Source organism: Xanthomonas translucens pv. cerealis (assembly GCF_006838285.1).
Taxonomy (GTDB): Bacteria; Pseudomonadota; Gammaproteobacteria; order Xanthomonadales; family Xanthomonadaceae; genus Xanthomonas_A; species Xanthomonas_A cerealis.
This window is the reverse complement of the sequence record NZ_CP038228.1, coordinates 4,341,480-4,456,822: the sequence shown is the minus strand read 5'-3', so window position 1 is coordinate 4,456,822 and position 115,343 is coordinate 4,341,480. Positions and strand designations below refer to the sequence as shown.

Annotated in this window: 90 protein-coding genes, 1 tRNA gene and 6 pseudogenes (1 of these 97 only partly in view); 36 read left to right on the top strand and 61 right to left on the bottom strand. The window is 67.9% G+C overall.

All coding sequences use genetic code 11. The features are described 5' to 3' along the window. From E4A48_RS19670 to E4A48_RS21370, 10 genes are all read right to left on the bottom strand, one after another. Positions 1 to 623, bottom strand: partial view of an alpha/beta hydrolase gene (locus E4A48_RS19670; protein WP_142743019.1) — the 5' portion only. It extends 190 nt beyond the left edge of the window; 623 of the gene's 813 nt are visible here — the first part of the coding sequence; its start codon is at positions 621 to 623; its stop codon lies beyond the left edge, outside the window. Continuing rightward, positions 620 to 832, bottom strand: a complete 213-nt coding sequence (locus tag E4A48_RS19665; RefSeq protein WP_260608007.1) for a hypothetical protein — start codon at positions 830 to 832, stop codon at positions 620 to 622. The genes E4A48_RS19670 and E4A48_RS19665 overlap by 4 nt, the downstream gene beginning before the upstream one ends. Positions 833 to 1,270: 438 nt before the next feature. Next, complete coding sequence (locus tag E4A48_RS19660; RefSeq protein WP_142743018.1) at positions 1,271 to 1,711, bottom strand: SymE family type I addiction module toxin; 441 nt, start codon at positions 1,709 to 1,711, stop codon at positions 1,271 to 1,273. 241 nt (positions 1,712 to 1,952) lie between these two features. Continuing rightward, the gene (locus E4A48_RS19655) at positions 1,953 to 2,804 is read right to left on the bottom strand and encodes a hypothetical protein (protein ID WP_221887388.1); all 852 of its coding nucleotides are present in this window, start codon (positions 2,802 to 2,804) and stop codon (positions 1,953 to 1,955) included. Positions 2,805 to 3,030: 226 nt separating this feature from the next. Next, on the bottom strand, positions 3,031 to 3,468 hold the full coding sequence (locus tag E4A48_RS19650) for a type II toxin-antitoxin system VapC family toxin (RefSeq protein ID WP_142743016.1): 438 nt from the start codon (positions 3,466 to 3,468) through the stop codon (positions 3,031 to 3,033). Further along, complete coding sequence (locus E4A48_RS19645) at positions 3,468 to 3,722, bottom strand: type II toxin-antitoxin system prevent-host-death family antitoxin (RefSeq protein WP_142743015.1); 255 nt, start codon at positions 3,720 to 3,722, stop codon at positions 3,468 to 3,470. Before E4A48_RS19645 ends, E4A48_RS19650 begins: the two co-directional genes overlap by 1 nt. A gap of 373 nt (positions 3,723 to 4,095) precedes the next feature. Next, positions 4,096 to 4,893, bottom strand: coding sequence for a KilA-N domain-containing protein (locus E4A48_RS19640; protein WP_185910685.1), 798 nt, complete (start codon positions 4,891 to 4,893; stop codon positions 4,096 to 4,098). A gap of 469 nt (positions 4,894 to 5,362) precedes the next feature. Then, positions 5,363 to 6,328: an IS1595 family transposase gene (locus E4A48_RS19635; protein ID WP_142743014.1), complete on the bottom strand. Its 966-nt coding sequence runs from the start codon at positions 6,326 to 6,328 to the stop codon at positions 5,363 to 5,365. Between the two features lie 190 nt (positions 6,329 to 6,518). Beyond that, on the bottom strand, positions 6,519 to 7,481 hold the full coding sequence (locus E4A48_RS19630) for an IS1595 family transposase (RefSeq protein WP_058197255.1): 963 nt from the start codon (positions 7,479 to 7,481) through the stop codon (positions 6,519 to 6,521). Between the two features lie 144 nt (positions 7,482 to 7,625). Continuing rightward, positions 7,626 to 7,943: a PIN domain-containing protein gene (locus E4A48_RS21370; protein ID WP_260608006.1), complete on the bottom strand. Its 318-nt coding sequence runs from the start codon at positions 7,941 to 7,943 to the stop codon at positions 7,626 to 7,628. Positions 7,944 to 8,091: 148 nt separating this feature from the next. Between E4A48_RS21370 and E4A48_RS19620 the strand changes: the two genes are divergently transcribed. From E4A48_RS19620 to E4A48_RS19610, 3 genes are read left to right on the top strand one after another with little or no spacing between them, the layout of a single operon-like run. After that, positions 8,092 to 8,280 (top strand): plasmid-related protein, encoded by a 189-nt coding sequence (locus E4A48_RS19620; protein ID WP_053045952.1) that lies wholly within the window; start codon positions 8,092 to 8,094, stop codon positions 8,278 to 8,280. 2 nt (positions 8,281 to 8,282) lie between these two features. Continuing rightward, positions 8,283 to 9,863 (top strand): Eco57I restriction-modification methylase domain-containing protein, encoded by a 1,581-nt coding sequence (locus E4A48_RS19615; RefSeq protein ID WP_260608005.1) that lies wholly within the window; start codon positions 8,283 to 8,285, stop codon positions 9,861 to 9,863. Further along, positions 9,860 to 10,777, top strand: a complete 918-nt coding sequence (locus tag E4A48_RS19610; RefSeq protein ID WP_142743012.1) for a XamI family restriction endonuclease — start codon at positions 9,860 to 9,862, stop codon at positions 10,775 to 10,777. The genes E4A48_RS19615 and E4A48_RS19610 overlap by 4 nt, the downstream gene beginning before the upstream one ends. Positions 10,778 to 11,037: 260 nt before the next feature. Here the strand turns inward: E4A48_RS19610 and E4A48_RS20690 are convergent, their stop codons facing one another. From E4A48_RS20690 to E4A48_RS21680, 6 genes are all read right to left on the bottom strand, one after another. Then, positions 11,038 to 11,214 carry a hypothetical protein gene (locus tag E4A48_RS20690; protein WP_185910684.1) on the bottom strand — a complete coding sequence of 59 codons (177 nt, stop codon included), beginning with the start codon at positions 11,212 to 11,214 and terminating at the stop codon, positions 11,038 to 11,040. Between the two features lie 86 nt (positions 11,215 to 11,300). Then, positions 11,301 to 11,376 (bottom strand) — tRNA-Ile (locus tag E4A48_RS19605). Between the two features lie 380 nt (positions 11,377 to 11,756). Next, positions 11,757 to 13,943, bottom strand: a complete 2,187-nt coding sequence (gene glgB, locus E4A48_RS19600; protein WP_142743011.1) for a 1,4-alpha-glucan branching protein GlgB — start codon at positions 13,941 to 13,943, stop codon at positions 11,757 to 11,759. Continuing rightward, on the bottom strand, positions 13,940 to 17,299 hold the full coding sequence (treS, locus tag E4A48_RS19595) for a maltose alpha-D-glucosyltransferase (RefSeq protein WP_039009009.1): 3,360 nt from the start codon (positions 17,297 to 17,299) through the stop codon (positions 13,940 to 13,942). The genes glgB and treS overlap by 4 nt, the downstream gene beginning before the upstream one ends. After that, on the bottom strand, positions 17,296 to 20,430 hold the full coding sequence (locus E4A48_RS19590) for a maltotransferase domain-containing protein (protein ID WP_142743010.1): 3,135 nt from the start codon (positions 20,428 to 20,430) through the stop codon (positions 17,296 to 17,298). The genes treS and E4A48_RS19590 overlap by 4 nt, the downstream gene beginning before the upstream one ends. Before the next feature lie 458 nt (positions 20,431 to 20,888). Continuing rightward, entirely contained in the window at positions 20,889 to 21,032 is a 144-nt protein-coding gene (locus tag E4A48_RS21680) for a glycoside hydrolase domain-containing protein (RefSeq protein ID WP_409976355.1), read from the bottom strand. 59 nt (positions 21,033 to 21,091) lie between these two features. Between E4A48_RS21680 and E4A48_RS19580 the strand changes: the two genes are divergently transcribed. The 3 genes from E4A48_RS19580 (at position 21,092) to E4A48_RS19570 (ending at position 24,816) form a co-directional block, all read left to right on the top strand. Further along, entirely contained in the window at positions 21,092 to 22,141 is a 1,050-nt protein-coding gene (locus E4A48_RS19580; protein ID WP_039006165.1) for a LacI family DNA-binding transcriptional regulator, read from the top strand. Further along, a complete protein-coding gene (locus E4A48_RS19575) occupies positions 22,138 to 23,442 on the top strand; it encodes a sugar MFS transporter (protein WP_142743009.1) in 1,305 nt (434 codons plus the stop codon). The genes E4A48_RS19580 and E4A48_RS19575 overlap by 4 nt, the downstream gene beginning before the upstream one ends. An 87-nt stretch (positions 23,443 to 23,529) precedes the next feature. Further along, a complete protein-coding gene (locus E4A48_RS19570) occupies positions 23,530 to 24,816 on the top strand; it encodes an AGE family epimerase/isomerase (protein ID WP_142743008.1) in 1,287 nt (428 codons plus the stop codon). 213 nt (positions 24,817 to 25,029) lie between these two features. Here the strand turns inward: E4A48_RS19570 and avrBs3 are convergent, their stop codons facing one another. After that, positions 25,030 to 27,927, bottom strand: coding sequence for a type III secretion system effector avirulence protein AvrBs3 (gene avrBs3, locus E4A48_RS19565; protein ID WP_142743007.1), 2,898 nt, complete (start codon positions 27,925 to 27,927; stop codon positions 25,030 to 25,032). 158 nt (positions 27,928 to 28,085) lie between these two features. Here avrBs3 and E4A48_RS19560 point away from each other — a divergent pair. After that, a pseudogene (locus E4A48_RS19560) lies at positions 28,086 to 28,319 on the top strand (hypothetical protein); the annotation flags it as partial. 197 nt (positions 28,320 to 28,516) lie between these two features. Here the strand turns inward: E4A48_RS19560 and rpoD are convergent. Next, complete coding sequence (rpoD, locus tag E4A48_RS19555) at positions 28,517 to 30,376, bottom strand: RNA polymerase sigma factor RpoD (RefSeq protein WP_058195921.1); 1,860 nt, start codon at positions 30,374 to 30,376, stop codon at positions 28,517 to 28,519. Between the two features lie 112 nt (positions 30,377 to 30,488). After that, positions 30,489 to 30,929: a D-aminoacyl-tRNA deacylase gene (gene dtd, locus E4A48_RS19550; RefSeq protein ID WP_039006170.1), complete on the bottom strand. Its 441-nt coding sequence runs from the start codon at positions 30,927 to 30,929 to the stop codon at positions 30,489 to 30,491. Between the two features lie 201 nt (positions 30,930 to 31,130). Between dtd and E4A48_RS19545 the strand changes: the two genes are divergently transcribed. Next, positions 31,131 to 32,045, top strand: a complete 915-nt coding sequence (locus E4A48_RS19545) for a lauroyl acyltransferase (protein WP_058195920.1) — start codon at positions 31,131 to 31,133, stop codon at positions 32,043 to 32,045. A gap of 15 nt (positions 32,046 to 32,060) precedes the next feature. On the opposite strand, the gene E4A48_RS19540 is transcribed toward E4A48_RS19545, so the two are convergent. Continuing rightward, positions 32,061 to 32,582, bottom strand: a complete 522-nt coding sequence (locus E4A48_RS19540; protein ID WP_039006172.1) for a GNAT family N-acetyltransferase — start codon at positions 32,580 to 32,582, stop codon at positions 32,061 to 32,063. 300 nt (positions 32,583 to 32,882) lie between these two features. Between E4A48_RS19540 and ribA the strand changes: the two genes are divergently transcribed. The 3 genes from ribA to E4A48_RS19525 all read left to right on the top strand — a co-directional run bounded on the left by ribA (position 32,883) and on the right by E4A48_RS19525 (position 36,244). After that, on the top strand, positions 32,883 to 34,007 hold the full coding sequence (gene ribA / locus E4A48_RS19535; protein ID WP_039006173.1) for a GTP cyclohydrolase II RibA: 1,125 nt from the start codon (positions 32,883 to 32,885) through the stop codon (positions 34,005 to 34,007). A gap of 183 nt (positions 34,008 to 34,190) precedes the next feature. Further along, positions 34,191 to 34,736 carry a PH domain-containing protein gene (locus E4A48_RS19530; protein WP_081044591.1) on the top strand — a complete coding sequence of 182 codons (546 nt, stop codon included), beginning with the start codon at positions 34,191 to 34,193 and terminating at the stop codon, positions 34,734 to 34,736. Further along, on the top strand, positions 34,733 to 36,244 hold the full coding sequence (locus tag E4A48_RS19525) for a PH domain-containing protein (protein ID WP_142743006.1): 1,512 nt from the start codon (positions 34,733 to 34,735) through the stop codon (positions 36,242 to 36,244). Before E4A48_RS19530 ends, E4A48_RS19525 begins: the two co-directional genes overlap by 4 nt. A gap of 31 nt (positions 36,245 to 36,275) precedes the next feature. On the opposite strand, the gene E4A48_RS19520 is transcribed toward E4A48_RS19525, so the two are convergent. The 8 genes from E4A48_RS19520 to def form a co-directional block, all read right to left on the bottom strand. After that, on the bottom strand, positions 36,276 to 37,310 hold the full coding sequence (locus E4A48_RS19520; RefSeq protein ID WP_039006175.1) for a CDP-glycerol glycerophosphotransferase family protein: 1,035 nt from the start codon (positions 37,308 to 37,310) through the stop codon (positions 36,276 to 36,278). Next, positions 37,310 to 38,143, bottom strand: a complete 834-nt coding sequence (locus E4A48_RS19515) for a glycosyltransferase family 2 protein (RefSeq protein ID WP_039006176.1) — start codon at positions 38,141 to 38,143, stop codon at positions 37,310 to 37,312. The genes E4A48_RS19520 and E4A48_RS19515 overlap by 1 nt, the downstream gene beginning before the upstream one ends. Positions 38,144 to 38,227: 84 nt before the next feature. Beyond that, the gene (locus tag E4A48_RS19510) at positions 38,228 to 39,526 is read right to left on the bottom strand and encodes an O-antigen ligase family protein (RefSeq protein ID WP_142743005.1); all 1,299 of its coding nucleotides are present in this window, start codon (positions 39,524 to 39,526) and stop codon (positions 38,228 to 38,230) included. A 53-nt stretch (positions 39,527 to 39,579) separates the two neighbouring features. Further along, a complete protein-coding gene (locus tag E4A48_RS19505; RefSeq protein ID WP_039006178.1) occupies positions 39,580 to 40,617 on the bottom strand; it encodes a glycosyltransferase in 1,038 nt (345 codons plus the stop codon). A gap of 58 nt (positions 40,618 to 40,675) precedes the next feature. Continuing rightward, entirely contained in the window at positions 40,676 to 42,391 is a 1,716-nt protein-coding gene (locus tag E4A48_RS19500; RefSeq protein WP_142743004.1) for an ArnT family glycosyltransferase, read from the bottom strand. A gap of 25 nt (positions 42,392 to 42,416) precedes the next feature. Continuing rightward, positions 42,417 to 43,748 (bottom strand): 16S rRNA (cytosine(967)-C(5))-methyltransferase RsmB, encoded by a 1,332-nt coding sequence (gene rsmB / locus E4A48_RS19495; protein ID WP_039006180.1) that lies wholly within the window; start codon positions 43,746 to 43,748, stop codon positions 42,417 to 42,419. 17 nt (positions 43,749 to 43,765) lie between these two features. Continuing rightward, positions 43,766 to 44,689, bottom strand: coding sequence for a methionyl-tRNA formyltransferase (gene fmt, locus E4A48_RS19490; protein ID WP_142743003.1), 924 nt, complete (start codon positions 44,687 to 44,689; stop codon positions 43,766 to 43,768). A gap of 110 nt (positions 44,690 to 44,799) precedes the next feature. Further along, positions 44,800 to 45,312 (bottom strand): peptide deformylase, encoded by a 513-nt coding sequence (gene def, locus E4A48_RS19485; RefSeq protein WP_039006182.1) that lies wholly within the window; start codon positions 45,310 to 45,312, stop codon positions 44,800 to 44,802. A gap of 138 nt (positions 45,313 to 45,450) precedes the next feature. Between def and E4A48_RS19480 the strand changes: the two genes are divergently transcribed. The 9 genes and pseudogenes from E4A48_RS19480 to E4A48_RS19440 all read left to right on the top strand — a co-directional run bounded on the left by E4A48_RS19480 (position 45,451) and on the right by E4A48_RS19440 (position 55,175). Next, positions 45,451 to 46,587 carry a LysM peptidoglycan-binding domain-containing protein gene (locus E4A48_RS19480; RefSeq protein WP_039006183.1) on the top strand — a complete coding sequence of 379 codons (1,137 nt, stop codon included), beginning with the start codon at positions 45,451 to 45,453 and terminating at the stop codon, positions 46,585 to 46,587. Positions 46,588 to 46,699: 112 nt separating this feature from the next. Continuing rightward, the gene (gene dprA / locus E4A48_RS19475) at positions 46,700 to 47,860 is read left to right on the top strand and encodes a DNA-processing protein DprA (protein ID WP_142743002.1); all 1,161 of its coding nucleotides are present in this window, start codon (positions 46,700 to 46,702) and stop codon (positions 47,858 to 47,860) included. 43 nt (positions 47,861 to 47,903) lie between these two features. Beyond that, positions 47,904 to 48,377 (top strand): DUF494 family protein, encoded by a 474-nt coding sequence (locus E4A48_RS19470; protein ID WP_039006184.1) that lies wholly within the window; start codon positions 47,904 to 47,906, stop codon positions 48,375 to 48,377. A 23-nt stretch (positions 48,378 to 48,400) separates the two neighbouring features. Then, positions 48,401 to 49,091: pseudogene (locus E4A48_RS19465) on the top strand (pilin). 39 nt (positions 49,092 to 49,130) lie between these two features. Further along, a complete protein-coding gene (locus E4A48_RS19460) occupies positions 49,131 to 50,075 on the top strand; it encodes an RDD family protein (RefSeq protein ID WP_142743001.1) in 945 nt (314 codons plus the stop codon). A 264-nt stretch (positions 50,076 to 50,339) separates the two neighbouring features. Further along, complete coding sequence (locus E4A48_RS19455) at positions 50,340 to 52,826, top strand: DNA topoisomerase I (protein ID WP_039006187.1); 2,487 nt, start codon at positions 50,340 to 50,342, stop codon at positions 52,824 to 52,826. 340 nt (positions 52,827 to 53,166) lie between these two features. After that, a complete protein-coding gene (locus E4A48_RS19450; protein WP_039006188.1) occupies positions 53,167 to 53,727 on the top strand; it encodes a Sua5/YciO/YrdC/YwlC family protein in 561 nt (186 codons plus the stop codon). A 64-nt stretch (positions 53,728 to 53,791) separates the two neighbouring features. Continuing rightward, positions 53,792 to 54,499: a DUF4124 domain-containing protein gene (locus E4A48_RS19445; protein WP_142743000.1), complete on the top strand. Its 708-nt coding sequence runs from the start codon at positions 53,792 to 53,794 to the stop codon at positions 54,497 to 54,499. 1 nt (position 54,500) lies between these two features. Beyond that, a complete protein-coding gene (locus E4A48_RS19440) occupies positions 54,501 to 55,175 on the top strand; it encodes a hypothetical protein (RefSeq protein WP_058197026.1) in 675 nt (224 codons plus the stop codon). Positions 55,176 to 55,422: 247 nt separating this feature from the next. Here E4A48_RS19440 and E4A48_RS19435 read toward each other — a convergent pair whose 3' ends face one another. Then, complete coding sequence (locus E4A48_RS19435) at positions 55,423 to 56,196, bottom strand: SDR family oxidoreductase (RefSeq protein ID WP_142742999.1); 774 nt, start codon at positions 56,194 to 56,196, stop codon at positions 55,423 to 55,425. Positions 56,197 to 56,259: 63 nt separating this feature from the next. Between E4A48_RS19435 and E4A48_RS19430 the strand changes: the two genes are divergently transcribed. Beyond that, a complete protein-coding gene (locus tag E4A48_RS19430; protein ID WP_142742998.1) occupies positions 56,260 to 56,487 on the top strand; it encodes a hypothetical protein in 228 nt (75 codons plus the stop codon). Between the two features lie 75 nt (positions 56,488 to 56,562). On the opposite strand, the gene sppA is transcribed toward E4A48_RS19430, so the two are convergent. From sppA to E4A48_RS19410, 3 genes are all read right to left on the bottom strand, one after another. Further along, positions 56,563 to 58,461 carry a signal peptide peptidase SppA gene (sppA, locus tag E4A48_RS19425; protein ID WP_039006193.1) on the bottom strand — a complete coding sequence of 633 codons (1,899 nt, stop codon included), beginning with the start codon at positions 58,459 to 58,461 and terminating at the stop codon, positions 56,563 to 56,565. Positions 58,462 to 58,542: 81 nt separating this feature from the next. After that, entirely contained in the window at positions 58,543 to 59,910 is a 1,368-nt protein-coding gene (locus E4A48_RS19420; protein ID WP_142742997.1) for an MATE family efflux transporter, read from the bottom strand. A 182-nt stretch (positions 59,911 to 60,092) separates the two neighbouring features. Next, positions 60,093 to 61,460: a hypothetical protein gene (locus E4A48_RS19410; protein ID WP_312845563.1), complete on the bottom strand. Its 1,368-nt coding sequence runs from the start codon at positions 61,458 to 61,460 to the stop codon at positions 60,093 to 60,095. A gap of 546 nt (positions 61,461 to 62,006) precedes the next feature. Here E4A48_RS19410 and E4A48_RS19405 point away from each other — a divergent pair. After that, entirely contained in the window at positions 62,007 to 64,196 is a 2,190-nt protein-coding gene (locus E4A48_RS19405) for a primosomal protein N' (RefSeq protein WP_142742996.1), read from the top strand. 13 nt (positions 64,197 to 64,209) lie between these two features. Here the strand turns inward: E4A48_RS19405 and E4A48_RS19400 are convergent, their stop codons facing one another. Then, positions 64,210 to 64,782 carry a VanW family protein gene (locus E4A48_RS19400; RefSeq protein WP_230812836.1) on the bottom strand — a complete coding sequence of 191 codons (573 nt, stop codon included), beginning with the start codon at positions 64,780 to 64,782 and terminating at the stop codon, positions 64,210 to 64,212. Positions 64,783 to 65,194: 412 nt separating this feature from the next. On the opposite strand from E4A48_RS19400, the gene E4A48_RS19395 reads away from it, so the two are divergent. Together E4A48_RS19395 and E4A48_RS19390 are read left to right on the top strand one after the other, a co-directional pair. Beyond that, a complete protein-coding gene (locus tag E4A48_RS19395; protein WP_058196897.1) occupies positions 65,195 to 66,487 on the top strand; it encodes an NAD(P)/FAD-dependent oxidoreductase in 1,293 nt (430 codons plus the stop codon). Between the two features lie 55 nt (positions 66,488 to 66,542). Further along, the gene (locus tag E4A48_RS19390; protein ID WP_058196896.1) at positions 66,543 to 67,163 is read left to right on the top strand and encodes a trimeric intracellular cation channel family protein; all 621 of its coding nucleotides are present in this window, start codon (positions 66,543 to 66,545) and stop codon (positions 67,161 to 67,163) included. A gap of 114 nt (positions 67,164 to 67,277) precedes the next feature. Here E4A48_RS19390 and rpoH read toward each other — a convergent pair whose 3' ends face one another. From rpoH to rhlB, 6 genes are all read right to left on the bottom strand, one after another. Then, positions 67,278 to 68,156: an RNA polymerase sigma factor RpoH gene (rpoH, locus tag E4A48_RS19385; protein WP_039006198.1), complete on the bottom strand. Its 879-nt coding sequence runs from the start codon at positions 68,154 to 68,156 to the stop codon at positions 67,278 to 67,280. Positions 68,157 to 68,375: 219 nt separating this feature from the next. Continuing rightward, a complete protein-coding gene (ung, locus tag E4A48_RS19380; protein WP_039006199.1) occupies positions 68,376 to 69,104 on the bottom strand; it encodes a uracil-DNA glycosylase in 729 nt (242 codons plus the stop codon). A 22-nt stretch (positions 69,105 to 69,126) separates the two neighbouring features. Further along, complete coding sequence (locus E4A48_RS19375) at positions 69,127 to 69,969, bottom strand: response regulator (protein WP_039006200.1); 843 nt, start codon at positions 69,967 to 69,969, stop codon at positions 69,127 to 69,129. A gap of 7 nt (positions 69,970 to 69,976) precedes the next feature. Continuing rightward, positions 69,977 to 70,924 (bottom strand): permease-like cell division protein FtsX, encoded by a 948-nt coding sequence (gene ftsX, locus E4A48_RS19370; RefSeq protein ID WP_058196895.1) that lies wholly within the window; start codon positions 70,922 to 70,924, stop codon positions 69,977 to 69,979. Further along, a complete protein-coding gene (gene ftsE, locus E4A48_RS19365; protein WP_039006202.1) occupies positions 70,921 to 71,607 on the bottom strand; it encodes a cell division ATP-binding protein FtsE in 687 nt (228 codons plus the stop codon). Before ftsE ends, ftsX begins: the two co-directional genes overlap by 4 nt. A gap of 70 nt (positions 71,608 to 71,677) precedes the next feature. Beyond that, entirely contained in the window at positions 71,678 to 73,471 is a 1,794-nt protein-coding gene (gene rhlB / locus E4A48_RS19360; protein WP_039006203.1) for an ATP-dependent RNA helicase RhlB, read from the bottom strand. 202 nt (positions 73,472 to 73,673) lie between these two features. Between rhlB and trxA the strand changes: the two genes are divergently transcribed. Beyond that, positions 73,674 to 74,015 carry a thioredoxin TrxA gene (gene trxA, locus E4A48_RS19355; protein ID WP_003465432.1) on the top strand — a complete coding sequence of 114 codons (342 nt, stop codon included), beginning with the start codon at positions 73,674 to 73,676 and terminating at the stop codon, positions 74,013 to 74,015. 236 nt (positions 74,016 to 74,251) lie between these two features. After that, positions 74,252 to 76,075, top strand: a complete 1,824-nt coding sequence (rho, locus tag E4A48_RS19350) for a transcription termination factor Rho (protein WP_142742995.1) — start codon at positions 74,252 to 74,254, stop codon at positions 76,073 to 76,075. Between the two features lie 93 nt (positions 76,076 to 76,168). On the opposite strand, the gene E4A48_RS19345 is transcribed toward rho, so the two are convergent. From E4A48_RS19345 to E4A48_RS19315, 7 genes are all read right to left on the bottom strand, one after another. Further along, positions 76,169 to 77,065 (bottom strand): energy transducer TonB, encoded by an 897-nt coding sequence (locus tag E4A48_RS19345; protein ID WP_039006205.1) that lies wholly within the window; start codon positions 77,063 to 77,065, stop codon positions 76,169 to 76,171. 59 nt (positions 77,066 to 77,124) lie between these two features. Next, positions 77,125 to 78,867, bottom strand: coding sequence for a bifunctional isocitrate dehydrogenase kinase/phosphatase (gene aceK / locus E4A48_RS19340; protein WP_142742994.1), 1,743 nt, complete (start codon positions 78,865 to 78,867; stop codon positions 77,125 to 77,127). Positions 78,868 to 79,101: 234 nt separating this feature from the next. Then, positions 79,102 to 81,333 (bottom strand): NADP-dependent isocitrate dehydrogenase, encoded by a 2,232-nt coding sequence (locus E4A48_RS19335; protein WP_142742993.1) that lies wholly within the window; start codon positions 81,331 to 81,333, stop codon positions 79,102 to 79,104. Positions 81,334 to 81,937: 604 nt separating this feature from the next. After that, a complete protein-coding gene (locus E4A48_RS19330) occupies positions 81,938 to 82,447 on the bottom strand; it encodes a hypothetical protein (RefSeq protein ID WP_039006214.1) in 510 nt (169 codons plus the stop codon). Between the two features lie 52 nt (positions 82,448 to 82,499). Then, a complete protein-coding gene (locus E4A48_RS19325; RefSeq protein WP_039006215.1) occupies positions 82,500 to 82,793 on the bottom strand; it encodes a LysM peptidoglycan-binding domain-containing protein in 294 nt (97 codons plus the stop codon). A 105-nt stretch (positions 82,794 to 82,898) separates the two neighbouring features. Continuing rightward, positions 82,899 to 83,717 (bottom strand): NADPH-dependent 7-cyano-7-deazaguanine reductase QueF, encoded by an 819-nt coding sequence (gene queF / locus E4A48_RS19320; protein WP_039006216.1) that lies wholly within the window; start codon positions 83,715 to 83,717, stop codon positions 82,899 to 82,901. 188 nt (positions 83,718 to 83,905) lie between these two features. Then, positions 83,906 to 85,216, bottom strand: coding sequence for a M20 family metallopeptidase (locus E4A48_RS19315; protein WP_142742992.1), 1,311 nt, complete (start codon positions 85,214 to 85,216; stop codon positions 83,906 to 83,908). Between the two features lie 285 nt (positions 85,217 to 85,501). Between E4A48_RS19315 and E4A48_RS19310 the strand changes: the two genes are divergently transcribed. From E4A48_RS19310 to E4A48_RS19295, 4 genes are all read left to right on the top strand, one after another. Then, the gene (locus E4A48_RS19310) at positions 85,502 to 86,737 is read left to right on the top strand and encodes an efflux RND transporter periplasmic adaptor subunit (RefSeq protein WP_039006218.1); all 1,236 of its coding nucleotides are present in this window, start codon (positions 85,502 to 85,504) and stop codon (positions 86,735 to 86,737) included. Between the two features lie 150 nt (positions 86,738 to 86,887). After that, positions 86,888 to 90,109, top strand: a complete 3,222-nt coding sequence (locus E4A48_RS19305; RefSeq protein WP_142742991.1) for an efflux RND transporter permease subunit — start codon at positions 86,888 to 86,890, stop codon at positions 90,107 to 90,109. Between the two features lie 169 nt (positions 90,110 to 90,278). After that, entirely contained in the window at positions 90,279 to 93,401 is a 3,123-nt protein-coding gene (locus E4A48_RS19300; RefSeq protein ID WP_142742990.1) for an efflux RND transporter permease subunit, read from the top strand. A gap of 717 nt (positions 93,402 to 94,118) precedes the next feature. After that, positions 94,119 to 96,143 (top strand): type IV pilus assembly protein FimV, encoded by a 2,025-nt coding sequence (locus E4A48_RS19295; RefSeq protein ID WP_260608004.1) that lies wholly within the window; start codon positions 94,119 to 94,121, stop codon positions 96,141 to 96,143. 210 nt (positions 96,144 to 96,353) lie between these two features. Here the strand turns inward: E4A48_RS19295 and hglS are convergent, their stop codons facing one another. The 12 genes and pseudogenes from hglS to E4A48_RS19240 form a co-directional block, all read right to left on the bottom strand. Beyond that, entirely contained in the window at positions 96,354 to 97,718 is a 1,365-nt protein-coding gene (gene hglS, locus E4A48_RS19290; protein ID WP_185910786.1) for a 2-oxoadipate dioxygenase/decarboxylase HglS, read from the bottom strand. Positions 97,719 to 98,160: 442 nt separating this feature from the next. Next, on the bottom strand, positions 98,161 to 98,703 hold the full coding sequence (locus E4A48_RS19285; RefSeq protein WP_142742988.1) for a hypothetical protein: 543 nt from the start codon (positions 98,701 to 98,703) through the stop codon (positions 98,161 to 98,163). 209 nt (positions 98,704 to 98,912) lie between these two features. Further along, positions 98,913 to 99,680 (bottom strand): HAD family hydrolase, encoded by a 768-nt coding sequence (locus tag E4A48_RS19280; RefSeq protein WP_039006223.1) that lies wholly within the window; start codon positions 99,678 to 99,680, stop codon positions 98,913 to 98,915. Between the two features lie 21 nt (positions 99,681 to 99,701). Further along, positions 99,702 to 100,076, bottom strand: a complete 375-nt coding sequence (locus E4A48_RS19275) for an EF-hand domain-containing protein (RefSeq protein ID WP_230812621.1) — start codon at positions 100,074 to 100,076, stop codon at positions 99,702 to 99,704. 271 nt (positions 100,077 to 100,347) lie between these two features. After that, positions 100,348 to 100,704, bottom strand: a complete 357-nt coding sequence (locus tag E4A48_RS19270) for an EF-hand domain-containing protein (protein ID WP_039006225.1) — start codon at positions 100,702 to 100,704, stop codon at positions 100,348 to 100,350. A 228-nt stretch (positions 100,705 to 100,932) separates the two neighbouring features. Further along, complete coding sequence (locus tag E4A48_RS19265) at positions 100,933 to 101,322, bottom strand: hypothetical protein (protein WP_039006226.1); 390 nt, start codon at positions 101,320 to 101,322, stop codon at positions 100,933 to 100,935. A 208-nt stretch (positions 101,323 to 101,530) separates the two neighbouring features. Next, positions 101,531 to 101,728 carry a CPXCG motif-containing cysteine-rich protein gene (locus tag E4A48_RS19260; RefSeq protein WP_039006227.1) on the bottom strand — a complete coding sequence of 66 codons (198 nt, stop codon included), beginning with the start codon at positions 101,726 to 101,728 and terminating at the stop codon, positions 101,531 to 101,533. 29 nt (positions 101,729 to 101,757) lie between these two features. Then, a pseudogene (locus E4A48_RS21675) lies at positions 101,758 to 102,051 on the bottom strand (M15 family metallopeptidase); the annotation flags it as partial. Positions 102,052 to 102,102: 51 nt separating this feature from the next. Further along, positions 102,103 to 102,315: pseudogene (locus tag E4A48_RS21670) on the bottom strand (M15 family metallopeptidase); the annotation flags it as partial. A gap of 167 nt (positions 102,316 to 102,482) precedes the next feature. Next, entirely contained in the window at positions 102,483 to 103,238 is a 756-nt protein-coding gene (locus tag E4A48_RS19250; protein WP_039006228.1) for an N-acetylmuramoyl-L-alanine amidase, read from the bottom strand. 95 nt (positions 103,239 to 103,333) lie between these two features. Next, positions 103,334 to 103,549 carry a hypothetical protein gene (locus tag E4A48_RS19245; RefSeq protein ID WP_142742987.1) on the bottom strand — a complete coding sequence of 72 codons (216 nt, stop codon included), beginning with the start codon at positions 103,547 to 103,549 and terminating at the stop codon, positions 103,334 to 103,336. An 8-nt stretch (positions 103,550 to 103,557) separates the two neighbouring features. Next, on the bottom strand, positions 103,558 to 106,350 hold the full coding sequence (locus E4A48_RS19240) for a TonB-dependent receptor plug domain-containing protein (protein ID WP_142742986.1): 2,793 nt from the start codon (positions 106,348 to 106,350) through the stop codon (positions 103,558 to 103,560). A 389-nt stretch (positions 106,351 to 106,739) separates the two neighbouring features. On the opposite strand from E4A48_RS19240, the gene E4A48_RS19235 reads away from it, so the two are divergent. From E4A48_RS19235 to E4A48_RS19220, 4 genes and pseudogenes are all read left to right on the top strand, one after another. Then, complete coding sequence (locus E4A48_RS19235) at positions 106,740 to 108,134, top strand: C40 family peptidase (RefSeq protein ID WP_058196425.1); 1,395 nt, start codon at positions 106,740 to 106,742, stop codon at positions 108,132 to 108,134. After that, positions 108,131 to 109,233: pseudogene (locus E4A48_RS19230) on the top strand (dipeptide epimerase). Before E4A48_RS19235 ends, E4A48_RS19230 begins: the two are co-directional and overlap by 4 nt. Positions 109,234 to 109,667: 434 nt before the next feature. Continuing rightward, positions 109,668 to 110,027: pseudogene (locus E4A48_RS21665) on the top strand (hypothetical protein); the annotation flags it as partial. Then, positions 110,024 to 111,316, top strand: coding sequence for an APC family permease (locus E4A48_RS19220; protein ID WP_142742985.1), 1,293 nt, complete (start codon positions 110,024 to 110,026; stop codon positions 111,314 to 111,316). The pseudogene E4A48_RS21665 and the gene E4A48_RS19220, both read left to right, overlap by 4 nt. 75 nt (positions 111,317 to 111,391) lie before the next feature. Here E4A48_RS19220 and E4A48_RS19215 read toward each other — a convergent pair whose 3' ends face one another. Beyond that, positions 111,392 to 113,518, bottom strand: a complete 2,127-nt coding sequence (locus tag E4A48_RS19215) for a TonB-dependent siderophore receptor (RefSeq protein ID WP_142742984.1) — start codon at positions 113,516 to 113,518, stop codon at positions 111,392 to 111,394. A gap of 309 nt (positions 113,519 to 113,827) precedes the next feature. Between E4A48_RS19215 and E4A48_RS19210 the strand changes: the two genes are divergently transcribed. Next, a complete protein-coding gene (locus tag E4A48_RS19210) occupies positions 113,828 to 114,325 on the top strand; it encodes a hypothetical protein (protein ID WP_142742983.1) in 498 nt (165 codons plus the stop codon). Between the two features lie 39 nt (positions 114,326 to 114,364). Here the strand turns inward: E4A48_RS19210 and E4A48_RS19205 are convergent, their stop codons facing one another. Together E4A48_RS19205 and E4A48_RS21365 are read right to left on the bottom strand one after the other, a co-directional pair. Next, positions 114,365 to 114,664 (bottom strand): hypothetical protein, encoded by a 300-nt coding sequence (locus E4A48_RS19205; RefSeq protein WP_235426727.1) that lies wholly within the window; start codon positions 114,662 to 114,664, stop codon positions 114,365 to 114,367. Further along, on the bottom strand, positions 114,661 to 114,825 hold the full coding sequence (locus tag E4A48_RS21365; RefSeq protein ID WP_230812851.1) for a hypothetical protein: 165 nt from the start codon (positions 114,823 to 114,825) through the stop codon (positions 114,661 to 114,663). Before E4A48_RS21365 ends, E4A48_RS19205 begins: the two co-directional genes overlap by 4 nt. A gap of 195 nt (positions 114,826 to 115,020) precedes the next feature. Between E4A48_RS21365 and E4A48_RS19200 the strand changes: the two genes are divergently transcribed. Beyond that, entirely contained in the window at positions 115,021 to 115,326 is a 306-nt protein-coding gene (locus E4A48_RS19200; protein WP_039006232.1) for a hypothetical protein, read from the top strand. Positions 115,327 to 115,343 lie beyond the last annotated feature (17 nt).

Here is a 115,343-nt window from a genome sequence, read left to right as displayed (position 1 = left end):
ACGCAGGCCGTCTGGTCTTCACCGCCTTCCGTATCCCGGTAATAGCCCAGGTACACAGGGCACCGCACCCGGGGCCACGGAGGCACAATAGTGTTCTTTCCGAATGTCTCGCGCAGTGCCCGGAAGCCGTCCGGATGGACGGTGTCGGACCAGTACGCGAGGACGGCCTGCGACCTTGGCCGGGGGTCTTTCCAGGGATCGTGCCCAGCACACAACTGATCCAGCAGCGCGGGATCGGCGGCCTGCACGCCAGGCGACCACGCCACGACCGCGGCCACGTCATCGGGCCTGGTGGCGGCGAGCCACAGGCCGAGGGTAGCGCCGAGGGAGGACCCGACGATGGCCACGGCCTCCCCCATCGCGCGAGCGCGGTCCAGGGCCTGCATCGCCGACGCTTCTAGGCGCTCCGCGGTCAGCCCACGCATCGCATCGGCGGCCACCTCGCCGTGTCCTGGCCAGCGATGGACGTAGAGGTTGGCGCCCACTGCGTCGGCCATCTGCTCGGGCAGCTCGCCGGCCTCCCCGGGGCTTGCCGTGAAGCCATGGAGATACAGCAGCGCAACGGGTGTACGAACACCGGCGCCCAGGCGCCATCGCTCTCTCGCTTCGTTGCCAGGTTTCACACGTTGCTCCCAAGTCGTCGCTTGGCAGCATGGTGCCTGATGGCGCCATGCGCGTTCTTCAACGCGTGGATCTGGTCGAAGATGCTCTCGTCGCTTGTTTCAGGCACCTGGATCGTGCACGTGCCGATGCAAGGCTCGATCTCCCGAAGCACTGCCGCCACATAGTCGGGAACGCTGTCCGAATTGAGGCTGAGCATCAGGTCGAGCATCGAGCCTGGCTGCACTCGAGGCGGGGCATGGGATGTCGTCGTCGTTGCGGGCCAACAATGCGAGTTGCCGCACCGCCCTGGCGCCGGCGCGGCAACTCGGGTTTTTGCAAGAGCGTGTTGACGACGGATGGCATCGGGCCATTCCTCAGATCAGCTAAAGCAGCCAGCGCGTTCTTGATGTGCAGGCCGCTGCGCCGGTGCGGCCGGCGCCACCCGTCTACAGATCGAGACGGAAACCGACGCTTCACCGACAGACATCGCCATGACGTTGCCCTGCTTTCTTGCGAGAACGGCGACACGATCACCATATCTGGCAACCGTGCGCCGGCGTGGCGGCAGGCGACGTCGACAGCGCACCACGGCGGAACCGCCGAGGCCGGCGGGGCGGGGCGGTGCACGACGGCCGCTCCGCCAAGTGCTCTCCCTGCTGCGGGGCGGCTATGGCGCCGATCTGGATCCATGGCGCGTCTTCGCGGCAAGCGGCGCCACCGGCACGGCCGTGATCAGCAAGGCGCCATTGGCCATCGTGATGCGCACCTTACCGCCCACCGCGAAGCCGAGGCCTTCCAGCCACAGGCCATGCAAGCGCAAGCTAGGCACCTGCCGCCCGACCCGCATGCTATTGAAGTCCACATCATAGTAGCGATAGCCGATGGTGCATTGCGTCGGCCGGCGCGGGATCGAGCGCCTGGGCGCGGCAACCTTGTCGGCATCGGGACACAACGGCGGCGCCGACGCGCCAGGCAGCGGCTCGGCGGCAATCGCATCCAAGGGATCTGGGGATTCGAGCTTGAGCCAGCAGGGTGGCGCCTTGGCGGCGCGGCGAGGGGATTTGGTCTTTAAACGAGCGGCAGCACTACCGGACATGATGTCCTCCATTTGAGTGGGAGTCGCCAAGTGATTTCGGGAGACCAAACCCGGCTGCGGAATTTGCCGCAGCGACTAGATAGTTGCTCGGCCAAAAGAGGCTGTCAACGTTTAAAGCAGGACGCCTGTAGACATTTGCAGGACATCTTGCGGGAGCGGAGTAAGTCAACCTGACCCCGATACCGGATCCGCCTAGTTCCGCTTCATCCCAGGAATTCGCGCAAGACCTCAGTTTCGTACCCCACGAAAGAATTCATGAATTGAATAGGCGAAGCCACACCGACTTTCTTCTCATGATGTCGCTGCGCTGCGCTAAAAGGAACCAAAAGAAATCTTCAAAGTGCGGAATCAGAGGAAGCTTCTCGCCTCGCTCGACTTCCTTCTTATGCGCAACCCTCCCCATTTCCTCCAGAAGATTATGGACCGGACGAAGCATTTCGACGATTCTCCATATAGCAATATGAGAGGACTTTTTACCTATACGCCTACGATTCAACTGATCAAACACGGTCATCGGATGGCCATTCGAATCTAATAACCAGGTGTATACATTGGCAATCCCCTGGCGATCCATTGAGTACATAAGCGACAGCGCCTGCCTCTCTCGCACGCCCCAGGGAGTGAATTTGTCGTAGAGGGCCCCACATACACCCCACCACTCATAGAGCGGAGATTTCGACGTACTACCAACATCTGACTTAGAAATCTCGTCTAGATTGAAATACCTAGTTGAGACAGCAAAACGCGAGAGGAAGCCCATAATTTCTTCATCCACTTCCAACTTCTTTTCCTGTTTCGCCAATGGACGATACGTCGCCCTGAGTGCATCGCAAATTCCAAGCAAGCTCTCGATGTCGTGCCCGTATGCCCTGAGTTGTCTCTTGGTGGGCGCCTTAAGATCGTTCCTGATCATGTGATCCACCACCACGGCCAGCTTTAGAATTCTTTCTATGCCAATAGAGAGGTGAAAGAAGGCAGAGTAGAAGTATCCGTCCTTGTCCGCATCAAACTCCGCCTTCAGGAGAAGGTCAAACCCGGAAAGGATCGAATTCTTCGCCAAATGAGCCTCTTGAAGCAGCAGTGAAAATTGTTTTGAGAATCTCATAGATCGCACGAAAGAAGCACTCCTTACTCGTTATTTAGTCACAACATCTTTGTTAGCCTGAACTTGCATCGCACAAGGCTTCCCAATTGCAAGAACGGGGTAAGATTCACTTCCAACGCCTCATATTGAAGAGCGCATAATTAACCGATTCATATTGACTTCTAACCCTGGCTTTTTCCCATAGCAGACAACTTCCAATTGCCTTTACGCATATGCCCGTAGGCGATCATGGCAACGGCTCCCACGCATTGACGATGGGAACTCCCGTGGGCTCGAAATCAGCGACATTGCGCGTAACCACTGCCATGCCATGCGCCAGCGCCGTCGCCGTCGCCGTCGCCGCGATAAGCGCATCGCGCTCGCCACGCTTGTCGGGTACATGCAGCCGAGCGCAGCGTTGCGCCACAGCGATATCGATCGGCAATGTACGCCCGGAGAACTCGGGCAATACGTGCTGTTCTAACCAAGAGCGCAGCATGGCGCCCTGGGTGGCGTCCTTGCGCTCAATCGACAGGACGCCAAGCTCCAGCTCCATGACGGTGATGGCCGAGATGAAGAGATCGGCGGCATCGACGCTTTCTGCCCATGCCGCCACATTCGCATCCGCTTTACCGAGCCGTACCTTGCGCAGCTCGGACAGCACGTGGGTGTCGAGCACGTACATCACGAGAGATCAGCCGGCCGGGCTCCAATCGTCACGCGCGGCGGCTCGAACTCGATGTCTGCAACGCCGGGCATCGCCAGTGCGTCGGCAATGTTGCGCCGCTGCCTGGTCAACCGTTGGTAGTCCTCGAAGCTCAACAGCACGTGCGCAGGCTTGCCGCGGTCCGTGATGAACACCGGGCCGCTTTTGGTGGCCTTCTTTGCCCGCGTCACGTCCAGGTTCAGTTCCCGACTGGATAGGGTTGTGATGATCATAGAGCACTCCCTGCCTCAGCCCGATGTAGTTACGTTACTACAATGAAGATTGTCGGCAAACGACTGACCAGGCGGCCCACGACGGATGCCATCAGCCAGGCAAATCTTCCTGTCGAGAACGGATCGCCTTAGTTGTCCCGCTTGCGCCACGCATAGCCGAGGACAAAATCCGGTATTCCTAAGTAAAGTGAACGCTGGGGTAGGCGCCGCGTGCATGACTACTCGACCCCGCATGGAGTCTTCAGCATTGGTATCAATCTGACTGATTGGTCGGCAATGCGCCGCGGCCAGGCGAATGCGATGGCCTCATTCCTCAGAGCCGAGATTGATGGAGAACAAGGAGGGCAGTCGCCCCTCCCTGTTGCCACGAAGACTATGCTGCAGGCGGAAGCTTAATCGCGCCCGGACCCGTCAACAGCATCCGCTCAAGAAAGGCAAGGGCCGTTGGGTCGCGCTGACGAAAATATGTCAACGCTTTAGCTGGCAACCAGACCTCGTTGAAGTGGATGCGGAACTCATGTAGATAGCCAATAGGGTAAAGCTTTGCATCTACTACTCGACCATCTGCATAGCGGTGTTTGTAGGTCGGCAAAGCGTTCGTGTCTACGCCCCGGTCTCGCATCCACTTTGCAAACATTCGGCCCTCCGAGATGTCGGGGACCATATGGTCTGGTAGGGTGTAGCCAATGGTTTCCAGTGGTGCGATCAGCCCTAGAACGAGTTCATTCAGGACGGAGAAGTGGGTGTAGGGAACCTGCTCACGGTTTGCCAGATAGCGCTGGATATGGTGAGGCATAGATGGGCGCGGAGCTCCCACCGGTGATTTGCCGGCCAGCCACTCATGTACCCACTTTGCCACTGCCACTGCGAACTTCGGTGAAAGCCACTGCGCCAGATGGGTTGCAACGTTTGGGTGGACCCATGTGCCTTGCGGGCCGTTTCCGCCCCTAATCACTTGAATTAGCTCCGATATGGGAATTCCCATATCGGTCGATAGCTCTGCAAGGAAGGCGTCGGTGCTTACGTTGCGGCGATAGTCGGCGAACAATTTCCCGGCTGCTTGACACATCGATGTTGCATTGATGTAGCCGTCCACTTGGCGCTGCTCTACAAGGCTGTTTTCCACTTGACGCTGGATCAGTGCGAGGTTCAGCTGGTGTATGTGTTTCATGGTAGTAGCTCCGAATTGCCGGAACTACGTTGCGTCGCTACTCGTACAATGGATCTCGGTGTTCCGAAATTATTTCTTGTTTTCGTTTAGTCGGGATGTACACTGTTTGAGGTTGCTTCGGGACTACGACGAACCGAATGCTTCACAACGTAAGACCGGCTGTTGATGGCCACCCGCCCTGCCTAGCGCTAACTAGGTGGGGCTTTTTTGTTGCCCCGGGCCAGATGGTCCGCCCGGACACAAGTTGTGAACGAGTCGGCATTCCCAAGATAGTGTGGTCGGCACAGTGCGTCAACGCTAAATGTAGTCATAAAGCGCATAGCCTTGTGCGCTAAGGCTTTGCGGTATCGTTATGACCCGCGGAAGCCTTCGTTTAATTTAAATCCATGTCTGTGCGCAATGGGCGATGCCTTTGCATTCTTCTGGTGGGCCCACCAGGATTCGAACCTGGAACCAAAGGATTACCTGACTAGCACGCTACTTCAGCCGAAAAGACCGGGACAGCGCGCAAACGAGATTCGGGCCATGGCTTGATCCGGGCTGCGGCCACCAGCAGTCGCGGCACCAGGGCCGCCAGATCAAAGCGCCGGTTGAACCGCCATTGCGTCTCGGCCAGATAGCGATGCGCATACTTGGTGAACTTGAAGGCGTGATACGCCCCGTCCAGTGACCGCTTCAGATTGGACAGCACCACGTTGACCCAGCGGGCGTTGGCTTCCTCGCAACGGCTCCGGCCACTTCCCTCGATCACTGTATGGGCATGCTCAGCCTCCAGGACCCGGAAAGCGCCCAGTCCGTCGCTATACACGTCAGCCCCCGGCCGCAACCGCCGCTCGATCCAATCGGCCAGCGCCGCCTTGGTGAAGCCCGGCACAGGATCGATCACCGCCTGCCGTGGACGACCGTCCTGCGTGGTCTCCACGGCAATGACAAAAGGGCGCTTGTTCTCCGAACCTCTGCCCGCCTTGACGCCGTTGCGTTCCCCGCCCAGATAGGCATCATCCAGTTGCACCACGCCGCCGAGTTTGCGCCCTGCTTCTCGTTCGTCCATGGCCTGCATCAGCTTGTGCTTCATCCGCCAGGCGGCCGGATAGCTCACCCCAAGGTGCCGCATCAACTCCAAAGCCGACAGGTTGGTCTTGCTCTGGCCCAGCAGATACATCGCCAGCAGCCAGGTCCTCAAGGGCAGCCGGCTGTGCTCGAACACCGTCCCCGACCGCAGGCTGCTTTGATGGCGGCACTGCGAACACTGCCAGTAAGCCTGTTCATACCGGTAAAACTTGCTGCAACGTTTGGCTGCACAGCGCGGGCAGGTGAACCCGTCCGGCCAGCGGGCGGCTTCCAGCGCTTGCTCGCATTGCACTTCACTGCCGTAACGCGCCAAAAATCCTGGCAGCGACAGCCCTGCCTGGAACTGGACACGGTTCATTGCCATGATCGCTTGCCTGCTTGATGTGACCGAACGCCACTGTGCAGACACGCCCGCTCATCTCTTGCGACTGGGCTGAAGTAGCGTGCTAATCAGTAAGGATTATGAGTTTGTCGTCTACACGCTATGCTCAGGAAAACTGAGCATAAGACAACGTAAGCAGCAGAACAAAGAAGTACCTGATTAGCCCCGACTCTCAGCCATGAAAATTGCTCGCTGCACGTAAAACCGGCTCTGGGCATGGTGTGGATTGCATCATGGCCGTGGCAAGTCGTGGCAGCATCTCGCGCAAGCGGAATCGACGATTAAAACGATAGGCCGCTTCTCCCAGGTAACGCCTTGCGTATTTGCCTTGCGCGATGGCGTGATACACGCCACTGATGGCGCGTTTGAGATTGCCCAGCACCACGTTGAGCCAACGTGCACCGGCCGTTTCGGTCGCGGCACGACCACCGCCAGTGTCCAGCGTGGTGTGCGCGTGGCCGGCGTCTTCTAGCCGGCGCAAGCAGGCCAGCCCATCGGTGTAGACCTCGCATTCGGGCGCCAAGCGACGGGCAATCCAGTCCTGCAGCGAGGTGTTATCGAAGCTGCGCACCGGCTCGATCACCACAAAGCGCGGCGCGGTGAAGGTGGCATCGGTCTGCACCGCAATCAGGAACGCTTGTTTGTTCTCTGATCCGCGTCCGGCCTTGCCACCGTTACGCTCGCCGCCGAGATAGGCATCGTCGATCTGCACGAAACCCGCCAGTTTCCGCATGGATTCGCGCTCGGCCATAACCTGCATGATCTTGTGTTTCATCCGCCAGGCCGTCTTGTAGTTGACGCCCAGATGCCGCATCAACTCCAGCGCGGCCATGTTGGTTTTGGTCGAGGTCAGCAGGTGCAACGCCAGCATCCAGGTGCGCAGCGGCAGTTTGGTGCCTTCGAACATCGTGCCAGCGATCAGGCTGGTCTGATGCCGGCACGCGCTGCATTGGTAGTAGATCGCAGCACCCCGCTTGAAACGCGACCGCGCCCGTCCAGCACAGGATGGGCAGCGAAATCCCTGCGGCCAGCGCCACTTGTAGAGCGCGCGATAGCACTTGGCCTGGGTGCCGTAGGACGCGAAGAACTCAGACATCGACAATCCAGCTTGGAACTGCACGGCATTGATGCTCATCAGGCCACCTCGTTGGCTTCAGGTGACAGCAGCATCCACCCAGCGCGGCGCAGATCCTGCGACAGGCAGCTGAAGGTCAGGGCTAATCAGGAAGAAGTAAGCTACGACAATAGTTTAGCGCAGCTTGGCGAAGGCAAGGAAAACTCAGCTCTGTACCGCTGACGTACCGCTATCGGAACTATCTTGAACCCGTAGGCGTTCATGGCGATTGCTTCCACGGGTGACGATGTTCACTCCCGTCGGCTTGAAATCAGCCGCGTTACGCATGACCACGGCCATGCCGTGCACCAATGCCGTCACCGCGATGAGTTCGTCGCGCTCGCCGCGCCTGTCTGGAGCATGCAGGCGGGCGCAGCACTGCGCCGCAGCGGCATCGATAGGCCACCTTCGTACCGAGAACTCGAGTGGCGCGAGCGAGGTGATGGTCAGCGATGATGATCTGTACTGCGTTGGTTCGCTCAATTGGTTGAGCGCCTGGCAAGACATGCAACAGGCGCAAGCTAACTTGCTGTAATTAAATCACTTTTATTTATTCCTGCCGATCCTCGGTAACGGTTGCGCCTGGTGAAAATGGATACACACTGTGTATCCATTGTGCTAACCTCAATGAATGTCGCTCAAAGACTCCGGGATGCGAATCAGGGTGGAAAAAGAGCTGCGCGATGCATTCGTGCAGGCTTGCCGTGCCCAAGATCGGCCCGCTGCCGATGTCCTTCGGGACTTCATGCGGGCCTTCACGGAGAAGCAGCTACACGGCCGGGCAGAGCTGTTCACCGGCACCAATAGAAAGCAGAAATGAGCATGCAGACAGAACAAGAGCTAGTCGCGCTGTGCCTGGCCCTGATCAAGGACCAAGACAGCCTGTCTGCGGCCGAAAAGAAGCTCACAAAGACCACTCCGGTGTCGGCTCTCAAGCCCCGGGAGATCGATACGATCCGCAAGGCGATCGCGCGCGGGGCTGACCCACTCGGCGAAGCGTTCTCTTCGATCCGCTCGGCCACCGAGCGCCGCGCGGCAGGAGCCGTCTACACGCCTGCACCGATCGTGCGCTCAATGATGACATGGTTGGCCGCCCAAGGCTCGCCAGCACGGATCGTTGATCCGGGCGCGGGTTCGGGTCGCTTTATCCTGGCAGCAGGCGAAGCATTCCCGGATGCGCAGCTTGTCGCCGTCGAGATGGACCCACTCGCGGCGCTTATGCTGCGTGCGAATCTGAGCGCACGTGGCTGGACAGATCGAGCGACGGTGATGGTCAAGGACTATCGGGAGGTCAAGCTACCGCGCTGCGCTGGCATAACAGCGTTCATCGGCAATCCGCCATATGTACGGCATCATGACATCGGCGAAGATTGGAAGGCCTGGTACGCCTCGAACTTCGCTGGTTACGGCATCAAGGCAAGTGCCCTCGCTGGCCTGCATTTGCATTTCTTCCTGCAAACCAGGCTGCTGGCCAAGGCTGGCGATGTTGGCGCATTCATTACCTCGGCGGAGTGGATGGATGTCAACTATGGTTCTGCGCTGCGTAGGCTTCTGCTCGACGAGCTAGGTGGCATCGCCCTGCACGTCCTTGAGCCGACTGTCGAAGCCTTCCCCGGCACAGCAACGACAGCAGCGATCGCATGCTTCCGCGTGGGTGAAACGGCCCGCCCCGTGCGTGTCCGCTTCATTGACGAGTTGACCAACCTCAACGGATTGACGAAGGGGACCGACATCCCCCGTGAGCAACTGCAAGCTGCTTCGCGTTGGTCAATCATCGTTCGTCCCTCAGCACCAGCCATGGCCGGTGACATCGAGCTTGGTGAGCTGTTCCGCGTGCATCGTGGCCAAGTGACAGGCGCAAATGGCATCTGGATTGCTGGCGAGCACGCGCAGGGCTTGCCCGATCGGGTGAAGATGCCCGCCGTCACCAAGGCTAAGGATTTGATCCAGGCAGGCGCACACCTGAACTCGGCCGAGGTTTTGCGCCGTGTGATTGACCTACCGACCGATCTGGACGACTTCACGAAGGAAGAGCGGCGGCGTATCAGTTCCTTCCTGTCGTGGGCGAAGCTCCACGGGGCAGATCAAAGCTATATCGCGCAGCATCGACGCGCCTGGTGGTCTGTTGGCCTCAAGGCCCCGGCGCCGATACTTTGCACCTATATGGCCCGCAGGCCCCCTCAGTTCACGCTTAATGCATGCGACGCGCGGCACATCAACATCGCCCATGGCCTATACCCTCGCGAGCCGCTGGCCGCTGGCATAATGGCCAGCCTGGTGACGTGGCTCAACAAAAACATCAACACGGGAAGCGGCAGAACATATGCCGGTGGCTTGACCAAGTTCGAGCCCAAGGAGATTGAGCGTCTGCGCATCCCAAGTCTGGAAAACCTGCACGCATGACGAGTGCGCCTCCACGGTGGACAACCGCCGAGCTTGCCGAAGACGCGGCCACTTCTGCCGCACAGTTCCGCACTGAGCGGCTGGCGGTCACTGACTCTTGGGGCACGCACTACAACCAAGCACGCGGCAAGTTCGAGCTGCTTTTCAAGAAGTTGAGCGACCTCAATCCGAAAGCGATCACAGATGACAACCTCGCCGAGGCTTATGGTCTAGGTCTTGGTGAGGCGCTTCGCTACTTGGCTGGCCCACCTATCTCAGACGACGATTTGCAGGTCATTGCTGATGTCGAGTCGATCGCGCCTGGCGTCTTGAAGAAAAATGCCGAAGCACTGCGCAAGGTGTTCGGCGTGATCGAGCGGGTGATCGATCCGCACCGCTTCCCGTGGATGGAAACTGGTGGGATGCCTACAGAACAGCAACGCGAGGCGGCGCTACTTGCCTCTTCGGTGCTCCTGGCCGCGCAGCGCATCGCTACCGAGCGACGCAACGAGGGCAAGGACAACCAAGAGACGATGGTGAAGGACTACCTTCGCACCCTTGGCTTCACCGAAGCCCCGGCGGCGGCAATAAATACTATCGTCAAGGGACCACAGGCCATGCAGTTCTGTGCAGAGTGTCAGCTCGGGGAGCGTAAGGCCGATGTTGTCGTGCGGCTGCACGACACGCGCCTAATGGCGATCGAGTGCAAGGTATCCAACAGCTCAACCAACAGCGTGAAACGTTTGAACAACGACGCGGCAGTCAAGGCCGAGTACTGGATTAAGCAGTTCGGCACCGCGCAAGTGGTGCCGTCCGCTGCGCTCGCTGGTGTCTTCAAGGTACTGAACCTCGAACAGGCGCAGACGCGAGGCCTTTCCCTGTTCTGGTCGCACGATCTCGAAAAGCTCGGTTTGTTTATCGAATCCACAAAATGATGGCAGGGAAGGAAGGCGCACGGCGCCCGTAGGGCACAAGGCTGGGGTGGCCTGGAACGCAGTGGCTTGCCGCCAGTCCCGCAGGACTAAGCGCGAAGCCGGGGCGCCGACACGAATGTAGTGATTGAATGTGATCCCAGCAGATTTTGAGGGTCGGCAGGGACTCGTGCAAAAATAATAGCCAAAGTGAACTAACTCGCTGTCAATAAAGGTTCTTACACGAATCTCTGCCGACTCTCTATATCGGCTGAACCCCATCATCAGGCGTACGCCGCTTCAAGTACCTGGTCGAGGTTGGTGATGCATTCAAGCATCTGCCGGACTATAGCCGCGTCGAACTCCTCTACCCGATCCTCTTCGTGGGTTCCCTTATTCAGATTGTTCCACTCGATCTTGTGTTTCTGGCCATGGCTCAGGATTTCGGCAAGGTGTGGCACCGCGTCTCTACTTCCCGGACTGTACCGAAAATGTACCTTTGGCCTCTCTCTTAAGATGAGACGCGTCAGCAAATCATTGATTTTACTGGTGGGCCCACCAGGATTCGAACCTGGAACCAAAGGATTATGAGTCCTCTGCTCTAACCGTTGAGCTATAGGCCCGGACGCGTCCGGAGCGGGCGGGCGATGCGTTGGCCGCCGGCTTGGCGCCTCTGGCGTGCATGCAGAGGAAGGCGCCGAGGCGGCGTGAGTTTAGCGTCCGCGGTGGGGCTGTGTCTTCCCGGGATTGTCGACACGCGTCTTGTCTACGTGGGGCTAGTGGCACAGGCCGCACCGGAAAGAACCCTCAGCAGTCTCCTGCGGGGAGGCTTCAGCCCCGACAGCGGGTCAGGAGAGCGCGTCGTGGCTGAAGCCCCTCCCACAACAGCCCGTCCTCCGGAGCAGGCGATTGTCCCTATCGCCCGCCCTCTGACCGTCGGCGCTCATCAGCAGATCGCATCGACGGCCGATGCGACGCCGTTAGTCGCCCAAGCACCCTCCCCTCACTCCTCCAACCCCAACACCAGCACGCCCAGCGGCGGGATGGTCAGCGCCAGCGAGGTCGGATGCCCATGGGCACCGACGGCTTCGGTGCGCACACTGCCGCCGTTGCCGGTGTTGCTGCCGCCGTAGATCTCGGCATCGGAGTTCAGCAGTTCGCGCCAGCGGCCGCCGCGGGGTACGCCGATGCGGTAGCCGTGGTGCACCAGCGGGGTGAGGTTGGCCACCACCAGCATCGGGGCGTCGCTGCCCTGGGCGGTGCGCAGGTAGGCGTACAGGCTGTTGCCGGCGTCGTCGCCGATGATCCAGGCGAAGCCGTCGGGGTCGTCGTCGCGGGCGTGCAGCGCGGGGTGGTCGGCGTAGAGGCGGTTGAGGTCGCGGACCAGGCGCTGGATGCCGCGGTGGCGTGGGTCGTCGAGTAGGTGCCAGGGCAGTGCGGCGTCGTGGTTCCACTCGGTGGGCTGGGCGATTTCGCAGCCCATGAACAGCAATTTGCGCCCGGGGTGGGTGTACATGAAGCCCAGGTACGCGCGCAGGTTGGCGAAGCGCTGCCAGTCGTCGCCGGGCATGCGCCCGAGCAGGGAGCGCTTGCCGTGCACCACTTCGTCGTGGGAGATGGGCAGCATGAAGCGCTCGGAATACGCGTAGACCATGCTGAAGGTCAGTTCGCCGTGGTGGTAGCGGCGGTAGATGGGGTCCAGTTCGATGTAGTGCAGGCTGTCGTGCATCCAGCCCATGTTCCATTTGTAATTGAAGCCCAATCCGCCGTGCGCCAGGTCGGCGGTGACGCCGGGCCAGGCGGTGGATTCTTCGGCGATGGTGATGGCGCCGGGCGCGTGTTCGGCCACGACCTGGTTGAGCCGGCGCAGGAAGGCGATGGTCTCGTAGTTCTCGCGGCCGCCGTGGATGTTGGGCACCCACTCGCCGGCATCGCGGCTGTAGTCGCGATAGAGCATGGAGGCGACGGCGTCCACGCGCAGGCCGTCGACATGGTAGCGCTGCAGGAATTCCAGGGCGCTGGCGATCAGGAAGCCGGAGACTTCGCGCCGGCCGTGGTTGTAGATCAGGGTGTTCCAGTCGCGGTGGAAGCCTTCGCGCGGGTCGGCGTGTTCGTACAGCGAGGTGCCGTCGAAATGGGCCAGGCCATGCGCGTCGGTGGGGAAATGCGCCGGCACCCAGTCGACGATGACGCCGATGTCTTCGCGGTGGCAGCGATCGACGAAGCGGGCGAAGCCGTCGGGCGAGCCGAAGCGCGCGGTGGGCGCGAACAGGCCCAGCGGCTGGTAGCCCCAGGAGCCGCCGAACGGGTGTTCGGTGACCGGCATCAGTTCGATATGGGTGAAGCCCATGTCGGCGACATAGGGAATCAGGCGGTCGGCCAGGGCGTCCCAGTCGAGCATGCTGCCGTCGTCGGCGTGCATCCACGAGCCGGCGTGGATCTCGTACACGCTCAGCGGTGCGCTGGGGCTGTGGCGGCGCGCGCGCGCAGCCATCCAGGCGTCGTCGCGCCACTGGTACGGGGTGGGATCGGCCACGATGGAGGCGGTGCCGGGCGCCAGTTCGGCGCGGCGCGCGACCGGGTCGGCCTTGGCCGGCAGGTCTTCGCCGCGCGGGCCGCGCAGGGCGTACTTGTAGTGCGCGCCGGCTTCCACGCCCGGTACGAACAGTTCCCAGACGCCGGCCTGGTGGCGCAGGCGCATCGGGTGGCGGCGCGCGTCCCAGGTGTTGAAATCGCCGATCACCGCCACGCGGGTGGCGTTGGGCGCCCACACCGCGAAGCGGGTGCCGCGCACGCCATCGACTTCGACCACGTTGGCGCCGAGCGCGTCGGCCAGTTGCAGGTGGTGGCCTTCGGATATCAGGTGCAGGTCGAAATCGCTGAGTTGCGGGCCGAACGCGTAGGCGTCCTCGGTGTCCTGCTCGCCGCCGGGCCAGCGGATGCGCAGCCGGTAGCGGCTGTCGTCGGGCAACGTGGCGGCGAAGAAGCCGGGGCTGGCGCCTTCCTGCAGCGGCACTTCGCGGCCGTCGTCGAGCACCGCGGTGACCGCTTCGGCGCCGGGCAGGTGGCTGCGCAGCACGCGCGCGTCGCCGATGCGGTGCGCACCGAGCACGGCGAACGGATCGCCGTGGCGGGCGTTGGCGAACGCACGCAGCGTTGCCTCGTCCCAGGTGTGGCCGACATCAGTCATTGCATCGCCTCCTCGGGCGCGGGAAAGCGTTCGAGTATGCGCAGCAGTCCCTGTATCGGCACCATGATCCAGGCCGGGCGGTTGGCGGCCTCGTAACGAATTTCATAGCTGGCCTTCTCGATCAGGAACAACAGGGTGGTGGTGTCGAAGGCGGCGGGCGCCACCCACGGGTGCGGGCTGGCGTCGAGCACTTCGCGGTAGGCGGCCAGGAAGGTGGCGCTGGCGCGGCGGCGGAACGCGGACAGGAAGGCGTCCAGCACGGTGTCCAGGCCGACCCCGGCGCGCGCCGCGGTGCCCTCTTCGCCGCGTGCGGAGACTTCGCTGGCGTAGTCGAGCGAGCGCAGGAAGCCGGCCACGTCGTGCAACGGGCTGGCCTTGGCGCGGCGCGCGTCCAGCGACTTGGCCGGCTCGCCTTCGAAGTCGATCAGCACCACGTCGTCGAACGCGACCAGGATCTGGCCGAGGTGGAAATCGCCGTGCACGCGGGTCAGCAACGCGCCGGCGAGCAAGGCCGGCGCCTGCCGCAGCCAGGCGTCCAGGCGCGGGCGTTGCGCGAGCAAGGCATCCACGGTCGCGCGGTCGGCGGCATCCTCGCTGCTCTCGCGATGCGCGGACACGGTGTCCCACATCGCCTGCACCTCGTGCTCGACGCGGGCGACCACCTGCTGCGCGGCGGCGGTATCCACCGGCTGCGGCGCGAATGCGGCGGCGTCGGTGGGCTGGGCCAGCACGTCGTGCAGTTCGGCCAGGCGCCGCCCGACCACGGCGGCGAAGGCGTCGTAGCCGGCCACGCTCTCCTCGCGCGCGGCATCGTCCTGCGCGGCGGCGTATTCCTCGGCGCCGCGCGCCAGGTGATCCAGGGTCCAGCGCCAGGCATCGCCCTGGTTGCGCACGAAGCCCTGCAGCAGGGCCAGCGTGGTTTCCACGCCCTGCGCATCGACCCGGGTGACGTGGCCGAACAAGGGCGCGGCATTGGCGTAACCGATCGCGGTCAGCCGCTCGCCGAGTTCGATCTCGGGATTGGCGCCGGCACAGACGCGGCGCAGCAGCTTGAACACCGCCTTGTCGCCGACGATCAGCGAGCTGTTGCTCTGTTCTGCCGACAACCAGCGGATCTCGGCATCGTCGGCGATTTCGACGGTGGCCAGTGCCGGCGTGGCACAGAAGCGAATCTGTTCGGGCGCGGCATCGACCCCGGTGTGGGTCTCGCCATCGACCGACAGCACCGTGCCGGCGCGCAATGCGGCAAGCGTGGTGCGGGTCAGCGATTTCAGCGCAAAGCCGTCGGTCAGATAACCGACTTCGCGGCCATGCCGCACCCGCGCCAACGCCAGCTGTTCGGCGAGCACGCTGGGTTGTTCGCGGTCCCAGACGATGCCCAGCGGCAGCATGTAGCGCTCGTAGTTGCCGTGGTCCAGTTCCGCTTCGATCTCCAGCATGGTCAATGCATCGGTGCCGGGCAGCGTGGTGCGGCGGGCGATGCGCACGCTGCGCAGCGTGCGGTCCTTGGCCGCGAACCAGCGCCGCGTGGACAGCCACGCCGGCAGGATGTCACGCTCCAGCGTGCCCCGGTGCGGCAGCAGCGCGTCGGCATCGGCCGCGCCGCGCAGCACCAGGGTCTGGTAGTCGGGCAGCGGCATCGGCGTGGGCACGTGCCAGTCCGGCAGCGTGGCGTTGCCGACCAGCTGGAACGCGTAGAAGCCGAACGCCGGCACGGTGAGCAGGTAGGTCAGGCGCCCGATCGGCGGGAAGCTGCCGCCGCCGATGATGTCCACCGGCACCCGGCCTTCGAATTCGGACAGGTCCAGTTCCACCGCCTGCAGCGTGTGCGACAGGTTGGCCACGCACAGCACGGTCTCGTCCTCGTGGCAGCGCAGGTAGGCGAGCAGGCGGCGGTTGCCGGGATACAGGAAGCGCAACGTACCGCGGCCGAAGGCGCGGTAGCGCTTGCGCACCGACAGGATGCGCCGGGTCCAGGTCAGCAGCGAATGCTGGTCGCGCTGCTGCGCTTCGACGTTGACCGCCTGGAAGCCGTACAGCGGATCCATGATCGGCGGCAACACCAGCGCGGCCGGATCGGCGCGCGAGAAGCCGCCATTGCGGTCGATCGACCATTGCATCGGCGTGCGCACGCCGTCGCGGTCGCCGAGGTGGATGTTGTCGCCCATGCCGATCTCGTCGCCGTAGTACAGCACCGGCGTGCCGGGCATGCTCAGCAGCAGCGAGGTCATCAGTTCGATGCGGCGGCGGTCGCGTTCGAGCAGCGGCGCCAGGCGCCGGCGGATGCCTAAATTGATGCGCGCGCGGCGGTCGGCGGCGTAGGTCTGCCACAGGTAGTCGCGCTCCGAGTCGGTGACCATTTCCAGGGTCAGTTCGTCGTGGTTGCGCAGGAAGATCGCCCACTGGCAGCTCTCCGGGATTTCCGGGGTCTGGCGCATGATGTCGGTGATCGGGAAGCGGTCCTCGCGCGCGATCGCCATGTACATGCGCGGCATCAACGGGAAGTGGAACGCCATGTGGCATTCGTCGGCGTTTTCGCCGAAATACTGCTGGGTGTCTTCCGGCCACATGTTGGCCTCGGCCAGCAGCATGCGGTCGGGATATTCGGCGTCCAGCGTGGCGCGGATGCGGCGCAGGATGGCGTGGGTCTCGGGCAGGTTCTCGTTGGAGGTGCCGTCGCGCTCGATCAGGTACGGCACCGCGTCCAGGCGCAGGCCGTCCACGCCCAGGTCGAGCCAGAAGCGCATCACTTCCAGCACCGCTTCCAGCACCGCCGGGTTGTCGAAGTTCAGGTCGGGCTGGTGCGAGTAGAACCGGTGCCAGAAGTATTGCCCGGCGACCGGGTCCCAGGTCCAGTTGGAGTTCTCGGTGTCGCAGAAGATGATGCGGGTGCCGGCGTAATCCTGGTCGCTGTCGGACCACACGTAGAAGTCGCGCTCCGGCGAGCCGGCCGGCGCATTGCGTGCGCGCTGGAACCAGGAATGCTGGTCCGAGGTGTGGTTGATCACCAGTTCGGTGACCACGCGGATGCCGCGCGCATGCGCCTGTGCCACCAGCCGTTCGAAGTCGGCGATGCTGCCGTAATCCGGGTGCACCGCCATGTATTCGGCGATGTCGTAGCCGTCGTCGCGGCGCGGGCTGGGATAGAACGGCAGCAGCCAGATGGTGTCCACGCCGAGGTCGGCGATGTAGTCGAGTTTGGAGATCAGGCCGGGGAAATCGCCGATGCCGTCGTCGTTGGAGTCGAAGAACGACTTGACGTGCACCTGGTAGATGATCGCGTCCTTGTACCAGAGCGCGTCGCGCACCAGCGGGCTTGCCTCGCTGTCGGCGGACAATGCAACTGCAGCATTCATGAAGTGGCTCCGGCGCGCAGACGCCATAGGGAAAACGGCCGCGACGGATCGAGGCGAATGGTGTGCTGCTTGCCGTGCCAGGCGAAGGCGTGGCCGTCCCACAGGTCCTGCACGGCGACGCTGGCGTGGTCGGGCAGGCCCAGTTCCCACAGCGGCACTTCGATCTGCACCTCCTGCGCGGCGTACGGGTCCAGGCTGATCGCCACCAGCACCAGGCTGCGGCTGCGCGCCAGGTGCGCGTCGTCGAGGAACTTGCCGAAATACAGCACCTGGTCGTTGTGCGCGAGATAGAAGCGCGTGCCCAGATGCGACTGCAGTTCCGGGTGCTGGCGGCGCAGCAGGTTGAGGCGGGTGATCTCGTCGACGATGTCGCCGGGCGCGCGCTCGGGCCACACGCGCAGCTGGTACTTCTCCGAATCCAGGTAGTCCTCCTTGCCCGGCGCCAGCGGCGTGGCCTCGCACAGTTCGAAGCCCTGGTACATGCCCCACAGGCCCGACAGCGTGGTCGCCAGCGCGGCGCGGATCAGGTGGCCGCCGCGGCCGCTCTGTTGCAGGAACACCGGATTGATGTCCGGGGTGTTGACGAAGAAATGCGGGCGGAAGCACTCGCGCGGCGTGCCGGCGTTGAGTTCTTCGATGTAGTCCTGCAGTTCGGCCTTGTGCTGGCGCCAGGTGAAGTAGGTATAGGACTGCGAGAAGCCGACCTTGGCCAGCCGGTACATCGGCTTGGGCCGGGTGAAGGCTTCGGACAGGAACACCACCTGCGGATGGCGGCCGCGTACCTCGGCGATCAGCCACTCCCAGAACGGGAACGGCTTGGTGTGCGGGTTGTCGACGCGGAACAGGTGCACACCTTCGTTGATCCAGAACAGCACCGCGTCGCGCAGCGCGTTCCACAGCTCCGGCACCGCGCCGCCGGCGTAGAAATCGACGTTGACGATGTCCTGGTATTTCTTCGGCGGATTCTCCGCGTACGGGATCGAGCCGTCGGCGCGCCAGGTGAACCAGTCCGGATGCTCGCGCAGCCACGGATGGTCCGGCGCGCACTGGATCGCGAAATCCAGCGCCAGTTCCAGGCCCTGCGCGGCGGCGGCGGTACGCAGCCGGCGGAAGCCGTCCAGCCCGCCGAGTTCGGCATGCACCTCGGTGTGCCCGCCGTCGGCCGAGCCGATCGCGTACGGGCTGCCGGGTTCGCCCGGCTGCGCGGTGACCGCGTTGTTGCGGCCCTTGCGGTTCTTTTCGCCGATCGGATGGATCGGCGGCATGTACAGCACGTCGAAGCCCATCGCACGGATATGCGGCAAACGCGCGATGACGTCGTCGAAGGTGCCGTGGCGCGCGAGGTCGCCGCTCTGCGAACGCGGGAACAGCTCGTACCAGCTGGAGAAATGCGCGCCGCGGCGCTCGGCCTCGACGCGAAAGGTCATCGGGTATTCGGTGCGGAACGGCTTGTCGTCGGCGCGCGCCATGGCCTCGGCGGTGCCGGGTTCGAGCAGGATTTCCGCGCGCGCCGAGGGGTCGTCGCTGCGGGTGATGCGGGCGAGGATCGCCTTCAGTCGCGCGTTCAAGGCGCCGCGGCTGCGCGCGCGCGCGGCCTCGACCTGGGCCAGCGCTTCCTGCACGTCCACTGCCAGCAGGGTGCCGGCGGCGCGCTTCTTTTCCAGGTCGGCATGGGTGGTGGCGAAGATGTCGCGCCACGCTTCGATGCGGAATTCGTAACGGCCCAGCCGTTCCAGCGGGAACTCGCCGCGCCAGCGGTCGTTGCCCAGCGCGCGCATCGGCGCAGTGGACCAGGTGCGTGCGTCGGCGGCACGCCACAGCAACGCCACCGCGACGCGGTCGTGGCCGTCACAGAACGCATCGGCTTCCACGCAGATGCGATCGCCGACGGTGCGCTTGACCGGGAAGCGGCCGTCGTCCACCGAAGGCGTCACCGCTTCGATGCAGATCCGCGCCGCAGCGGCGGCGACATCGGCCGGCGTTCGGGCGCGGGCGGCGGCCAGCACCGGACGCGCCGGCACGCTGCGGTAGACCCGCACTTCGCCCGCTTCCAGGGTGCCGCCCTGGTCGCCCTGGATCGGCTCGCCCTGGTCGCTGAGCAAGGCCTCGCTGTCGCCGAGCAGGCGCAGCAGCGCCGCGCCGGGTACCGGCAACAGATGGTCGCGATCGCTGTTGAGCAGCACCAGCCAGTGCGCGGCGCCGAGCGGTTCGACCGCGACTGCGGTCAGCGCGCCATCGCGCAGCAAGGGACGCAGGCGCAGATCGTGTGTGGTCTCGACCGGGATGGTCGGCGCTTCGTCGGCATCGGTGTCGGTCGGTGCAGGCAAGGCCGTGGGTTCGGCGATCGCCCAGGCATCGCCGAACGCGGCGGCCAGCCGCACGCGCTGCGTGCGCTGCAGCGGCGGTGGCGCATCCGAAGGCGCATCGGGATCGATCGTGGCGATGACGCGATGCGCCAGGCTGCGCAGCGCCACGTCCTCGTCGAAGAACCAGCTGCCGCGTCCATCCCACCAGGCCAGCGACGAGAACGCCGCATCGAAGCCGGCGCCGCGCAGGCTGCGCAGGGCAGCCAGGCCCAGGCCAGGGGTCCAGGCCAGGAACGCCGCCGCCGGCACCTGGGTCTGCACCTCGGCGATCAAGCTGCGCCACAGCGTGGCCGGCACGCGCTGCGGCTGCAGCACGCGGAAGCCGGCCAGGCCGCGGCGCAGCCAATCGCGCAGGCGCACGCTCCACCATTGCGCCAGACCCGCGCCTTCCTCGGCGTAAGCGAAACGGCCCTCGGCGATGTCCGGCGCGGCACGCTGCGCGCGCGGATCCGGCAGCGCCGAGGTGCGCGCGCGGAACCAGTGCGGATGTTCCTCCAGCAGGCGGCTGCCGCCGCCGATCTCGTCGATGCGCAGATCGACCAGCAGCTTCAGGCCGTGCTGCTGCGCCAGCGCCAGCCACTGCTGCAGTTGCGCGTCGCCAGCGGCATCGTCGGCGGCCGGGTCCGCCAGCCGCCCTTGCGGATCCTGCGCGAACGGATTGGGCAACACGACATGGTCGCAGCCATTGGCCTGTGCGGCCGCCATGGCCGCCTCCAGCGCGGCCGGATCGAGGTTGCTCAAGGGGGACAGCAGGCAGACATGCATTCGGAGATCCCGTTCGTCGTCAATGAGGAGTGCACGATCCAGACCGCTGCGTTCGCCGGCGGCTGCACGGATCGGCCGTCGCACAGGACGGAAACGGAATGCGCCTGCACGGTGTGCGATATCCGCAATCGGAGGTGGCACCGTGACGCCAATGCCGCTCGACGCGATACGACAGCGCCACAAGACCACAGCGGATGCCAATGAAATGTGTTCATGGCATTAAATACGCACATACATTTTCGGGTCGCGAACGCCGGCCGATCGGCCGTCATAACGCCGTTGCAGCATGACGCCATGGGCGTTCGCGGGGATACCATGTGTCCCACCGATGCGGTGCCAACGTTTTAACGTCACCCTGCGTTCACGCGCCGGTCACGTCCCAGCGAACGGCCGTTGAGGCCGACGCTGCCGATGTAGGGAGGCGCGTCGTCCAGGCCGTTGGCGACGCTGCTGAAGCGCTAGCCGTTGGGCAGGGCCAGGGTCGCGTGCGGCAGGAACGGGCGGCCGAGGATGGACGGGTTGCTGGCCGGCGCCACCGGGTAGAAATCCAGCGCGGTGCACCTGGACCAGGCCGACGTCCGCCCCAGATTGCTGCACTGCAAAATGCTTAGCGGATCACAACGGCGCAGGATGGGCGGCCTTTTGAACCGATCTAATTGCCGTGCCGTCGTCCCCCGCCGACAAACGCGTCACCGTGTCCGACATCGCCGCCGCCTGCGGCCTGTCGCGGGCGACCGTATCGCTGGTACTGCGCAACAGCCCGCTGGTGCACGCACACACGCGTGCGCGGGTGGCGGCGGAGATCGCGCGGCAGGGCTACGTCTACCACCGCGGCGCGGCCAGCCTGCGCGGACGCGCCTCCAACGCGGTGGCGCTGGTGGTCAACGACCTGGCCAATCCGTTCTTCGCCGAATTCGCCGGCGGCGTAGACGCGGCACTGGCCGAGGCCGGCTACGTGATGCTGATGGGCAGCACCGGCGAATCGCCGGAGCGCCAGCACAGCGTGCTGGCCTCGCTGATCGAGCATCAGCCGGCGGCGCTGATCCTGTCGCCGACCGAGAACACCGACGCGGCGCGGCTGCGCCAGTTGCTCGGCACGCGTCTGCCGGTGCTGCTGTTCAATCGCGCCCTGGACGGCGACTGGCCGCTGCTGGCGCTGGACAACCGCCGCGGCGCGCGCCTGGCCACCGAGCACCTGCTGGCGCTGGGCCACCGTGCAATCGCATTCTTCGGCGGCCACCGCCAGTCCAGTTCCTGCGCCGAGCGCCGCGCCGGCTACCGCGACGCGCTGGCCGCTGCCGGCATCGCTGCCGATCCGGCCTGGCTGATCGAATGCGCGCCGACCCGGCTGGACGCCGCGCGCCAAGCCGGCGCGCTGTGCGCGCGCGATCCGCTGCCGACCGCCCTGGTCTGCTACAACGACGTGGTTGCGTTGGGCATGGCCAGCGGCCTGGCCGAACGCGGCCGCCGTGCCGGCCACAACTACGCGCTGATCGGCTTCGACGACATCGCCGAAGCCGCAGTCGCCAGCCCGCCACTGTCCACCGTCGCCGTCGCCCCGCGCGAACGCGGCACGCAGGCCGCGCAACTGGTGCTGGACGCATTGCGCCAGCAACAGAGGCTGCCTGCGCTTACCATCGCCCCGGCCCGGCTGTGCCTGCGTGCCAGCAGCCGGGTCGCCCTATCGTCCGTTCCCGGAGTCGCTGCATGAACCGTCGCCCGCTGTCCAACACCGCCGCCATCGCGGTGGTCAGCATGATCTTCTTCACCTGGGGCGGCCTGACCAGCCTCAACGATGTGCTGATCCCGCATCTGAAAGCCGTGTTCCAGATGAACTACACGCAGTCGATGCTGATCCAGTTCACTTTCTTCAGCACTTACTTCCTGATGTCGCTGCCGGCCGGCGCGGTGGTGGCGCGGGTCGGCTACAAGGCCAGCATCGTCATCGGCCTGGTGATCGCGGCGATCGGCGCGATGATGTTCTACCCGGCGGCGCGGCTGCCGTCGTATCCGCTGTTCCTGACCGCGCTGTTCGTGCTGGCCAGCGGCATCACCCTGCTGCAGGTGGCGGCCAATCCGTACATCAGCCTGATCGGCGAACCGAGCAAGGCGCCGAGCCGGCTCAACTTCGCGCAGGCGCTGAATTCGCTGGGCACCACATTGTTCCCACTGCTGATCGGCCCGCTGATCCTGGCCACCGCGGTGCTGTCGGCCGACAAGATCGCGGCGATGAGCGCGCTCGAACAGACGGCCTATCGCGGCGCGCAGGCGCAATCGGTGCAGGTGCCGTACCTGCTGCTGGCCGGCGGCCTGTTGCTGCTGGCGGTGTTCGTGCTGGTGATGCGCATCCCGTCGCTGCGCGAGGACGACGCCGGCAACACCGAGTCGCAGCACAGCTTCGGCGATGCGCTGCGCCAGTCGCACCTGCTGTGGGGCGTGGTGGCGATCTTCATGTACGTCGGCGCGGAAGTGTCGATCGGCAGCTTCCTGATCAACTACATTTCCGGCCCGACCACCGGCGGCCTGACCGAAGCCACCGCCAGCCGCTACCTGGCGTTCTACTGGGGTGGCGCGATGGTCGGCCGCTTCGCCGGCGCCGCGCTGCTGCAGGTGATCCCGGCGCGCAGGCTGCTGGCGGCTTTCGCCGGTGTCGCCTCGCTGCTGCTGATCGTGACCATGATCAGCAGCGGCCACGTGGCAATGTGGAGCGTGATCGCGATCGGCCTGTTCAACTCGATCATGTTCCCGACCATCTTCACCGTGGCCATCGAACGCCTCGGCCCGCTGACCAGCAAGGCCTCGAGCCTGCTGATCATGGGCATCGTCGGCGGCGCGCTGGTGCCGCTGGCGCAGGGCGCGCTGGCCGACGTGGTCGGCATCCAGCACGCCTTCGTGATCCCGCTGCTGTGCTACGCCTACATCATCTGGTACGGCCTGCGCGGCTCGCGGCTGTCGGCCAATCTGCCGGCCGAGGTACCGGGTGCCAGGCCGGTAGCGCGCGCGATGCATTGATGCATGAGATGGCACGGCGGCACGTTGCCGCCGTGCCTGCGCTCGGCTGTTCTCCTCCCTCCCCCACACACGACTCCTAGCGACCGCATGAACCTGCCTGCCACGCCCCTGCCCGACTTCGCCGATGCCGCCGTGCTGCGCGCGCATATCGCCGACACCATGGCCTTCTACCATCCGCGCGCGATCGATCCGGCCGGCGGCTTCTTCCACTATTTCCGCGACGACGGCAGCGTGTACGACGCCGGCCACCGTCACCTGGTCAGCAGCACCCGCTTCGTCTTCAACTACGCGATGGCTGCGAACGAGTTCGCCGATTCGCCGCTGGCCGCCGAGTACCTGGACGCCGCGCGCCACGGCCTGCGCTACCTGCGCGAGACGCATCGCGACGCCGCCAGCGGCGGCTACGTGTGGACACTGCGCGACGGCGTGGCCGAGGACCGCACCCAGCACGCCTACGGCGCCGCCTTCGTGCTGCTGGCCTACTCCACCGCAAAGAAGGCCGGCCTCGATACCGACGCGTGGATGGACGAGACCTGGCAGCTGCTGGAAACCCGCTACTGGGACGCCGCCGCCGGCCTGTACCGCGACGAAGCCACGCCCGAGTGGCAGTTCTCCAGCTACCGCGGGCAGAACGCCAACATGCACTTGTGCGAGGCGCTGATCGCCGCCTACGAGGCCAGCGCCGAGCCGCGCTACCTGCAGCGCGCGCTGCTGCTCGCCGACCACATCACCCGCCGCCAAGCCGCGCTGGCCGGCGGCCTGGTGTGGGAGCACTACGACGCGAACTGGCAGGTGGACTGGGACTACAACCGCGACAATCCCAAGCACCTGTTCCGGCCGTGGGGTTTCCAGCCCGGCCATCAGGTGGAATGGTCGAAGCTGCTGGTGCTGCTGCACGGACATCTGCACGCCGCCGAAGGCAGCGCACCGGACTGGTTGCTGCCGACCGCCCGGCACCTGTTCGACACCGCGCTGGCGCACGGCTGGGACGCGCAGCACGGCGGCATCGTCTACGGCTTCGCCTCCGGCACCGAAGCCGAGCCGGTGGTCGGCGTGCCCGACGTGGCGCAGCATCCGACCTATTTCTGCGACGACGACAAGTATTTCTGGGTGCAGGCCGAAGCGATCGCCGCCGCCGCGCGGCTGCTGGCCGCCAGCGGCGATGCCGGCTACCGCGCCGCCTACGACAGGCTGTGGACGTACTCGTGGGAACACCTGGTGGATCATCGCTACGGTGCCTGGTTCCGCATCCTCAGCCGCGACAACCGCCGCTACAGCGACGAGAAGAGCCCGGCCGGCAAGACCGACTACCACACCATGGGCGCCTGCCACGATGTGCTGGCGGTGATGCGTAGCAGCCGGGCATTCGCATAACGGCGACCCAACTTGTGGGAGCGGCTTCAGTCGCTCCCATAGTGGGGTTCAGCCGACAGACGTGTAAAAAAGACTCACAAGATTGGATTTCACCGATTACATCAGTGAGTTAGCGGATATTTCTGGTTAACAAAACTACACCGCCAACGCCAGTTCAATCCCATACGGTTCCGGGATCGGCTCCACGTTAATCAGGCAGTCTCCGACTGAGCCTCAATGAGGCAATAGCTCCATCAACCATGCGATCTCCTCTTGGTCGAATGCCGGGAAATCTTCCGCTGCGCCTGCGAAGGGGTCCGCATCTTGCTCCCAGAGCGCCGCGCTGGACGCTGCCAGTTCGCCGTCCGTCGGCGTACCAGGATCCGGGAGGCCGCCCCCGATCCTGGTACGCTGGCGTTTTACACCCCAGCTACTGAGGGGGAGCAGACGCGCTGCATCGCGCTGTTCGGGAACGAACACCTCGGCAGCCTGCTGTGCAGAGGAGCGGTTGACAACACTATCCGATCGGGACCGTTTGCGGGAGCTGCTTGCCAGAGTCTGGCCTGTCTGGCGCATTGGGCTGGACGCCTCCAGTTCACGTTCAAGGGAATCGGCGAATGCATGCAAGGACTCCTGGCCCGGAGTTTGAGCCGAAGCAGAGGACGGTTTCCCCCTTTTCATCCCTGATGCTTGCAGGATGCGGTGCCAACGCTGGGAGGCTGGGGGAAGCGTTCCACTGTGTGCTTCGAGTTCTGTGACGCCCACACGGCGAAATAGCTGTAACAACCGGCGCCCACTCATCCCGAATTGCATCATCGCTTCATCAAATGCTTGCGCTGGGTGGGAGTGGCACTGAAAAAAACTCAGCACGCGAACCACTTGCGCGGCATCGGCAACCAGATGGGCCTTGCCGTCGGGAACACGGTTATGGGTTCTTGCGATCAATGCCGGCGCGTGCGGCAATCCCTTTTTCACTGCATCCAGCGCAGGACGTCCGCCGATGCAAGCCAAGGCGACAAGGCGGTCGTTGTTCAACGCGGCCAACGCCGGATCAGGGCTGGATAACTGGGCAAAAATACTTTCCAGCGCCTGCTTGCCGCCCTTATTGCTGGCGATGGCCACCACCTGCTCCGGGGTCAGGCCATAGTCCTGGCACAGCACCGGCAACAGCCGCTGCACCGTCTCCAGCGCCTGCTTGCCGCCATCGTGGCTGGCGATAGCCACCACCTGGTCCGGGGTCAGGCTATAGGGTGGCTTGCACAGCACGGGCAACAGCTGCTGCACCGTCTCCAGCGCCTGCTTGCCGCCATTATTGCTGGCGATGGTCACCACCTGCTCCGGGGTCAGGCCGTAGGGGGGCTTGCACAACACCGGCAACAGCCGCCGCACCGTCTCCAGCGCCTGCTTGCCGCCATCATGGCTGGCGATGGCCACCACCTGGTCCGGGGTCAGGCAATAGGGTGGCTTGCATAGCACCGGCAACAGCCGCTGCACCGTCTTCAGCGCCTGCTTGCCGCCCTTATTGCAGGCGATGGCCACCACCTGCTCCGGGGTCAGGCCATAGGGAGGCTTGCACAACACCGGCAACAGCCGATGCACCGTCTCCAGCGCCTGCTTGCCGCCATCGTGGCTGGCGACGGCCACCACCTGGTTCGGGGTCAGGCCATACGGGGGCTTGCACAGCACGGGCAACAGCCGATGCACCGTCTCCAGCGCCTGTCTGCCGCCGATCCCGCTGGCGATGGCCACCACCTGGTTCGGGGTCAGGCCATATGGGGGCTTGCACAGCACCGGCAACAGCCGCTGCACCGTCTCCAGCGCCTGCTTGCCGCCCTTATTGCTGGCGATGGCCACCACCTGCTCCGGGGTCAGGCCATAGGGGGGCTTGCACAACACCAGCAACAGCCGCTGCACCGTCTCCAGCGCCTGTTTGCCGCCATCGTGGCTGGCGATGGCCACCACCTCCTCCGGGGTCAGGCCATAGGGGGGCTTGCACAGCACCGGCAACAGCCGCTGCACCGTCTCCAGCGCCTGCTTGCCGCCATTATTGCTGGCGATGGCCACCACCTGCTCCGGGGTCAGGCCATAGGGTGGCTTGCACAACACCAGCAACAGCCGCTGCACCGTCTCCAGCGCCTGTTTGCCGCCGATCTTGCTGGCGATGGCCACCACCTGGTCCGGGGTCAGGCTATAGGGTGGCTTGCACAGCACGGGCAACAGCCGCCGCACCGTCTCCAGCGCCTGCTTGCCGCCACTATTGCTGACGATGGCCACCACCTGATGCGGGAGCAGGTGCAGGGGGGCGCCAGTCAGCGCATTGCGCGATGCATGCACGGCCTCCACCGCGGTCACGCCACCACGTTTTGCAATCCTGAGGAGTTGGCCTGTGACCAACTGTAACGGTGGAGCTCTCAACTCTTCCGCCACCATGAGCAACGCCTCCAGGGCCCGTGCGCCCGACCACTGTTTGCCGACGCCAACGATGTCTTCGTGTGTGGCCTCTGGCAACGCCGCAATCATCTCCGAATACCTGGCCGCTATGGTCCCTAGCGCTGCCTGGTGTTTGCTGAGCTCAACGATGTGCGCGTGTGTAAACCCATGGCCGACCAGTGCCTCGTGGTACTGCGCCACTGTCGAACGCACTTCCGGTTTGATCTTCTCCTGTTGCTGCTGGCTGTAGCCGAACGTGCTTAGATCCACATGTGCGGCAGGCGAAGCATCGGAGGTTTGCGCAGCACGCCGTGGCCGTGCGGCAGTGACAGCTACGCGCGAGGGGGGCTGCGGGTCATCGGCTGCACGCAGAGCCGATTGCACCTCATCCAACTCGCCTGTGGCAGCCGCTGCATGATGAGCGCCGAAGGCAGGCATAGAATCAAAAAGCGATGCATCAAAAAGCGACGAATCAACCTGACGTAACAGGTCGCCGAAGCTACCCGCTGAGAACGCAGGCACGCTTGCAGGGGGCGGCGGCAGCTGGGTCCGGGACATCGTCCGCCGAGCGGGCAAGCCATCCAGGGGGCTGCCAGCAGGCGGAGACCCGCCCCGATCTGCAGTCGGCTGGACCCCATCCGGTTGGGCTCCGGCCTGAAGCTCGCGGGCAGGAATTGGCGTGCGAGAACGAATGGGATCCATCAGGCATTCCTCTTTCGGAGAACGTCGTGGCCTCGATACTAAGGTCTCTGGTCCCGACGCGGCTTCTCCAAATTCGCATAGCAGGGCACAACTTCCGATAATCCTGGTAACCCTCGACTACGGGGTTTGAGGCGCAGTGGAACGGGAAACAGGCAGACGCCGGCCAGTTCTACAACGTGGTGGAACAGACCCGGATCATGAAGTCTCTGATGCGGCAGGGGTGGAAGATGACGTGGGAGGACGTGGCCTTCCTCAGCCCGTACGTGACCAGCCGTGTGAAGCGGTTCGGGGACCGCCTGATTGACGTGGAGCCGATCCCGGAACCGTATGAGATTGAACTGGCGGTGGCGGCGTGTAGTTTTGTTGCCAAGAAATATTCGCCAACTCACTGATGGAATGGGTGAAATCCGATCTTGTGAGTCATTTTTACACGCATGTCGGCTGAACCCCCACAGTGACTTGGCTGGCTGCGAATGGGCAGCGCTAGCCTGCGGCATCCACCGCCACTGTCCGCAACACGACCGACGCCACACCCACAAAAAAGCCCCGCACATGGCGGGGCTTTTCCGTTGTCGCGAACCGCGCTCGATCAGTCGATATCGAGGAAGCTGCGCAGCTGCTCGGAGCGGCTGGGATGACGCAGCTTGCGCAGCGCCTTGGCCTCTATCTGGCGGATGCGCTCGCGGGTGACATCGAACTGCTTGCCGACTTCCTCGAGGGTGTGGTCGGTGTTCATGTCGATGCCGAAACGCATGCGCAGCACCTTGGCCTCGCGCGGGGTCAGCCCGGCGAGCACGTCGCGCACGGTCTCGGACAGGTTGATGTTGGTGGTGTTCTCGATCGGGGACTCCACGTTGGTGTCCTCGATGAAGTCGCCCAGATGCGAATCCTCGTCGTCGCCGATCGGGGTTTCCATCGAGATCGGCTCCTTGGCGATCTTCATCACCTTGCGGATCTTGTCCTCCGGCATGTCCATTTCCTTGGCCAGCTCCTCCGGCGTGGCCTCGCGGCCGTACTGCTGGAGCATCTGCCGGGAAATGCGGTTCAACTTGTTGATCGTCTCGATCATGTGCACCGGGATGCGGATGGTGCGCGCCTGATCGGCGATCGAACGGGTGATGGCCTGGCGGATCCACCAGGTCGCATACGTGGAGAACTTGTAGCCGCGGCGGTATTCGAACTTGTCCACCGCCTTCATCAGGCCGATGTTGCCTTCCTGGATCAGGTCAAGGAACTGCAGGCCGCGGTTGGTGTACTTCTTGGCGATCGAGATCACCAGGCGCAGGTTGGCCTCGACCATTTCCTTCTTGGCCTTGCGCGCCTTGGCTTCGCCATAGGCCATCGCGCGGCTGATTTCCTTCAGCTCGGTCAGGCTCAGGTAGGTCGCCTGCTCCACCGCCACGGTGGCTTCCTGCTGGGAGACGATCTGGTCCTTGACGTCGCGCAGCGCCGATGACCACTTCTGCTTGCGCTTCAGTGCGTCGTCGACCCAGGCCACGTTGGTCTGGTTGCCTTCCCAGGAACGGATGAAATCCTTGCGCGGCATCCGCGCCACGTGGGTAGCCAGGTGCAGTACGCGGCGCTCGTGGTCCTTGACCTGGGCCATGGTGTCGCGCAGCTTGCGCACCAGCACGTCGGTCAGCGGCAGCGGCAGCTTCAAGGTGACGAACACCTCGGCGATGTCGGTGCGCAGCTTGGTGACCACCTTGTGCTCGGCGCCGTTCTTGGCGTGCGCCTTCTTGAACTTGGCGTATTCGGTGGCCAGCAGCTCCATGCGCCGTGCGACCTCGGCCGGATCCGGACCGGTCGGGCCGGCCTCCTCCTCGGCGGCTTCGACTTCCTCGTCGTCATCGTCGTCGCTGGCATCGGCGGCGCTGTCGTCGTCGCTGGCGACCACGGCCGGCGCCGGCTCTTCCTCGATCAGGTCGTTGAAGCCGACCACGATCTCGGCCAGGCGCTTCTTGCCTTCCTTGTGCTGCTCGTAGTCCTCGAGCAGGGTTTCCACCGCCAGCGGGAACGCGCCAAGGGCGGCCTGGACCTGGCTGAGGCCTTCTTCGATGCGCTTGGCGATGGCGATTTCGCCTTCGCGGGTCAGCAGCTCGACCGTGCCCATCTCGCGCATGTACATGCGCACCGGGTCGGTGGTGCGGCCACCTTCGGTATCGAGCGCGGTCAGCGCCGCGGCGGCTTCTTCGGCCGCGGTGTCGTCGACTTCGCGGTTGCCGGTGTTGCCGTCGTTGAGCAGCAGGGTCTCGGCGTCGGGAGCGACTTCATGGACGTCGATGCCCATGCCGTTGATCATGCTGATGATGTCTTCGATCTGTTCCGGATCGACCAGGTCGTCGGGCAGATGGTCATTGACTTCGGCGTAAGTCAGATAGCCCTGTTCCAGGCCCTTGCTGATCAGTAGCTTGATGTCGGATTGCTGGGCAGGACGTTCGTTGGCCATGAGTGCTCGCGCCACCGGCAGGTAGATGAATGAGTGAACCTAGCATTATAACAGCCCGGACCGCCGCTTGCCGGACAAGGAGCGTGAATTGCTCCGCCAGGAGCGCCCCGGCTTAAGGCCGGAGCAGGAAAGTGACTGGGCCGTCGTTGACCAGGCTGACGATCATATGGGCACCGAAGCGCCCGCTTTCCACCCCCGGCGGGTGCCGCTCCCGGCAGATGTCCAGCAATCGGTTGAAGCCGCGTTCAGCCTCGGCCGGCGGCGCCGCGGTGGTGAAGCTGGGGCGCATGCCCGAGCCGGTGTCCGCGGCCAAGGTGAACTGGCTGACCAGCAGCAGGCCGCCGCCGGTGTCGCGCAGCGAGCGGTTCATGCGCCCGCTGGCGTCGGCGAACACGCGGTAGCCGAGCAGGCGCTCGGCCATGCGCTGGAACTTGGCTTCGTCGTCGCCCGGCTCAAGCGCAACCAGCGCCAACAAGCCAGGGCCGATGCGACCGACCACCGCATCGTCGACGCGGACCTCGGCCTGGCTGACACGCTGGATCAGGGAGAGCATGGGCGGGACTTGGGACTCGGGACTCGGGACTCGGAAGCATCCGGGTTCAGTGCGGTGCTGTCATCCCGCCCGCATCATCGCCGACCGGTAGCCAAGAACGAAAGCCGCGCCAGTCCGCGAGCGGGCCGATCCGTGACGCCGCTCGGTCCATGCGCAGCACGCTCGACCTGGCACGGCCGGCGCAGCGGATAAACTGGCGCGATGAAACCCGCAACGCTCGCAACCGTTCTGTATCGCTGCGCCGCCATCGTGGCGCGCCTGCCCTGGCCGTGGCTGCGGCGCCTGGCCGACGCCCTGGCCTGGCTGTGGCTGCGCAAGGACGCGCGCGAAAGCCGGGTCACCCGCCGCAACCTGGAGCTGGCCTACCCGGAACTGCTGCCCAGCGAGCGCGTGGCCCTGCACCGCGACGTGCTGCGCTCCACCGCGCGGCAGGCGTTCGAGACCCTGGTACTGTGGACCCGGCCGCCGACGCAGAACCTGGCGCGGCTGCGCCAGCGCCACGGCCAGGCACTGTACGACGCCGCGCTGGCGTCGGGCCGCGGGGTGATCGTGGCCGCGCCGCACTTCGGCAACTGGGAACTGCTCAACCAGTGGCTGGCCTCGCGCGGCGACATCGCCATCGTCTACCGCGCGCCGGCGTCCGACGTCGGCGATGCGTTCCTGCAGTTGGTGCGCAGCGGCGACAACGTGCGCCAGGTGCGCGCCGAAGGCCCGGCGGTGCGGCAACTGTTCAAGACGCTCAAGGACGGCGGCGCGGTCGGCATTCTTCCCGACCAGCAACCCAAGGCCGGCGACGGCGTGTTCGCGCCGTTCTTCGGCGTGCCGGCGCTGACCATGACCCTGGTCAACCGGCTGGCCGAGCGCACCGGCGCGATCGTGCTGTTCGCCTGGTGCGAGCGGCTCGGCAACGACCTGGAATTCGCGCTGCAGGTGCAGCCGGCGCCGGAGGCGATCGCCGACCCGGACCCGCTACGCGCCGCGACCGCGCTGAACGAAGGCGTGGAGCGGGTGGCGCGCCGCGACCCGGCGCAGTACCAGTGGACCTACAAGCGCTACACGCTGCGTCCGGATCCGGCCGAAGCCAATCCCTACGCCACGTCCAGACACCCGCACTGAGCTGGCGCGCTGCGGCTAATCGTCGTGCGGCTGCGCCGGGCCAGCGAGGATGCGCTGATAGAAGGCCAGGTCCAGCCAGCGCCCGAACTTGAACCCGGCCTCGCGCACGGTGCCGGCATGCACGAAACCCAGTTGCCGGTGCAGCGCGATGCTGCCGGCGTTGCTGGCATCGATGCCGCCCACCAGCACGTGCACGCCGCGTTCCTGCGCCGCATCGACCAGCGCCAGCAGCAGGCGCCGCCCCAGGCCCTTGCCGCGGTGGTCGCGGTGCACGTAGAGCGAATGCTCGACGCTGTACTTGAACGCCGGCCAGGCGCGGAACGTGCCGTAGCTGGCGAAACCGAGCAGGCTACCGTGCACGTCCTCGATCCCGATCACCGGAAAGCCGCCGGCGCGCTTGGCCGCGAACCAGCCGACCATGCTCTCCGGCGAGCGCGGGCGGTAGTCGTAGAGCGCGGTGGAATGCACGATGGCCTCGTTGAAGATCTCCAGGATCGCAGCGGCGTGGCGGTGTTCGGTGCATTCGACAAGGCGCATGCGCAACTCCTGGAAACGGGTCGGGGTAGTAAAAATGAATCGGCCGCGGTTGAACATGCCTATCACTCCCCCACCGCCAGATCGCGGCGGCGATCGGGTGAGTGACCACATCTGGCATAGCGGTTGCATGCATCCATGCTGGTGCGGCACACAGTGCGTTCCATCACGCGAATGCTGGCGAGGAGGCCAAAGCACGCGACAATAGTCACCCGTGCACGCCGCCCGCATGCGGCGCGACCGGGGTGCGCCGCCGCCGACCAGCCTTGAAGCGGCGCAGAAGATCCCCATTTGGAGTCCTGCATGACCAGCCCCGCCCACCTCACCTCCACGCCCCCGTTCGGCGATCCCGCTGCGATCCGCGCCGAACGCGCGGCCTCGGAGTTGCGTGCCGGCCGCCCGGTGGTCATCGAAGGCCGCGATGGCCAGTCGCGTGCGGTGCTGGCGCTGGACAGCAGCACCGCGCAGTCCTACCTGAGCTTCACGCAGGCGGCGGCGCAGCGGCATTACCTGTTCCTCACCCCGACCCGCGCGCAGGTGCTGGGCCTGGTCGCGCCGCAGGGCGCACGCATCGCCCTGGCCGAACAGTCCTACGATGCCCTGGCCGCGCTGGCCTACCTGCGCAGCGGCACGCTGCCCACGCACTGGATGCCGGGCGATGCGCTGGATGCCGGCGCCGTGGAGATCGCGCGCCTGGGCTTGCTGCTGCCGGCGATCGTCGCGGTGGACCTGGACGCCGCCAGTACCTTCCAGGGCTGCCAGTCGCTGCAGCTGGACGATCTGAAACACGGCTGCGCGACCACCACATCCGGCAGCTACGAACTGGTGACCCGCACCCAGGTCCCCCTGCGCGATCTGGGCAGCAGCGAGTTCGTGGTGTTCCGCGGCGGCGTGGCGCAGCGCGATCAGGTCGCGATCGTGATCGGCCAGCCGGACCTGTCCGTGCCGGTGCCGGTACGGGTGCATTCGTCCTGCCTCACCGGCGACCTGTTCGGCTCGTTGAAGTGCGATTGCGGCGACCAACTGCGGCATAGCCTGGCCAAGCTCAAGGAGCTCGGCGGCGGCGTGCTGCTGTACCTGGACCAGGAAGGCCGCGGCACCGGCATCGCCACCAAGTTGCGCGCCTACGGCTACCAGCACGATGGGCTGGACACCATCGACGCCGATGCGCAGTTGGGCTTCGGCGCCGACGAACGCCGCTACGGCAGCGCGGTGGCGATGCTGCGCGGACTCGGCATCCAGCGCGTGCGCCTGCTGACCAACAACCCCTCCAAGGCCGAGCGCCTGCGCGTGGCCGGCATCGACGTGGTCGAGCGCATTCCGATCACCGGCACGATCACCGCCGAGAACGAGGGCTACCTGCGCACCAAGGCCGCCCGTGCCGGCCATGCGCTGGACGTGGACGCGCTGATTCACGCCGCGCGCTGATTCGCGAGCGGCACGGCACCGGCAACGACGACAGCAGCGCCTGCCGAGCGGGGCGGCACACTGCAGGCCGCTCTGGCACATCCCGCGCTCTGCCGCGAAGCGCGCAAGGCGCCGCCCGCGTTACGATCGGGGACCCACGCGGCGGGCGTGGACAGTGTCCGCCCATCGCTTCGAGAGCCCACCGTGACCGCACCGCCGTCCCTGGATCCCTCCGCCCCCGCGCTTGGCACCGACCAGACCAGTGTCGCGTCATCGGCCGCGCACGACTGGCAACCGCTGCCGCTGCGCGGCGCCTGGCTGGTCGCGCTCGGCGGCGGCGGCACGCTCGGCATCTGCATGCTGATCGGCGCGGCGATCTTCGGTTTCAGCCTGCACAGCCGCCAGACGCTGTTCCTCGGTGCTGGCGCCGCGGCGCTGGGCGCGCTGCTCGGTGCCTGCATCGCCTTCGTGCGCCATCGCCGGATCCGCTGGCGGCTGGACGCGCAGGGCCTGGATCTGCGCCGCGGGCGGATGTGGCAGAGCGAAGTGCACGTGCCGATGTCGCGCGTGCAGCACCTGGATCTGCGCCGTGGCCCGCTGCAGCGCGCCGCGCGCCTGGCGACCCTGGTGGTGCATACCGCCGGCACCCGGCACAACGCGGTGGCCTTGCCCGGCCTGGACCAGGCCGACGCCGAGCGCCTGCGCGAACGCCTGGCGCGCCAGCTCGACCACGACGACGACGCACTATGAGCACCGCCCCGGACGCCGAAGACACTGCGATCCGGCGCCTGCACCCATGGTCCTGGCTATTCGTGCTGCTGCAACACCTGCGGCATTTCCTGCTGCCGCTGCTGGCGTTGCTGGTATTCGGCGGGCGCGACGGCCGCAACGACCATCTCGACCAGCTGATGCTGCTGTTGGCGGGCAGCGCGCTGATCGCGGTGTCGCTGCTGCGCTACTTCACCTACCAGTACCGCATCGGCCGCGATAGCCTGAGCATCCGCAGCGGCTGGCTGGAACGCAGCCTGCGCGAGATCCCGTTCGCGCGCATCCACAACGTGGTCGTGCACCAGTCGCTGCTGCATCGGCTGTTCGGCGTGGCCGAAGTGCGGCTGGAATCGGCCGGCGGGACCAAGCCGGAAGCGCAGATGCGGGTGCTGCGGCTGGACCAGGCGCTGGCGTTGGAGCGGCAGATCCGCCATCGCGCACGCGACGACAGCGCGGCCGCGTCCACGGCGGCCGCCGCGGCCAGCGACGTGCTGCTAGCGCTGCCAACGGCGGAAGTACTGCGCCAGGGGCTGATCTCCAATCGCGGCATGGTGGTGGTGGCGACCGCATTCGGCGCCACCTATCACCTGTTCCCCGAGCGCATGGTCTCCAACGCGATCGAACGCTACGGGCAGCAGCTGTTCGGTTACGCCAGCACCCTGCACCTGGGTTGGATGGCCGGCGCGGTCACAGTGACGCTGATGCTGGTCACGCTGCTGCTGATCATGCGCGCGCTGTCGGTGGCGCTGGCGCTGCTGCAGTACCACGGCTTCCGGCTCAGCGAGAGCGAGCGCAGGCTGACCGTGGAGCGCGGCCTGCTGACGCGGCTGCGCAGCAGCGTGGCGCGGCGCCGGATCCAGGCCTGGACCCTGCACGAAAGCGTGCTGCAACGCCTGCTGCGGCGGCGCAGCCTGCACATCGATACCGCGGTGATGGATGGGCACGGCGAGGAGGGCCGCGCGCTGAAGGAACTGGCGCCGCTGGCGACCCCGGCCGCCTGCGATGCGCTGCTGCATCGGCTGCTGCCGCAGATCGCCTGGCCGCCGACGCAATGGTGGGGGATCGCCACGCGCTGCTGGTGGCGGCTATGCCTGCCGGCGCTATGCCTGGTGCCGCTGCTGTGCGCCGGCCTGTGGCGGCCGTTCGGCGCCTGGGCCGCGCTGTCTCTGCTGTGGCTGCCGTGGTCGGCATTCAATGCCTGGCGCCAGGCGCAACGCATGGGCTATGCCCTGGACGATCGTTACATGGCGGTGCGCGGCGGCTGGTGGACGCGCTGGTGGCGACTGGCGGAGATCGACAAGCTGCAGACGCTGCAGCTGACCCGCTCGCCGCTGGACCGCTGCTGCGGCACCGCCACGCTGTGGCTGGATACCGCCGGCGCCCGCCATGGCGAGCCGCCGTTGCGGGTGCGCCTATTGCCTCACACCCAAGCGCAGGCGTTGTATCTGCAACTGAGCCGCGCGCTGGCGCGGCGCCGGCTGCGCTGGTAGCGGCAGGCACGGCGCCCTGCCGCGCGCGGGGTCAACGCGCGCCGCGGCCCCAGTAGCCGATGCGCCGGCGGATCTTCAGCTTGCGCCAGAAATTCCACGGCTTGCGCTTGGGATTCCGCGCACCCTCGGCGACGAAGGCGTCGATCGCGCGCAGCACGCGCTCGCTGGACTGCCCATCGCGGTAGGGATGCAGACCGTCGGCGAAGTCGCGGATCGACGCCATCAATTCCGGCGGCCGCGCCAGCGCGCGACGGATCGCCGGCTCGAACTGCGCCGGATCGTCGATGTCGAGGAGCTGCGGGCCAGGGCGCCGGTTCTTGAACGTCACTACCGGCTTATAGGTGAGCAGGAACTCGTTGAGCGCCGAGGAGGTGTCCGAGCACATCAGGTCCACCTGCGGGAACAGTTCCAGGATGTTGTCGTTGTCGGCGAAGCGCAGGTACGCGTTCTCCAGCGCGCGGTAGCGCGCGACCATTTGCGGATCCATCTTCGGATGGAAGGTCACGATCCAGCGCCACTCGCCGCTGCGCGACAAGCGCTTGACCTCGTCGTAAAGGATGCCGGCCGCGCTCCACGACGGCGAAAACGTGGAGTGGTACAGGATCACCGGGGGCTGCCGCACCGGCGCCAGTGCGGCGCCGATCTCGCGCATGAACGGATCGATCTTGGGGAAGCCGGTTTCCTTCACCGCGAAGTGGCCGAGCCTGCGCGCCAGCGCGCCGAACGCGGCGGTGTCGCGCGGGCCGGTGGTGCAGTACAGGTCGAAGAAACCGCGCACGTAGATATGCCGCGGCTTGCCGGCGTCGAAGCCATGGAAGGTCTCGACCTTCACCCCAGGGAAGAAATGCGGCACCGCGTTGCTGGAGGTGATCACCGCGTACGGATTCCACGCCAGCACTTCCTCCACGGTAGCCAGGTGGCGCTCGTCGACAGTGAGGTCCGAGGCGCCCGGGCCGTCGAAGAACCACGCCGCCTGGTCGCCGCGCGCGCGGATCGCGGCCTGCAACGGACGCAGGATCGCCAACGCATAGCGCTCGGACCCGTACAGTAGATAGTGCTTGCTCATCAGTGCTCCAGATCGTGCCGTTGCAGCTGCGCCCGCGCCTGCTCCACCGAGGCCGGGTTGTACTGCATTTCGTAATAGCGCATGCGCTTGTACAGCGCGTAGCTGGCCGCGGTCTGCGCCACCACGAAGCCGCGCCAGCCGTCGAGCAGCGCCAGACGCAGCAGGTAATCCTTGAGAAAGGCGCCAGCGAACACGAACGGACTCTGCCACATTCTCAGCGGCTTGCGCTTGTCGCGCCAGCCGAGCGCCTTGAGTTCGGCGTAGCGCAGCACCTTGAGCTGTTTGTGCACCAGGGTCGGGTTGTGCAGGTGGTTGAACGGCGGCGCGAACTCGGCGCTGGCGCCGTCGAAGCGCAGCGATTCGTGCACCCGCGCATCGCTCCAGCGCGCGCGGCCGCGGTGGTACAGCCGCGCCAGGCGCTCGCCGACCATCGGCCGGTACCAGCGCATCGGCGCACCCATGTACCAGGTGCTGCGACGCAGCCACACCGCGTCCAGTCGATCTTCGGCCAGGAGTTGCGGCAGCCGCGCCAGGCATTCGGCGCGCAGCGCGTCGGACAGGAATTCGTCGGCGTCCAGCACCAGGATCCAGTCGTGCGCGGCCTGGGTGGAGGCGAAATTGCGCTGCGCGCCGAAGCCCAGCCAGGCCTGCTCGAGCACTCGCGCGCCGTGCGCGCGGGCGATCGCCACAGTGGCGTCGCTGCTGCCGCAGTCCACCACCAGCTTGTCGGCGGCGAACGGCACGCTGTCCAGGCAGCGGGCGATGTTGGCGGCTTCGTTATAGGTCATCACCACCAGGCTGAGCGGCAAGGTGGTTGCGGCGGCGTCGGCCATGGCGCTCGGTATCCGGGGCAGCGGTGCAACCTGCGGTCGCGGCGCGGACGGCGCCGCGCCGGTCGGCGGTGCGGGATCGGCAGTCTACCGGCTTCCGGCAACGCCTTCAGCGGCGCCGGCGCGTACCCGCGGCGTCTGCGCATCGCAGGCCGCCAGCCCGATCAGCACGCCGACCAGGGACACGTAGAAACCGGTGGTGACCTGGTGCGCGAACATCGACTGGGTCATGCCGCACAGGATGTAGGCGGCCACCACCATGATCCCGGTCGCGGCCGGGCCATGGAATTCGGGGCGCGGGCGGCGCCGGTACAGGCGCAGCAGCAGCCACATCGGCACGCCGTAGACCAGCACGATCAGCAGCGTGCCGGGCAGGCCCTGGGTCGCGCTCCATTCGGCAAGATCGTTGTGCGCGTGGCCCAGGTGGCAACGCTCCACCCAGGTCTTGCTGCGGCAATCCGGCAGGCGCAGCATCGCGTTGTCGAAGCGGCCCACGCCGACCCCGACCAGCGGATGCTCGACGAAGGTCGCCGCCGCCACCTGCAGGCGCTCGATGCGCGCGCCGGCGGAGGAGTCGCTGTCGCCGCGCTCGTAGCGCTGCACGTCGTGATGCAGTTCGGCCAGGCGGGTCTGCCGGGTCAGCGCCGGCACGCTCAGCACCAGGGTCGCGGCCAGCGCGGTGAGCACGACCAGGATCACCAGCCGCATGCCGCCGCTGCGCCAGCGCAGGCATAGCGCGGTGACCACCAGCAGCAACAGCATGCCCAGCCACACGCCGCGGCTGCCGCTGAACAGGATGGTGGCGCAGCCGGCGACGAGCGCCACGATGGTCCATGACCAGCGCCCGTGCGGCCGGCAGAACACCGCCACCACCATCAGCACCAGCACCACGTCGGCGAGCACGATCGCGTTGGTCCAGCCCTCGGCGCGCGGCTGGCCCTGCAGCACCTGCACGATCGCCAGCACCAGGGTGGCGAAGATGCCCAGCAGCGCGCCCCACCACAACAGTTGCCGCGGCGGACGCAGTGCGTAGACCCACAAGGCGGTCCACGGCAGCACCAGGAACCGGGTGCGGTTGTCGATGTCCTTCAGCGGCTGACCGAAGTACAGCATCGAGAACAGCGACAGTCCGATCACCAGCAGCGCCAGCACGCCGAGCCAGCGCAGCGACGGCTGCAGCCCGGCCACCACGCGGCGCATCCGGTCCAGCGCCAGCAGGCTGCTCGCCAACAGCAGCAGCCCGAACGGCAGCAATCCGCCGGGGATGCTGACCACCAGCGCCGGCAGGCACAGCATGCCCAGCGCGGCGCCCCACTCGGCCAGCGTGTGGCGACGGGACGGGAACGCGGCCAGCGGCGGCGCGGCGCGGGGCGGGGCTTCGGTCATCGGGGAGAGAGCGGACGCAAAGACGATGGGGGGCGATGATCCAAGTACGACCCCTAACCCGACCTGACCTGGACGCGGCCGCTGCCCGCCGGCGCCAACGTGGCCGGCGGCGGCGCATCGCCGAGCAGATCGGCCACCGCCGCCAGCAGGCGCTCGCCGAACTCGCGCTGGCGCGACTCGAAGAACGCACGCGCCGCGGTGCCCAGCGCATCGCACTGCATCGGCGCCAGCGCCAGCGCCTGCGCCATCGCCCGCTCGATCCCGGCCGCGTCGATCCGGTAGCGCACGCCGAAGTTGTCCTCGCGCTCGCCGACCGGATCGATCAGCACACCGCGCTCGGCGCTCACCAGTTCGTTCATCGGCGCGCCGTCGGTGGTGATCACCACCGCGCCGACGCTCAGCGCCTCCATGATGTAGTGGCCGAATCCCTCGACCTCGGACGGACACAAGTGGAAACGGTGCGCGTTCTGCAGCCGGCGCAGCTCGCGCTGGTCCAGATAGCCGGTCAGGTAGTCGATGTTCTCGGCCTCGATCGGGCGCGACTTCTTCGCGCTCTGCACCACCGTCAGCCGCGGCCATTCCGGGTGCCGCGCCCAGGTCTGCAACAGCACCGCGGTACCCTTGGCCGAGCTGCGTCCGGCCACGTGCAGGCAGGCGCGCTCGCGCGGCACCTCCGGGCGGTAGCAATCGTCGCTGCAGAAACCGATGAAGGTGGTGGCCGGACCCTGCGCGGAAAAAAGCTGCTCGGCCTGCCGGGTCTTGCACAAGACCCGCTGGAAACGCGGCAACCAGCGCAGCCACTTGCGGCGGAACCATTCCGGATTGGGCACCAGCACGTTGCGCCGGCCGGCACCCAGGCAGCGCGGATACACCCGTTCCAGGAAGATCTGCAGATCGGCACGGCCGCGCAGCAGGCTGCGCAGCGCCAGGCGCAGTTCGCGCAGGTGGTTGGCGAAGCGCACCGTGCCAAAGCCAAGTACCTCCACCCGATAGCGGCCGCTGCGGCGCAGCACCTCGGCGACCACTTGCAGGTCGCGACTCAGGCCGCCGCCGTTGTCGCGGCTGATCACCCGGATCAGGCGCATCGGCATGCTCGCCCTGCTACGCGCACGGCACCGGCGTTGCGAACGAAGCGGGCGCGACCGCGGCTCACTCGAAGCGGTCCTTGTCCTGCTCACGCAGGCGATCGCGGTCCACCGGGGTGACCGTGCATTGACCGTGCACGGCGGCGGCCGGCACCAGCCACCAGTTGCGGCGGTTGGACACGCCCGCCAGGGTGCTGGCGCGGCGATCGATGCAGCCGAGCATCGCCGCCTCCTGCACCAGCAGCCAGCGCCGCTGCGGCGCCTGCGCCTGCCAGGCCACGCCACGGCGCAACTGCTCGTCCCACGGCACCACGAAACCGAAAGTGGTCGCGGCGCGGTCGGCCATCAGCAGGTTCTGTTCCTTCCAGGCCACCAGGCCCAGTTCCGCGTCCGGCCCGATGCGGCGGCCGGCCGCCTCCATCACCCCGCGTGCGGAGCTGGACGTGTTGATCAGCGGATACACCAGCAGCCCGACCAGCACCCACAGCATGCTCAGCGTGGACACCATCGCCAGTTCCGGACGCCGCCGCGCGAACAGCGCCAGGCTGGCCACGCCCCACAGGCCGAGCGCCAGCAGGATCCAGGCCAGCGCCTGCACGGTCGGCAGATCGACCCCGCGCTGCTCCATCATCTGCGCGCGGAAGCCGTGCCCGGCCAGGATCGCCGCGCCGACCGCGCCCAACGCCAGCGTCACCACCACAGTGAACGCCAGCAACAACCGCTTCACCCCGGCCTTGCGCAGCAACCCCGCGATCAGCGGCGCCATCGCCAGGCACAGCATCGGCAACGCCGGCAGGATGTAGACGTCGCGCTTGCCGGTCGGAATCGAGAAGAACAGCACGATCAACGCCCACCACGCCAACGGCAGCAGATAACGCGGATCGCGCCGGCGCAGGCGCCGCGCCCAGGCCGGGATCGCCCACGGCAGGGCCAGCAGCAGCGGCAGCCACATGCTCGGCATCACCCCGAAGAAATACAGCGGCCCGTGTGGGTGATCCCAGGACCTGGCGTAGCGCCCGGCGGTCTGCCGGAACAGGATGTCGTCGAGGTAGGCGCGGTATTCGGGCTGATGCGCCGATAGCGCCGTGCTCACCATCGGCACCAGCCAGATCGACACCGCGCCCAGGAACGCCAGCGGCCCCAGCCAGAAGCGCGGATCGCGCACACCGATCCTGACCCCGCGCCACTGCGCCAGCGACGCCGCCGCGGCCGGCAGCAGCAGCAGCAGCGCCAGCGCGCCCACGCCCTTGGTGATCGTGCCCAGGCCGGCGGCGAACCAGCCCAGTGCCCACATCCGCCAGTCGGGTCCGCGCAGCACGTGGCGCAACAGGCCGTAATTGGCCAGGGTGATGTAGAACACCACCAGCGGATCGATCTGCGCCTTTTTCGCCTGGTAGGTGAAGTGGAACGCGAACAGCAGCGCATACGCCGCATACATGCCGACCCGACGCGTCCACAGCCGCCGGCCCAGGTCGTAGATGCAGGCCAGTGTGCCCAGCCCGGCCAGCAGCGAGGGCAGCAGGAACGCCACCCGCCAGTTGCCGAACACGGTGTAGAACGAGGCCTGCAGCCACATCAGCATTGGTGGCTTGTCCGAGTACAGCTCGGTGCCGCGGTGCGGGAACAGCCAGTTGCCGCTGTCCACCATCTGCTTGGCGACCAGCGCGAAGCGCGGCTCGTCGGCCGGATGCGGATCGCGCAGGCCCAGGCCAGCGCCGAGCACCAGCAGCGCGAGCAGGGCCAGCAAGCAGAATTCTCGGGACGCGCGGGTCTTCAGCATGGGCCAGGATGATACCGGGGCCACTTCACGCCGTCTTGCGCAACCGCGCATAGAAAAAGCCGTCGCGGTCCTGCTCGCCGGGCAGGCGCTGACGGCCGCCACCGTCCGCGTGGCCGCAGGCGGCGCCCGGGTCGTCGGCCACCGCATCGGCGGTGCGCGCCAGGAATGCCTGCAGCTGGCGCGCGTTCTCGTCCTTGAGCAGCGAACAGGTGGCGTAGACCAGCACCCCGCCCGGCCGCAGCACCTGCCAGCCGGCGTCCAGCAACCGTGCCTGCAGCGCCTGCAGCGCGACCACGTCCTCGCGCCGCCGATGCAGCAGCACGTCTGGCTGGCGGCGCACGATGCCGGTGGCCGAGCACGGCGCGTCGAGCAGCACCGCATCGAACGCCTCGCCGTCCCACCACGCGTCCGGCTGCGCCGCATCGGCGACCTGCAGTTGCGCCTGCGCGCCGGCGCCGGTGCGCTCGAAGGTCTCGCGCACCCGCGCCAGGCGCCGCGCGTCCACGTCCAGCGCGGTCAGGCGCAGCGTCGGGTCGCGCTCGAGCAGATGCGCGGACTTGCCGCCGGGCGCAGCGCAGGCATCCAGCACGCGCGCCCCCGGCGCCGGCGCCAGCACGTCGGCGACCTGCTGCGCCGAACCGTCCTGCACCGACACACAGCCGTCGGCGAAGCCGGGCAAGGCGCTCATCGGCACCGACTCGGCCAGGCGGATCGCATCGGCCAGGTCCGGCACCGTCTGCGCGCCAATGCCGGCGTCAGCCAGCTGTTGCAGATAGGCGTCGCGCGTGCCGCGCTGGCGGTTCACCCGCAGCCACAGCGGCGCCGCCTGCTGGCTGGCGGCGAAGATCGCCTCGGCCTGTTGCGGCCAGTCGGCGTGCAGCGCAGTGCGCAGCCACAGCGGCCAGCCGGCATCGGCGGCCACTTCCGGCAGCCCGTCGCGCAGCGCGCGGCGCAGCAAGGCGTTGACCATGCCGGCCTGGCGCGGCCGGTCCAGCGCGCGCACCGCTTCCACCGTCGCCGACAGCGCCGCGTGCGGCGCCAGGCCGAGCACGTCGAGCTGGGCGAACCCGGCCATCAGCAGCGTGCGCAGTTCGGCATCGCGCTGCGGCAGCTGCTTCTGCAACCACAGCCGCAACGCGGCCTCGTAGGCCGGGCGCCGACGCAGCACCGCGAAGCAGATCGCCTCGACCAGGGCGCGGTCGCGCGGATCGGGCAGCGTCGGCAACGCGGTGGCCAGTTCGGCCTTCAGCGAGCGGCCGCGGTCGATCACCGCGCTCAGCACGCGGGCGGCAACGACACGGGGCGCGACGCCGCGAGGCGGCGCGGCGGCAGGCGGCGCGGCAGGCGTCTGGGTCATCGGCCGGTCGCGCCGGTTCAGCCCAGCACCGGCAGGTCGCGCCGGGCGTTGAGGTAGTCGGCGGCGGTGATCGCCTTGCCGCCTTCGCGCTGCAGCACGCGCAGGCGCAGCGCGCCCTGCCCGCAGGCGATGTCGATGCCCTGCTTGGACGCGGCCAGCACCATCCCCGGCGGCTGCACATGCGCCAGCTCCAGCGCCACCGCGCCGTGGATGCGCACGCGCTCGCCGGCCAGCACCGCCTCGGTGATCGGCCATGGACTGAACGCGCGCACCCGCAGCGCGAGCTGCGCCGCCGGCTGCTGCCAGTCCAGCCGCGCCTGCGCCTTGTCCAGCTTGTGCGCGTAGGTCACGCCAACCTCCGGCTGCGGTTGCGGCACAGGACGGATGCCGGCGCGCAGCAGGCCCAGCCCGTCGGCCAGCACCTGCGCGCCGAGCGCGGCCAGCCGGTCGTGCAGCTGTCCGCCGGTGTCGCTGTCGCCGATCGGGGTGCGCTGCGACATCAGCACCGGGCCGGTGTCCAGGCCGGCTTCCATCTGCATCAGGCATACCCCGGTTTCGCTGTCGCCGGCCTCGATCGCGCGCTGGATCGGCGCGGCGCCGCGCCAGCGCGGCAGCAGCGAGGCGTGCACGTTCCAGCAGCCATGGGTCGGGATCGCCAGCACCGCCTTGGGCAGGATCAGGCCGTAGGCCACCACCACCATCAGGTCCGGCTGCAGCGCGCGCAGGGTCTGCAGCGCCTCCGGCGAACGCAGCGTGTCCGGCTGCAGCACCGCAATGCCGCGCGCGATCGCCTCCAGCTTCACGGGCGACGGGGTCAGCCCGCGGCCACGCCCGGCCGGCCGGTCCGGCTGGGTATAGACCGCGACCACTTCATGGCGCTGCGCGGCCGCGCGCAACGACGGCACGGCGAAGTCCGGCGTACCGGCGAAAACGATTTTCATGGAGGCTGGGAACCGGGAAAAGGGGATGGAGAATGCGCAAGGCGCGGACCCGGAAATGGTACGGGCACCGCACATACGATTCCCGTTTCCCCATTCCCGATTCGCGGCCTTCAGGCCACGTGCTTGCGCGCCTTGGCCAGCTTCTTGCGCACCATCTCGCGCTTGAGCGGCGACAGGTAATCGACGAACAGCTTGCCGTCCAGGTGGTCCATCTCGTGCTGCACGCACACCGCCAACAGGCCGTCCGCGGACAGTTCCTGCGGCCGGCCGTGGCGGTCCAGGTAGCGCACGACGATGGCCTCGGCGCGGGTCACGTCGGCATAGATGCCGGGCACCGACAGACAGCCCTCCTGGTGCACCTGCTCGCCGTCGCGCTGCACGATCTGCGGGTTGATGAACACCTGCGGGGCGTTCTTCTCTTCGCTGACGTCGATGACCATGAAGCGCTGGTGCACGTCCACCTGGCTCGCGGCCAGGCCGATGCCGGGGGCCTCGTACATGGTCTCGAACATGTCGTCGAGCAGGCGCTGGAACGCCGGCGCGGTCACGTCGGCGGGATCGACCTGCAGCGCCTTGGTGCGCAGGCGCGGATCGGGGAATTCGAGGATGGGAAGCAGGGCCATAGCGGTACCCAGATGGGGGCGCCGGAAAATTCGGCAAGACATGACGATTCTACCCCGTTCTGGCGCGGACGCTTGCGCCGCGCCCAGGGTTCTGGACTATAGTGCGCGGACCTGTTGGGGAATCAGGCTCCGCACTCAATGTTCAATCGACTCCGTACGGTCGTCGCCGTGGCGATGCTCACCGTGGCGACCTATGCCGCTTCCGCGAGCATGGCTGCCGAACACCCTGACACCTATGTGGTGCGCAAGGGCGACACGCTGTGGGACATCGCCGGGCGCTTCCTCGGCAAGCCGTGGCTGTGGCCGGAAATCTGGCAGGCCAACCCGCAAGTGCAGAACCCGCATCTGATCTATCCCGGCGACGTGCTCAGCCTGGCCTACCTGGACCGGGTGGCGCGCGCCACGGTCAAGCCCGGCCCGCGCCAGGAAGCACCGATCGACGCGATCCCGCTGTCCGAGGTCGAGCCGTTCCTGAAAAACCTGCGCGTGGCCGACAGCATCGACGGCCTGCCCTACGTGGTCGGCGTCGAGGACAACCAGCTTCGCGCCACCGCCGGGCAACTGGTCTACGCGACCGGGCTGAGCGCGCCGCAGACCGGGCAACGCTACGCGGTGGTACGCCCGACCGTCCGCTACGCGCTGCCCAGGCTCAGCGACGACCTGAACGCCGAGGGCCGCAGCACCCCGGGCACCGGCAATCTGTGGCGGACCTTCCTGCCGCCGGACACCAAGCGCCGCGAGACGCTGGGCTACGAACTGGCCCAGGTCAACGTCGGCACCGTCACCCGCGTCTCCGCCGACGACAGCCAGGCCACCACCCTGCTGCTGCAGGACAGCGCCCGCGAAGTGCGCGCCGGCGATCGCCTGATCGCGGTCCAAGCGCAGCCCTACGACCTGCAGTTCGTTCCGCATCCGCCCTCCGCGCAGGCACTCGAGGCCGGGCTGCGGGTGCTGGCGGTGGCCGACGCGTTCAGCGTCGCCGGCCCGCGCGACGTGATCGCGATCTCCGGCGGCAGCCGCGAAGGCATCGACAACGGCACCGTGGTCTCGCTGTGGCGCCATGGCACCCGGGTCAACGACCGCGTGCAGCGCCCCAACACCTCGCGCGCCGACGACGGCTTCAGCGGCAGCCGCGGCACGGTCGCCCTGCCCGACGAATACGCCGCGCACGCGATGGTGTTCCGCACCTTCGACAAGGTCAGCTACGCGCTGGTGATGGACGGCATCAAGCCGACCCGGATCGGCTACGACGTGAAGCACCCGGACGCACGCTGACCCGCGCACGCGGGCAAGTCCTACCTCCGCAACAGACGGCGCCCGAGGGCGCCGTCTGCGTTTGCGGCCTAGCCTGAGTCTGTTAATCCGAATGGAACAGGCTCCCAGACCGATGTCCGCCCTGCCCGGCCCGCCCCGTCCCGCCGCTGCCTGCGCCGATCCGGCGCTGCTAGCCCTATGCCTGGCCGGCGGCGCCAGCACCCCACGCCGGCGCCTGCTCGACCACTGCGGCAGCCCCGCCGCGGCCCTGGCCGCCGGTGCCGGCGCCTGGCGCGCGGCGGGTCTGGATCCGGCGCAAATCGCAGCGCTGCAGCGGCCCGACCGCGCCGCCGTGGACGCCGCACTGGCCTGGCTGGCGCTGCCGCGCCGGCACCTGCTCGGCTGCCACGATCCGGACTATCCGGCGCTGCTGCTGCGCAGCCCCAACCCGCCGCTGGCGCTGTACCTGGAAGGCGACCCGGAGGCGCTGTGGCATCCGGCGGTGGCGGTGGTCGGCAGCCGCGCGCCCAGTGCCGGTGGCCGCGACAACGCGCAGCGCTTCGCCCAGGCGCTGGCCACGGCCGGGTTCGCGGTGACCAGCGGTATGGCCGCCGGGGTCGATGCCGCCGCACACGCCGCGGCGCTGTCGCGCCAGGACGGGCTCACCGTGGCAGTGGTCGGCACCGGCCCCGATCTGGCCTACCCGCGCCAGCACGCCGCCCTGCGCGAGCGCATCGCCGCACGTGGCGCGGTGGTCAGCGAGCATCCGCCCGGCACCCCGGCGCGACCGGGCCACTTCCCGGCGCGCAACCGGATCATCGCCGGACTGACCCTGGCCACCCTGGTAATCGAGGCCGCCGCCCGCTCCGGCGCGCTGATCACCGCACGCCTGGCGGCCGAAGCCGGGCGCGAGGTGTTCGCGCTGCCCGGCTCGATCCACAACCCGCTGGCGCGTGGCTGCCACCGCCTGATCCGCGACGGTGCCGGACTGGTCGAGAGCGCCGACGAAGTGCTGGCCGGGGTCGCGCCGCTGGCCGCGGAACTGGCCGACGCCTTGCGCGGACGCCTGCACTCACCCACTGAGGGGATGGCCGACGACCCCGGCGCCACGCCATGCTTCCCCGATCCCGACTACCAGCGCTTGTGGCAGGCGCTGGGCCACGACCCCACCTGTATGGATTCCGTGATCTCACGCACCGGATTGACGGCCGCGGCGGCGTCCGCCATGCTGCTGACCATGGAACTGGATGGCTACGTGGCGGTCGAACGAGGTCGTTACACCCGCAAACCCTAGTTTCTTCACCTCCACAGCGTCTAGCGGCGCAGGCCGAGGGGCAATGAAAGAGAGCATTCTGGATGTCCTGCTGTACCTGTTCGAACATTATTTCAGCGAGGATGCGGACCCGGTCCGCGATCGCGACTCCCTCCAGAATGGCTTGATTCAGGCTGGCTTCAGCCCCACCGAAATCAGCAAAGCGTTCGATTGGCTCGATGCCCTGGCCGAGCAGCGGCCGGCCGTGCCGCAGCCGCGCATCGACGGCCCGATCCGCATCTACCACGGCCCGGAGCTGGACAAGCTCGACGTGGAATGCCGCGGCTTCCTGCTGTTCCTGGAACAGCACGGCATCCTCGACAGCGACCAGCGCGAGCTGGTGCTGGACCGGGCAATGGCGCTGGACCAGGACGAACTGGACCTGGACGACCTGAAATGGGTGGTGCTGATGGTGCTGTTCAACCAGCCCGGCGCCGAGGCGGCCTACGCATGGATGGAAACGCAGATGTTCGTCGACGAGCCGGAGCCGGTGCACTGAGGCACTGACGGGCCCATGCACGGATGCACGAGGAACCAACCTTGAGCGCCTGGCACTACGCCGACGCCGCGCGCCACCGGCATGGCCCGCTGAGCACCGCCACCTTGCTGGAACGCCTGCGCGATGGGCTTCTCGAGCGCGACACCCTGGCCTGGCGCGAAGGCCTGCCGGAGTGGCGGCCGCTGCACGCGCTGGCCGACGAACTGGGCCTGCCGACCACGGCCACGCCGCCCCCGCTGCCGCCGCCGGCGAGGGCGACGACCGCTGCCGCCGCGCCCGCCGGCGGCGTCGGCGCGCTCGTCGCGGTCGTGGTCGGCGCGGTGCTGTTGACCATCATCGGCATCCTCGCCGCCATCGCCTTACCCGCCTATCAGGACTACACGCTGCGCGCCAAAGGCCACGCAGGCGATCGGCAGCGTGGCGCTGCTGCAGGCGCAGATCGCCAGCTTCGCCGCGCAGCAGGGGCGCTGCCCAGTGAACGGCGACAGCGGCTTCGGCACCGCACCGGGCTATGCAGGCGAATTCGTCGTGCAGGTGCGCATCGGCCGTTTCGACAACGGCCATTGCGGGCTGGAAGCCACCTTGCACGCGCCCGGCCAGGCCAAGCTGGATGGCAAGGCGCTGTGGCTGGACTACGATGAGCGGACGTCGGCCTGGAAGTGCAGTGCCGAGCTGGAAGACCGCTACCTGCCCGCGCACTGCCGCGGCGGCTGAGCGGAAACGGATTTTCGACCGCAACCCTGGGGAACAGGAATGAGTGAGTGGTACTACGCCGACGCCGCGCAGCAGCGCCATGGACCGATGCCGGCCGAGCAACTACAGCAGCGTTTCCAGCACGGCGAAGTGGACCTGACCACGCTGGTCTGGCGCGACGGCCTCAGCCAATGGCACCCGCTGGCCGATGTCGTCGACGAACTCGGCCTGACCCAGGCGCCTGCGGCAAGTGCGGCGGATGCCGCGGCTGCGGCGCCGCCCGCGGCGGACGCGCAGGCCGTGCCGAGCGCCTGGACCACGCCGGACGCCGCAGCCGCGACGCATTCGCCCTATGCCGCGCCCACCGCTATGCCCGGCGAGGAAGCGCGTTTCGGCGGCGGCGGCGAGGTGGTGCAGGCCGGCTTCTGGAAGCGCACCGCCGCCTACCTGATCGACGGCATGCTGGTCGGCATCGTCTCGCAGGTGATCCAGTTCGTGATCATGCTCGGCTTTTTCGGCTTCAGCGGCCTGGGCAACGGCAGCACCCCGGATTTCAGCAGCGCCGGCGGTATCCTCATGCTGGTGCTGGTGTACCTGGTGCCGCTGGGGATGTCGGCGCTGTACTTCGGCCTGTTCCATGCCTCGACCAAGCAGGCCACGCTGGGCAAGATGGCGATCGGCATCAAGGTGGTGCGTAGCGACGGTAGCCGGATCAGCGTCGGCCGCGGCATCGGCCGCTACTTCGGCTTCCTGCTGAGCAGCCTCACCATCTTCATCGGCTTCCTGATGGCCGCCTTCACCGAGCGCAAGCAGGCCCTGCACGACATGCTCTGCGACACCCTGGTGGTTGACAAATGGGCCTATACCGACCACCCGCAGTGGCAGCAGCACACGCTGGGCACGGTCACCGTGGTGATCCTGTCGCTGTTCGGCGTGCTGATGGTCGGGATCCTGCTGCTGGTGCTCCTGGCGATCGGCGTGGCTGCAAGCGGTAGCTGGCACTGAAGCCGGGACTCGGGACCGGGGACCCGGAGGACGGAAGTCGGTAAAGCCTCGTTAGCTTGAGCATTTTCCGGCGTTGCGGAGCGGCGGCGCTTGACAGCCGGTGCCGGACATGTCCACTAATACGGATAGCCGCAGCTGAACGCCCGGGGTACCTGCCCCGGGCGTCGGCCGCTCTGAACCACCGCAACACTTCACTAACCGGAGCAATTGCGCCACCCTACCGCCCCCAGGGCGCCCGCCCCGCCCATCGAAGCCCAGTCCACCATGTCCAAGCACCTGCTCATCGTCGAATCGCCCGCCAAGGCCAAGACGATCAACAAATACCTCGGCAAGGACTTCCACGTCCTGGCCTCGTATGGGCACGTGCGCGACCTGATCCCGAAAGAAGGCGCGGTGGACCCGGACGACGGCTTCGCGATGCGCTACGCGCTGATCGAGAAGAACGAGAAGCACGTCGAGGCCATCGCCAAGGCCGCCAAGGTCGCCGACGACATCTATCTGGCGACCGACCCGGATCGCGAGGGCGAGGCGATCAGCTGGCACATCGCCGAGATCCTGAAGGAGCGCGGGCTGCTCAAGGACAAGCCGCTGCACCGGGTGGTGTTCACCGAAATCACCCCGCGCGCGATCAAGGAGGCGATGGCCAACCCACGGCAGATCGCCGTGGACCTGGTCGATGCGCAGCAGGCGCGGCGCGCGCTGGACTACCTGGTCGGCTTCAACCTGTCGCCGGTGCTGTGGCGCAAGGTGCAGCGCGGCCTGTCCGCCGGCCGCGTGCAGTCGCCGGCGCTGCGCATGATCGTGGAGCGCGAGGAAGAGATCGAAGCCTTCGTCGCCCGCGAATACTGGAGCATCGGCGCCGACTGCCTGCACCCCTCGCAGCCGTTCGCGGCCAAGCTGGTCAAGCTCGACGGGCAGAAATTCGAACAGTTCACCATCACCGACGGCGACACCGCCGAAGCGGCGCGGATGCGCCTGCAGAAGGCCGCGCAGGGCGCGCTGCACGTCACCGACGTGGCCAGCAAGGAGCGCAAGCGCCGCCCGGCGCCGCCGTTCACCACCTCCACGCTGCAGCAGGAGGCCTCGCGCAAGCTTGGCTTCACCACCAGCCGCACCATGCGCGTGGCGCAGAAGCTGTACGAAGGCGTGACCGTGGGCGACGAAGGCACGGTCGGCCTGATCAGCTACATGCGTACCGACTCGGTGAACCTGTCGCAGGACGCGCTGGCCGAAATCCGCGACGTGATCGCGCGCGACTTCGGCACCGGCGCGTTGCCCGACAAGCCGAACATGTACCAGACCAAGTCCAAGAACGCGCAGGAAGCGCACGAAGCGATCCGTCCGACCGCGGCGCTGCGCACCCCGGCGCAGATGGCCAAGTACCTGGACGACGACGGTCGCCGCCTGTATGAACTGATCTGGAAGCGCGCGGTGGCTTGCCAAATGGTGCCGGCGACGATGAACACCGTCACCGTGGAACTGGCGGCCGGCAACGCGCACAGCTTCCGCGCCAGCGGCACCACGGTGATCGACCCGGGCTTCCTGGCCGTGTACGAGGAAGGCAAGGACCAGAAGGCCGCCGAGGACGAAGACGAAGGCCGCAAGCTGCCGGCGATGAAGCCCGGCGACCGCATCCCGCTCGACCGCATCCATACCGACCAGCATTTCACCGAGCCGCCGCCGCGCTTTTCGGAAGCCTCGCTGGTCAAGACGCTCGAGGAATACGGCATCGGCCGCCCCTCGACCTATGCCTCGATCATCCAGACCCTGCTGTTCCGCAAGTACGTGGAACTGGACGCGCGCCGCTTCCGTCCGTCGGACGTGGGCCGCGCGGTCAGCAAGTTCCTGTCCGGCCACTTCACCCGCTACGTCGACTACGACTTCACCGCCAAGCTGGAAGACGAGCTGGACGCGGTGTCGCGCGGCGAGGAGGAATGGCGGCCGCTGATGGAGAAGTTCTGGGGCCCGTTCAAGGAACTGGTCGAGGAGAAGAAGGAATCGGTGGACCGCTCCGAGGCCACCGGCGCGCGCGAACTCGGCACCGACCCCAAGACCGGCAAGCCGGTCAGCGTGCGGCTGGGCCGGTTCGGGCCGTATGCGGCGATCGGCAGCACCGCCGAGGACGCCGAGGACAAGCCCAAGTTCGCCTCGCTGCGTCCGGGCCAGAGCATGCACACCATCACCCTGGAAGACGCGCTGGAGCTGTTCCTGATGCCGCGCGCGCTGGGCGAGGACAAGGGCGAGGACGTCAGCGTCGGCATCGGCCGCTTCGGCCCGTTCGCCAAGCGCGGCAGCGTCTATGCCTCGCTGAAGAAGGAAGACGACCCGTACACCATCGACCTGGCGCGTGCGGTGTTCCTGATCGAAGAGAAGGAAGAGATCGCGCGCAACCGCATCATCAAGGAATACCCCGGCAGCGACATCCAGGTGCTCAACGGCCGCTTCGGCCCGTACATCAGCGACGGCAAGCTCAACGGCAAGATCCCCAAGGACCGCGAGCCGGCCACGCTGACCCTGGAAGAAGTGCAGAAGCTGCTGGAAGAGACCGGCAAGCCGGCACGGCGCGGCTTCGGCGCCAAGAAGGCCGCAGCGAAGAAGGAAGCGACGCCGAAGAAGAGCGCAGCCAAGAAGGCCGCGGCCGACGCGCCGGCCAAGCCCGCGGCGAAGAAGGCGGTCAAGAAGGTAGCGAAGAAGACCGCGAAGAAAGCGGCCAAGAAAGTGGTCAAGAAGGCCGCGACCAAGTCGGCTTGATCCACCGCCGCTGCTGCGGATGCGACATCCACAGCGGCGGCGGCGGATGGCCTGGATCGCCATCCATCGCGGCACGCGATGCGATCGCGCTTGCCGCGATCGAGTTACACCGCGCCATTCGGCAGCGCCGCCGCGCAGACTGGAAGAACCGCAGCCGCCGCAAGCTGCGCACCCGCCACATCGCCTCGCAGCGCCCGCGTCGCCCGCCCGCCCGCCCGCCAGAAATCGAACCGAAATCGGCAGGACAGCGCGCATCGCGCTTGCCAATGCCCAATCCCAAATCCCGACTCCCCGCCCCCAGCCATTGCCTCACAGCAATCGCCTGCCGCATCATCCACGCATGCCCGATCTGTCGCTCAGCCAAGCCGTCGCCATCCTGCAGCAAGGCGGTGTCATCGCCTATCCCACCGAGGCGGTCTGGGGCCTGGGCTGCGATCCGTACGACCAGGCGGCGGTGACGCGCCTGCTGCAGATCAAGCAGCGACCGGTGGAGAAAGGCTTGATCGTGGTCGCCGCCGAACTGGAGCCGCTGCGCCCGCTGCTCGAGCTGTCGGCGCTGCCGCCAGCGCGCCTGGCCGCGGTGCTGGCCAGCTGGCCCGGCGCGCATACCTGGGTGCTGCCGGCCGCGGCGCAGGCGCCATCCTGGATTACCGGCGCACACCGCGGCATCGCGGTGCGGATCAGCGCGCATCCGCTGGTGGCCGCGCTGTGCCGCGCCTGGGGCGGCGCGCTGGTCTCGACCAGCGCCAACCGCGGCGGCGAGCCGCCGGCGCGGCAGCGCGGCGAACTGGATCCGCACCTGCTGGCTGCGCTCGACGGCATGGTCGATGGGCAGACCGGCGGCCTGGCCCAGCCCACCCCGATCCGCGATGCGGTCAGCGGCGAGATCCTGCGCGCCTGAGCGCGTTGCCGATCCCCGACCGGCCCGGCTTTCCCTGGCCGGCGAAGGCGCGCAAGATGCGCGCATGCCCGCTCTCGTCCGCTCTGCCCTGCTCCTGACCGCGCTGCTGCCGCTGGCAGGCAGCGCCTGGGCGCAGACCAGGCAAACCAGCGCGCATGGGTCGGTGCGCATCTACCGCTGCGTCGGCAGCGCCGGCGCGGTCAGCCTGCAGAACGCGCCCTGCGAGAACGCGCACCAGCAGCAGGTGCTGGACATGCAGCGCCCGCGCGATCCGCCGCCACGCCCGACCACCACGCTCAGCACCGATCCGGCGCGCGCCGCGGCCTCGCCGGCGCCGCTGCCGCAGCGCGAGATCCGCATCGTCAGCGTGCAGTCGCCGCAGCCGATGTACGAATGCGTGACCAGCGAGGGCCAGCGCTATACCAGCGACGACAACGAAGGCAATCCGCGCTGGGTGCCGCTGTGGGCCATCGGCTACGCAGGCGGCGACGGCGACGGCCATCGCCGCGGCAATGGCGGCGGCGATGGCCGCCGCCCGCGCCCGCCGCAGCCGGTGTATTCCGGCGCCGGCGTGGTGGTGCCGGCCGGCAGCACGCTGATCCGCGATACCTGCAACGCCCTGCCGGCGCAGGAAGTGTGCGCGCGCCTGGCCGACCGCCGCTGGGAACTGATACGCCGCTACAACAGCGCGCTGCAGAGCGAGCGCCACGCGCTGGAAACCGAGCAGCGCGGCATCGACGCGCGCCTGGACCGCGACTGCGGAGGCAGCTGAGATGCGCAGTGCGCTCTGCCTCGCGGCGCTGCTGGCCGGGGCCGGCGCCGCGCATGCGGAACAGGTGGTGTTCTATCGCTGCACCGATGCGCACGACAACCTGACCGTGCAGAACCAGCCGTGCCCCACGGGCATGCGCCAGCAGAAAAAGAGCATGCAGGGCGTCGGCCGGGTGCCCGCACAGGGACCGGCTGCCGCGCCAGTTGCACCCGCCGCGCAGGTCCCCGTACGCGCAGCGGTGCCCGTCACCGCGCCGCCCGATCCGCCGACAGCGCCGACAGCGCCGGCGGACGCTGCGCCGCGCCTGCCGCCTCCGCCGCTGTACGCCTGCACCACCTATGCGCTGCAACACTACGTCGGCGAAGTCGCCGAGCCGGCGCCGCGCTGCGTTCCCTTGCGCACCATTGGCCTGGACGGCAGCCCCGACAGGACCGGCGGCAGCGCCTGCGAAGTGCGGCGCGACCGCTGCAAGGCGCTGCCCGAAGCCGGCGCCTGCGACGCCTGGAAAACCCATGTGGCCGAAGCCGAAACGCACTGGCGCTTCGCCACGCCCGAAGACGCCGAGCCGCTGCGGCAGGAATTCCTGCGTCGCCAGCAATTGCTCGAGGCCAGCAACTGCGGCGCGGCGGATCAGGGCGTGCCGCCACGGATTTTCGATCCGACACTCCCCCTGTAGGAGCAACTGTCTTCAGCCGTGACGAGCGGAGTGGTGAATTTCCTGAACCGGCATGCAGTCGGGACTGAAGTCCCTCCCACAAGAGGCCCCACCGCTCCGCGACGCCGGTGGAATCCTTGTGGGAGCGACTTCAGTCGCGACGAGCGCAGCGGCGGGCCGTCCGACTTCGGAAGTTGTCGCGGCTGAAGCCGCTCCTAGAAGAGCTTGGCCGGCGCTTGCACTCTGCCGACATCCAGGAAAAAGCGGCCTAGAACCCGTAACGCAAAAACCCACCGTCCACCGCGATGCATTCGCCGGTGATGTAGCTGGCCGCCGGCAGGCACAGGAAGCCGACCGCGGCCGCCACTTCCTCCGGCTCGCCGATCCGCCGCATCGGCGTGCGCTCGATCACCTGCTCGTAGTAGTCCGGATCCGACAGCGGCCCGGACGTGCGGCGGGTGCGGATGTACCACGGCGCCACCGCATTGACCCGGATCCCGTCCTCGGCCCACTCGGCGGCCAGGTTGCGGGTCAGCTGGTGCAGCGCGGCCTTGGTCATGCCGTAGGGCGCGCCGCTGCGCACGTGGGTCAGCCCGGACACGCTGCCGACATTGACGATCGCCGCGGCCGCGTGCTGCGCCAGCAACGGATGCGCATAGCGCGATAGCTCGAACGCCGAGAACAGGTTGGTCTCGAAGATGCCGCGCCACTCGTCTTCGGTGTAGTCCACCGCAGCCTTGCTCAGATTGCCGCCGGCGTTGTTGATCAGCAGGTGCAGGCCGTCGGCGTGGTCCTCGACCCAGTCCAGGATCTCGCGCCGGTCCTCGTCATCAGCCACGTCCGCGGCCAACGCCAGGATGCGCCGCTCCGGATAGGCATCGGCCAGTTCGTCGCGCGCCGCTTCCAGCGTATCGATGTCGCGCGCCACCAGCATCAGCTCGGCGCCGAGGCCGAGCAGTTCGCGCGCGATCGCCAGGCCGATGCCGACGCTGGCGCCGGTGATCAATGCGGTCTGTCCGTCCAGCCGCCAACGTTGCTGCATCGTCTTGCCTGTCTGCGCCGGGGTGGGCGTAGGATAACGCCCACGCTCAACCAGGTCGCCCCTATGCACCGTTCATCGCGCTTGCTGACGTTGGCACTCTCGCTGCTGGCCGCGCTCGCCGCGTGCAAGCCGTCACCGCCGAAACCGCCAGACAAACCGCCCGAACCACAGGCCGGCGCGCTGCGCGCGGCGATCGCGCAGCCGCTGGACCGCGCCAGGCAGGCGCAGCTCGGCACCGAGCAGGCCGCGGCCGCGCACAACGCCGTGATCGACGCCGCAACCGGAAAATGAAAACGCCGGCATCGGCCGGCGTCGTTCATTGCTTGCAGCGCGCCTGCCAGGTGGCGAGCGCGCCTCACGCCGGCATCAGAAGCCGCAGAAGCAGTAGGCAAGCGCCTTGACAGGCGTGCCGTCGCGCTTGTCGGTGGCGTCCTGCACGAAGCGCAGCTGGGTATCCAGCTCCGGCATGCTGCGCGCCAGCACGGCGTGCGCCAGCGCCGAGTCGCCCAGCATCCACGCGCCCATGCGGCTGCCGGCGAACCCGTTGACGAACTGCGCGAACGGCGTGGCCGGCTTCTCGATGTAGCGCACGCGGTACTTGTCGCGATCGCCCAGCTTGGCCCGCGCGGCGGCATCGGCCACCGCGTCCTTGAAGCCGCCGAACGCGTCCACCAGGCCGCGTTCCTTGGCCTGCGCACCGCTCCACACGCGGCCGCGCGCGACCTGGTCGATCGCCTCGACCGGCTTGTTGCGCGCCTGCGCGACCTTGCCGGTGAAGTCGGCGTAGCCCTTGTTGATCACAGACTGGATCACCTGCCCGACCACCGGATCCATCGGCCGGGTGACGTCGAACGCACCGGCGAATCGAGTGGTGCCGACGCCGTCGGTATGCACGCCGATCTTGTCCAGGCTGCGGGTCAGGTTGGGGATCATGCCGAAGATGCCGATCGAGCCGGTGATCGTCGACGGGTCGGCGTAGATGCGATCGGCGTTCATGCTGATCCAGTAGCCGCCGGACGCGGCCAGGTCTCCCATCGACACCACCACCGGCTTGCCGGCCGCCTTCAGCGCCACCACCTCGCGGCGAATCTGCTCGGAGGCGAACACTTCGCCGCCCGGCGAATCCACGCGCAGCACCACCGCCTTGACCGCCTCATCGTCGCGCGCATCGCGCAGCAATGCCGCGGTCGACTCGCCGCCGATGCGCCCGGCCGGCTGCTCGCCGCCGCTGATCTCGCCCGCGGCGACCACCACCGCCACCTGCGGGCGCGAATCCACAGGTGAGCGGCGCAGGTCCAGCTGCTGCAGATAGGCATCCAGGTTGACGTTGCGGAAGCCCGTATCGGCATCGTCGTCGGCCACGCCGCGCTTGGTCAGCAGCTCCTCGACCTCCTCGCGGGTCTTCAGGCCGTCCACCAGCTTCTGCTGCAGCGCGAACTTGGCCATGTCGCCGCCGGCCGCGGCGATGCCTTCGGGCATCGTGTCGATGCCGGCGGAAATCTGCTCGGGCGCCAGCTTGCGCGCCTTGGCGATGTCGGCCACGTAGCGCTGCCACACATCGTTCATCCAGAACAGATCGGCTTCCTTGGACGCCGGCGAAGCCGCGTCGAGCACGTACGGCTCCGCGGCGGACTTGAACTCGCCGACCTTGAACAGGTGCACGTCCACGCCGAGCTTGTCCTGCAGGCCTTCGCGGAAGTACTGGCGGTAACGGCCCAGGCCTTCCAGCACCACCGAGCCCATCGGGTCCAGGTAGACCTCGTTGGCCTGCGCGGCCAGCAGGTACTGCGCCTGGCTCAGGCTGTCGCTGTAGGCCACGACCTGCTTGCCGGAAGCGCGCAGGTCCTGCAGCGCCGCGGACACTTCGCGCATCGAGGCGAAGCCGCTCGGCTGCAGCTTGTCCAGGCGCAGCGCCACGCGCTCGATCTTCGGATCGGTCTTGGCCGCTTCCAGCGCGCGGATCAGGTCGCGCAGCTGGATCTCCTCGGCGCCCTTGTCGCCCATCGCTTTGGTCAATGCGCGGCTGACCGGATCGGCGCTGAACTGCTCGACCAGGGTGCCTTCCGGCGCGATCAGCAGCGTGGTGCGGTCGCGCAGCGCCTTGGCGCCATCGCCGCGCGCCATCGCGAACACGATCGCCAGCAGGAGCAGCAACAGGAAGCCGAAGAACACCAGATTCAGGATCAGCCTGCGAGTGAAGTTCATCACATCCCACAGGCCGACGAAGAAGCTGGCGATGGGGCTGCGACGTACGGGTTGGTTCATGGAAAAACTCCGGAAAGAAGGTCTTGCGCGCGTGCAGCATACCGACTGTGCCGGCGCCGCACATGCGCCTGAAGTCAGGGGTCAGGGAGCCGCGGCGGCGAGCAGGCGCCCGCTGCTGAGCCGGAAGCGCGCGGCCATCATCACCGCGGCCGCGGTCAGGCCCAGGATCAGCCCGATCCACATGCCCTGCGGTCCCCAGCCCAGCCACAGGCCGAGCCCAGCGCCCAGCGGCATGCCCAGGCCCCAGTAGGAACACAGCGCCAGCAGCATCGGCACACGGGTGTCGTTGAGACCGCGCAGCGCGCCAGCCGACAGCACCTGCACGCCGTCGGGGAACTGAAACGCAGCCGCGTATAGCAGCAGCGTGGACGCCAACCCGGCCACCGCGATGTCGCGGGTGTAGACGCCGACGATGGCGTCGTGGCCGAACAGCAGCACCAGCGCCGACAACGCCTGGGTGCCGAGCACGATGCTATAGCCGGCCCAGGCCGCGCCGCGCACGCCGAGCGCATCGCCGCCACCGGCGGCGCGCCCGACCCGCACCGTGGTCGCCTCGGCCACGCCCATCGGGACCATGAAGCACAGCTGCGCCACGTTGATCGCGATCTGGTGCGCGGCCGCCGGCACTTCGCCCAGCCGCGCGATCAGCAGCGCGGTGACGATGAACAGCCCGCCCTCCATCAGGATGGTGATGCCGATCGGCAGCCCGGTCTTCAGCAACCCGCCGATCGCGCGCAGGTCCGGCGCCTCGAAGCTCGCGAACAGGCGCAACGGCGCAAAGCGCCTGGAACGCGCCAGGTAGAAGGCGAAACACAGCGCCTGCAGCCACATCATGATCGCCGAGGCGATGCCGAGCCCGCCGGCACCGCGCTCGCGCAGCCCGAACAGGCCGAAGGTCAACACGTAGCCCAGCGGCGCAAGCACCAGCAGCCCGCCGAAGCCGAGCAGCATGGTCGGCAGCGTCCAGTGCATGCCCTCGCTGAGATAGCGCATGCAGAAATACAGCACCATCGCCGGCACGCCCCAGCGGATCGCGTGCAGGAAATCGCGCGCGCCGGGCACGATCTCCGCGGCGATGCCCAGTTGCGGCAACGCCATCGGCATCACGCTCAGGAACGCGAACATCAGCACGCCCAGGCCCAGCGACAACCACAGCGCCTGGCGGAACATCGGCCCGATCTGCGCGTGACGCTTGCCGCCGTCGAGCTGCGACACCGACGCGGTCAACGCGATCAGGGTGCCGATCGGAATCATCATCGGCAGCCACAACAACGCGGTGCCGACCGTCACCGAGGCCAGCGTGCGGGTGCCATGGTGGCCGGCGATCACGTTGTCGACGAAGCTGATCAGGCCGGCGGAGATATGCCCCAGGACCAGCGGCAGGGCGAGCTGCGCGGTGCTGCGCAGTTCGCGGCCCCGGACCGAGGCCGGGGTGGAGGACGAAGACATTGCAAGACTCTGGCGATCCCGCCGACTGCGGCCGCGCAGGAAAGCGCCGGCGCCGGGTGGCGGAGGGGCGCTATTTTACCCTGCGCGGCTGTTCGGCGCAGGCTTTTGGACTCGGGACTCGGGACTCGGGACTCGGGACTCGGGACTCGGGACTCGGGACTCGGAGAGCGGAAACGCTGCGCTCAGCGCGTGGCGCGTTGCCGCAGCCAGGCCGCGCGCGTGTCCGCGCCCTGCGCCAGCAACTCGCGGCGCAGCGTCGCACGCTCCTGCGGCGGGGTGCGCTGCGCCAACAGCGCCAGGTGCTCGCGTTGTTCGGCCGGCAGCGTGCGCAGCAGTCCCAGCAGCGCCGCACGTTGCGCGTCGGGCACGTAGCCGAACAGCGGCTGCAACGTCCAGTATTCGCTGCCCAGTTCCGGCCCCAGCAACCAACCGTGGCGTTCCAGCGCATCCAGTGCGGCGAATTGCGCGCGCAGCGTGTGCTGCTGCTCCACCGGCAAGCCGGCGAAGGCGCTGGCCACCTGGCGCAGGCGCGCCTGCACCGTGGCGCCCAGCGCCTCCCAGGCGGCCTGGCGCTCGCGCAACTGCGCCGGGGTCAGCGCCGGCGGCGGGTCGGCCACGGCGGCCTGTGCCGGCGCGGTGGCAACGCCACTGGCCGGCTGCGCAGCGGCGGCTTCGGCGGCCTCCTCCGCGCTCGGCGCACTGCGCTCGATCCGGGCCGGCGGCGCGCCCGCCGCATACCACGCGAAGAAATCCAGGTCGTAGACCGCCGGCCCCGGCAGCGCTGCCGGCGCAGCGGCCGGCAGCGGCGGCGCGCTGCGCGTCTCCGACTCGGCCGGCAGTTCCTCCACCTGCACAGGCCCGGTAGCGCCCAGCGCCAGGCCCGAACCGGCGCCTGCCGCCGCGGGACGCGACGGCAGGCGCCCCCACCACCAAGTGCCAAGCATGGCCAGGACCACGACCACGCTCACCGCCGCCGCCAGGCGCGCCCGGGTCAGGCCGCGCCCGCCGCTACGCCGGCGCGGACGCACCGGCGCCGGCGCCGGCGCCGCCGGTGCGGGTGCGGGCGCCGGCGTGGGCGGCGCAGCGGCGATGGCCGCATCGCGCAACTGCGCCAGCGCCTGCAGCCGCTCCGGCGGCAGTTCGCGCAGATGCTGCTGCGCAGCGTCGGCCAGCGCGCGCCAGCCGGCGGCATCCGGCTGCCCGCCGACATCGCGTGGGCAGGCCCGCGCCAGCGCCTGCTGGTAATCCTGGGTGGATTGATTCAGCACCTGCGCCGCGGTCGGCTCGTCCAGTCCGGCCACGATCCGCAGCAGCAGCGCCAGGCGGTCGGCGGCGGTCAGCTTGCCCAGGTGCGCCAGCGGCAGCGGCCAGCCGCTGCGGGCGGCGGTCACGATCTGGCGCAGCGACGGGACGGCCGCGAGCAGTTTCCAGAAGTGCAGCGGCCAGTCGGCCATCGGCAGGGTCGCGGCATGGCTGCGGAACGCGCGCATCGCCGCGGCCAGCGCCGGCGCGCCGCGCTCGACGCTGCCGCTCTGCAACTCGGCCAGCACCGCGGCACGGCGTTCGATGCCGCGCAGGAAGGCGGCCAGGGCGGGGGGGCGACCACGCCGTCGGAGGGGGGCGCGGCGGTCATCGGAACTCCATCATCGGCGCGATGATAGCGAGGCGGCCGCCGCGCCGCGCGCTTGACAACGGCGCGCCGATCGGCCGCTTCAGGCGCCAGCCGGGCAGATCGCGGCAGCGGGTTGTGCACAAGCCGCGGCAGGGACGTCCAACGCCTCCTGTCAAGCCCCCGCAAAATCATGTTGCAGCCATGTTTCACGGCTAAGTGACTGTTATTAAATGCATTTATTGGAGTGGCGCTTTTTTGTCCAACTTGTGGCAGAGGCTTGTGAATCCGTCTTCACGGCGTGGAGCATCCCTTTCATGCACAGCTTTATCCACAGCGGGTGTGGATAAAATCGATTCTCCAAGCGGGGCAGCTATTTACGACTTGTTTATCACTTTACGAACAGCTATCGCCCGCAACTGGCGCCCCTCGCCGCCCCCGCCGGGGGAGCACTGGCCCCCGTCCCCCGGCCGCTAAACTAGGACTTATGCCGTTCCCTGTCGCCACCCTCCGCGTCGCCCTGCCGTTGCCGCTGCCGCAACTGTTCGACTACCTGCCGCCGCCCGATGTCGCCGCCGGCGTCGGCGACATCGGGCGCCGCCTGCGGGTGCCGTTCGGCAATCGCGAGCTGAGCGGGGTGGTCGCCGCGCTCGGCCAGGTCGCCGACAGCGAGGGCCTGCGCGCGGCGCTGGCCTGGCTGGACCCGGTGCCGCTGCTGCATGGCGAGCTGGCCGACTCGCTGCACTGGCTGGCCCGCTACAGCCATGCGCCGCTGGGCGAAGTGCTGGCGACCGCGCTGCCGGTGACGCTGCGCCGCGGCGAGGCGCTGCCCGACACCCACGCCTGGGCCTGGCGCCTGACCGAGGCCGGCGCCAGCCACCGCGCCCGCTCCGGCACCCGCCCGCACCGCTTCGCCGCCCTGCTGGCGGACGGCCCCATGGACGAAGACCGGCTCGACCAGGCCATGGACGACTGGCGCAGCGCCGCACGAAGCCTGGCCAAGCGCGACTTCGCCGAACGCATTGCGGTGCCGGCCAGCAGCGCGGCGCCGCAGCCGCAGCCCGGCCCCAGCCCGAACGACGAACAGCAGGCCGCAATCGACGCCGTCGTCGCCGCAGCCGGCTTCGCCCCGTTCCTGCTCGACGGTGTCACCGGCAGTGGCAAGACCGAGGTCTACCTGCAGGCCATCGCCGCCTGCCTGGCGCGCGGCCGCCAGGCGCTGGTGCTGGTGCCGGAGATCGGCCTGACCCCGCAGACCCTGGCGCGATTCCGCGCGCGCCTGGGCGTGCCGGTGCACGCGCTGCATTCAGGACTCACCGACACCGAACGCGCGCGGGTCTGGGCCGCGGCCTGGCGCGGCGAGGCGCGGGTGGTGGTCGGCACCCGTTCGGCGGTGTTCGTGCCGCTGCCGCAGGCCGGGCTGATCGTGATCGACGAGGAACACGACGGCAGCTACAAGCAGCAGGACGGCATCCGCTACCACGCCCGTGATTTCGCCCTAGTGCGCGGCAAGGCGCTGGACGTACCGGTGCTGCTGGGCAGCGCCACGCCGTCGCTGGAAAGCCTGCACAACGCCGCCAGCGGCCGCTACGCGCACCTGCGCCTGACCCGCCGCGCTGGCGCGGCGCGGCCGCCGACGGTGCGCGTGCTCGACGTGCGCAAGCGCCCGCTGCAGGACGGCCTGTCGCCGGAGGTGCTGGTCGGGATCGGCAGCGCGCTGGCCGACGGCGGCCAGGTGCTGGTATTCAAGAACCGCCGCGGCTATGCGCCGGTGCTGCTGTGCCACGACTGCGGCTGGACCGCGCCGTGCCAGCGCTGCAGCACCCCGCTGCACGCCACGCCGATGACCGTGCATGCCGGCGGCCGGCGCCTGCAATGCCACCACTGCGGCGCGCGCCAGCCGGCGCCGCTGGCCTGCCCGGATTGCGGCAGCCTGGCGCTGCAGCCGCAGGGCATCGGCACCGAGCGCCTGGAAGAACGCCTGCTGCAGGCCTTCCCCGACGTCCCCGTGCTGCGCATCGATCGCGGCACCACCCAGCGCCGCGACGCGCTGGAGACGCAGCTGGCCACGCTCGGCACGCAGCCCGGCATCCTGGTCGGAACGCAGATCCTGGCCAAGGGCCACGACCTGCCGCAGCTGACCCGGGTGGTGGTGGTGGGCATCGACGAAGGGCTGTTCTCGGCAGATTTCCGCGCCAGCGAGAAACTGGCGCAGCAGCTGATCCAGGTCGCCGGCCGCGCCGGCCGCGCCGCGCGCCCGGGCGAGGTGTGGCTGCAGACCCACCATCCCGGCCATGCGCTGCTGGAGACCCTGGTGCACGGCGGCTACCACGCCTTCGCCGAGGCCGAACTGGCGCAGCGCGAAGCGGCCGGCTTCCCGCCGTTCGCGTACCTGGCACTGCTGCGCGCCGAGGCCAAGCAGGTCGAACACGCCAACGCCTTCCTCAGCGCGGTGCGCGCGCTGCTGCCGGAGCAGGCCGAGGTGCAGCGCTTCGGGCCGATGCCGGCGCCGATGCCGCGCCGCGCCGGTTTCCAGCGTACCCAGCTGCTGCTGTCGGCGCCGACGCGACGCGCGCTGCATGCGGTGCTGGACGCGGCCGTGCCGGCGATCTATGCGCTGCCGCAGGCGCGTCGGGTGCGCTGGTCGCTGGATGTGGATCCGCAGGATCTGTACTGAGCCGGGCGCGTTCTCAGCACGGCGCGGGCAGCGCTTCCAGGAGCTGAGAGCGCAACGCGACCGCATCGCCAGCGTTGCAGCCTTGCCGCCTGCAGCACGGCAAGGCTGGTCCGGCGCAGCGCCAGCACCCGATCGCCCGGCTGCATGCGGCGCTGGCGGTCGTCGGCGAATTCCGGCCAGTCCTCTTCCACCAGCCAGGTGCGGCGGATCCCGTGTGTGCGCGCCGGCGCAGATCGACGTAGTGCCAGAACACCACCGCGTCGCGGTCGCGCTCGGCCAGCGAACCGGCGATCACATGCGTATGCCGATGCCGCTCGTCGATATGCAGGCCCTGGCGCAGCGCCGCATCGTAAATCGCATTGGACAGCTGGCACAGGCCGCCGCCGATCGACGGCACCAGGCAGCCTTCGCACAGTTCGCGCCCGGCGGCGAACCCACGCCGGCGCGTGGCCCGGCCCAATTGCCGCCAGAAACTGAAGGCGGCGCCAACCGGCACTTCGACCCAGTGCAGCGCCCGCGCGCCACCCGCAGGTTGTGGATCTTGCCGGCGACCAGCAGCGGCGACGTTTCCTCCGACTCGGGCCATAACGCGGTGACCGATTCGGACACCGCCGCAGCGGCGATCGCCAGTCCCGCATCGCGGCGATGCCGGCGCGGTCCGCCGCGCAGATCGCGCAGCGCGCGGCGCAGTCGCAGCACGCGGGTCTTCAGCGCGAACAGCAGGCCCCCCATGCGCGACGGCGTCGCCGCGGCGGGCCAAACAAGAAGCCACTCCGTCGCTGTCGCTCGTATTCCCATGCGCACACCGCATCCCTGCCTGCGCCTGCCATCGCGCTACTATAGGCGCATGCCGTTCCAGCCCCCAGTTCCTGCACGGCGCCGCGAGCGCTGCCTGCATCGCGGCGTTGCGCTGCACCGCGCGGATGCAGCGTCCGCGGCCGTCGCCAGCATTCCGACAGCCGCTTGCGCCTCGTCTTTGCCTGCCCCTGGAGTCCTGCATGGCTAACCCGCCCGTGCCGCGCCTGATCGTGGTCGGCGGTGGTTTCGCCGGACTGTGGGCCACGCGTGCGCTGGCCAAGGCGCCGCTGCGCATCACCCTGATCGACCGCCGCAACCACCACCTGTTTCAGCCGCTGCTGTACCAGGTCGCCACCGCCGGCTTGTCGTCGCCGGACATCGCCGCGCCGCTGCGCCAGATCCTGCGCAAGCAGGACAACGTAGCAGTGCGCCTGGGCGAAGTGGTGCGCCTGGACAAGCAGGCGCGGCAGGTGCACCTGGCCGGCGGCGAGACGCTGGACTACGACTACCTGCTGGTCGCCACCGGCGCCACTCATGCCTACTTCGGCCATGACGAGTGGGCCAAGCACGCGCCCGGCCTGAAGACCCTGGACGACGCACTGCACCTGCGCCGCCACCTGTTGCTGGCATTCGAACGCGCCGAAGCCGAGAGCGACCCCGCCGCGCGCGCGGCCTGGCTCAGCTTCGCCATCGTCGGCGGCGGCCCGACCGGGGTGGAACTGGCCGGCACCCTGGCCGAAATCGCGCGGCATACGCTCAAGCACGAATTCCGCCGCATCGATCCTGCCGAGGCCAGGGTGCGGCTGATCGAAGCCGGCCCGCGCGTGCTCGCCTCGTTCCCGGAACGGCTGTCGGCAAAGGCGCAGAAACAACTGGAAAAGCTCGGCGTGGACGTGCTGACCGGCGTGCCGGTGGCCGACATCGACGCCAACGGCTACCGCCTGGGTAGCACCTTCGTGCCCGCGCGCACCGTGGTCTGGGCCGCCGGCGTGGCCGCCTCGCCGCTGGCGCGGACCCTGGACGTGCCGCTGGACCGCAGCGGCCGGGTGCAGGTGCAGCCGGATCTGAGCATCCCCGGGCATCCGGAAGTCTTCGTCGCCGGCGACCTGGCCGCCCTGCAGCAGGGCGACGGCAAGCCGGTGCCCGGGGTGGCACCGGCCGCCAAACAGATGGGCCGGCACGTCGCCGGGAACCTGGCCAAGCGGCTGCGCGGCGAAGCCGGCGACGCGCCGTTCCGCTATGCCGACTACGGCAACCTGGCCACCATCGGGCGCATGGCCGCGATCGTGCACCTGGGCCGGCTGCAGCTGTCCGGCCTGCTGGCCTGGTGGTTCTGGCTGGCCGCGCACGTGTTCTTCCTGATCGGCTTCCGCAACCGCCTGGTAGTGCTGCTCAACTGGGCCTGGGCGTATTGGAGCTACCAGCGCGCGGCGCGCATCATCCTCGGCGACGACGCGCGCGCGGCCGCACCGGAGCCGCCAGCGGCCGCGTGACACCCTGCGGCTGGGCTGCGATCCTGGCCGCCCTTTGCCGCTGCGTAGTGCCGTCTTGGCGACCTTCCTGTTCCTGCTCGACCTGCTCGGCACCTTCGTGTTCGCGATCAGCGGCGCCACCGTCGGCGTGCGCCACCGCCTGGACCTGTTCGGCGTGCTGGTGCTGTCGTGCGCGGCCGCGGTCTCCGGCGGCATCGCCCGCGACGTGCTGATCGGTGCCACCCCGCCGGCCGCGCTCGGCGATGCGCGCTACCTCGGCGTTGCCTGCCTGGCCGGGCTGCTGACCTTCTACAGCCACAACACGGTCGAGCGCCTGCGCAACCCGGTGCAACTCTTCGACGCGCTCGGTCTAGCGCTGTTCGCGGTGTACGGCACCAGCAAGGCGCTGGCGTTCGGCCTGGGTCCGCTCAGCGCGACCCTGCTCGGCATGCTCAGCGGCATCGGCGGCGGCATCGTCCGCGATCTGCTGGTGGTACGCACGCCGGTGGTGCTGCAGGCCGAGCTGTACGCGGTGGCGGCCTTGCTCGGCGGCGGCGTGGTCGCCGCGGCGCATGCGTTGCACCTGCCGCAGCCATGGGGCCTGGCGATCGGCGCCACGCTGTGCTTCGGCCTGCGCTTCATGGCGATCCGCTACGGCTGGCATCTGCCGGTGGCGCGGCCGCCGCCGGAGCCGTGACCGTCAACGCGCGGGTCCGCACCGCGGCTCCGCATGCATTGGCGCAACGAAAAAGGCCCGGAAAACCGGGCCTTCTTGCTTGGCGGATCGATCGTCCGCAACTGGGCGCAACCCTCACGCCACGAACAACGCCTTCATCTTCTTCAGCGCGTTGGCTTCGATCTGGCGGATGCGCTCGGCGGACACGCCGTACTCGTCGGCCAGCTCCTGCAGCGTGATCTTGCTGTCGGCATCCAGCCAGCGGCGCTTGATGATGTCGCGCGAACGCGCATCCAGCTCGGCCAGGCCTTCGCGCAGCAGCTGCAGCTGGTTGTCTTCGCTGTCGGCACGCTCGTAGACCTGGGAAGGATCTTCCTCGGCGGCCGTCAGGTAGGCAGCCGGCGACGGCGGCGCGTGGTCGTCGTCGTCGTCGGACGGCGCATCGAAGCCAATGTCGCGACCGGACAGGCGCGACTCCATCTCCAGCACCTCGCGCTCGGACACATTGAGGTCCTTGGCGACCGCGGTCACTTCCGCCGCGTTCATCCAGCCCAGGCGGGTCTTGGACTTGCGCAGATTGAAGAACAGCTTGCGCTGCGCCTTGGTCGTGGCGACCTTGACGATGCGCCAATTCTTCAGGATGTACTCGTGCATTTCGGCACGGATCCAGTGCACCGCGAAGCTGACCAAGCGCACGCCCATTTCCGGGTCGAAGCGCTTGACCGCCTTCATCAGGCCGATGTTGCCTTCCTGGATCAGGTCGCCCAGCGGCAAGCCGTAGCCGTTGTAACCGCGGGCCACGTGGACCACGAAGCGCAGATGCGAATGGACCAGCTCGCGCGCCGCATCCAGGTCTTCCTGGTCGCGATAACGCACCGCCAGCGCGCGCTCCTCTTCGGAGGTCAGCACCGGGATCTGGTGCACGGCGCCGATATAGGCATCCAGCGAACCGAGCGGACTGGGGATCGGAAGATTGTTGGCCACCAGCGCGGTGGCAGGGATGGTCTGGCTCATAGGGCTCATCTTAGCAGTCAACTAACTAGACTGCTGGGTACAGTAAAAAGTTCCTGCGTTCTATTCATGCAACATTCGCCCCAGAGAATGGACTGTGACAGAAGCCACTGGAACACTGAGGAAAGCAGGCGTAACCGGTTACGAGCACCAAAACTAGCACCAGTCCTGCGAAATTTGCGTAGACGCGACGCACCTTGGACGCCGCCGTCGAATCACGGTTCAGCCGCCGCCCGCGGCCGCATCCAGCGCCGCGCGCGGCGGCAGGCTCCAGTCGATCGGCGCGGCGCCGCAGCGGCGCAGGTAGTCGTTGGCCGCCGAGAAGTGCTTGCAGCCCAGAAAGCCGCGGTGCGCCGACAACGGCGAGGGATGCGGCGCCTTCAGCACGCGGTGGCGGCGGGTGTCGATGACCTTGCCCTTGGCCTGGGCGTAGCTGCCCCACAGCAGGAACACCAGGCCTTCGCGCTCGCGGTTCAAGGTTTCCACCACATGATCGGTGAAGCCTTCCCAGCCCTTGCCCTGATGCGCACCGGCGCGGCCTTCCTCGACCGTCAGCACCGCATTGAGCAGCAGCACGCCGCGCTGCGCCCACGGCAGCAGGCAACCGTGATCGGGACGGCGGATGCCCAGGTCGTCCTCGATCTCCTTGTAGATGTTCAGCAGCGACGGCGGCACCGGCACCCCGGGCAGCACCGAGAAGCACAGCCCGTGCGCCTGGCCGTAGCCGTGGTACGGATCCTGACCGAGAATCACCACCTCGACCTGCGCGAACGGGGTCGCGTCGAACGCGGCGAAGATCTGCCGCCCGGGCGGGAAGATGCGTGCGCCGGCGGCCTTGCGCTGGCGCAGGAACGCGGCCAGTTCGCGCATCTCCGGGCGCAGCAGCCAGTCGCCGATCTGCGCCTTCCACGAGGGTTCCAGTTGTATCCGGGTGTCGTCTTCGTTGCTCATGCAGGTTCGGCAGATCGATCGGTCACAGGATCACGGCAGTGTCGTTGAGCTTGGCCAGGCGCAGCTGGAACAGCACCTTGGTGACCAGCAGGCGCTCCTCGATCGGCTTTTGCACCAGATCGTTGGCGCCGGCGCGCAGCAGCTCGGACTGGTTGTGCGGATTGCTGTCACCGGTCATCACCAGCACCGGCATGCGCCGCTTGCCGTAGGCAAAGTCGATGCGGATGCGCTGCACCACGTCGCGGCCATTGAGTTCGCCCTTCAGGGTGACATCGGTCAGCACCAGGTCGATGCGGCGGGTGGTGCGGCCCAGCGATTCGGCGGTCAGCAGCGCGAACGCGTCCTCGGCGGTCAGCACGTGCACCACGCGCAGTTCCTGGCGCTCAAGCATGCGCTTGGTCGCCTCGGCCACCACGCGGCTGTCCTCGACGTAGAGGATGGTAGCGCCGGCCACCGGCTGCGGCTGCACGTAGCCGCGGATGAAGGTCGCCAGCGCCTCGTGGCCCAGCGCCTTGTCGAAATAGTCGGTGACGTATTCGGTGAAGCGGCGTTCGACCAGGTGCTGCTGCGCGTCGCCGGAAACCACGATCACCGGCACGTAGGCCTGGCCGGCGGCCTCGCGCACGCTGCGTGCCAGGGCCAAGCCGTCGCCGTCGGGCAGCGCCAGCGAGGTGGTGACCAGGTTCACCGGGCCGGCCTGCAGCGCCCCGCGCGCCTCGGCGATGCTGGCGCAGCCGACCACTTCCACGTCCGGCAGTTCGCGGTGCAGCACGTCGGCGATCAGCTTGCGCACCAGCTTGGAGCCGTCCACGACCATCACCCGCGGGGCGTCGCTGATCAGGTGCTTGAGCTCGTGCCGGGACATGTGCGCCTCAGGTATCGGTGGGACGCGTCTGGCGCAGGAAGTGGCCGGTCACCAGCCAGGCGCCGAGCCAGCCCAGCAACAGGGTGCCGAGCAACACGAACCCCGAGTGCAAGGCGTCCAGCCCGAGCAGCGCGAAATGGCTGCCGTAGCTGTCGGCCAGTTCCGCCAGCGGCGGCCCCAGCGCCAGCCCGGACGCGGCGATCAGGCCCAGCGCCAGCACCCCGGCGCCGAAGCCGTACCAGGCGCCCAGGTACAGGAACGGGCGGCGGATGAAACCGTCGCTGGCACCGAGCAACTGCAGCACGCCGATTTCCTCGCGCCGCGACTGGATGTCCAGGCGCACGGTGTTGCCGACCACCAAGGCCGCGCCGGCGCCGAGCAGCACCGACAGCACCTGCACCAGGCGCTCGCCGAAGCGCAGCCAGCCGTCCAGGCGCTTGCGCCACAGCGCGTCGTGCTGGACCAGGTCGGCCTGCGGCAGCGCGCTCAGCGCCGCCGCCAGCTGCGCGTCGTCGGCCGCGGCCGGGGTAACGATCAGCAGGGTCGGCAGCGGGTTGTCGTCGAGCGCGTCCAGCGCATCGCCGAGCCCGGCGCTGTCGCGCAGTTCGGCCATGCCCTGTTCGGGCGTGCGCAGCGCCACCGCGGCGACGTCGGGGCGGCCGCGTAAGGTCGCGGCCAGCGCATTGGCCGCGGCGGCATCGACCCCGGTCTTCAGGAACACATTGATGTCGCGCGACTGCTGCACGTTGCCGGCGAACTGCTTGAGGTTGTCCAGCGCGATCGACAGCCCCAACGGTAGCGCCAAAGCCAGCGCCATCACTGCCATCGTCAGCAGCGTCGCCCACGGCTTGCGCATGGCCCGGCCGAGGCTGTAGACGATGCTGTGCAAGTGGTGGTCCCACCACACGCCCAGGCGCGAGGGCGCGGCGCCGCCGCCGGCATTGCGTGTACTCATTCGGCCAGGTCCTGTGGAGAGATGTCGTCGGCCAGGCGGCCGTGGTCCAGGATCAGCACGCGCTTGCGCATCTGCTTGAGCAGCGCCAGGTCGTGGCTGACCACCAGCACGCTGGTGCCGCGCGCCGGCAATTCGGCGAACAGCTGCATGATCTCGGCGGCCAGGGTCGGGTCGAGGTTGCCGGTGGGTTCGTCGGCGACCAGCAAGCGCGGCTCGGCGACCATCGCCCGGGCGATGCCCACGCGTTGCTGCTCGCCGGCCGACAGCTGCGACGGCAGCGCCTTCTCGCGATGGCCCAGGGCCATCCGCTCCAGCATCGAGCGCACGCGCTTGCCGATCTCGGCGCGGCGGGTGCCGCGCAGGATCAGCGGCAGCGCCACGTTCTCGGCGATGCTGCGGTCCATCAGCAGGCGGTGGTCCTGGTACACGACGCCGACCTCGCGCCGGTGCAGCGGCACGCGCCGCCCGCGCACCTTCAGCAGGTTGCGCTCGCCGAACAGCACCGCCCCGCGCGACGGACGCTCGCTGAGATGGATCAATTTGAGCAAGGTGCTCTTGCCCGCCCCGGAATGGCCGGTGACGAACAGCATCTCGCCCTCCTCCACCTGGAAGCTGACATCCACCAGGGCCTCGTGGCCACCGGCGTACTGTTTGCTGACATTGTCGAACCGCAGAACGCTCATCCGGCGATTATGCCGGAGCGGCCCGGGTTTTCGTCCACCGTGCGCGCGCCACGAACGGTGGAGCGCCGGTTCAGGAGCTGGAAACCAGCGAACGCAGCTTGCGGCCGAGGCGGGTCAGGAACGAATCGTTCGCTGCGGCGGCCGGCGCGGCGCCACGCTCGCCCTGGCGCGCGGCCTTGACCTGCACCGGCTTGGTCGGCGCGTCGCTGCTCGCGACGGCGGCAGCGCCCTCGGCGCCTTCGGCACCTTCCAGCGGACGGCCGCCGCGGCGACGCCGGCGCTTGCGCGGCGGGCGCTCGGCGTCCGTCGCAGGCGCGCCTTCGGCGGCCGCGCGGGCCGGCTTGGGCATGGGCGCCGCGGCCGCTGGCGCGGCTTCGGTGGCGAACGCCGCGGGCGCGGCGGCGACAGCTCCGGTCGCTACCCCGGCATCGGCTTCGGCCGGACGCGGGGTGCGCGGGCGCCGCGGCTTACCGTCGGCAGCACGCGCTTCGCGGCGGCCGCCGGCACCGCCGCCCGGGCCGCTACGGCCAGCGCCGGGCTTGCCGCGGCTGCCGCCGCCGCCGCGACGCTGTTCGTCGGCCTCGCGCTGCGCACGCGCCTCGCGGAAGATGTCGCCGATGCTTTCGTCGGCATCCGCATCGACCTCGACCGCTTCGCCTTCGACCACCGCACGCGGGGTGCGCGGCAGCGCAACCAGCAGTTCGGCGGTGACCGGCTCGACCGGGATCTTCTGCTCGATGTAGGCCTCGATGTCCGGCAGGCTCATCGCATAGCGCTCGCAGGCGAAGCTGATCGCGTCGCCTTCCTCGCCCAGCCGCGCGGTGCGGCCGATGCGGTGCACGTAATCCTCGGCGTCGAACGGCAGGTCGTAGTTGTAGACGTACTTGACGCCATCGATGTGCAGGCCGCGCGCGGCCACGTCGGTGGCGACCAGGATCTCCAGCTGACCCTTCTGGAAGCGGTTGAGCAGGGTCTCGCGCTTCTTCTGCGGCACGTCGCCGGACAGCACGCCGACCCGGTAGCCATTGCGCTCCAGCGAACGCGCCACGCGTTCGACGAAGGCCTTGGTGTTGACGAACACCATGGTGCGCGCGCCCTCGCTGCGCGACAGCAGGCCCAGCAGCAGGGTCAGCTTCTCCTCGTCGGAGGGGAAGTAGATGCGCTGGCGCACGCGCGCGGCGGTGATGCTCTCGGTCTCGACCACGAGCTTTTCCGGCTCGTTCATGTGTTCGTAGGCCAGTTCCAGCACGCGGTGGCTGAGCGTGGCCGAGAACAGCAGGGTCTGCCGGGTGCCGCGCTCGGGCATGCGCCGCAGCAGGAAGCGGATGTCCTTGATGAAGCCCAGGTCGAACATGCGATCGGCTTCATCGAGCACGCAGATCTCGCATGCGTGCAGCGACACCACTTTGTGTTGCTTGACGTAGTCGATCAGCCGGCCCGGGGTGGCGATGATCACGTCCACGCCCTGCTGCAGCAGTTCGCGCTGCTTGTCGTAGTCCACGCCGCCGTAGACCAGCGCGAAGCGCAGGCCCAGGTCGGCGCCGAACTTGACCGCGTCCTTGTGGATCTGGATCGCCAGTTCGCGGGTCGGAGCCAGGATCAACGCGCGCGGATCCTCGGGCTTGCGGTCGGCCAACGCCGGGCGGCTGAGCAGGCGGTTCATCACCGTCACCAGGAACGCCAGGGTCTTGCCGGTACCGGTCTGGGCCTGGCCGGCCACGTCGCGGCCCGGCAGGGCCACCGGCAGGGTCAGCGCCTGGATCGGCGTGCAGCGGGTGAAACCAGCGCCTTCGAGGCCGGCCAGCAGCGCCGGTTGCAGCTCGAACGCGGAAAAAGTCACATCGGTCAGCGGTTTGTCGCTCATCATTCCATCTTCGTCAGGCCACCCCGCCCGAAGCGTAAGGTCGCGGCTTGCATCGGCCCCGACAGCGTCGCACACTGGCGACTTCCATGCCGGGTCGCGCGACAGGGGGAATCCCTTGATTTCGCCGCGCAATGCCCCAGTTTACCGCAATGCGGCGGCCACCCGGTCCGGCCGGTCGCATTGGCCCAGGAGATACCCCCAAGTGAGCGATAAGGTCCTACACGTCGGCGACGCCGATTTCGATACCGCCGTGCTGCAATCCGGCGAGCCGGTCCTGGTGGACTTCTGGGCGGAATGGTGCGGCCCGTGCAAGATGATCGCCCCGGTGCTGGACGACCTGGCCGACACCTACGACGGCAAGCTCAAGGTGGCCAAGGTCAACGTGGACGAGAACCGCGCCACCGCGATCAAGTACCACGTGCGCTCGATCCCGATGCTACTGCTGTTCAAGGATGGCAAGGTCCAGGCCACCCAGATCGGCGCGGTCGGCAAGGGCCAGCTGACCCAGATGATCGACAAGACCCTCGGCGGCGCCGCGGCCTGAGTCTGTCGCTGGCCGTTCCGGAGCGGAGCGGCCGCTTTGTCAAAGGCCGCGGCATGATGCCGGCCGGCTGAATCGCCCCGTAACGCCTGCTTGCCGTGGTTGCGCGGCGATGATAGTGTCAGTGCATCCGGTGGCATTCGCGCACCGCACCCCCTCTGGAAGATTCTCTTCTAGACCCCTTCCCAACCCGTTTGCCCCCACGCTGGGCGCTCGCACTCATAGCGAGGAATGACCACTTGTCCGATCACACCACCACCGAACCCGGGAGCGTCGATGCCCCCGCCGAGAAGCGCGCGCGCAAGCCGCGTGTCAGCAAGCCTGTCACCGGCGCTGAAGGCGGAGCGGAGCATGGCGCACCTGCGCAGCCGAACCTGCCGTTGAACCCGGTTCCGGCCCAGGCCGACGTGCCCCGCGCCGCACCCCAGCAGGAACGGCAGGAACGCGCCGCGCCGCAGGAACACGCGCAGGCCGCATCGCAGCAGCCCCAGCCCCAGTCCCAGTCCCAGTCCCAGCACGCTCCCGCTTCCGGCGGCGATGCCCAGGGCCAGGGCGGCGGCAACCAGAACGACGGCGGCGAGCCGCGCGAAGGCGGCAACCCGCGCTTCAACAACCAGAATCCGCAGAACCAGAACAACCAGAACAACCAGCAGGGCAATCGCCGCGACCGCTTCCGCAATCGCCGCGATCGTGGTGGCGGTGGCGGCGGTCGCTTCCCGGACAACGGCCTGCCCAACGACAGCGGCGCCAACGAAGTGTTCGTGCCGCGTCCGCACGCCAACGTGCCGGAAGGCTTCCCGATCTACTCGCTGAGCGACCTGAAGCGGATGCCGGCGCAGAAGCTGCTGGACATCGCCGAGCAGCTCAACATCCAGGACGGCGTGGCCCGCGCGCGCAAGCAGGACGTGATCTTCGCGCTGCTGAAGGTGCTGACCCGCCACGGCGAAGGCGTCGCCGCCGACGGCGTGCTGGAAATCCTGCCGGACGGCTTCGGCTTCCTGCGCGCGGCCGAGGCCAGCTACCTGGCCGGCCCGGACGACACCTACATCTCGCCCAGCCAGATCCGCCGCTTCAACCTGCGCACCGGCGACCACCTGTCCGGACGCATCCGCTTCCCGAAGGACGGCGAACGCTACTTCGCGCTGTCGATCGTCGACACGATCAACGGCGAGCCGCTGGAAGCGAGCAAGAACAAGGTGCTGTTCGAGAACCTGACCGCGCTGTTCCCGCGCAAGCGCTTCACCCTGGAACGCGGCAACGGTTCCTCCGAAGACATCTCCGGGCGCATCCTCGATCTGATGGCACCGCAGGGCAAGGGCCAGCGCGCGCTGATCGTGTCCCCGCCCAAGGCCGGCAAGACCATGCTGATGCAGCAGGTGGCCACGGCGATCACCACCAACCATCCCGACGTGCACATGATCGTGCTGCTGATCGACGAGCGGCCGGAAGAAGTGACCGAAATGCAGCGCACCGTGCGCGGCGAAGTCATCTCCTCCACCTTCGACGAGCCGGCCGCGCGCCACGTGCAGGTCGCCGAGATGGTGATTGAGCGCGCCAAGCGCCTGGTCGAGCACAAGAAGGACGTGGTGATCCTACTCGACTCCATCACTCGCCTGGCCCGCGCCTACAACAACGTGGTGCCGTCCTCCGGCAAGGTGCTCAGCGGCGGCGTGGACGCCAATGCGCTGCACCGCCCGAAGCGCTTCTTCGGCGCGGCCCGTAACGTCGAGGAAGGCGGCTCGCTGACCATCATCGCCACGGCGCTGGTGGAAACCGGCAGCAAGATGGATGAGGTGATCTACGAAGAGTTCAAGGGCACCGGCAACAGCGAAGTGCACCTGAACCGCCGGATCGCCGAAAAGCGGGTGTACCCGGCGATCGACATCAACCGTTCCGGCACCCGTCGCGAAGATCTGTTGATCGAGCCGGAGCTGCTGCAGAAGATCTGGATCCTGCGCAAGCTGCTGCATCCGATGGATGAGATCGCGGCGATGGAGTTCCTGCTGGACAAGATGAAGAATACCAAGTCCAACGACGAGTTCTTCGGGTCGATGAAGCGCTGACGGCAGCGCTGGCCGCAAACGAAAAACGCCCCGCATCGCGGGGCGTTTTTCGTTTGCGGCGCTGCCGCGTGCGCGCAGGCAGTGCGGCTGCGCTCAGCTGCCCTGCAACGGCGTCAGCAGGCGCGGGCCGTTGTTGTCGACCATGTACACGCCGCCGGCCGACAGCGTGTCCGGCGAGAAGCCCGACGCGTCCTCGCCGGCGTCCCACGGCGCACGCACGCGCGGACCGGGGACATAGCTGATCCAGTGCCCGTAGCTGCTCTCCATGCCTTGGTTGGGCTGGTCGCGCAGCGAATAGTTGACCGGGACGCGCACCGCCCAGTATGGCGCCGACACGTCCTTGCCTTCGCTCGGCGGACGGAACCTCCACTTGCGCGCCGCCGCCAGTGCGCTCCTGGCGAAGATCTCGCGCAACTTCTGCATCTCGCTTTCCGAGGCCACGATGCGCAGGTTGACCTGCTCGACCGCGGCATCGGCGACACTGCCGTCGCGCGCCACCTTGAGCACCAGGTACGCCGAGCCGGAGGCGCCAGCCCGGTACGCCGCTTCCGGATACGCCGGCGGCGGCGTCCTGATCGAGGTCACCGCGCGCGGATCCTTGGGATCGTAGGCGGCGAAGCTGGCATGGCGGATCTCCACCTGATAACTGTCGCCCTGCTGGCGCTTGGCCACGAGACGCAGCGTCACCGGTGTGCGCGCCGGCACCGGCTTGCCGTCGCGCAGTGCCGGCTCGAACGTCCACCGCTGCACCGACTCGCGCACGAAGCCGAGCACGCCCTCGGGCAGCTTGTCTGCGTGATCGATCGCCAGCGCCGACACCGCGCCGTCGGGCTCGATGTCGATCTTGCCGGTCACCAGCAGGCTGCTTTCGACCTGCTTGCGCACCGCGCCCGGCCCGGTGCCGGTGCCGGTGGCGAACGCGGTGGTGGCGAGCAACGCCAACAGCAGACCGCCCCAACGCCACGTCGAGAGTCCTGATTTGCGATGCATTGCGCTGTCCTTGCATGGATGAGTTGCCGATTACAGCGCAGCCGGTCGAGCGGCACAAGTCAGGCCAGGCGCAGCGACTCCGGGTAAGGCGGCGCGTCCGGGTAGTCGTCCTCGCGCAGCCGCGCCTGCAGCGCGCGCCACCATTGCGGGTCGAACAGTTCGCCATGCGCGCGCTTGACCGCCTCCAGCGACGCGGCAGGCAAGCCCATGAACAGCGCGAAGCGCTCAGGGAATACGTCGCGCGCGGCGACGTGGAACCAGGGTTCGGCGGACATGGCTTCCTCGTCGTTGCGCGGCTGCGGCCAGTCGCGGAAGGTGCAGTCGGTGACCAGGCACAGTTCGTCGTAGTCGTAGAACACCGCGCGCCCCTGCCGCGATACGCCGAAGTTCTTCAGCAGCATGTCGCCGGGAAAGATGTTGTTGCGCGCCATGTCCTTGATCGCCTGCGCGTAGTCCAGCGCCGCCTCGCGCGCCGCCTCGGCGGTCTGCTCGCGCAGGTACAGGTTCAGCGGGCGCAGCCGCCGCTGCACGTAGCACAGCTCGAAGATCAGGTCCTCGCCGTCCTCGCGCAGGCTGCGCGCGCAGCCCTGCAGCAGTTCGGCGAGCAGCGCCGGGGCGAAGCGCGCGCGCGGGAAACGCAGCGAACGGTAGGGCTGCGCGTCGAGCAGGCGGCCGACCCGGTCGAGGTTGAACACCAGCGCGTACTTGTCCTCGACCTGTTCGCGGCTCATCGTCTTCGGATAGGCGAAGCGGTCGCGGATCAGCTTGAACACCAGCGGGTAGCTGGGCAGGGTGAACACCGCCATGACCATGCCCGGCGTGCCGTCGGCATGCACCAGCTGCTCGTTGGGCTGGGACTGGAAGTGGCGGAAGAAGGTGCGGAAGCGCTCGGTCTTGCCCTGCTTGGCGCGGCCGAGCATCGTGTACAGCTCGTCGATCGGCTTGTGCGGCAGCAGGCTGCGCAGGAACACCACCGCGTCGCCGACGGTGGGCAGGTCGGCCTGGAAATAGCTGCGCGAGATGCCGAACAATTGCGCCACGTCGTTGCGCCGGGTCAGCACCGCTTCGGCGCGCAGGCCATCGGCATCGTTGACCAGCGCGATCACGCACGGCGAGAAGCGATGCTCGCCGAACACGCGGCCGACCAGGTAGGCGCGGCGCTCGCGATAGAACACCGTCTCCAGCAGTTCGATGCCACGCACCGGGTGCTCGCCCCAGTGCGCCAGGTCGTCCTGCAGGCGCACCGCGATGGCCGCGGCGCAGCGCGTGCGGTGCGCGTACGGCACGTCGAAGGGATAGTCGCCGAGCACGCGCACGAAGGCGTCCACCGGCCGCGTCTCGGAGACCGCGTAGTTGTGCCGCGCCACCGGGTGGGTGATCGCATCGGTCGGTTCGATGTCCAGCGCCACGAATTCGATCCGCGTATCCACGCCCTGGGTGCGGAAGAAGCGCCGGGTCAGCGTGTTGTAGAAGGTCTTGTACAGCTCCTGGTCGATCAGCCCGTGCAGTTGCGCGGCGAAGCTGTCGCGCACCTGCGCCCACAGCGTGCGGTCGTAGGTCTGCCCGAGCAACAGCGTGCGCAGGCGCAGCATGCACTCGCCGATGCACTGGTCGTACAGCGCGATGCGCTCGACCGCATCGTTGCGCGCGGCGTTCCAGTCGCGGCTCTCGAAGCGGCGGCGGGCGCGGCCGCTGATCTGCGCGAAGCGCGCGTGGTAGTCCTCGAACGCGTCGCGGATGCTGCGCGCCACGGCGTCGGCGCTGGGTTCGGCGGGCATGGGCGGTGCGGGCGTGTCGGGCATGGCCGCAGTCTACCCGCGTGCGCTGCGGCGCTTGCGCGGGCCGGCGCGGTCGGCGCCTACATCTGCATATTGTCGCGGCGCGGAACGAACGGCTGCAGGGCCGATGCAGTCCCATCATCGAGATGGCCCTGGCCGACGCCCGCGTTCGGCACGGCAAACGTGACGGCACAGGCGCAAAAAAACCCGGCCGACGCATCTGCGTCGGCCGGGTTCGAGACCCGCTGTGGCGAACGACTACGCCGTCAGTGTCGCCAACGCAGCATTGAACGTCGCACTCGGACGCATGGCCTGGCTGACCCGCTCCAGGTTCGGACGGTAATAGCCCTGGATATCGACCGGCTTGCCCTGCACGCCGTTGAGTTCGGCGACGATGGCGGCCTCGTGCTCGGCCAGTTGCTTGGCAAGCGGTGCGAAGCGCGTCTTCAGCGCCGCGTCCTCGTCCTGCGCGGCCAACGCCTGCGCCCAGTACAGAGCCAGGTAGAAATGGCTGCCACGGTTGTCGAGTTCGCCGACCTTGCGCGAGGGCGATTTGTCGTTGTCCAGGAACTGGCCATTGGCCTGGTCCAGGGTCTTGGCCAGCACGCCGATGGTCGCGTTCCGGTGGCGCTGGCCCAGATGCTCCAGCGACGCGGCCAGGGCCAGGAACTCGCCCAGCGAATCCCAGCGCAGGTAGTTCTCTTCGACGAACTGCTGCACGTGCTTGGGCGCCGAACCGCCGGCACCGGTCTCGAACAGGCCGCCGCCGGCCATCAGCGGCACGACCGACAGCATCTTGGCGCTGGTGCCCAACTCCATGATCGGGAACAGGTCGGTGAGGTAGTCGCGCAGCACGTTGCCGGTGACCGAGATGGTGTCCTCGCCCTTGCGGATGCGCTGCAGCGAGAACGCGGTGGCCTCCACCGGCGGCAGGATGCGGATGTCCAGGCCGGTGGTGTCGTGGTCCTGCAGATAGCGCTCCACCTTCTGGATCATCAGCGCATCGTGGGCGCGCTGCGGATCCAGCCAGAACACCGCCGGGGTGCCGCTCAGGCGCGCGCGGCTGACCGCCAGCTTGACCCAGTCCTGGATCGGCGCGTCCTTGACCTGGCACATGCGCCAGATGTCGCCGGCTTCGACCGCATGCTCCAGCAGCGGCTTGCCGCTGGCGTCGCTGACCCGCACCACCCCGTCGGCGGCGATCTGGAAGGTCTTGTCGTGCGAACCGTATTCCTCGGCCTTCTGCGCCATCAGGCCGACGTTGGGCACGCTGCCCATCGTCGCCGGATCGAACGCGCCATGCCGCTTGCAGTCCTCGATCACCGCCTGGTACACGCCGGCGTAGCAGCGGTCCGGAATCAGCGCCTTGGTGTCCTGCAGCTTGCCCTCGGCGTTCCACATCTTGCCGGAGTCGCGGATCATCGCCGGCATCGACGCATCGACGATCACGTCGCTGGGCACGTGCAGGTTGGTGATGCCCTTGTCGGAATTGACCATCGCCAGCGCCGGGCGCTGCGCGTACACCGCCTGCAGATCGGCTTCGATCTGCGCGCGTTGCGCGTCCGGCAAACTGGCGATGCGCGCGTACAGGTCGCCGATGCCGTTGTTCGGATCGAAGCCGACCTGCTTCAGCGCCTCGGCGTGCTTGTCCAGCACCTCCTGGTAGAACGCGCCGACCACCACGCCGAACATGATCGGGTCGGAGACCTTCATCATGGTCGCCTTCAGGTGCAGCGAAAACAGCACGCCCTGCTGCTTGGCGTCGGCGATCTGCGCCTGCACGAAGCTGGCCAGCGCGCGCTTGCTCATCACTGCCGCGTCGATGATCTCGCCGGCCTGCACCGCGGTCTTTTCCTTCAGCACGGTGACGCTGCCGTCCTTGCCGACCAGTTCGATGCTGACGTTGCCGGCCTGCGCGATCAGCGCCGAGCGCTCGCTGCCGTAGAAATCGCCGGCGTCCATGTGCGCCACGTGCGACTTCGAATCGGCGCTCCACGCGCCCATGCGGTGCGGATGCGTGCGCGCGTAGTTCTTCACCGACAGCGGCGCGCGGCGATCGGAATTGCCCTCGCGCAGCACCGGATTGACCGCACTGCCCTTGACCCGGTCGTAGCGCGCCTTGGCCTCTTTCTGCGTGTCGTCCTGCGGCTCGTCCAGGTAGTCCGGCAGCGCGTAGCCCTGCTGCTGCAATTCCTTGATCGCGGCCTTGAGCTGCGGCACCGAGGCGCTGATGTTGGGCAGCTTGATGATGTTGGCTTCCGGCGTGGTCGCCAGCTGGCCCAGCTCGGCCAGGTCGTCGGCGATGCGCTGATCCCCGCGCAGGTATTCGGGGAACTGCGAGATCAAGCGGCCGGCCAGCGAGATGTCGCGGGTTTCCACGGCGATGCCGGCGGTGCCGGCGAAGGCGGCGACGATCGGCAACAGCGACTGCGTCGCCAGGTACGGTGCTTCGTCGGTGAGCGTGTACAGGATCTTGGGCGTATTCGACATGAGTGACGTAGGCTCGCTTGCGGAATCGGGAAGGACGCGTTGCCGCGGGAAAGACCGCAGTCGGCACGGCGCGGACGGCGTGCGGACTCTGGCGCTTTCGACTATGGGAAACCCGGCGACGGCGTTGGCATTGCAGCCGCCGATTGTCGCGTTTTCTGCTGGCCGGAGAAAGCGCTTGCATGGAACGGTTGAGATCACCGCCGCCGCACCAGCGCATGCGCTGGCACTACGTGCGGCATGGCGCAGCGGCGATGGCTTGCGTTGGTTCGCAGGACAAATTCCGCCATCGCTTGCGGCACAAGGCGGCGCGCCTTCCCTGCGCAGGCGTATGGAACACACTGCAGCAAGTGTCGCCACAGCGTGTGCCGACAGCAGCGATGACGAGCGAAGCGGCATGCCATGCGCTGGAGCATGGTGGCAGCCGGCGCATGCGGCGCAGCGGGCAGTGCGTGCATCGGCGCTCTGCGCACAGCAGCGTGCAGATTTTTGGCGCCCACAAAAAAGGGCGCAGTCTCGCGACTGCGCCCAGCGTGCGGCGCCGGCCGGGAGAGAGTCGGCTGGCGCGATCCGCGACTGCGGTGTGCTTAGCGGGACGCGATGTGCCTCACTTGACTTCGAATTCCTGCGCCGTTCCGGCCGGCTGGCCGTTCACGGTAACCGCGGCCTTGTACTTGCCGGCCGGCCAGCCCTTGGGGTTGGTGAAGGAGATATTGGTGGTTTCCGCACCGGCCGTGGTCAGCGTCGCGCTCTGCTCGCCGGCGGTCTGGCCGTCCTGGAACAGCAGCTTGGCGCCGACATTGGTGTTGGTGGAGGAACCCTCGGTTTTCACCGAGACGATGATGGTGTCCTTGCTGCTCAGCGTGGTCAGCGGCGCCACCGCTTTGTCGGTGCCGGCGGTATTACCCACGGCCACCGAGGCGACCGTCACCGTGCCGGCATTGGCCGCGGCCGGCGCCGTCTCTGCCGGACCTGGCATCGCCTCGGTCGGGGCGGAGGAGGTGGGATCCGGCGTGGCGTTCTGGCTCTGTTCCTGCTTCTTGCAACCGGCCAGGGCCAGCGTGCCGACCAGCGCCAGCAGCAACGGCGAGGTCAATGTCTTCGAATGGATCTTCATGAGGTGGTGCTCCTTGGATGGAAGGATGAATTGCGGACGTCTTTTCGGTGCGTCAGGCGCGCGCAGGCAGCTTCAGTGTCTGCCCCGGGTAGATCCTGTCCGGGTCGTCGAGCACGTCGCGGTTGGCTTCAAAGATGCGGGTCCAGGCGTTGCCGTCGCCGTAGTGCAGTTTGGCGATCTTGGACAGCGAATCGCCCGACTTGACCACATAGATCTGTTGCACCTGTTCGGCGGTGGTGTCCACGTGCGCCTGCACGGCGGAAAAATCCGCCTGCGGCGTGACGTCCGCGGTGGTATCCACCTTGGCGGTGACTGCCGAAAAATCGGCGCGCTTGTCGCTGTTCATCGCATGTGGCTCCGTGCGTGGATGGGATGCGGCAACGGTTGCACAAAATTTGTTAAAAACGGATCGCGCAGCCGTGAATGGCGCCGGCCCCATTCAGCCTGCACGCTACTGGCGGGGGTCGCGGTGAAAGGCGATCGGTTCGGCCATGTCGGGCGTGGCGCGCCAGGGATTGATGTCCAGCCCGCCGCGTCGTGTGTAGCGCGCCTCGACCTGCAGCGACTGCGGGCGGCAGCGGATCAGCAGGTCGTGGAAGATCTGCTCCAGGCATTGTTCGTGGAAGCCGGCGTGCTCGCGGAAGCTGATCAGGTAGCGCAGCAGGCCTTCGCGGTCGATGCGGCCACCGCGATAGCGCACGCACAGCGTGGCCCAGTCCGGCTGGCCGGTGACCGGGCAATTGGATTTGAGCAATGCGCTGCTCAGCGTTTCCTCGACGATGTCGTCGGCCGCGGCGAACAGGAACTGCGGACGTGGCGGGCCGTAGCAGTCGATGGCGATGTCCAGCACATCCAGCGAGTCCCCTTCGCCGAGCGGGTCCACCGGCGGCAGGCCGAACTCCATGGTGACGTCGGCACCGGCGCGCGCCGACAGGTCGCTGACGATGCAGGCGCGCACCGCTTCGGCGCTGTTGAAGCGCATCGCGTTGAGCGAGTTGAGGTAGAGCTTGAGCGACTTGGATTCGATCAGCTGCGGCGAGGTGCACGGCACCTGCAGCGTGGCAGTGGCCACGCAGGGCTTGCCCTGCGCGTCCAGCCAGCCCAGTTCGTAGGCATGCCAGCGGTCGAGCCCGAAGAACGGCAGCGGCGCGGCATCCAGGCCGATCTCGGCACGGCCGCCGGCGCGGGGGATCGGAAACAGCAGCGCGGGATCGTACTGCGAGGGGTATGCGACCTCGCGGCCGAGACTGGAATCCTGTGGGGTGTTCATGCTTGCCAGTCTAGCGGGCGCGGTGTGGCTGGCAGGTGTATGAGGCGGTAAGTCGAGAGTCGGGATTGGCAAAGGCGGACGGCGGTTGCGGTATCGCCAAGCGCCGATTCCGAATCACCGACGCCTGCAATGGGGTTGGCGGAAAGGCAGACCCCAGACTGCTGCCTTCGCGAATCCGCAATCCCGAATCACGACTTCATGTGCAAATAATCCAGCGACACCTGCAGCAACGCGCGCAGGCCCACGTCCAGCGCCGATTCGTCGAGCAGGAACTGCGGCGAGTGGTTGCTCGGCGCGGTCGCCGGATCGATGCCAGGGCCGGTGGCGCCGACGAAGAAGAACATCGACGGCACCTGCTGCGCGTAGAACGAGAAGTCTTCCGCACCCATCTGCAGCGGCGGCTCGTAGACGTTGCCGGCGCCGACCACCGCCTGCAGGCTGGGCAGCATCTTCGCGGTCAGCGCCGGGTCGTTGATGGTGGCCGGGTTGCCGTCCTGGTCGGGCACGTGCGCCTCGGCCTTGGCGCCGTGCGCGGCGGCGGTGTGCTCGGCGACGGTCTTCAGGTCGGCGAAGATCTGCTGGCGCATGGCGTCGTCGAAGGTGCGGATGGTGCCGACCATCTCCACCTCGTCGGGAATGATGTTGTAGCGAATGCCGCCCTTGATCGCGCCGAAGCTGAGCACCGCCGGCTGCCTGGAAATGTTGGCGCGGCGGCTGACCACGGTCTGCGCCGCGCCGATCAGGTCGGCGCTGGCGACGATCGGGTCGATCCCGTTCCACGGTGCCGAGCCGTGGGTCTGGCGGCCGATCACCTTGATGCTGAAGCGGTCCGAGGCGGCCATCAGCGGGCCGCCGCGCACCGCGATCTTGCCCGCCTGCACGCTGGAGAACACGTGCAGGCCGAACATCGCGTCGGGCTTGAAGTCGCGGAACAGGCCCTCCTTCAGCATCAGCGCGGCGCCGCCCTCCTCGTTGCCCGGCACGCCCTCCTCGGAGGGCTGGAACACCAGCATCACCTCGCCCGGCAGCTGCGCGCGCATCGCCACCAGCGCTTCGGCCACGCCCAGCAGGATGCTGGTGTGGGCGTCGTGGCCGCAGGCATGCATGACCCCGACGGTTTCGCCGCGGTACTCGCCGGTGGCCTTGGAGGCGAACGCCAGGCCGGTCTGTTCGGTCACCGGCAGCGCGTCCATGTCCGCGCGCAGGGCGATCTTCGGCCCCGGTAGTGCGCCCTTGATGATCGCCATCACGCCGTGGTGAGCGATCCCGGTCTGCGGCTTCAGGCCCAGCGCGCGCAGCCGCTCGGCGACCTTGGCCGCGGTGCGCTGCTCGCGGTTGGACAGTTCCGGGTGCTGGTGGAAATCGCGCCGCCACTGGACCACCTTGGGCTGCAGCCTGGCCGCCGCAGCCGCCACGTCCGGGCGTTCGGCGGACTGGGCGCAGGCAAGCGCGGGGACGGCGAGCAGCAGCGCAGACAGCAGACGGGGCAGGCGCGGCATGGAAATCTCCGGTCGGGTTTTGTGTGGCGTTCAGTCAATGTATTGCATCGGCGGCCGTCGGGCACCGGCCGGCGCCGCATTGGTGCGAAAAAACCCTTGAGAATCCGTGTCAACCGATCCGCCGCCGGTGCGTTCCCGCTAGCAGCGCCGATGGCCGCAAGGCACACGTCGCCATGGCTCAAGTCATGGTCCAATCGCAACCTGCCGGCGATATGCTTCACCGCTTGTCGCATCAGCCACTGCGGGAGGGTCGCCCACCCCGCTTCGCCACAGGAGTTTCCCCGGATGTCGCGTTTCTGGAAGATTGCGCTGCTGATCGTCGCAGCGGTGGCCGTGGTGCTGGTGGGCGCGCACTTCCTGCGCAGCGGACATAGCCGCGGCGGCGCGGCGGCGGGCGGCGATAGCGACGACAGCACGCCGATCCCGGTGACGGTGGTCGCCGCCGGCAGCCAGGCGGTGCCGATCTACGCCACCTCCACTGGCACGGTGACCGCGCTGGCCACGGTCACGGTCAATCCGCAGGTGAGCGGGCAGCTGATGAGCCTGAACTTCCGCGAAGGCCAGGAAGTGAAGAAGGGCGAGCTGCTGGCGCAGATCGACCCGCGCTCGCTGCAGGCCAGCTTCGACGAAGCGGCAGCGAGCAAGCGCCAGAACCAGGCGTTGCTGGCCACTGCCCGCTCCACCTTCCAGCGCTCCGATTCGCCGGCCTACCGCCAGTACGTGGCCAGGACCGACCTGGACACGCAGCGCAACCAGGTAGCGCAGTACGAGGCGGCGGTCGCCGCCAACGACGCAGCGATGCGCGCGGCGCAGGTGCAGTTGCAGTACACCCGCATCCTGGCCCCGATCGACGGTATCACCGGCCTGCGCGGCGTGGACGTGGGCAACATCGTCAGCACCAGCAGCAGCATCGTCACCATCACCCAGATCCATCCGATCTACGTGGTCTTCAACCTGGCCGAGCGCGAGCTGCAGGGCCTGCGCGAGGCACAGGCGGCCGGACCGCTGACGGTGGCGGCGCTGGACCGCACCGACGCGCACGTGATCGCCGGCGACGGCCGGGTCGACGTGATCGACAACCAGATCAGCAGCGACACCGGCACTTTCAAGGTCCGCGCCGAGTTCCCCAACCCCGGCAACGCGCTGTGGCCGGGCCAGTTCGTCAACGTGCGGCTGACCCTGCGCACGCTGGCCAGCGGTGTGGTGGTGCCGAGCCAGGCGGTGCAGCGCGGCCCCGACGGCGACTACGTGTACGCGGTGCAGGGCGACAACACGGTCAAGATGCAGACTGTCAAGCAGGGCGTGGAAGTGGGCGACAGCCAGGTGCAGCTGGAGCAGGGCCTGAAGGCCGGCGAGCGGGTGGTCACCGAGGGCCAGTTCCGGCTCAAGCCGGGCAGCAAGGTCACTCCACTGAAGCCGGGCGAAGCTCCGCCGCAGCCGACCGAAGCCGAATTGAAGGCGGCAGAAAGCAAGCAGAAGCGCAAGGATGGCGGCGGCCGTCGCGACGGCGGACCGCGCTGAGGTCCGCCGCGCGGCCCGGCGCCTTGCGTCCGGCCGCGCGAGCGCACAAGGCCAAGGGCCGAACGCCGCACGCCCGCCGCCACCGCGCACGCCATTGGTGCCGCTGCAGATCGATCCGCTCCATCCCGACTTTCGAGCAAGGACACCCCTGTGGGCTTTTCGACGATCTTCATTTGCCGCCCGATCGCCACCACCTTGCTGATGGCAGGCGTGCTGCTGCTCGGCATCCTCGGCTACCGGCAGCTGCCGGTGTCGGCGCTGCCGGAGATCGACGCCCCCAGCCTGGTGGTGACCACACAGTATCCCGGCGCCAACGCCAGCACCATGGCCTCGCTGGTGACCACGCCACTGGAGCGGCAGCTGGGGCAGATCTCCGGGCTGCAGATGATGACCTCCGATTCGTCGGCGGGCCTGTCCACGATCATCCTGCAGTTCGCGATGGACCGCGACATCGACATCGCCGCGCAGGACGTGCAGGCGGCGATCCGCCAGTCCACCCTGCCCTCGTCGCTGCCCTACCAGCCTGTCTACAACCGGGTGAACCCGGCCGACGCGGCGATCCTGACCCTCAAGCTCAGCTCCGACACGCTGCCGCTGCGCGAGGTCAACAACTACGCCGACTCGATCCTGGCGCAGCGCCTGTCGCAGGTGCCTGGGGTGGGCCTGGTGTCGATCGCCGGCAACGTGCGCCCGGCCGTACGCATTCAGGTCAACCCGGCGCAGCTGTCGAACATGGGCCTGACCATGGAGGCGCTGCGCAGCGCGCTGACCGAGACCAACGTCAACGCGCCGAAGGGCTCGCTCAACGGCAAGACCCAGTCCTACAGCATCGGCACCAACGACCAGCTGTCCAGCGCCGCCGACTACCGCGACACCGTCATCAGCTACAGGAACGGCGCGCCGGTACGGCTGTCGGACGTGGCGCAGGTGGTGGACGGGGTGGAGAACGACCAACTCGCCGCCTGGGCCGACGGCAAGCCGGCGGTGCTGCTGGAGATCCGCCGCCAACCCGGCGCCAATATCGTGCAGACGGTGGAGCAGATTCGCGCGATCCTGCCGCAACTGCAGGGCGTGCTGCCGAGAGGCGTGCACATGGATGTGTTCTCCGACCGCACCGAGACCATCCGCGCCTCGGTGCACGAGGTCAAGTTCACCCTGATCCTGACCATGTTCCTGGTGGTGGCGGTGATCTTCGTGTTCCTGCGCCGGCTGTGGGCCACGATCATCCCGTCGGTGGCGGTGCCGCTGTCGCTGGCCGGCACCTTCGCGGTGATGGCCTTCGCCGGCATGTCGCTGGACAACCTGTCGCTGATGGCGCTGGTGGTGGCCACCGGTTTCGTGGTCGACGACGCGATCGTGATGATCGAGAACATCGTGCGCTACATCGAGCAGGGCAAGAGCGGGCGCGAGGCGGCGGAGATCGGCGCCAAGCAGATCGGCTTCACCGTGCTGTCGCTGACCGTGTCGCTGGTGGCGGTGTTCCTGCCGCTGATCCTGATGCCCGGCGTCACCGGCCGCCTGTTCCATGAGTTCGCCTGGGTGCTGTCGATCGCGGTGGTGATCTCGATGCTGGTGTCGCTGACGCTGACGCCGATGATGTGCGCCTACCTGCTCAAGCCCGACGCACTGCCCGAAGGCGAGGACGCGCACGAGCGCGCGGCCGCCGCCGGCAAGACCACCGTGTGGACGCGCACCGTGGCGCTGTACGAGCGCACCCTGGATTGGGTGCTCGGGCACCAGCCGCTGACCCTGGCGATCGCGCTGGCGACGATGGTGCTGACCGTGGTGCTGTACGTGGTGATCCCCAAGGGCCTGCTGCCCGAACAGGACACCGGGCTGATCACCGGGGTGGTCCAGGCCGACCAGAACGTGGCGTTCCCGCAGATGCAGCAGCGCACCGAAGCGGTAGCCGCGGCGCTGCGCAAGGACCCGGCGGTGACCGGGGTGGCCGCCTTCATCGGCGCCGGCTCGATGAATCCCACCCTCAACCAGGGCCAGCTCAGCGTCGTGCTGAAGACCCGCGCCGACCGCGACGGCCTGGACAAGGTGCTGCCACGGCTGCAGCAGGCGGTGGCCCGGCTGCCGGGCGTGGCGCTGTACCTGAAGCCGGTGCAGGACGTGACCCTGGACACGCGCGTGGCCGCGACCGAATACCAGTACTCGCTGTCGGACGTGGACAGCGCCGAGCTGGCGACGCAGGGCGCGCGCCTGACCGAGGCGCTGCGCAAGCGCCCGGAACTGGCCGACGTGGACAACAACCTGGCCAACCAGGGCCGCGCGCTGGAACTGACCGTGGACCGCGACAAGGCCAGCGCGCTCGGCGTGCCGATGCAGACCATCGACGACACCCTGTACGACGCCTTCGGCCAGCGCCAGATCTCCACCATCTTCACCCAACTCAACCAGTACCGCGTGGTGCTGGAAGTGGCGCCGCAGTTCCGCAACAGCACCGCGCTACTGCACCAGCTGGCGGTGACCAGCAATGGCAGCGGCGCGCTGACCGCCAGCAACGCCACCAGCTTCGGCCAGACCACGTCCAGCAATTCGTCCACCGCCACCGGCATCGGCAACCAGAACACCGGCATCGCCGTCGGCAGCGGCGGCACCGTGCCGCTGGCCGCGCTGGCTGCGGCAAAGGTCACCACCACGCCGCTGGTGGTCAGCCACCAGCAACAGCTGCCGGCGGTGACGGTGTCGTTCAACCTGGCGCCGGGCCACTCGCTGTCGCAGGCGGTGGCCGCCATCGAGGAAACCAAGGAGCAGTTGCAGCTGCCGCCGCAGCTGCATGCCGAGTTCATCGGCAAGGCGGCCGAATTCACCGGCAGCCAGGCCGATATCGTGTGGCTGCTGCTGGCCTCGGTGGTGCTGATCTACATCGTGCTCGGCGTGCTCTACGAGAGCTACATCCATCCGCTGACGATCATCTCCACGCTGCCGCCAGCCGGCGTCGGCGCGCTGCTGGCGCTGATGCTGTGCGGGCTGAGCCTGTCGGTGGACGGCATCGTCGGCATCGTGCTGCTGATCGGCATCGTCAAGAAGAACGCGATCATGATGATCGACTTCGCGATCGACGCGCGCCGCGAGGGCGCCAACGCGCACGACGCGATCCGCCGCGCCTGCCTGCTGCGCTTCCGCCCGATCATGATGACCACCGCCGCGGCGATGCTCGGCGCGCTGCCGCTGGCGCTGGGCGACGGCATCGGCTCGGAACTGCGGCGCCCGCTCGGCATCGCCATCGTCGGCGGCCTGCTGCTGTCGCAGCTGGTCACCCTGTACACCACGCCGGTGATCTACCTGTACATGGAGCGTGCCTCCGAGCGGCTGCGCGCTTATCGGGAGCGGCGGGCGGCGGCGGCGGGGCAGGAGGCATGAGCATGGTCGTTGTGGCCGCCATCGGGACCAGGGACCGGGGACCGGGGACCCGAAGAACGGAAGTCGGTAAAGCCCCGAATCGCGATATCGCGCTTTCCCCGGTCCCCGGTCCCCGGTCCCTGGTCCCGACACTTCGGGTCTCTGGTCCCCGGTCCCTGGTCCCGAGACAATGAACATCTCCAGCCCCTTCATCCGCCGCCCGATCGGCACCACGCTGCTGGCCATCGGCCTGTTCGTGATCGGCATGATGTGCTACCTGCGCCTGGGCGTGGCGGCGCTGCCAAACATCTCGATCCCGGTGATCTTCGTGCAGGCCAGCCAGGCCGGCGCGGATGCATCGACGATGGCGTCCACGGTCACCGCGCCGCTGGAACGGCATCTGGGCCAGATCCCCGGCATCGACACCATGCGCTCCTCCAGTTCGGAGGGGAACAGCCAGGTGTTCATGATGTTCCAGAGCGACCGCAACATCGATTCGGCCGCGCAGGACGTACAGACCGCGATCAATTCCGCGCAGGCGGATCTGCCCTCGGGCCTGTCCACGCCGCGCTACCAGAAGGCCAATCCCAACGACGACCCGGTCATCGCCATCGCGCTGACCTCCGAGACGCAGTCGGCCGACGAGCTGTACAACGTCGCCGACGCGCTGCTGGCGCAGCGGTTGCGCCAGATCAGCGGCGTGGCCTCGGTCGACATCGGCGGCGCTTCCACCCCGGCGGTGCGGGTGGACGTGAATCTGCGCGCGCTCAACGCAATGGGACTGACCCCGGACGACCTGCGCAACGCCGTGCGCGCGGCCAACGTGACCTCGCCCACCGGCTTCCTCAGCGACGGCGCCTCCACCACCGCGATCGTGGCCAACGATTCGGTGGCCAAGGCCGCCGACTTCGGCCAGGTGGTGATCTCGCAGCAGACCGGCCGCACCGTGCGCCTGCGCGACGTGGCCAACGTCTACGACGGCCAGCAGGACGCCTACCAGGCGGCCTGGTTCGGCGGCAAGCCGGCGGTGATGATGTATGTGTTCACCCGCGCCGGCGCCAACATCGTGGAGACGGTGGACCGGGTCAAGGCGCAGATCCCGATGCTGCGCGGCTACCTGCAGCCGGGCACCAAAATGTCCGCCTACTTCGACCGCACGCCGACCATCCGCGCCTCGTTGAACGAGGTCCAGGTCACGCTGCTGATCAGTCTGGCGATGGTGGTGCTGACCATGGCGCTGTTCCTGCGCCGGCTGGCGCCGACCCTGATCGCCGCGGCCACCGTGCCGCTGTCGCTGGCCGGCGCGGCACTGGCGATGTACGTGATGGGCTTCACCCTGAACAACCTGAGCCTGCTGGCGCTGGTGATCGCGATCGGCTTCGTCGTCGACGATGCGATCGTGGTGATCGAAAACATCATGCGTCACCTCGACGAAGGCATGTCGCGGCTGGACGCGGCGCTGGCCGGCGCGCGCGAAATCGGCTTCACCATCGTCTCGATCACCGCCTCGCTGGTGGCGGTGTTCATCCCGATCCTGTTCGCCAGCGGCATGATCGGCGCGTTCTTCCGCGAGTTCACCGTGACCCTGGTCGCGGCGATCTGCGTCTCGGCGGTGGTTTCGCTGACCCTGACCCCGGCGCTGTGCAGCCGCTTCCTGTCCGCGCACACCGAACCGGAGCGGCCGGGCCGTTTCGGCGCCTGGCTGGAGCGCGTGCACGCCGGCATGCTGCGCGTGTACAGCGTGGCGCTGGATTTCTCGCTGCGCCACGCGCTGCTGCTGGCGCTGACCCCGCTGCTGCTGATCGCCGCCACCGTGTTCCTGGCCGGGGCGGTGAAGAAGGGTTCGTTCCCGGCGCAGGACACCGGCCTGATCGCGGGCCGCGCCAGTTCCAGCGCCACCGTGTCTTTCGCCGACATGGTCAACCGCCAACGCCGCATCACCGACATGCTGATGTCCGATCCGGCGGTGAAAATCGTCGGCGCGCGCCTGGGCAGCAGCCGCCAGGGCTCCAGCGCCCGCTTCAACATCGAACTCAAGCGCCACGACGAGGGCCGCACCGAGACCACCGCGCAGGTGCTGGCGCGGCTCAGCGCCAAGGCCGACCGCTACCCCGATCTGCAATTGCGCCTGCGCGCGATCCAGGACCTGCCCAGCGACGGCGGCGGCGGCACCAGCCAGGGCGCGCAGTACCGCGTCTCGCTACAGGGCAACGACAACGCCCAGCTGCAGCAGTGGCTGCCCAAGCTGCAGGAAGCGCTGAAGCGGAACCCGAAGCTGCGCGACGTCGGCACCGACGTGGACAGCGCTGGCCTGCGCCAGAACATCGTCATCGACCGCGCCCAGGCCGCGCGCCTGGGCGTGTCGATCGGCGCGATCGACGGCGCACTGTACGGCGCGTTCGGCCAGCGCCAGATCTCCACGATCTATTCGGATCTCAACCAGTACAGCGTGGTGGTCAACGCATTGCCCGAGCAAACCGCCACGCCGGCGGCGCTGGACCGGATCTACGTGCCCACGCGCAGCGGCGCGATGGTGCCGCTCACCGCGGTGGCGCACCAGGTGCCGGGCCTGGCGCCGCCGCAGATCACCCATCAGAACCAGTACACGACGATGGACCTGAGCTACAACCTGGCACCGGGCGTGAGCACCGGCGAAGGCGACGCGATCATCGCCGTCACCGTAGCCAACCTGCGCATGCCCGGCGACATCCGCATCGCCGACGGCGGCGGCTTCAACGTGCAGCTGCAGCCCAACTCGATGCTGATCCTGGTGCTGGCGGCGATCGTGGTGGTCTACATCGTGCTCGGCATGCTGTACGAGAGCCTGGTGCATCCGGTGACGATCCTGTCCACGCTGCCGGCCGCGGGCATGGGCGCACTGCTGGCGCTGTGGATCACCGACACCGAACTGTCGGCGATCTCGATGATCGCGCTGGTGCTGCTGATCGGCATCGTCAAGAAGAACGCGATCATGATGATCGACTTCGCCCTGGTCGCCGAGCGCGAGCACGGCAAGTCGCCGCTGGAGGCAGTGCGCGAGGCCTGCGTGGTGCGCTTCCGCCCGATCATGATGACCACGATGGTGGCGATCCTGGCCGCGGTGCCGCTGGCGGTGGGCCTGGGCGAAGGTTCGGAACTGCGCCGCCCGTTGGGCATCGCGATGATCGGCGGCCTGCTGATCTCGCAGAGCCTGACCCTGCTCAGTACCCCGGCGCTGTACGTGATCTTCTCCTGCCTGCGCGAGCGCTGGAAGGCGCGGCGCCGCTCGCCGGCGAAGCGACGGGCGGCGCCGGTCACACCGGCAACCCGCTGAGCGGCGCGGGTGATCCACGCCGCTGCCGGCCTGATCTGGCGGCGGCGGCGCACAGGCGCAGATGGCCACAGTCCCACGGCGTGACGAGCAGGTAATCCACGCCGCGCCGGCGCCGGTCGCCGTGCACCGAACCCCATTCATCTTTCACGTGCACGCCGCCGGAGGAAGCATGCAGTCCTTCATCACTTCGGATCCAGCAGCGTCGGTTCGCTCCTGTCCCGCGACATGGAACACCGTGCTGGTCTACTGGCCGTTCATGCGCGTGGCGGGCGGTGGAAAACGGTGGCGGCCAAGCGACGGCGATCAAGCGAGAATGCGGCGGCGCATTGACGCCTTGCACTCCTTCATCCCACGCGGCGCGTATCTGCCTGCACCCGAACGCGCGCCATGCCACCGGTTTCCCAGCGATCACGCAGCGGCAGCCATGCATTTTCGGCTGCACGGCGCCAAGCGCGGCAGTGCAAGACCGAACACGGAGAGAGTGATATGCGACCTGCAAGAATCCCCAGATCCGGCTCTACAGAACCTGCAGATCAACCACACCCCACTGCCATTGCATCGGATCCGGCGATGGCCGCACATCCGTCCGTGGCGGCGCCGGCCGCGCAGCCTGCGCCATTGGAGGGGCTTACGGCCAATCCGCGCAGACCTGCCAGGTCATCGCGTTCGCGCTCGGCCGCCAGCGCGGCAGGGTCATCGCGAGGGACGCCGCGGTCCATGCCCGGCACCGATCTCGTGTCGGCGATGCAGCAGTTGGAACTTAGCAATGCGTTATCCGATGAGATAGCGCAGAAAACGAAAGATTTGCACAAATCGATAGGGAAAGCATCTTATTTTCAGAAAAAAATCTTGGACCCTGCGCAGGATACGGATTTTGAGAAAAAACTCGCACCTATCGACAGGCTGAGGTTTATCGATGATGCCATACAGACGGCCCGACAGGGCCTGGACGCATTTGCCTACTTGAATGCGCGCGACTGCCTGCTAAAAGAAAATTCATGGAAATTGGAATTGGAGCTATTGACCCTTTTCGGAAGGGCGGCAACAGTCGGCTGTACAACGTGCGACGAACTGCTGAAAGAAAAATGGACGCGCGATCTGAACGCACCAACGGCTTTGCTGAATCGGTACGCGCCCGACGTGCGGTTGATTCCGAAGGAAGCCATCGCGCGCCAACAGCCCGAGGAGTGGCGGGGGTATCTGCAGAAAATCGACAAGTACCGGGTGACGATGGAAGAGTTCGTGAACTATGTGAAGGCGCCGGGAACCCTGAAGAAAACCCGCGACAAGATCGAATACATACTGCAGATCTTCAAGACTCACCTTGGATCTTGCTATGAGTCGATGCAGGCGATCCGCAGCATGCTCGCCGAGATCTACACTCTTAAGCTGGAAGGCCAGGTGGAAAGCGCCGAAACCAGCGGCATGCACACGCTAAAGCCCCGCATGAACGAGCTGCGCGAGGCCAATCACTACCTGGGCGAGGCGGTACCCGAGGCCGCCCAGGTGCTGAACCATGCGATCTTGAACCATTCCATTCCCCTGCTAATAGGCGCTCAGGTAACCCCGCAGGTGCTGGCAAAGCATATGGCCGTCATGGAGGACTATGCAGAACACCATGGCCGGATCGGATCGAAACTGTGCCTGGATGTCGCCGCTTTCATCGAGGAAGGCAAGGACGAAGGCACCTGGCGCACCATGCTCGACCTGGCGCAGGCGCTCACCGAGTACCGGCAGTGCTTGCTGGATCTTTGCCGCTCTGCCAGGGGTGGTGGGCGCCCGGCCGTGCCGGAGCCAGCGACAGCGCTGGAGGAACAGCCCGCGCCAAGCGCGCCAGGACCGTCGCGCAAGTCGCGCAAGTCGCGCGGCAAGCGCGCGACCGGGGCACCCAGCGCCGTGCCTGCATCCCCGGCCGCCCCCAGCGACACGCGCACGCTCGCGCAAATGCAAGCGGATACGCTGCTGAAAAGCGTTGCCCTGGAACCGGCGATGGTCAACGCGCTGGGCGCGGACTTCATCCAGATCGCGAAAAGGCTCGGCAAAGACACCGGCAACGTCGAGAGGATGATGCGCAACGCCGATCAATCCGATCAAGATGCAGCCAACGCCTTCGATTTCGTGAGGGCGTCGGTGCAAGGCTGGTTCGGCGCCAGCGAGCAACTGCGTCAGGCAAAAGCCAGACTGCCTGCGGATGACCCGCGGATCGGCCCGCTCAGCGAGCGGCTGCAACTTGTGGAGCTGATCGAGCAGCGCGTGCGGACACGCGAAGTCGATGCGCTGAAGTGCGATACGCAGCCACGCTCGGTCCATCTGGCGCGGTTGTTGGCGATGAACGAGATCGCCCTGGTGGCTGCCCCGATGCAGCTGCCGTCTGACGCAGACAGCGGAGATCGCGGCACCCTGTTCGAAGTGCGCATCGATCACAAACCGCTCTCCGATGGCCAGCGCCCGGCGCCATGGTTCGTGCATCTGCACACGGCCACGCCGGTAGCCGCGAACGCGCTGGCGTCCCTCAACTACAAGACGTTCGCAGCGGTCCATCTCAAGACCGCGAGGGAGAAAAACCTGGGCAAGCGCTGGGAGACGCTGATGCGAGCGCTTGGCAATACCGAGGCGAAGGTGCACCGCGCCACGATCGGCTCGGACGTACTTGGGACGCTGTTGCAGGCAGGCCCTGGCGACGCTGCCGCGCCTGGCAGTCGCCGCATCGGCCATAGAGGCCATCGGAGCAGCCATCGGTGACGCGCGCCTAACCAGCGCGCGTCCCGCCGCACGTGTCGGAACGGGCGCGCATTGCATTGCTCCAGGCCAATGGCCCATTTTCGCAAGCCGCAGCGCCGGGTAAGAATCAAGGGTAAGGGCGCAGCGTCACACACCCAAATCGGCGAGGCGCTTTGCGCCTCTATCCTCCCACCAACCTCTCTCTCTGGGGGAGAGCGGCTTGCCGCGCGCTCAGTTCTGCAACGCTTGCAGCGAGGCGCGCTCGATGTCGGCATAGATCGCGAATTCGTCGTGCACCGCCGCACCCAGCGCCTGTTCGAACGCGGCGCGGTTGGCGTGCGCGGCATAGGCACGCTGTTCGCCGCCGCCGAGGTTGGACTGGAAGATGCCCGCCGCGCTGACCGGCAGGAAATCCTCGTAGACGATCGGGTCGGCGCTGGCCAGGCCGTCGGCGAGCAAGGCCTCGGCAGGCTTGCCGGCCAGCGCCGCGGCACCCGCCGCGCGGCCGGCATCGGTCAGCGCATAGCGGAAATAGCCAAGGCCTTCGCGGCGCAGCGTGGCGTAGTCGTCGGGAAAATCGGCGAACGCGGCCTGCAGGCGCGCGGCATAGTCGCCGCCGGCGCTGCCGTCGGCGGCGCGCGCGCGCTCCAGCAAGGCGTCGTACAAGGCGCGGCCCTTCGGGGTCAGGGCCAGCCCGCGCTGCTCGATCTCGCCGAAGCGCGCGGTGTGGGTGCCGGCCTCGGCGGCGCCGGCACCGGCCGGGAAGCGCACCGTTTCCTCCAGCGCCTTGAAGCTGGTCTGGCGCAGCAGGATCGGGCAGCGTCGCGGCGGCGGGCCTTCGATCACCGCCTTGGCGTCGATGCCCCGCTGCAGCATCTGCGCCTGCGCCGCATCGATGTCCAACGTGCGCGGGGTGAGGTGGTTGATGTGCGGGCCGTGGAAACTGACCACGTCGGCGATCAGTTTGTGCGCATCGCTCAACGCGCGATAGGTCGGCAGCGTCACCGTCGCGTCGCCGTGCCAGCGGAAGGTTTCCAGCGCCTCGGCGACGAAACGCTGCGCGTCGGCCTCGCCCAAACCGCCGTCGCGCTCGCTGCGCCCGATCAGCGCTAGCGCGCCCTCGGTGAAGATGCGCCGCTGCGCGAGGATCTGCGCGGCCTGCGCGCGCAGCGCCGGATCCTCGATCAATTCCAGCCGCAGCAGCGAGGTGAACACGCGGAACGGATTGCGCGCCAGCGCCGCCGCGTCGAGCGGGCGGAACGCAGTGGAATGCACTGGCACACCGGCCACCGACAGGTCGTAGTAGCCGACCGGATGCATACCCATCACCGCGAACAGGCGGCGCAGCGTGGCCAGTTCCTCGGCGCTGCCGACGCGGATCGCGCCATGCCGTTCGTGGTCCAGCCGCGCGCGCTCGCCGTTGCGCTGCAGTTGCGCGTCCAGCGCCGGATCGGCGGCCAGGGTCGCCGCATTGACCTGCGCCACCAGCGCCATCAGCCTGCCGTACAACGGCACCTCGGTGCGGTACATGTCAGACATGGCTTGCGCGAACAGACTGCGGATGGCATCGGGCGAAACGAAGGCAGTGGTCATCAGGAGGTCCGGAGCGCCGGGCATCAGGTCCGGCAGAACGCCTATTCTCGCGCCGCGGCGAGGACGCGGCCAGTCGTGCACATCGATCGCCACCACGAGAACGCGAGTGCAGCGGGCGCGGAAGATCCTGGCCGAATGCTGAGCCGGAGGCGGCATCGGAGCAAAAACGGCACTTGCCGCTCGGCTGCGACCGCCTGCGGGGCTAGCCGCAAGCCCCCCCCTGTGGGAGCGACTTCAGTCGCGACGCATCGATCTCGCCGTACCCGCACCGAGGCCAAGCGTCGGCCTCGACAGCATCGGAAGCCGGTAGGCGCGCTCCTGCGCTCATCGCGATGAAGTCCCACAAGAACGTCACTGGCTTGACTGGGCGCCACGGGGGCTTGCAAACGGAGGCTTCTCATCAACCACGGCCTGCCGACCGCTCGCTGCACGCCGTCGGCCGTGCCTACTGCGCAGCCGCCTGGTCGCGTTGCGCACGATCACCGAGCTGGCGGCGCAATAGCGCGTCCAGCACGATCGGGCGATCCCAGTGGTCGTAGCTGGCGACGATGGCGTGGCGCAGCGCGCGGTACGGCAGCGAGCCCGGCTCGACCTGCAGCGCGTTCGCCACCTCCGCCCAGCTGACGGCCGGGCCGGCGCTGGCCCGCGCACGCACTACCTCGCGGTACGGCAGCCCAGCCGCCTTTGCCAGGAAGCAGGCGAAGTAGATGTCGCGCGGCGGCCAGCGGCGCTCGCGCAGCAGCGCCTCGGCATAGCCACGCGGCAGTTGCGCGTAGCGCGCCACCTCATCCAGGAAGCTGTCCGGGTAGCGCGCGGCGTAGCGGTCGATGTCCAGCAGCTGGCGGTCGACCCAGGCATCGCCGCTGCCGGGTGCCAAGACAGCCTCTGTAGACGCGCCAGCTGCGGGCGCATCCTGCGCCACTGCTGCGCCCGCCAGGCACAGCGCCAGCGGCAGGATCAGACAGGCGGAGCGCAGGCGGGGCGACATGTCACGATTCTGCCGGATGCCGGCAGCGCTGTCAGGCGTTGCCGGCGGCGGTGCTTGATGCTTCCCTCGATCGCCCCTGGGTCTGTTCAACGCCTCGAAGCACGCGCTGGCCGACGCATGGCGCAATGCCGCTGCTAGCCCAGGCCCGCAGCGTGCGCCACTGCGGGCAACGCCGGGTGCCTGGACAGGCGCCGGTTCCTCCTCCCGTCTTACGCGGAAAGCGCAGGGCCCTGGCTGGCCGCATGTCGGTTCAGCTCGGCCACCGCCTGCGGCCAGTCCGCGGCCGTGGCCACCTCGCGCAGGCGCGGCTCGTCGGCGGACAGGCCATGCTCGGCCTCGTGCGCCCAGGTGGTGGCATACGGCGTGTAGATGCCCCAGCCGCCGAGCGCGATCACCGGCTCCACGTCCGAACGCAGCGAATTGCCGATCATCACGAAACGCTCGGCGCCGACGCCGAATTCGGCAAGCACCTTGGCATAGGTCTGTGGATCCTTCTCCGACACGATCTCGATGCGTGGGAACAGCGCGCCCAGCCCGGACTGCGCGATCTTCGCCTCCTGGTGGAACAGGTCGCCCTTGGTGATCAGCACCACCTCGAACTCGGCGGCGATCGCCGCCACCGCCTCGCGCACGCCGGCGATCACCTCCACCGGATGCTGCAGCGTGGCGCGGCCGATCTCGACGATGCGCTGCAGGTCGCGTGCGGCAATGCGCGCCTCGGTCAGCTCGATCGCCGCCTCGATCATCGACAGGGTCATGCCTTTGACGCCGTAACCGAATACCTTCAGGTTGCGCCGCTCCACCGCCAGCAGATGCTGCAGCGTGCCGGCATCGCGCAGGTCCAGGTACTGGCCGAGGATGGCCTCGAACGCGGCTTCGGCGTCGCGGTAGTAGTCCTCGCTCTTCCACAAGGTATCGTCGCCGTCGAAACCGACCAGAGCGATGGCGGAGGAGCGCAGATCGGTGGGCGTCGGCATCGCGCAAGCATAGCAGCACGATTATTGCGCCGCAGGGTCGCCGAGGCCGGGTTGGTAGTGCGCATACTCCTCGCGCGACAGCGCACCGTCGGCATCGGCGTCGAAGGTGTCGAAGGTTTCGCGCAGGACCGGGTCCGCCGCGGCTTCGACGCGGCCGATGCGGCCGTCACGGTCCAGGTCCAGCGCGGCAAAGCTGCGCGCGCCCGCAGCGGCGCCAGCGTCACTGGCAGGCGCGGCCGGCACCGGCAAGGACGACGCGGGCGGTGCAGGCAAAGGCGGCAGCGCCGGCGGCGCCGGGGTAGGCGCAGGCATCGGCACCGGCTGCGGCAACATGGGTGCCGGGTCCTGCTGCGCGGCGGCCGGGCCGGACGCAACCAGACCGGTCAGCAGCGGCACCAGGCACAGGCGTGGCGAGCGGCGGGAAAGGGCCATGGCAACCTCAGCGATCGGCGGAGCGTCACCCTACACCGTCACGGTCGGCGGCGGCCGTGCTCACCACGTGTTCCTGAAGCGCGCACGACAGAAGGGCAGCACCAGGCTGCTCCTGCTTACGCACATATCGAAATGCAGTGCGCGCGGGACTGCTTTGCGGCAGTCCCCGCGCGGAAGCCGGCACACGCTGGTCTACGCGCCCGCCGGCCGTCGCGATCCGCTAGCTTCTTCTGCGTTACTGGCCGTTGCTGCCGGCCGCGCCGCCCTGCTGCTTGGCCACGTAGGCCTTGTATTCGTCCGGGGTCAGCTTGCCGTTGTGATCGGCATCGGCCTGCGCGAAGATCTGGCTGAGGCCTGCGTTGACCTGCGCCTCCTGCGTGCTGATGGCGCCATCGCTATCGGTGTCGACATCCGCCCAGGTCTGGCCGCCGCCCGAAGCGCTCGACTGCGCAGGCTGGCCGGTCGCGCTGGTGGGCGACTGCGCCTGCGTCGCGGCATCGCTCTGCGCGTCCTGGGCGAAGGCTGGCAGGGCCAGCGCAGCAGCAAGAATGGCGGCGGTACCGATCAGCGGGGTGCGGTTGCGAATGTTCATGTGGGTGGTCTCCTTATGCTCTCTCGGGTGTGGCATGCCCGGTCAAATCCGGTGCATGACCACACCCTGCCGGTACCAGGCTGAACCCATTCCCCTGCAAAAATCCCCGCGCAACGCTTCGTTAACCACCGCGTGGCACATACGCGCTACCACCTTGGTTAGGGCCCGGTGAGCCTGCGGTAAGGCCTTCGTTCGAGGTGTTCGGAAATTGGAAAAAAAGCGTGTGTTTCAGCCGATCTCGCGCTCGCCGTCGGCGGATTTTTCGCTTGAACGCGAACTGAACGCGACCCACGCCAGCGCCACACCGGCGAGCGCGCCTGACACTTCCAGCACGACCCGCGAACCCAATTCGTTCGGATCGTGGATGTTGGCCAGCGCCAAGCGCGCGTACAACGGCGACTCCAGGCGCACGATGCCGGTGTAGAACAGGTTCCAGCAGTCGATCCCGGCGGACACGGCCACCGCGATCAGGCACGACCACCCCAGCGCATGGCCCTCCGACCACTGCAGCCAGCGGCACAAGCGGCGCCACAGCGCATAAATCAGGAACCCGAGCGCAAGCGCGATCAGCCCGGCTTCGAGCGAGCCCAGCAGGCCGAAGTGCAGCGGCAGGTTCATGGCGGTGCTTCCTGTGGTCGAGCAGAGCGCCAGTCTAGGGGGTGCGGCTGGCCGCGTGTGCGTCCCCCTGCAGTGCAATCCCGGCAGCGCGTGGGTGCATGGTCGCGGCAGGCTCTATCGGGAGCGCCTGTGGCGACGGATGGCCCGCAGCCGCGCGACCTCTGCCCCGCAAACGTTTCGCAGCCGCCAGCCCGGCTGCGCAAACGCGCTAAGCATCGTTCTCGGCGCTGGCGCTCACCACCGGCGCGCCGTCTTCGTCCCAGCGCACGCTCACCAGCATCGGCCGGCAACAGACCTGGCAATCCTCCACGTACTGCTGCGCCTCGACCGACGGGTCCAGCGCCAGGTCGATCCATTCGCCGCAATACGGGCACTGCAGGTCGATGAAGCATTGCATGCCGGACATGAGCTTGGCCTGTGAAACGAGACGAAAGCCTAGCGCACCGGCACGTCGTAGGCGGTGTACGGGCAGGGCTCGGGCCGGAAGGTGAAGTGCCACCATTCCAGCGGATCGTTGGCGAAACCCTGCGTTGCCAGCGCGCGCAGCAGGCGCTGGCGGTTTGCGCGTTGGGCCGCGTCGATCTCTGCAGCGTCGGTGTAAGCCAACGGGGCGAAGAAGTCGAAGCCGGCGCCCAAGTCTACGGTGGCGCCGCGGCTGTGGCCGGAGGTCTCGGCGATGTCGTCGCCGAGCAGCAAGCGCTTGTCCAGATGCGGGTAGTCACGCGCCTTGGCGAGCGGGTCCGCCCAGGTCATCCGCTCAGGCCCAAAGGTGCTGCGGCCGCTAGCAGTCGAACACCTGCAGGCCATAGCCCTTGGCGCGCAACGCATGCTGCACCCGCGCCAGCGACTGCGCGACCGGCGCCAACAGATAGCACTTCGGCACGTCGTAGCCAGGCACCTGGCCGCCAGTGAAGTTTTGCCGTGGCCGGCATCGCGGATGTACAGCGCGATATCCGGCACGACAGCGTGCACGTCCACCAGACCGGCTTGTGCAGACGCGGTTGCCGCGACGTCCCCCTCGCCCTGAGTAGTACTTTCTCATGCTAGCAAGAACGCGTTCGGATCCAGTGCATGCCGCGCGCCGGGCCGGCGGCGCTGCGGGACAGGCGTCGGCCGCGTCCGCGCAGTGCCGGGCGGGCCCGACAGCGCTACGGCACGTCCTAGTCCGGCGCCGCACTCGGCTGCGGCCGCGCCAGCGCCGGCTGGGTCAATGCGTAGAGGATGCGTAGGTCCTCGGCATCGAGGGCGGTGGCGTCGCTGCCACGGTAGTGATGGTGGAAGGCGCGCAGCGTAGCCGCGGTGTCGTCGATCGGATAGCCGATCAGCGCCAGCGCCTGCCACGGGTCGAAGCCGGGCGGTGCCGGCGGCGTGTCCGCGGCCGGCCAGCGGCCGAAACCGGCGTCTGCGAGACGCTTCCACGGGAACAGCGGACCCGGATCGACCTTGCGCGTGGGTGCGAAGTCCTCGTGCCCGACCACTTGCGTGCGCGGAATGCGCAGCCGCGCGCACAGGTCCTCCAGCAACAGCAGCAGACTGTCGATCTGCGCCGCTGCGAATGGGGTCTTGCCGTCGTTGTCCAGCTCGATGCCGATCGATGCGGAATTGATGTCGGTGATCGTGCCCCAGCGCCCGGCGCCGCCATGCCAGGCGCGGCGCTCGTCGCTGACCAACTGGTAGCGCTTGCCGTCGCGGCCGATCAGGTAGTGCGCGCTGACCTTGCCGTTGCTGTTGTGCGAACGCAGCGTGTCCAGGCTGCGCTGCACCGAGTCCTGTTCGGTGAAGTGGATCACGATCAGGATCGGCCGGCGCAGATCCTGGTTCGGCGACGGCACCCATTCGGCCAACGGGTTGCGCTGCGGCGCGTGCGCGCAGGCGCCGAGAAAGGCGACCAGCGCCAGCGGAACCAGCCAACGCATGCGCGGCGGTGGGGGGCGGGAAGAGCGTCGGGTCATGGGAGAAGATTCCGGGGCATCTGACAGTGAGCGGCACGCGCAAGCAACAGCAAGCACTATTATAGAAACTCGGTCAACGAGATGGTTGTTGCGGGAGCGACTTCCATTTCCGTCCAGGCAGGCCTTAGCGCGAACGCCTCGGGACTGAAGTCCTCCCCCCCAAAAAAAAGAGCGGCACAGGGCGCTACCCGCACGAAGTCCGGATCGGCACATTCGCAGCCGAAATCCGCATCCGGATCGACATGCGCAATCAGCAGATCGCGCACCAGGATCATGCGTACCCTCAAAAATGGTAGGTGAAGTTGGCGTACAGCTGCCGCCCGATCGCACTGTACACGCGCGGGAAGTACGGCCAGGCGGTGTAGGTGTCGTCGCGCGGATGGATCTTGTCGAACACGTTGAGCACGCTGATGCCGAGCGTGGCCTTGTCGGTGATCCGCTTGGCGATGTCCGCGTTCCAGATCACGTACGGCGCCACGCGTGCGCGCTCGGCGTAGTTGGGACGCGAGCCGTAGCGGTAGCCGTACAGGCTGGTCGACCAGTCGCCGACGCTCCAGTTCGCACGCCAGTTGGTGCGGGTGCGGAACGCCAGGTAATCGACGTCGTTCATCGCGTCCACCGGCTTGGCCCCGGCGAACTGCGCCACCTCCATCTTCAGCACACGGGTGTAGCCGGCCTGCAGGCCGAACGTGCCCAAGCCGCCAAGATCGAGGCTATAGCGCAGGTTGGCGTCCACGCCGTCGGTACGCATCAACGACTGGTTGATCGGGAAGGTCTCGAACGCGGTGATCTGGCCTTCGGCGGTGAGGTCGGTACCGGGGCTGCGGGTTACCGACTGGATGTAGAACTGACAGGCCGTCGATGCGGTATCGACCGCATTGCCGGCGCGGTCGCGGCCGAGCAGGCAGTTGGCGTTGTTCTCCAGCAAGGTTTCGCTGGAGATCGACTCGACCCGGCCTTGCAGTTCGATACGGTAATAGTCCGCGCTCAGCGACAGGGTCGGCAGCACGTCCCACACGAATCCCAGCGTGGTCGACTTGCCCTTCTCCTCCTTCAGCAGCGGATTGGACGACTGGGTGGAGAAGGTCTGGTATTCGTGTGCGCTCGAACACGCGGCCGACAGCGGATCCACGCCGTCGCGGCGGCACAGGTATTCGTCGGTGACGGTGGGATTGTTGGCGCTGGTGCCGGCATAGATCCACAGCAGGTCCGGCGCACGGAAACTGGTGGCGTGGCTGCCGCGCAGCAGCAGGCTATCGAACGGCCGCCACTCCAATCCAGCCTGCCAGGTGGCGGCGGCGTCGACCGCGGTGATGTCGTCGTACTTGTCGTAACGCGCGGCCAGCGTCGCGCTGAGCCGGTTGAAGATCGGCACGCGCAGTTCAAGGCCGGCGGCGTAGCGCTCGCGCGGGCCGCCGCCCGGGGTCTGGGTCAGGTTGTAGATGCGCTCGCTGCCGGTGTAGTCCGCGGTGGTGCGCGGATCCGGCGCCAGGTCGTATTTTTGCCGCGCCGCCTCCAGCACGGTGGCGACCTGCACCATGCCGGCCGGCAGCCCGAACAGTTCGCCGCTGAACACGAACTGGGCCTGGTCGGCGCTGGATTCGCCGCGGCTCACCACCTCGGTGGTGAGCTGGTCGTACAGCCCCGCGCTGCCCGGCGCGAACAGCCTGTCGGCGTAGAACGTGCGGATCTCGGCGCCATCGGGCCGGTAGCCGAGCAGCGGCCCCATGTAGTAGTCGCGCACCGCGTTGGTGAGGAAACGCGGGCGCCGCGTGGTGATGTTGTATCGCGACATCGACACGCTCGCGTCCCAGTCGAAGCGACCGTCGAACAGCTTGCCGCGCATGCCGGCGTTGAGGTTCCAGGATTTCTCGTCGTACTCGATGTGCTTGATTCCGCCCACTTCCGAGGGCAGGAAGATGCGCTGCGCGGTGACCAGACCCAGGTCCGGATCGTAGACGGTGAACGCGCCTTCGCCGATGTAGTAGTGGGTCTGGCTGGAGCTTTCGTCCTTGGAACGGTTGGCCAGCAGCTGCGCATAGCCGGTGACGGCGTCGCTGAAATCGAAACTGCCGGACAGGTAGGCCGAGGTCTTGCCGTAGCCGTTCTGCAGCGAGCGGCCGGCGTAGTAGTCGAACGCGCCGCAGCGGTTGGCCGCGGCCAGGCTGTCGGCGGTCTTGTACGGCCTGAAGGCCGGGTTGGTGCCCGCACAGGCAGCGTCCAGCGCACCGGCCGACGTGGACAGCGTGCCGCCGCTCGGCCACAAATAGGTGTTGCCACGACGCAGATAGACGCCGGAAATCGACGCGTTGGGACTGGACGGATCGGCCTTGTTGGCCGGATGGTCGTCATACGAATCCATGAAGTCGCGCTGGCTGGCGACGATCGCTTCGCGGTTCAGCCGTTCGAACGCGTAGGTCAGGCTCCAACGATCGCCGGTACGCCCGCCGCTCCATTGCAGCTGGCCGCTGTCGCCGCCGCCGCGCGTGCTGGTACCGCCGCGCAGGCGCAACGTGTCGCCGCTGAAATTGCGCTTGGTGATGATGTTGACCACGCCGGCCACCGCGTCGGAACCATAGATCGCCGAAGCGCCGCCGCTCATCACCTCGATGCGCTCCACCGCCGCTGCGGGAATGCTGCCCAGGCTGACCGCCGTGCCGTTGGCGTTGTAGGACTGCGGATAGTCCGCCATGCGCTTGCCGTTGAGCAGGATCAACTGGTAGCCGGGTCCCAGGCCGCGCAGGTTGAGGTACTGGCCGTTGGGCGAACTGCCGGTCTGGTCGCTTTCGTTGAAGGCGCTGCCGCTGAACTGGGTCAGCGTGCCGAGCGATTCCCACACCGTGCTGAAGCCCTGCTTCTGGATGTCCTGCGCGGTGATGACGGTCACCGGCGCCGGCCCTTCCAGCTGCGAGCGCGCGATGCGCGAACCGGTGACGGTGAGCTTGTCCAGGTCGCGCGTGGCGATGGACGCGTCCTGCGCTGCTGCGAGCGACGGCAATGCGAACCCGGCCAGCAGCGCAAGCGCGAGCCGAGACGGTCGGAAGGGGAAACGGGAACGCTGAACTGGGCTGGGCACGCGGCTCTCTCTTGCAATCGACGACGGACATTGACGACGGCGCGCAGAGTCGACGCAGGCCAGCAGCCGGCCGCCATTCCTGGGCATCCACGCGGGCAGCGTGACGCGCGGCCGCAGCGCGGCGCCCTTCTCTGTCATCGCGTCTTTTCCCAGATGCGCGTGCCGAACAGCGCCCCCCTGCGACATGCGCCCATCCCGCCCCGGCCATCGCCGCGCCGCTCGCCGAACCACTGCTTGCCGACATCGGTTACACACACCTGCGTTTCGGATTTAGCACGGCGCGAAACGGCATGTCAATCGAGGCTTCTTGACAAGCCCGAGCAGGGAAAACAGTATTCCGGGACCGGCGCGCAGCGGTCCGGTGCTCTCTACAACCGCCCCGGGGTCCGATGAACACGATGCGTGGCCTGTGCCTGCTACTGGCCGCAGCGCTGAGTGTGCCCATCGCTGCGGCCAGCGTCGCCGGCGAGGTGCCGTTCCAGCTGCAAGCCAGCCAACTGCAGGCCGATTACTGGATCGCGCGCCTGCCCGCTGCGCCGCAACCGCTGCTCAATGCGGCGCAGGTGCAGGTCTTCAATGCGCACCTGCTGCGCCACGATGCGGCGATGCACGACCTGCAGGCGTTGCCCGAGCGCTACAGCGCCGAGCAGGTGCGCGCGCAGGTGCTGGCGCTGTCGGCGCCGCCGGCACGCACGCTCTACGACACGCGCGGCGCTAGGCTCGACGCCGCGCAGCTGACCGCCCTGCACTCCTCGCTCGCCCTGGACACGATTCCCGCGCAGGTGACGCCGCGCTACGCGCTGGTGGTGCATCGCGCCGACCTGCGCACCTTCCCGACCCGGCAACGCGCTTTCAGCAACCCGGACGACTGCGACATCGACCGCTTCCAGGAATCGGCGCTGTATCCCGGCACCGCGGTGGCGATCCTGCACGCCAGTGGCGACGGCCAGTGGCTGTTCGTGCTGGCGCCGAACTACGCGGCATGGATCGAACGCGAGCGCCTGGCCGAAGGCGAGCGCGACGCCGTGCTCGGCTACGCGCAACGCACGCCGCGCCTGCTGGTCACCGGCGCGCACGCATTGACCGCGTTCACCCCGGAAGTGCCGACGGCGTCACAGCTGTCGCTGGACATGGGCAGCAGCCTGCCGCTGCTGCAGGACTGGCCGCCGCAACGAGCGGTCAACGGCCAGTCGCCGCTGGCCGCCTATGTGGTGCAACTGCCGTTGCGCGATGCCGAGGGCCGGCTGCGGCTCGCCCCCGCACTGGTGCCGCGCAGCGCCGACGTCGCCACCGCAGCGCTGCCGGCCACGCAACGCACCTTGCTGCAGCAAGCGTTCAAATTCCTCGGCGAGCGTTACGGCTGGGGCAACGACTACGCTGCGCGCGACTGCAGCGGCTTCGTCGCAGACGTCTATCGCAGCCTGGGCATCGTGTTGCCGCGCAATACCGACAACCAGGCGCGCAGCTCCAGCCTCGCCAGCGTGCCGTATGTCGCTACCGCGCCGCTGGCGCAACGGCGACAGCTGTTGTCGCATCTGCAGGCAGGCGACTTGGTGTACATCCCCGGCCACGTGATGATGGTGATCGGCCACGACCGCGGCGACACCTGGGTGATCCACGACGTGGCCGACGCCGGCTACCGCGACGCCTCCGCGCAGTTGCAGCGCGTGCACCTCAACGGCGTCTCGGTGACCCCGCTGGAACCGATGCTGCTGAGCGACGGCACACCCTTCATCGACCGCATCACCCGCATCCAACGGGTCCGCCCGATCGCCGCCGAATGAAGATCGCCGACATCCAGCTGGGCATGCTGCGCGTGCCGCTGAAGACCCCGTTCAAGACCGCATTGCGCACCGTGGAAACGATCGAGGACGTGGTCGTGCTGGTGCACACCGACAGCGGCCACATCGGCTACGGCGAAGCGCCGGCGACCGCACCGATCACCGGCGACACCCATGGCTCGATCGTCGAAGCGATCGAGCGCTTCATCAAGCCGCGCCTGCTCGGCGCAGACGTGGCCGACCTCAATCGGCTGACCGGGCTGATCCAGGGCGCGCTGCAGCACAACAGCAGCGCCAAGGCCGCGGTGGAAATCGCGGCCTACGACCTGTGGGCGCAGCTGTACGGCGCGCCGTTGTACCGGATGCTCGGCGGCGGCACGCCGGCCATCAGCACCGACATCACCATCAGCGTGGACGCCATCGACAAGATGGTGGCCGATGCGCTGTCGGCGCTCGCGCGTGGCTTCGCGGCGCTGAAGATCAAGGTCGGCAAGGCCTCGACGTGGACATCGAACGTGTCAAGGCGATCCACGCCACGGTCGCAGGCCGCGCTTCGCTGCGCCTGGACGCCAACCAGGGCTGGACCCCGAGGCAGGCGGTGTACGCGATGCGCACGCTGGAAGAGGCCGGGGTGGAGCTGGAACTGCTGGAGCAACCGGTCAAGGCCTGGGACATCGACGGCCTGACGTACGTGACCGAGCGGGTGAACACGCCGGTGATGGCGGACGAAAGCGTGTTCGCGCCCGTGCAGGTATTCGACATGATCCAGCGCCGCGCCGCGGACATCGTCAACATCAAGCTGATGAAGACCGGCGGGCTGTCCAATGCGATCCGCATCGCCGACATCGCCGCGCTGTATGGGGTGGAGTGCATGATCGGCTGCATGCTGGAGTCGAGCATCAGCGTGACGGCAGCGGTGCACCTGGCGGCGGCCAAGGCCGACATCATCACCAAGGTGGACCTGGACGGCCCGTCGCTGGGCGTGTTCGACCCGGTGCAAGGCGGGGTGCTCTTCAACGAATCGCAGATCACGATCACCGACGCACCGGGCCTGGGTATCCGCGAGGTCCGCGGCCTGGAGCTGCCGCCGCCGCGTGGGTGATATGGGCGCGTTGGCGCATGCGCAGCAATGCGCACAGCCGACGCGTGCGACAGCGTCCATCGCGATCGCGCTTGCCGTCACCACGCAAAGCGGCCGAGTTCGCCACGTCGTCCACTGCCAACAGATCCGCCAACGCGACACCCCAAATGGCACGCCAGTCCACCGCACCTAGCGAGCTCACACACACGGTCTACGTACATGATCCCGCGCTGTTGTACCTTTCAGCATTGCTGCATCCGCTCGACTTCGCGGTCGTGCCCATGCACCAACCCCACCCAGACCGCAGGCGGCAGCTGGCGGTGAACCTGCAGCGGGTCCAGCGCCCGCTCGATGCCCGATCGCAACCGGAGATGCGCATGCCGAAATTCCCATGGTTGTCCTCCCTGACACAGACCGGCAACGTCCGCCGCAGCTGTCTGGAGGCCATGGCACTTTCGCCGCTGTACAACCGCATCGTCGACGCCGACCGGGTCGGCGCCGACGCGGTGGCCGGCTCCACCGAACCGAGGCGCCTGGAGCTGCATGACGACGGCGATCGCCGCTACGCGGAAGACTTCTTGATCGGCCAAACCCCGCAGGCGCGACACGGCGCCGGCAGCTGCATCTTCGCCCAGCTGTGGCGTGCCGCAGGCGAGGCCCGCGCCGGCTGCACCACGATGGAGCCGGCCGACATGCAGCGCCTGCAGACCTGGCTGCGGCCGAACGCCGCGCCGCTGTTCGTGCTGCAGACGCGCAAGAACGACGAACACCTGCGCAGCGCGTGGGCATTGCCCGCGACGGAGCCGGCACCATGAGCACCGCACCCGAACCGAGCCTGGTCCGCGCGGTCAGCCGCTGGCAGATCGTCGGCCTGTCGATCAACGACGTGATCGGCAGCGGCATTTATCTGCTGCCCGCCGCCGCCGCCGCGCTGCTCGGGCCGATGAGCCTGTGGGCGATACTGCTGGCCGGGCTGGCGGTGGGATTGCTGGTGCTGTGCTACGCGCAGGCCGCCAGCTATTTCGACGAACCCGGCGGCAGCTACCTGTATGCGCGCGAGGCGTTCGGCCGCTTCGCCGGCTTCGAGATCGGCTGGATGATCTGGCTGACCCGGATCAGTTCCGCGGCCGCGCTCGGCAACGGCCTGGCCGATGCGGTGGTGCGCTTCTGGCCGGCCGCGACCGGCGGCGGCGCGCGCCTGGCGATCGTGGTTGGCTCGCTCGGCCTGCTCACCGCGATCAACGTGATCGGGGTGAAATCGGCCGCGCGCACCGGCGTGGCGCTGGTGATCGGCAAGCTGGTGCCGCTGCTGCTGTTCGTGAGCATCGGCGTGTTCTACGTGGACTGGTCGTTGGCGTTCTCCGGCAAAGCGCCGGACCTGCGCGACTTCGGCAACATGGGCGAAGCGGCGCTGTTGCTACTGTTCGCCTACGCCGGCTTCGAGAACATCCCCGCCGCCGCCGGCGAATACCGCAATCCCCGCCGCGACGTGCCGTTCGCGCTGATCACCATGATCGTCACCGTCACCCTGATCTATGCCGCGGTGCAGGTCGTCGCGCAGGGTACGCTGGCGAACGTGGCGCAGTCGGCGACACCATTGGCCGATGCCGCCAGCGGCTTCGGCGGCGAGGCGTTGGCGCTGATCCTCACTGTCGGCGCCACCATCTCCATCCTCGGCACCACCAGCAACACGGTGATGCTGGGGCCACGCTTCCTGTTCGCACTGGCCCAGGACGGTTACGGTCCGGCGTTCCTGGCACGGGTGCATCCGCGCTTCCGTACGCCGGCCGCGGCGATCCTGCTGCAAGGTGTGCTGTCGCTGGCGCTGGCACTGTCCGGCTCGTTCGTGCAACTGGCGCTGCTGTCGATGGTCACCCGCCTGTTCACCTACATCGGCACGGCCGCGGCGGTGCTGGTGCTGGCCCGGCGCTACCGCGACCGGCAGGGTGCGCTGCATCTGCCGGGCGGCCCGCTGATCCCGCTCGCCGCGTTGCTGCTGGCGTTGGCGCTGCTGCTCAGCGCCAGCTGGCAGAACCTGGCCGCGGCCGGCGTGGCGCTGCTGGTCGGCGCGCTGTTCTACCGCTTCCCGCGCAAGGCGCCGTAGCTTGCGTCGGCCGGCGTAGCGCGGTAATGGCGTCATGGCGATAGGCCCCATCCGGAGCCTCCACGCCGGCACCGCTCAGAACCTGTACGTCACCGCCAGCCGCACGTTGCGCGGCTCGCCCCAGGTGTAGGTGCTGTAGACGTTGAAGATGGTGTAGTAGCGCTTGTCGAGCAGGTTGTTGACGTTGAGCGTGGCCGACAGCCGTTCGTCGAACTGGTAGCGCGCCATCGCATCCAGCAGCCAGTACGGCTCGGTGCGGTGTTCGACCTCGCCCAGCAACGGATGCCGGACCATGCCGAAGGTCTTGCTCTGCCAGCGTGCGCCGCCGCCGAACGTCCAGCCGCTCAGCGACCCGGCGAGGCGATAGCTGCTGTGCACGCTGAACTGGTCTTCCGGCTCCAGTGTGCTGACCTTGTCGCCGTGCTGGCGCGCGATCTTGTGCGCGTAGCCGGTCTGCATCTGCCACCCTGGCAGCAACTGGCCGGACAGTTCCAGTTCGTAGCCCTTGGTACGCACTCCCATCAAGCTGCGATACGCGGTGCCGCCGGACGGGGTCAGCTCACCGGTGGGGTCGGGATAGTTGTCCTGATCGAGCTGGAACACCGCCGCACTGGCATTGAGCCGGCCGTCGTAGAACTCGCCTTTCACACCGGCCTCGTAGCTGCGCCCCTGCTGCGGATCCAGCACCTTGCCCTGCGCGTCCTGGTTGCTCTGCGGCTTGAAGATGCTGGTGTAGCTGGCGTACACCGAGAAGTGGCGGTCCAGGTCGTAGACCACGCCGGCATACGGCACCACCCCCCCACTCTCGTCGATATCGGTGCTGCGGTAGTTGGCGATGCGGCTGCCGAGGATCAGCTTCAGCGGATCGGCCAGGTTGAAACGGCCGACCACGTAGGCGCCGCTTTCGCGGGTGACCTGGTCGTCGCCGTAGAGCCATTGCCAATCCGGCTCGGGGATGTCCCCGTTCCACTGTCGATAGTCCGCCACCGCGCCCGCATAACCGGGCTGCGGCGTGTAGCCATCGTTGATCCAGTGCTTGCGCGCCGCGCTGGCGCCGACCACTAGCTCGTGCTCGCGGCCGAACCACTGGAAGCGCCCGCTGAGATACAGGTCGGCGGCATTGCTGGTGGTCTTGCCGATGTACTGGCCCAGCCACAGGCTCACGCCTTCGCCGGTCGCCGGGTCGGGGGTGCCGCCCGCCGCCGCGCCCAGCGCAGCGTCGTAGCCGTTGACCTGGTGGTTGAGCTGCAGCTTGGCGAGCCAATCGTCGCCGAAGCGGTGTTCCAGCGTGGCGAAACCGGTGCGGCTGTACTGGCGCCAGCGGCTCCAGCGCGCGCCGTTGTTGAACGCGCGCGGCATGCTATTGAAATCGCCATTGCGGTCCAGCAGCGGGATGCCGCCCCAGCTGGAGCCCTGCGGATCGCTGTCCTGGTCGTCAGCGCCGACGGTGAGCAAGGTATCGTCGCTGAGATCGGCTTCCAGCACGGCGTAAAACACGTTGTTGCGACGCTGGTAGTGGTCGGTGTTGGCGTGCCTGTCCTGGTAGGCGGCCACCGCACGTGCGCGGACCCGGCCGCTGTCGGTCAACGGACCGCCGACATCCACTTCGGCCCGATAGCTGTCCCACGATCCCGCGCCCAAGGTCGCACTGCCGGCCAGCTCGCGGGTCGGCTTCTTGCGCACCAGATTGATGGTCGCGCCCGGATCGCCCATGCCGGTCAGCAGGCCGGTCGCGCCCTTGAGCACCTCGACGCGATCGTAAATGGCCATGTCGCTGAGCGTATTGCCGGCCGAGTACGCCGAATCGCGCTGCATCGGGATCCCGTCGTACTGGAAATTCTGCACCGCGAAACCGCGCGCGTAGTACTCGGTGCGCTCGCTGTCGTAAGTGACGATGCTCACTCCGGGGGTGACCCGCATGACGTCGTCGATGCCGTTGAGGGCGAAGTCGTCCATCTCCTGGCGGGTGATCACGCTGATCGACTGCGGGGTCTGCCGCGGGCTCAGCACCAGCCGGGTCGCGGTGGCGATCGTGCCCGGCGTGTACGCGCCGCTGCCTTCGGTGACGGTCCCCAACTGGTTGGCGGTGACCTGCACCGTCTCCAGCGTCGGCGCGGCATCGCGCGGCGGGGCGGCAGCGGCAGGCGCATCGGCCGCGCCAGCGGCAGGCGCGAACGAGGACAGTCCCAACACGCAGACCATCGCCCGCATCAAGCCGGCGACGGGCGGGAACGCGACAGCATCACGACGATGGCGATCGGCGTGGACAATACGACACGGAGCAACGGGCACGGCAACGCCTCCAGGCAGGACAGGAATCCTCTGGCGACGGCTGGAGGGAAAAGGAACGCAGGGCGCAATGGCTGCATCGCGCTTGCGGCAGCGGATCTTACCCTCCCGCCGCGTCGCTGTCGCGCCGGCACCCGCCTTCACGCGGCCTTGCGCCGCTGTCACGTGCGGGTAACCGCATCGCTTCGACTCTGGGTGCCAGCCTCAGCGATGGAGTCCGCGATGAAACGACGCCGTGTCTACAGCGCCCCCGATCTGGCCACCGCCACTCGCGCCCTGCAAGCGGCGCGCAGCGCCGGCATCGACAACGACGCCCTGTCGCTGATCGCACGCAGCGACATCGAACTGGACGTGATCCCCGACGAGCGCAAGGACGTCAAGACCGACACCTTGCCCGCCGCCGCGCGCGGCGCGCTGGGCGGCGGCGCGGCCGGCCTGCTCGCCGGACTGGCCGCAATCGCGGTGCCGCCGCTGGGCATCACCCTGGCCGGCGCCGGAGTGATGGCGATCGCCGGCGCACTGGTCGGCAGCTGGTCCTCGGCGCTGGTCGGCGCCACCGTGCCGGATCCGGTGCGGCGCAACTTCGAAGAGGAAATCGAGGCCGGCCGCATCCTGCTGGTGATCGAGGGCGAAGCGGCGCAGCTGGATGCGGCCGATCCTGCATTGCGCGACGCCGGCACGGTCGCGCTGCCCTATGAATCCGCCGCTGCCGCGCAATGACATCGTCCCCCGCGTTGCAGGCGAACGGCGTTCGTCCAGTCAGGACATTGGCGTCGGCGCCGGCAGCAACGCGCGCATGCGCAGCACCAAGCGACCGCTGTGCAGCGACTGCGTACTGCCGCTGGAAAACGCACCGCTGGCCCAGCGCCACGCCAGGCGCCAGATCAGCAGTACGCTGAGTCCGGCGCCGATCCATGGATTGGGCGTGTAGTAGCGCTTGCCGTCGCGCAATTCGATGTCGGTGTGCTGCAAGGCGACGCTACCCAGCGCTGCGCCGGCCGCCATCCCCAGTGCCATGCCGAGACGGACCGGCGGCAACACCGCCGCCAGATAGCTCATCCAGGCCGCCGCCAGCGCCAGCAACAGCAGCCGCGCCAGCGTCCGCCGCGGCTGCCATGGCTGACGGCCGAAATAGCGGCGGATGCGCCCCGGTAGTACAGCCAGCCGATGCCGGCGGTGGCCAGGTAAGGGGTGAGCAAGGCGATACCGGTGGCGGCCATGGAATCCTGCGGCAGGAAAAAAAAAGTGGAGTTGCCGGATCGTAATTCATCCGCTGCCCGCCACATCGCCCGCGCCGGCGCGGCGACCGGAGTCGTCCGCTGCCCGCGCGCTTCATGCCTCGATCACGCGATGCTGGAAGCGCATTAACGGCACCGTCGCTAGGGTCGAAGACCACATCCGCACAGGAGACGACAATGAGCGTTCCGTATCAGATTCCCGGGCGCGCGCCCAACGACGACGATCGCAGCCAGGTGTCGCACTATTGGCGCGAGCGTTTCGCCCAGGAGCCTTATTACAGCGACGGCGAACGTTTCGAGGACTACGAGCCGGCCTACCACGCAGGACACGAAGCACGCATACGCAACTTCAACCTGGCCTATGAACAGGTCGAGGCCGAGCTGCATCGCGATTGGGACAACACCAAGGGAGCGCAGACCTTGAGCTGGAGCAAGGCCCGCCACGCGGTGCGCCGTGCCTGGGAGCGGGCCGGGCAGAATTGATTGGGTGATCGCCGCTG

Bases quoted from the DNA above. Each gene is read 5' to 3' on its own strand.
- E4A48_RS19665 (WP_260608007.1), bottom strand. From the start codon at position 832: ATGCTCGACCTGATGCTCAGCCTCAATTCGGACAGCGTTCCCGACTAT.
- E4A48_RS19660 (WP_142743018.1), bottom strand. From the start codon at position 1,711: ATGGAGGACATCATGTCCGGTAGTGCTGCCGCTCGTTTAAAGACCAAA.
- E4A48_RS19655 (WP_221887388.1), bottom strand. From the start codon at position 2,804: ATGAGATTCTCAAAACAATTTTCACTGCTGCTTCAAGAGGCTCATTTG.
- E4A48_RS19650 (WP_142743016.1), bottom strand. From the start codon at position 3,468: ATGTACGTGCTCGACACCCACGTGCTGTCCGAGCTGCGCAAGGTACGG.
- E4A48_RS19645 (WP_142743015.1), bottom strand. From the start codon at position 3,722: ATGATCATCACAACCCTATCCAGTCGGGAACTGAACCTGGACGTGACG.
- E4A48_RS19640 (WP_185910685.1), bottom strand. From the start codon at position 4,893: ATGAAACACATACACCAGCTGAACCTCGCACTGATCCAGCGTCAAGTG.
- E4A48_RS19635 (WP_142743014.1), bottom strand. From the start codon at position 6,328: ATGGCAATGAACCGTGTCCAGTTCCAGGCAGGGCTGTCGCTGCCAGGA.
- E4A48_RS19630 (WP_058197255.1), bottom strand. From the start codon at position 7,481: ATGAGCATCAATGCCGTGCAGTTCCAAGCTGGATTGTCGATGTCTGAG.
- E4A48_RS19620 (WP_053045952.1), top strand. From the start codon at position 8,092: ATGTCGCTCAAAGACTCCGGGATGCGAATCAGGGTGGAAAAAGAGCTG.
- E4A48_RS19615 (WP_260608005.1), top strand. From the start codon at position 8,283: ATGCAGACAGAACAAGAGCTAGTCGCGCTGTGCCTGGCCCTGATCAAG.
- E4A48_RS19610 (WP_142743012.1), top strand. From the start codon at position 9,860: ATGACGAGTGCGCCTCCACGGTGGACAACCGCCGAGCTTGCCGAAGAC.
- glgB (WP_142743011.1), bottom strand. From the start codon at position 13,943: ATGACTGATGTCGGCCACACCTGGGACGAGGCAACGCTGCGTGCGTTC.
- treS (WP_039009009.1), bottom strand. From the start codon at position 17,299: ATGAATGCTGCAGTTGCATTGTCCGCCGACAGCGAGGCAAGCCCGCTG.
- E4A48_RS19590 (WP_142743010.1), bottom strand. From the start codon at position 20,430: ATGCATGTCTGCCTGCTGTCCCCCTTGAGCAACCTCGATCCGGCCGCG.
- E4A48_RS19575 (WP_142743009.1), top strand. From the start codon at position 22,138: ATGAACCGTCGCCCGCTGTCCAACACCGCCGCCATCGCGGTGGTCAGC.
- E4A48_RS19570 (WP_142743008.1), top strand. From the start codon at position 23,530: ATGAACCTGCCTGCCACGCCCCTGCCCGACTTCGCCGATGCCGCCGTG.
- avrBs3 (WP_142743007.1), bottom strand. From the start codon at position 27,927: ATGGATCCCATTCGTTCTCGCACGCCAATTCCTGCCCGCGAGCTTCAG.
- rpoD (WP_058195921.1), bottom strand. From the start codon at position 30,376: ATGGCCAACGAACGTCCTGCCCAGCAATCCGACATCAAGCTACTGATC.
- dtd (WP_039006170.1), bottom strand. From the start codon at position 30,929: ATGCTCTCCCTGATCCAGCGTGTCAGCCAGGCCGAGGTCCGCGTCGAC.
- E4A48_RS19545 (WP_058195920.1), top strand. From the start codon at position 31,131: ATGAAACCCGCAACGCTCGCAACCGTTCTGTATCGCTGCGCCGCCATC.
- E4A48_RS19540 (WP_039006172.1), bottom strand. From the start codon at position 32,582: ATGCGCCTTGTCGAATGCACCGAACACCGCCACGCCGCTGCGATCCTG.
- ribA (WP_039006173.1), top strand. From the start codon at position 32,883: ATGACCAGCCCCGCCCACCTCACCTCCACGCCCCCGTTCGGCGATCCC.
- E4A48_RS19525 (WP_142743006.1), top strand. From the start codon at position 34,733: ATGAGCACCGCCCCGGACGCCGAAGACACTGCGATCCGGCGCCTGCAC.
- E4A48_RS19520 (WP_039006175.1), bottom strand. From the start codon at position 37,310: ATGAGCAAGCACTATCTACTGTACGGGTCCGAGCGCTATGCGTTGGCG.
- E4A48_RS19515 (WP_039006176.1), bottom strand. From the start codon at position 38,143: ATGGCCGACGCCGCCGCAACCACCTTGCCGCTCAGCCTGGTGGTGATG.
- E4A48_RS19510 (WP_142743005.1), bottom strand. From the start codon at position 39,526: ATGACCGAAGCCCCGCCCCGCGCCGCGCCGCCGCTGGCCGCGTTCCCG.
- E4A48_RS19505 (WP_039006178.1), bottom strand. From the start codon at position 40,617: ATGCCGATGCGCCTGATCCGGGTGATCAGCCGCGACAACGGCGGCGGC.
- E4A48_RS19500 (WP_142743004.1), bottom strand. From the start codon at position 42,391: ATGCTGAAGACCCGCGCGTCCCGAGAATTCTGCTTGCTGGCCCTGCTC.
- rsmB (WP_039006180.1), bottom strand. From the start codon at position 43,748: ATGACCCAGACGCCTGCCGCGCCGCCTGCCGCCGCGCCGCCTCGCGGC.
- fmt (WP_142743003.1), bottom strand. From the start codon at position 44,689: ATGAAAATCGTTTTCGCCGGTACGCCGGACTTCGCCGTGCCGTCGTTG.
- def (WP_039006182.1), bottom strand. From the start codon at position 45,312: ATGGCCCTGCTTCCCATCCTCGAATTCCCCGATCCGCGCCTGCGCACC.
- E4A48_RS19480 (WP_039006183.1), top strand. From the start codon at position 45,451: ATGTTCAATCGACTCCGTACGGTCGTCGCCGTGGCGATGCTCACCGTG.
- dprA (WP_142743002.1), top strand. From the start codon at position 46,700: ATGTCCGCCCTGCCCGGCCCGCCCCGTCCCGCCGCTGCCTGCGCCGAT.
- E4A48_RS19470 (WP_039006184.1), top strand. From the start codon at position 47,904: ATGAAAGAGAGCATTCTGGATGTCCTGCTGTACCTGTTCGAACATTAT.
- E4A48_RS19460 (WP_142743001.1), top strand. From the start codon at position 49,131: ATGAGTGAGTGGTACTACGCCGACGCCGCGCAGCAGCGCCATGGACCG.
- E4A48_RS19455 (WP_039006187.1), top strand. From the start codon at position 50,340: ATGTCCAAGCACCTGCTCATCGTCGAATCGCCCGCCAAGGCCAAGACG.
- E4A48_RS19450 (WP_039006188.1), top strand. From the start codon at position 53,167: ATGCCCGATCTGTCGCTCAGCCAAGCCGTCGCCATCCTGCAGCAAGGC.
- E4A48_RS19445 (WP_142743000.1), top strand. From the start codon at position 53,792: ATGCCCGCTCTCGTCCGCTCTGCCCTGCTCCTGACCGCGCTGCTGCCG.
- E4A48_RS19440 (WP_058197026.1), top strand. From the start codon at position 54,501: ATGCGCAGTGCGCTCTGCCTCGCGGCGCTGCTGGCCGGGGCCGGCGCC.
- E4A48_RS19435 (WP_142742999.1), bottom strand. From the start codon at position 56,196: ATGCAGCAACGTTGGCGGCTGGACGGACAGACCGCATTGATCACCGGC.
- E4A48_RS19430 (WP_142742998.1), top strand. From the start codon at position 56,260: ATGCACCGTTCATCGCGCTTGCTGACGTTGGCACTCTCGCTGCTGGCC.
- sppA (WP_039006193.1), bottom strand. From the start codon at position 58,461: ATGAACCAACCCGTACGTCGCAGCCCCATCGCCAGCTTCTTCGTCGGC.
- E4A48_RS19420 (WP_142742997.1), bottom strand. From the start codon at position 59,910: ATGTCTTCGTCCTCCACCCCGGCCTCGGTCCGGGGCCGCGAACTGCGC.
- E4A48_RS19405 (WP_142742996.1), top strand. From the start codon at position 62,007: ATGCCGTTCCCTGTCGCCACCCTCCGCGTCGCCCTGCCGTTGCCGCTG.
- E4A48_RS19400 (WP_230812836.1), bottom strand. From the start codon at position 64,782: ATGGCCCGAGTCGGAGGAAACGTCGCCGCTGCTGGTCGCCGGCAAGAT.
- E4A48_RS19395 (WP_058196897.1), top strand. From the start codon at position 65,195: ATGGCTAACCCGCCCGTGCCGCGCCTGATCGTGGTCGGCGGTGGTTTC.
- rpoH (WP_039006198.1), bottom strand. From the start codon at position 68,156: ATGAGCCAGACCATCCCTGCCACCGCGCTGGTGGCCAACAATCTTCCG.
- ung (WP_039006199.1), bottom strand. From the start codon at position 69,104: ATGAGCAACGAAGACGACACCCGGATACAACTGGAACCCTCGTGGAAG.
- E4A48_RS19375 (WP_039006200.1), bottom strand. From the start codon at position 69,969: ATGTCCCGGCACGAGCTCAAGCACCTGATCAGCGACGCCCCGCGGGTG.
- ftsX (WP_058196895.1), bottom strand. From the start codon at position 70,924: ATGAGTACACGCAATGCCGGCGGCGGCGCCGCGCCCTCGCGCCTGGGC.
- ftsE (WP_039006202.1), bottom strand. From the start codon at position 71,607: ATGAGCGTTCTGCGGTTCGACAATGTCAGCAAACAGTACGCCGGTGGC.
- rhlB (WP_039006203.1), bottom strand. From the start codon at position 73,471: ATGAGCGACAAACCGCTGACCGATGTGACTTTTTCCGCGTTCGAGCTG.
- E4A48_RS19345 (WP_039006205.1), bottom strand. From the start codon at position 77,065: ATGCATCGCAAATCAGGACTCTCGACGTGGCGTTGGGGCGGTCTGCTG.
- aceK (WP_142742994.1), bottom strand. From the start codon at position 78,867: ATGCCCGACACGCCCGCACCGCCCATGCCCGCCGAACCCAGCGCCGAC.
- E4A48_RS19335 (WP_142742993.1), bottom strand. From the start codon at position 81,333: ATGTCGAATACGCCCAAGATCCTGTACACGCTCACCGACGAAGCACCG.
- E4A48_RS19330 (WP_039006214.1), bottom strand. From the start codon at position 82,447: ATGAAGATCCATTCGAAGACATTGACCTCGCCGTTGCTGCTGGCGCTG.
- E4A48_RS19325 (WP_039006215.1), bottom strand. From the start codon at position 82,793: ATGAACAGCGACAAGCGCGCCGATTTTTCGGCAGTCACCGCCAAGGTG.
- queF (WP_039006216.1), bottom strand. From the start codon at position 83,717: ATGAACACCCCACAGGATTCCAGTCTCGGCCGCGAGGTCGCATACCCC.
- E4A48_RS19315 (WP_142742992.1), bottom strand. From the start codon at position 85,216: ATGCCGCGCCTGCCCCGTCTGCTGTCTGCGCTGCTGCTCGCCGTCCCC.
- E4A48_RS19310 (WP_039006218.1), top strand. From the start codon at position 85,502: ATGTCGCGTTTCTGGAAGATTGCGCTGCTGATCGTCGCAGCGGTGGCC.
- E4A48_RS19300 (WP_142742990.1), top strand. From the start codon at position 90,279: ATGAACATCTCCAGCCCCTTCATCCGCCGCCCGATCGGCACCACGCTG.
- E4A48_RS19295 (WP_260608004.1), top strand. From the start codon at position 94,119: ATGCCCGGCACCGATCTCGTGTCGGCGATGCAGCAGTTGGAACTTAGC.
- E4A48_RS19285 (WP_142742988.1), bottom strand. From the start codon at position 98,703: ATGTCGCCCCGCCTGCGCTCCGCCTGTCTGATCCTGCCGCTGGCGCTG.
- E4A48_RS19280 (WP_039006223.1), bottom strand. From the start codon at position 99,680: ATGCCGACGCCCACCGATCTGCGCTCCTCCGCCATCGCTCTGGTCGGT.
- E4A48_RS19270 (WP_039006225.1), bottom strand. From the start codon at position 100,704: ATGAACATTCGCAACCGCACCCCGCTGATCGGTACCGCCGCCATTCTT.
- E4A48_RS19265 (WP_039006226.1), bottom strand. From the start codon at position 101,322: ATGAACCTGCCGCTGCACTTCGGCCTGCTGGGCTCGCTCGAAGCCGGG.
- E4A48_RS19260 (WP_039006227.1), bottom strand. From the start codon at position 101,728: ATGTCCGGCATGCAATGCTTCATCGACCTGCAGTGCCCGTATTGCGGC.
- E4A48_RS19250 (WP_039006228.1), bottom strand. From the start codon at position 103,238: ATGCGTTGGCTGGTTCCGCTGGCGCTGGTCGCCTTTCTCGGCGCCTGC.
- E4A48_RS19245 (WP_142742987.1), bottom strand. From the start codon at position 103,549: ATGATCCTGGTGCGCGATCTGCTGATTGCGCATGTCGATCCGGATGCG.
- E4A48_RS19235 (WP_058196425.1), top strand. From the start codon at position 106,740: ATGAACACGATGCGTGGCCTGTGCCTGCTACTGGCCGCAGCGCTGAGT.
- E4A48_RS19220 (WP_142742985.1), top strand. From the start codon at position 110,024: ATGAGCACCGCACCCGAACCGAGCCTGGTCCGCGCGGTCAGCCGCTGG.
- E4A48_RS19215 (WP_142742984.1), bottom strand. From the start codon at position 113,518: ATGGTCTGCGTGTTGGGACTGTCCTCGTTCGCGCCTGCCGCTGGCGCG.
- E4A48_RS19210 (WP_142742983.1), top strand. From the start codon at position 113,828: ATGAAACGACGCCGTGTCTACAGCGCCCCCGATCTGGCCACCGCCACT.
- E4A48_RS19205 (WP_235426727.1), bottom strand. From the start codon at position 114,664: ATGAGCTATCTGGCGGCGGTGTTGCCGCCGGTCCGTCTCGGCATGGCA.
- E4A48_RS21365 (WP_230812851.1), bottom strand. From the start codon at position 114,825: ATGGCCGCCACCGGTATCGCCTTGCTCACCCCTTACCTGGCCACCGCC.
- E4A48_RS19200 (WP_039006232.1), top strand. From the start codon at position 115,021: ATGAGCGTTCCGTATCAGATTCCCGGGCGCGCGCCCAACGACGACGAT.